Here is a 113,976-nt window from a genome sequence, read left to right as displayed (position 1 = left end):
CACTGCCCCGAACTGGAAGCCAGACACGTCCGTTCGTTCGCTCAGGTCCTCACCGAGCGACACGGCCAACGGCTGCCCGAGTGGCTCGATGGCGTCCGCCAGGACGACCTTCCAGCCTCCACACTCTCGCGGACCCTGTCGGCCAGGGCGATACCGCAGTCGGCTCCGACTCCTCGCGCTGCGGTTTGTCCGGTGGTGCCGGGGCGGCACGCAGACAGTCGCGGTGCTGGTGGACGCACTTCTCCGCGGCATCGCCCAGGTTGTGCCATAGGTGCCACCGGGTGCGCGACCTGGAGGGCCTCCGGCGTCGTATCCCCGTGAAGCGAAGGAGACGGTGGCGTCCGCCTTCACCGACCGCGAGTCCATGACCGCCGCACTCGCCTCCTCCTCACGCCCTTCAGCGTCACGGACGGCTCCGCGCAGCCGGTCGTGCAGTTCGGCCACCAGGCCCGTATCCCGCCAGCGGGAGAAGAAGGCATACACACGAGGCCAGGGCGGGAAGAGGGAAGGGTGGGTCTACTGCGCGGCGGTCCTGGATGCGTTCAGCCGCAGGATCGTGGGCTGGTCCATCGACTCACGGCAGGACTCCACCCTCGTGGTCAACGCGCTGGACATGGCCATCCGCAACCGCCGCCCCGAGCCGGGCGGGATCGTTCACGCCGATCACGGACCCAGTTCACCTCCTGGGTCTTCGGGGAGCGGATCCGCTCCGTCGGCCTCCTGCCGTCGTTCGGCACCGTCGGGGACGGCCTGGACAACGCGATGATGCAGTCGTTCTGGTCCTCGAAGCAGATCGAGCTGCTCAACCGCAAGCGCTGGAAGACCCGGGTCGAACTGGCCAACGCGATCTTCGAGTTCATCGAGATCTTCTACAACCGCCAGAGACGACATTCAGCACTGGGCTACCGCACCCCCATCGAGTACGAACTGCTCTCCGCACAAGACACCACCCACGCTGTCAGTTAGCCAACCCAGCTGGAACCCAAAGCGTGGGGCAGGTCAAGATGTCACCCGATCGTGCGGCAGACCCTTCTTGGCCGCTGTGCGAGACGGTGTCAAGGCCCGTGCAGTGAGCTTCTTTGAGTTGGCCACCGATCATGTGCCGGACCCGAAGCGCAACGAGCGAGGCCCCCGAGGGCTGATCGAGATGTCTGCCGCATCAATCACATTGCTCGGGGCCTGAGTAGAGGGGGAGTGCCAGGTAGGCCAGTACTGCGATGCCCAGTGCGCTGGTCGGCAGCAGGCGCTCAGGTCGGCTCAAAAAGGCCCGGGCGATCCAGGTTCGGGACATCATCGGGCTCCTTGGCGAGACCGGAGGTGGACCATGACCACGATGGCGAGCACGATCAGTCCCTTGACCATGACCTGTGCCCCGGTGCTGTAGCCGCGCAGAAGCAGGACGTCGGAGAGGGCGGCGATCAGCACGGCTCCGCACAGTGTGCGAACTGCCGAGCCGCTTCCTCCGGCGATCGGGGTCCCGCCGGCGAGTACGGCGGCGATCGCGTCGAACGTCAGGGTGCCTCCGAGGTTGACGTTCGCGGTGGTGTTGAAAGCGCCGCTGAAGGAGGCCGCGACCGCGAACAGGGCGCCGGCCAGAAGCCAGGCGACGGTGATGGTGCGTCCGACGGCAAGGCCTGCCGCAGTGGCCGCGCGCCGGTTCTCACCCGTGAGATAGAGCGTCCTGCCGAAGCCTGACCGGCGGAGCAGGAGCTCGAACAGGACGGTGAAGGCCACGAGTACGTAGACACTCAACGCAATGCCGCCCGGCGTCGCATTGAGGTGGATGTAACCCGCACCCCGAGGAGCGACCGAGGTGCCTCCGGTGACCCAGGTCGCCACACCGACCAGAGCGAAGCCGGCCACGATGCTCAGCACGATGGGGTTGGCCTCTCCGTACCCGACTGCCAAGCCTTGGAGCGCGGTGATGGCGGCGCCGGCGGCGAGCGTGGCCAGCAGTGAGGGAACCAGCCCCCACGACTGGGTCGCGAGGAACACCATGGCGCATACCGAGGCGGTCTCGGAGATCGCGAGGGAGACCGACGTCCCGGCGATCACGATGAGGGTCAGCCCGAGAGCGGCGATGCCGACGAGGCTGGCAGAGGTGAGAACCGCACGTAGGTTGTCGAAGGTGTAGAAGCGGTGCGTCGCCGCGCCAAGAATGAGAAGGGCGACGAGAGCAAGGGCGGCGACAGCATCGCTCCAGGCGACCGTGCGCCGGGTGCCTTTCGTGGCTGTGTCCGCGGTGTCCAGGGGTGTCTGTACTGTGCTCACCAGGCGCCTCCCACCTCGTGCACGGCGGTGCCGTGGGTCATCTCGAAGAGCAGCGCGTCCCCGGAGGTCACGCTGTCGTGCCGGGCGACGACCTCGCCCTTGTAGAACGTGACGACGACGTCGGCGAGTTCGACGAGCTCGTCGAGCTCGGTGGACGCGAACAGGACCGTCATCCCGTCAGCCGCGGCCTGGCGGACGAGCCGGTGGATGGCCGCCCGCCCGCCGACGTCCACGCCACGCGTGGGTTCGTCCAGGAGCAGCACTTTCACGTCCGGGCGTTCGAGCGCCCGTGCGACGAAGACCTTCTGCTTGGTTGCCACCGCTGAGGTCACCGACCGCGACCTCCAGGCGCTCCTGCAGTCCGCAGGACGCCGCAAGCCGGCGCTCGCATGCTCGCCACGCCCGGCTACGGATCGCCCCGACTCGGGTGAAGGACGGGATCCTCGTGGCCATGAGGTTCGTGCCGACGGGGCGTCGCAGGAACAGGCCCTCGGACTTGCGGTCGTTGGAGGCGAACGCGATGCCGCCCTTCGAGGCGGCAACGGGGTCGCCGGCAGTCAGATGCCGTCCGCCGACGCTGACGCGCCCGCGCATCGCCGGCTCGAGACCGGCTATGCCACGCAGCATCTCGGAAGCACCCGAACCTACTTGGCCGGCCAGGGCGTAGACAGTGCCGGCATGAGCGTCGAGGGACAGGCTCTCGAACCGTCCGGGCACAGCGATCGCGTGGAGTTGCAGAGCCACCTCGCCGACGTCCGCCGGCCGCTTGGGACTGTTCTCCGGCTTCCCGCCGAGGATGTGCCTGATCAGGCTCTGGACGGTGAGTTTCGCCGTGTCGGCCACGGTCACGACGCGGCCGTCGCGCATGACCGTCACCCGGTCGCACAGCTGGAGCACCTCGCCGAGCCTGTGGGAGACGAAGAGCACGGAGCAACCTGCGGCGGCCACGCGGCGTACGGCGGCATAGACCCGCTCGCTCTCGACATCGCTGAGCGTCGCGGTCGGTTCGTCGAGGATGACCACGCGGGCACGCTGACCCATGGCCCTGGCGATTTCGACCAGTTGTCGCTCGCCGAGTCCCAGCGAGCGGAGCGGCTGGTCGGGGTGTACGTGCGCGAGCCCCATCTCGTCGAGCATGGCGCGGGCACGAGCCCGTTCCTGCCGACGCCGGTGAACCCACCCGGCGCTGCGATCGCCGAGAAGGAGATTCTCGGCCACCGTCAGGGCCGGCACGACGCTGAGTTCCTGGTCGACCAGCGCAATGCCCGCCAGCTGGGCGCTGCCCCTGTTGCGCAGCTCGACGACCTCGCCTTCGACGCTGATGGTGCCGGCCTCGGGGCTCTCCTGTCCCGAGAGCATCTTGACGACCGTGCTCTTGCCTGCGCCGTTGTGCCCGCACAGGGCGTGCACCTCACCTGCCCGAAGCGTGAGGTCGGCGCCGTGCACGGCCACCGTGTCGCCGTAGGTCTTGCGCAGGCCCCCGACGCTCACCAGCGGAGGGCCGGCCGGAGAGTCGTATGGCTGGGCGCTCATGCGTGGCTGCACTGTGCGGCGTACTGGTCGACGTTGGCGGCGGTGATCCGCTCTTCCTTGACGGTCTGCTTCCGCGGGGGGTTCTGGCCGCTGAGGTACTTCAGGACGTAGGCCGCCGTCTGGTTCGCGATCGTGCCTGGATCCTCGGTCGCCGTACCGTAGAGGGCGCCCTGCTTGATCGCGTCGATGCCGGCCTTGAAACAGTTGCTGCTGGTGACGATCAGGCCGTTCTTCCCACCGACCCCGCAGCCCGCCTGCTTGGCCGAGGCGATGATCGGGAGTGCCATGTAGTCCGCCATACCGTAGGCAGCCTGGATCCCGTTGCAGCTGTGCTTCGCCAGCAGCTGGGTCGCGATCTGGCCCGACAGCGTGGGGTCCCAGTTGCCGTCCTGGGTTTCGATCACCTTGTAGCCGGGAGCGGTCGCCATCTCGGCGCTGAAGCCCTGCATACGATCCTGGGTCACCAGCGAGGAAGCGGTGCCGGTGACGACGACCACGTTGCCGGAGCTGCGCCCTTGAGCCTTGAGGCCCTCGATGATGTTGTCGGCAGCGGCCTTGCCGAGGGCGACGTTGTCGCTCACGACCTGAAGCACGTCACCGTCGACCTTCGGGTCCGGGCGGCCGTCGAAGACCAGGACCGGTACGCCGGCCTGCTTCGCCTTGGCGATCGGGACCGCCATCGACTTCGTGTCGAGCAGCGCGGTCACGATGAGGTCGGGCTTGTCCGCGATCGCCTGATTGAAGTTCTGTACCGCGGTACCCGCATCCATGGTGGTCAGGTCCTTGAGCGTGACGTCGGCGGCCTTGAGTTTCTTCTCGAAGACGCCGTTGAAGTACGCAGCCCACTGGTTCGTGTTGCCGTAGCCGATGAAGTCGACGGTCTTGCCCGCGGGGCTCCCGCTGTTGCCCGTGCCCGACGATCCGGCAGCCGTCGACGATGAGCCGGCGCAACCGGCGGCCAGTGCCGCCATCGCGACCAGAGATCCAGCCAGAGCGATCTTGTTGACCCGCTGGCGGCCGGTCTTTCTCAGGGTGGTCTTCCCGCCTGTGACCGGGCGTGTTTCAGGCTTCATGGGTTCCTCGCAGGCACCTCGATGTGTCTTCCGTCATGCGTCACAGTAGGTACAGTTCCTTCAGTGGAAGAGGTATGAAAAATCCACTCCTATGCGCCACGTGGTGCATGTTTCCAACACCACTCCATGACGGTGGTGTGACGGGAGGATGTGAAGGAGATGACGTCGACAGCGTCGCCATTTCCCGCCGACGAGAGCTCGCAGGCCTATCACCTCCGGCGCAAGCGCGAGCTCTCATCGCTCTATGCGACCGCCAGGTCACTGACCGCGCTGGGAGAACTCGATGACGTGCTGCGGTCGATCGTGCGCCACGCTCACGAACTCATCGGCACGGACTTCACGTACCTGTCCCTGCTCGGCCCGGACAATGCACTGTCAGTCCGTGCCTCGGAAGGCACCATCTCCGCCGACTTCCTTGCCTCCGGCATTCCTCCGGGCACCGGACTCGGAGGGCAGGTGATCGAGCGGCGCAAGCCGATCTGGGTCAGCAACTACCTCATCGCCGACGAGCTCAACCACGACCACGACTTCGACGGACTCGTCGCACGAGAAGGGCTGACCGCGCTGCTCGGGGTGCCCTTGCTGGTCCGCGGCCAGGCGGTCGGCGCCCTGTTCGCCGCCGACCGCTCGGAGAGGTCATTCAGCTCGGAAGAGATTGCGCTCTTCAGCGCATTCGCAGATCACGCCGCGATCGCGCTCGACAACGCTCGTCTGTACGACCAAAGCCGCACCGCCCTCGAGAAGCTGCAGTCGGCCTATCGCGTCATCGAAGAGCACGTTGCCACGATCGAACGCGCACAAGCCGTCCACGAGGCGCTCACCGAAGCCGAGAATCAACACGTTGGTCACCCCTGACCGGTCCCCGACCCGACCCGGAAATGCCCCTGATATGGCGCCGCGTGCGGCGCCGGCACGCCTAACGTGAAGATGCCCCGGCCGGGTCCGTACGCCTGAGACAAAAGATCTCGTCACGAGGAGGACCCATGCAGCCAAGGGGCAGATCCGCACTGCGGCGGATCGTCACCCGGGGTACAGCCATCGCCGGGGGAATCGCCATGGCTGTCTTACCGAGCCTCGCCGCCGCTCCGGCGGTCCATGCGTCGCCGTCCACCACGGGAGCTCTGCGCTGGACACCGTGTGACGCGTTCGGAGAACCCGGGAGCCGAGTGCGCCGCTCTGTCGGTGCCGGTCGACTGGGCCCGCCAGGGCGGCCCGAGACTCGCCCTGGCGGTGGCCCGCCGCAAGGCCACCGACGCTGGGGCGCGCGTCGGGTCGATGGTGTTCGGGCCCGGCGGTCCGGGCGACTCGGGCGTGCAGATGGTGGTGGGCAATATCAGCCGTTAAATTGACACACCCCCACCGGGTTCCCCAACGCGTTTCTGCTTCTCGGTCCTGGCCTGGGTACCGGGCACAGCTCCGCGTTCACCATCCTCGAAGCCCAGCTCGATCTCGCCTTCGGCGCGATCCGCTCAGCACGCGCCGAGGGGTGGGCGTCGCTCGAGGTGCGCCGCGACGTGCAGAGCGCCTGCAACACCGAACTGCAGGCCGCCCTCGCGGGCACCGTCTACAACACCGGCGGATGCGGGAGCTACTACCTCGACGCCAACGGCCGCAACAGCTTCAGCTGGCCTTGGTCCACCGGCCGGCTCCGCACACAGGTGGCACGCTTCGACACCCGGGACTTCACCGTCATCCACCCCACCGACCAGTCATCACCCCCCCCGGCGGCGTGGACCGGCACAGGCCCGTGCAACCGGTGCGGCTCCCTCGACGGTCCACACGGCGGGCGGTGCGACGGTGGAACGGCACACCGTGACCGCACGACCCCGGAACGCGGCCGCTTGAGGGGGGTGTGCGAAGGCGGGATGCTGGAGGCAGCGCCCGTGAGGGGCGACGCAGTGCTGTGCTGTGTGGCTGCAAGAACGAGGTCGTGGTACCGCCATGGACAACGAGCCCGACACGACCGCAGCAAAGAGGGGTGCGGGACCAGCTGAGGACTTCGCCGTCGTCATCGACACCCGCGGAGCCGTCATGGCGTGGAGCGCCGGGGCGGGGCGCCTGCTCGGGTACCAGGCCGACGAGGTGATCGGCCGGCCGGCCGCCTACCTTCTGGCCGCGAAGCTGCCCATCGCGTTGCGGCGCCATCTGGCCGCCCGGGAACCGTGGACGAGCGACGTGGCGCTGCGGAAACGGGACGGAGACCACATCAAGCTGCAGCTCCGGGGCACCCCGCTGGCGGGCGGGGGCGGTGGGACCGACTGGGTCGTCAGCCCGGCGGCAAAGACATATCCCTCCGCGCCGGCCGATGCCGGGACGGCGGAGCTGTGGGATCTCACGCTCGCGCAGCTCCCCTTGCCCGTGGCGGTATACGACCATGAGGCACGGTTCGTGGCCTGCAACCAGATGATGAGCCATGCCATGGGGCTCACACAGGAGGAGATGAGAGGCCTGACGTTGTGGGAGATCTACCCCGTCCCCCCGCTGGACGAGATCGACCGCCTCCAGCGGCAGGTGGTGCGCACCGGCGAGATGATCTTCCGCGAGGAGCAGCCTTTCCGGGCGTCCGGGGAGGTCCGCGATCACGCGTGGTCGGTCTATCTGTCACCGCTGAAGGACCAGGCGGGCACAGTGCTGGGGCTGTCGGCCATGGTGAACGACATCACCGAGCAGTACTGGGCCCGCCGCCGCCTCGCGGTGCTCAACGAGGCCAGCACGCGCATTGGCAGCTCCCTGGACGTGACCCGGACAACCGAGGAACTGGCCGAGGTGGCGGTGGACGGCTTCGCCGACTTCGTCACCGTCGACCTGCTGGAGTCGGTCGTCCAAGGACATGAGCCGCAACCGATCCCGCCCGACACGCAAGTGCAATGCCGTCGGATCGCGCAACGGTCGGTGCTCTCAGGGTGCCCGGAATCCGTGCTGCGGGCGGGCGACATCGACGCCTACCCTCCCGGCTCCCCACCTGCCCAGGCGCTGAGCACCGGCCAGGGTGCCCACTATCGTGCCGGCGATCCGGAGCTGCGCCGGTGGGCCACGGCCTCCCCGGCCCGCGCCGAGAGCATGCGACGGTTCAGGATCCATTCGGTGATGATGGTGCCGCTGCGAGCCCGGGGCGTCACCCTGGGCGTGATGCACCTGCTGCGGCACCGTACGGCGGACCCCTTCGGCGAGGACGATCTGGTGCTCGCCGAGGAGATCGCCGCCAGGGCCGCGGTGAGTATCGACAACGCCCGCCGCTACACCCGCGAGCGCCGGACCGCGCTCACTCTCCAGCGCAGTCTGCTGCCCGAGCGGCTGCCACGAGCGCAGGCGGTGGACCTCGCCTACCGGTACCTTCCCGCCAGTTTGGGGGACGAGATCGGCGGAGACTGGTTCGACGTCATCGCACTGTCCGGAGGACGGCTCGCGCTGGTGGTGGGCGACGTGGTCGGCCACGGCGTGCACGCCTCGGCCACGATGGGCCGCCTCCGCACCGCAGTACGGACCCTCGCCGACGCAGACTTCACGCCCGACGAGCTGCTCACCCGGCTGGACGACCTGGTCATCCGGCTCGACCGGGAGGAAGGCCCGGACACCCGGGGCCAGCCGGAGGAAGCCTCCGGAGAGATCGGGGCGACCTGCCTCTACGCCGTCTACGACCCTGTCGCCGGCCGCTGCGACATGGCCCGGGCCGGGCACCCTCCACCCGTACTGGTCACCCCCGACGGCACCGTACAAGTTCTGGACCTGCCCGCCGGGCCGCCGCTCGGCCTGGGCGGACTGCCCTTCGAGGCAGCTCGATTCGAGGTGGGCGAGGACAGCCTGCTCGCCCTTTACACCGACGGACTGATCGAGGCGCCCGGCCGGGACATCGACGTCGGACTGGAGCTGCTGACCGAAGCGCTGCGCTGCTCCACCGCAGACCTGGAGGAAACCTGCGACGAGGTCATGCGCAAGATACGGCCCGACCCGCCGGCCGACGACATCGTCCTGCTGCTGGCGCGCACCTCCGGTCTCGGTGCGCACCAGGTCCGCACCTGGCGACTGCCCGCGGACCCCGCGACCGTTGCCGGGGCCCGCCGGATGGCGAGCGAACAGCTGGCCGCCTGGGGGCTGGCCGAGCTGGAGTTCTCCACCGAGCTGATCGTCAGCGAGCTGGTCACCAACGCCATCCGCTACGGCAACGCCCCCATCGACCTGCGGCTCATCCGCGCCGACGTGCTCATCTGTGAAGTCTCCGACGGCAGCAGCACCGCCCCGCACCTGCGGCGGGCCCGAGTCTTCGACGAGGGCGGACGTGGGCTGCTGCTCGTCGCGCAGGTGGCCGAGCGCTGGGGCAGCCGTCACACCGCCGTCGGCAAGACGATCTGGGCCGAACAGTCTCTGCCTCAGTGACACGAAGCACCTGGCGCGCGGTACGGAACCGATTGACCTCACCGCCGAGGAGTACGCGATCCGACGCCGGTCGCGCCCCGACGCCGTCGATCTCCTCGTCGACGAGACCGCACCGAGGACGGGGGAGCTGCGGGCGAAGGCCGTTGCCCTGCGGTCCCGGATCAGGATTCTGACCGACGCGTTCGCGGATGACGACGATGCGGACGCCGCCGAATTCAAGGCCGTTACCCGCAGGATCACGGCCCGGCTGGCTGACGTCGAGACGCAGATGGCGTGCCTGCAACGGTCGCGCATCCTGGTGGACCTCGTGACTGCCGAAGACTTTGCCAAGGCATGGAAGGCTCTGACGCTGGACCGGCAGCGCGCGGTTGTCGCGACGCTGGCCACGGTAACGCTCCTGCCAGGCCGTCCGGGCAGGACGCAGCAATGACGCCGCTCTCGAAGCCGCCGGTGTCCTCGGTTCCATCTGGTCGGCGACGGCCATGTGCATGGGGAAGGGCCAGGGCGTGCAGAGTGGGCAGCGTCAGCGTGCGCCAGTGGGGTGAGGGGCAGCCGCCCAGGGCGATGAACCCGGCCACGCGCGGCTTGAGGACCCTCGGGTCGGGGGCCGTGTCGAGGCTCAGAAGGCCGCGGGTCTCCTCCTGCTCGGCCCGTCCGTGTTCGCGGCGGGCGAGCGCCTCACGGACGAAGACCACGTCCGTGCGCGGACCGAAGACGCGGTCGATGAGGAGCTTCAACGCGCCCGGTGCGCTGCGGGTCTAGGTGGGGGAGCTGACGATCACGCCGTCCGCGTCGAGCAGTTGGTCGCAGAACCAGGCCGCGTCGTCCCCGGCGTTCGCGGTGGCGGCGGTCACCAGGGACAGGTCGGTCAGCCGTACCATCTCGACGGCTGTTCCCTCGCGCGCGGCCGCGATGAGCGCAGCCTTCAGCAGTACCTCGGCACTGCCGTCCTCCTGCCCGCAGGCAAGTCCGAGCAGACGCATCGACGACACCTCTCTGTGTTCGGGGATGGGGGGTCGGTCCGCCGGGCCGCGCGGGCTCCGGCGGACCGAACGGGCGCGGATGGTGGGGCGGTCAGCCGCGCAGGGTGGCGGCCAGCCAGTCGGCGCTGCGGGTGACGATCTCGGGGAAGTGGTGCGAGAGGATCTCGTAGTGCTGGCCCGGGTACTCGATGACCTGCTTCGGGTCGGGGATCCGCTCGTACATCTCGCGGGCCTCCTCGACGGGGGCGACGGTGTCCTTGGAGGCGAGGATCATCAGGACCGGGGCGGTGATGCGTTCGGCGTAGGCGCGCACCTCCATCTCGAAGATGCGGTCGAGGGTGGAGATGGTGATCTCGTTCCGGAAGCTGGGCAGGTGGTGGATCATGTTCTCGACGAATTCCAGACCCTCCTGGTCGCTGAACATGACCGGGTCCCCGGGTTCCGGGACGCCGTGCAGACGGATGCTCGCGGCCCGCTCGCCGCGCAGCTGGGCCTGGCGGTCGGCGGGGATGAGGGCTTCCAGCTCCGCGAGCGTGTCGGCCGGTTGGAGGGTGCGCGCGCTCCAGCCGCTTACCGGGGGGATGATGCTGACGACGGCTTTGACCCGGCGGTCGGTGGCGGCCGTGAAGAGGGAGTTGGCGCCCCCGATGCTGATGCCCCACAGGGCGATGCGGTCGGGGTCGATGTCCTGGCGCAGGGTCAGGTGGGTGATGACGTCGCGCAGGTCGCGGCACTGCTGCCAGGGGTCGAACTGCTGCCGGGGTTCGCCGTGGCTGTAGCCGGTGTTGCGGTGGTCGTAGATCAGGCAGGCCAGACCGGCGTCGGTGAAGCCCCGGGCGATGGCGAACATGGATTCCGCGGGACCGCCCAGGCCGCCCTGGAGGATGGCGACGGGCGGGCGTTCGGTGCCGTCGGTCGGGCGGAACAGTTTGCCCCGCAGGGTCAGTTCCTGCACTCGGAACTCGATGTCTTCGGTGTGTTCGGTGACGGGCATGCTTCTCCTCGTGGTGCGGCTCGTGTGGGGGAGGCGGCGATCAGGTGTGGCTGACGGGGAGGTCGTCGGGTAGGAATTCGGTGTCGATGGCCCGCGGGTCGGCCGAGGCACGCAGGATGGGGAAGACCTCGGCGCGCATTTCGTTCTCGTACTCGGCCACGGCCTCCGCCACGGGTGTGTCGCCGTGGGCGGCGCGCTCCAGGGCCCGGGCGAGAGCCGCGGCGTCGCGCAGTGCCGTGTTGCCGCCGGAGCCGAACGAGGGAGGCATGGCGTGGATCGCGTCGCCGAGCAGGGTGACACGGCCGGCCGGCCAAGGCTCTGCCGGCTGTAGGTGACGCGTGGACACCGGGAAGATCGTCGACGCGTCGACGTGCTCGACGAGTTCGGCCAGAGCGGGATCCCAGCCTTGTACCGCGGCGCGCATCAGCGCGTGCAGGGTTTCGGGGGAGCTGTTCCACAGGTCGGGAGCCCCTGCGGCGACAGGGCTGCCCGGCGGAAGGCCGAGGTTGACCATGATGTAGGGGTCGACGGGATCGACGGGGGCGCCGGGCGCCAGTTCGGCCACCGCCTCGGAGACCGGCCTGCGTGGCCGGTAGGTGCCGTACGCGAACATCGCGCCGTTCGGCCCCGTGGCGACGGCGAAACCGTCGAACAGTGCCTCGGGCAGGCTCGCCGCCAGATCGTCGGTCAGCGGTGCGATGGAGTACAGGCCGCGACTTCCGGTGTCCACGACCGGAACGTCGGGCAGCAACTGCCCGCGCACGACGGAGTTGATGCCGTCGGCGCCCACCAGTACGTCCCCGGTCGCGCTCGTGCCGTCGTCGAGCAGTACCCGTACTTTGTCGCCGTCCGTCTCGAAGCCGGTGACGGTGCTGTCATAGCGGACGATGTCCTCCAGGCCCAGGCCCATGATCTGGCGCAGCGTGCGCCGGTTGACCGCTGTGTGCGGCCGCTGCGGGTCATTGGGCGGGCCGATGTGGGGACGGGCGCCGAGTTCGCGGGCCTGGTGGTCGAGCAGGACCATGACCTCACGGCGCGGTGTCTCGCGCGAGGTCTGCATGTACAGCTCGAAGAGGTTGTCGGGCAGGCACTGCTGGAGAGCGCGGCCACCCGCGCCGTTCATGTGCAGGCGGTAGCCGGCGCGCCCGATGCCCGGTGCGCTCTCGTAGACGGTGCAGCTGATGCCCGCGCGGCGAAGACCCTGCGCGAGACAGATTCCTCCGATGCCTCCGCCGGCGATCAGGACATGGAACGACGGCATTGTCGCCTCCTTGATGGGCTCGGAACACCTGCATCGATCGGTGCAGGCCCGAGAACGTGAACGTCCGGGGTGGCGGCGGTTCGTCTGACACGAGATCCCGCCGAGCCGTGTCACCACTCTTGCGGCCCGCACTGGGATCAGGGAAGCCGAAATCACCTATGCTCGACATAGACAGAGCTGATGATCATTCGGGGTGGGTACCGTGACGCTGGACCTCAACCTGCTGGTGCCGCTGGATGCGCTCCTCCAGGAGCGCAGCGTGACGCGGGCAGCCCAAAGGCTCGGCCTGAGCCAGCCCTCGCTGAGCGCGGCCCTGGCCCGGCTGCGCCGGCACTACGGCGACGAACTCCTCGTCAGGGTGGGCAACAGCTACGAGCTGACCCCCCTGGCGGAACGCCTGGTGGAACACACCGAGCAGGCCCTGAGCTGGGCGGACCGGGTCCTTCAGACGCGCCCCGACTTCGACCCCACGCAGGCCCGGCACGAGTTCACCGTGATCATGGCCGACTGCCAACTGCCCACGTTCGGGCGAGCCCTGGCCGACTTGGTCCGCGCTGCCGCGCCGAATGTGCGGCTGCGGTTCCAGCACAGCACCGAACGCGTTGTGCAGCAGGCGCTGGACAACCTGCGCACGGTGGACGCCCTCGTCCTGCCCCAGGGCATCCTGTCGAACATCCCCACCTTCGACCTGTACAAGGACCGCTGGGTGTGCGTGGTGTCCGCCGACCGCGGCCCGGCCGTCCTAGGGCGGGAGGAACTGGAGGAACGCCCTTGGGTCTTGCCCTACCGTCACCCGTCGCCGGTCTTCTCCCCTCTGAACCGCCTGCACGCCGAGGGCATCGCACCGCACGCGGAGATCGTCACGGAGAACTTCCTGGCCATTCCCCACCTGGTCGCAGGGACCGACCGGATCGGCCTGATGCCCGAACGGGTCGCGATCCCCACCCTCTCCGGACAACCGATCACCGTCGCCCAACCCGCCTTCGAGATCGGCCACTTGGTGGAGTCCCTGTGGTGGCATCCCCTCCATGAGCGGGAACCGGCCCACATATGGCTGCGCCGCATGGCCGCTCAGGCCGGGCAGACAGTCGCGAGCGGCCCCATGGTCTAAAACAGGCCAGCCAGAACCCGACCGACCAACTGCGCTACTCGGCTCTGCAGCGCACCGACCCTCAGGGACAGGTGGTCCGCGGTCTGGTCTTGGCCCACAACGCTGACACTCACCTGTCGGCCGCCCTCAGCCTGCAGGTCGACGGCATCGTCGGCGAGGGCAACGTATGGCGGGTGATACCGGCCTGGCTGCCTTACGACCGGCTGCCGGCCGTGGTGCGTTCGAGCACCGGCTCCGCCTCCGCTGTCCACACCGCCTACCGCCCGGCAGTTGGCGGGCACTTCGTCATCGAGTCCCTGCTCGATGCCTTCGCGTTCTTCGCGCGGTGCGAACCCCGCCTTGTGCCCCGCGATCCCGGCACCGGCGACATCGTGATGCCCGGCTTCCTGCTGCCTGCCTACATCACCCACCACTACGAACGCCGTCATCCCGACCATCCCAACGGCAGCGCGCTCAAGGCGCAAGTCCGGGCCACACCTAGTGCTCTGACCGCATAGGTTGGCCGGTTTGGTGATCGCGGCGGTTGGATGGGTGGTGACGTCCGTTCCGACCGATGAAGGCGCGGTGGCCGAGCCTGTCCGTGTGCGCAGACTGACCGACCAGGAAGGGCGGAAACTGCAGCAGATCGTGCGCCGGGGCACCACCAACTCGGTGCGCTCCTGCGCGCGATGATGCTGCTGGCCCCCGTTGGCGGAAACCGGGTGCCAGTGATCGCCCAGCTGGTGCAGGCCGACGAGGACACCGTCCGGGACGTGATCCACCGCTTCAACGAGATCGGCCTGGCCTGCCTGGACTCTCAGTGGGCGGGAGGCCGCCCCCGCCAACTCAGCACTGACGACGAAGACTTCGTCATCCAGACGCCACCACCCGCCCGACCAGGCTCGGCCAGCCCTCACCCACTGGTCCCTGCGCAAGCTCGTCGCCTACCTGCGTAAAGTCCACGGCCACATGATCCGGATCGGCCGCGAGGCGTTACGCTGCCTGCTCGCCCGCCGCGGAGTGACCTTCCAGCACACCAAGACGTGGAAGGAATCCCCGGACCCTGACCGCGAGGCGAAACTGGACCGGATTGAGGAGGTCCTCGACCGTTTCGAGGACCGGGTCTTCGCCTTCGACGAGTTCGGCCCGCTCGGAATCCGTCCCGCCGCGGGCTCGGGCTGGGCCGAGCAGAAGCGCCCCGACCTGCTGCCCGCCACCTACCACCGCATCCACGGTGTGCGGTACTTGCACGGCCGCTACTCGGTCGGCGACGACACCCTGTGGGGCGTCAACCGCCGCAGAAAGGGCGCCGCCAACACGCTGGCCGCGCTGAAGTCGATCCGTGCCGCCCGACCCGACGGCGCACCGATCTGCGTAATCCTGGACAGCCTCTCCGCCCAAAAGAGCCCCGACATCCATCGCTGGGCGAAGAAGAACAAGGTCAAGCTGTGCTTCACCGAAGCGGCTGGCGCCACGGTCTCGCCGAGTGAACAGCGGTACGGGTCGAAGGTGAGCACGGTCCGGAAGGCGGGGTGAAAGGCAACGAGGACCAGTCGGCCGCTGGGCCACAGGGCTCTGGCTGCGCCGCCCATCCAGGCGCCGAGGTCCTCGGTCCAGGAGAGGACTCGGTAGGTGGCGACGACCAGGTCGAATCTGCCGTCAGCTCATCGGGCAGTCTTTGGGTGTCCGCTTCCACGAACTGCGAGAGAACTCGCGGGGGGTTCCCCCGTCGCGCGGTCCCGGATCACCGGTGAGGGGTCGACGTGACACCCCGATCAGAATGTCTGAAACATGGTGGTCATCCGCTCCAACCATCTCTCTGTCCTCTTTGTCTGACAGGGCATCGATGTGCGAGACGCAGGAACGGAAAGGGGCTGCTCACCGATGAGACGTTTGGCAACGGTGCTGGCGACGCTGGTACTGACTCTGACAGGGACAGGCGCCGTGCCGGCTGTCGCTGCCGCCCCGCAGGCTGCCGCATGCGAGACGGCGTGGGGAAGCATGGCGAAGGCAGGACCCGGATCGCTCGCGATGGTCGGGGCTCTGGCGGACGTTCGCACCGGCCGTCACGCCTGCTACGACCGGGTGGTTTTCGACATTCCAGGCATGACCATTGCCGACCCAGCCGGATACTGGGCGCGGTATGTGCCCAGCTTCGCCCACATGCCGTCGGGGACCGGGATCCCCGTCGCGGGCGGGGCAGTCATCGAGATCAGGTTCACCGCGCCGGTCAACCAGTCGCAGTATCCGGTCGGGCTCGCCGATCCGCTGCCGGGGCTTGACTTCAGCGGCTACCAGACCTTGAGGGACGCGAAGTTCGGCGGCTACTACGACTCGGCCACTCACATCGGACTCGGTGTCCGGGCCAAGCTGCCGTTCCGGATGCTGGTACTGCCCGGACGGCTGGTGGTGGACGTGGCGCACAGCTGGTAGCCGAGCCCAGGCCGCTCGCCGCCGGCGCCTACCGCAACCAGCGGCCGCAGCAGGGCCGCGTGGCCGCCTCCGCACGACACGGTCACCGGTGGGCGGCGGGGGCCGTCGGCTGCCCGGCACTGCGCACCGAATGGCACGCGAGGGCCAACCTCATCATCTCGAAGGGCATCGCGACCGAGGCTCAACGCGCCGGGCGCGGATACCGGCATGGATGACCTTGCCGGTATCCGTACCCGGGTACGGCTCGCAAGTCCCGACGGGTCGCGCTGCGCTCCTGGCGTTCGCCCACCTGGGGCAGTTCGTGGAGTACAAGACGCGTCGCGCCGGTGCCCCCGTGCTGTTCGTCCATCCCGCCTACACTCCGGCATGCGCGCACAGTGCGGTCACACGGACAAGCTGAACCCTGTCTCTCAGGGACGGTTCGCCTGCCGGTCGTGAGGATTCGTTGATCCCGCCGATCGCAATGCCTCCCGCAACATCCGTGCCCGTGGGGGGAGTTGCGGCGAAGCGGGGTGGCGCCACACGCCCCTGCACCCGCCCAGGGCGCTGGACTGAAGAGCCCACCCAGCAGCCAGTGGGGCTCTCTCCACGCCTGGCCCAGAGCTTGGGGAGCGTACTGTGCTGGCGCCCTCTGCAGATCTGGTAGAACCCTGACCACGTACTTCAAGTCCACCACCGCTACGCCGGCACCCGCAAGGGCACCCTGTCGGCCGCCGACGACCTCCACGGCGTCGACGGCGCCGAGGCGAAGGCGATCGCCGCAACCTGGAGCGCCTGCAACACCGCTCGCCTTAAGGGCGGCCCCCGTTCGGAAAGCCTCCAGGCCGAAAGCGCGGGACCCCTGCCTCGGCCGGGATCCCGCATCACTTCTCCGGGCGCTCCGGCAGAACACGCTCCACGGGCACCCGATCAGTCAGTCTGGTGGCGATGCAGCCGCCCGTGGTTGCGCCACCAGAGGACCTTCCCGTCGGGTCCACGCACGAAGTTGGAGCGGGTGCCGATCGGTCGGCCGTCAGGATCGAGGTCCAGTGCGAAGTCGGTGCGGTAGAAGGCGGCCCCGACCTCGCTGCTCTGGCCCTGGCCGGTGTTCTCTTCCTCGGCGGCGGCCTCGCTGCTCGGGTCCTGGACCGTCTGGGTGCCGCGCAGCCGCCCGTTGTGCCGGGTCAGCGTGATGACGGTGTCCTCCATGGCGCCCTTCTCGTTGATCCGCTGGGCGATGTAGGAGCCCTCGTACGGTGCCAGTTGCGCGCCGCTGAAGAACCGGGCCGTAGCCGGGAGGTTGGTCACGCCGGCGAACAGGTTCAGGGCCCAGTCGTCGGTGAACAGCTCGTCCCGGAGCGCCGTCCCTCCTTGCGAGTTGGTCAGGAGGGTCAGTGCGAAGCCGCGGCTCGGAACCATCACAAAGCCCGAGATCTGACCCGGCCAGGTCCCGCCGTGCTGCACGATCCGCGGCCCTTGGGCGGTCGGGCGCACCATCCAGGTGATTCCCATGCCGTCCAGTTCCACGACGAGGGTGCCGCCGGGACCGGGCCTGGAGCGCATCTGTTCCAGCGACTGCTCGCTCAGCAGTCGCGTGCCGTCAGGGGCCGTACCGTCTCCCAGGTGGAAACGGGCCCAGTCCAACTGGTCGCGCACGCTGGAGATCAGGCCTCCGGTCGGCGCGAGGCTTCGTGGCTGGGTCCAGAAGGACGGATCCAGCACTGCCTTGCCGTCGACGACGTCATGCGAGGCCGCGACGTTGAAGCCGACGATCTCATCGCTGGAGAAGCGGCTGTGGCCGAGTCCGAGCGGATCGATGACCAGTGTGCGAACCGCAGCCTCGTACGTCGTGCCCGTCACCACCTCGATGATCCGCCCGGCCACGCACAGTGCCGCGTTGTTGTAGGCGAACACCTCGCCGGGAGGGGTGAGTTGGGGAAGACGTGCCATCGATGCCACGAAGCGGGCCAGGGCGTCGTCGCCGGGACCGAAGTCCTGGTAGTCGTCACCGAGCCACCCGGCGCTGTGGTTCAGCAGCTGCCGTACGGTGACCTGGGCCGAGGCGTACGGGTCGGCCACCGCGAAATCGGCAAGGTAGCGGCGCACCGGGGCGTCCAGGTCGACGTCGCCCCGCTCGACCAGCCGCATGATGGTCGTTCCGGTGAAGGTCTTGGTGGTCGAACCGACACGGAAGACGGTGTCGCCGTCGACGGGAACCGGATGGTCGACGTTGGTGACCCCGTACCCCTTGACGTACTCCTGGCCCTCCCAGAGCACACCCACCGCGGCTCCGGGAATCGCATACGTGCGCATGCCGGCCTGGATTTTGGCGTCGAGGGCCTGGAACGGTGAGGTGTCGGTGGTGCCGGTGCCGCCGCCCTGGACGGCGGATTGCGGTGCCGCGGCCGCGGCGGCCGCCTGCCGCGGCGAGATCGTCGCGGAGCCCACCGCTGCCGCAGCGCCGAGAAAGCCGCGGCGAGACCATCGCGTGGCACCGCCGTGTTCGGGCTCGGCCGACAGCACATCCTCGTTCACGAACCTGCTCCCTCACTGCCGATGACGAACGTCGGCGGCTTCACGGAACTCACGCACCGCGTGTCGGGGTGGTCGGGGTTGTCGAAGAAGGACGTGATCACCTTTGCCCCACACGGATTGTCGAAGGTCCCGTGGGCGACTCCGGCCAGTGTCACCACCGTGGAGCGGGGAAGCGCGCGGGCCACGTAGCGCCCCCACTGGGCCCCGGTCTGGGCGTCGAAGCTCCCGGACATGGCAAGCGTGGGGATGGTGCTTCGAGTGACCGCACGAATGGGGTCGGGCGCCTTCGGGACGCTCCACTCCTGGCATGCCTGCCGCAGGAACGGCAGCTGGGGCGCCTGGGCCAGGACCGAACGGGGAAGCTCGGGAAAGGCTCGCCGGCCCTTGGCGAGCTGCTCGTCGGGGGTCTCGAACGGCACCCATTCGCTGCACCACACGCTCAGCGAGAACCCGTGTGCGAACCTCCCCTGTGAGCCGGGAATCCAGGCCGACGCCCACTGCTCTGCGATGCGCTCCGGATGGCCGTGTGCGAGTTCGTCCACGGCCAGCGGGAAGTCGTCGGGGGCGTGGCTGGCACGCACCAGCCAGTTGAGGAGCGCGCCGCCGTCCAGGACCACCTTCACCTTGCCGACCTGCGGCACTGTCGCGTAAGTGGTGACCGGACGAGCCTCGAGCTGACGCACCATGCGCAGGAAGGTGCCACCGATGTCCGGGTAGTGCTGCCGGCACGAGGGCTGGGCCGCACAGGCGCTGACGATGTTGTCGAACGCCTCCTTCATGCTGCTCCACGTCCACCCGGGTGTCGCCTCCGACGGAGGCACGACGCCGTCGACGGTCACCGAGCGGATCCCCTCAGGGAACATGCGCATGTAGGTCAGCGCCAGCTGGGTCCCGTAGGAATGCGACAGCACGTTCCACTCCCGGATGCCAAGCACCTTGCGCAGATCCGCCAGATCGGCGGCGTTCTCAGTGGTGTTGTAGGCGGCCGGGTCGATTCCCTGGGCTGTCAGGCGCTCGTGGCATCGTGCCGCCGCCTGGGCGTACCGGTCTCCGGTGGAGGGATCGTCGTAGCGCAGGTGCACGCGGTCCGCGTAGAACTGGTCGATCTCCGGACACGTCAACGGCCGCTGGGAGGAGTACGTTCCGCGCTGGGACAGGACGACCATGTCGCGGTCACGGTTCAGGCCGGCCGCGGTGAGCTCGGATATGTTCCCGAGGGCGTCCGCACCGGGGCCGCCGGTGAGGAACACGATCGGATCCTGGCGCGGTGTCGGCGATTGCGAGGACACGAGTGCAACCGCCAGGCGAAGGGTCCGCGTGGAGGGGTGGGCCCGGTTTTCCGGTACGACGAGGAAACCGCAGCGGGTGTCCTTCAGCGGCCCGTACGTAGTGGGGCACGGAGCGGGCTCGAACCGGGACGACGGCTGCGTGAGCGCGTGATCGGACTGAGGCAGCGCAAGCTCGGTTCCCGGGAAGATCCAGTGGCCTCGGTCGCTGGAAGCGTACCCGTGCCGACGAGCCGCATCCTCGATGGTGTGCTCGTTGAGGGCAAAGACGCGGTCCCACCGCATTCCGCTGCCGAGAGCGCGCTGAGCGATGTCCCACAGCGTGTCTCCGGTGGCGACGGTGTGCGTGCCGGTCTGCGCGCGTGCAGGCATGTAGGTGCCGGGCAGTCGTGCCGAAGACGGACCGAGCCGAAAGCGGTTCAGAAGCGGGGCGCCGTCCTGGCCCGCCGAAGGCGTGTGACCGGGTGCGGCCACGCCGGGCATGCTGTGGGCCGGAGCCGCGCACAGCATCGTCAACCCGGCCAGAAACATGGCGGCGGCGGCAGCTGTGCCGCGGTTGCGTATGGGCATGTCGTCCTTCCGAGGAGATACCTGAGGCAACCTGGAAGCACCGGTCGTACGCATCAGCAAACGGTGTGGTCGCCAGACCTCATGCTGTGAGGCCCGCTCGCACCGCGCACTCCAGCGAGCCCGAAAGGAGCACACAACTGACGGCGAAAGGACGCAGCTGCCCGCAGGTGGCCTGAGCGTCTCCGCTTTCCCGTACGAGATCTCGTGGAGACGAACACGGCCGCAACCTGCCGGCGACCCGCCTCGGTCACGTCTTCGCCGCCACCGCGATCAACATCATCCGCATCGACCGAGGGCTGACCGGCACCCCACTCGGCGGCACCCGCACCTCCCACCTCGAAGCCCTCATACTCGCGGCCTGACAGCCCGATTCGCGGAATTCTCAGCAGAGTCCTTCAGGTGGGGAGGAATCGAAGCTCCTGGGGTGCGCGGCAGGAGGAGTCGGTTCGCCGCCAGGGCGGACCACCGTCCACCGTCCACCGCCCACTGGCCGACACTGTCACTCAGTTCCCCGGCCTCGCCGGTGCCCTCGTCACGGCGTGCTGCGTACAAGGCTGGGCAGGAGGCTCGTGGCGGGGGCGCGATCAAGGCACACGGAGGGAACGGGGTGGACTGGGCTGAGTACGGGGAGCGGATGGCGTCGATGGCGCGGCCGTCGCCTTCTCCAGCGCCCGCACCTACGCGCAGATGGAACAGGCTGTCGCCACCCGCCACATCATCGGTGAGGCCATGGGCATCCTCATGGGCAGCCGCCACCTCACCGAGGAACAGGCCTTCGGCGTCCCGCGCCGCTACTCGCAGGAGAAGAACATCAAACTCCGTGAGGTCGCCCGCCTGATCTGCGAACACGGCACCCTCTGACCCGCGGCGAAAGAGACTTTATCCAGGCTCCCTCTGCTCCTGCGGGCGCGTGCTGACGAAGCGCACGCTCGGTCCCCACCCTGACTTGACCGTCTCCATGCACCACTGACACAGCGGGCTGCCGCCGCTGCCGTACCGGTGGGCCTTTCGCTGGCAGCCGGTGCAGGGGCCGACCTTGTCGCCGGGGCAGATCAGCGCTGACGGGTCCGGTTCGGTGATCGGCGGGGCAGGGGGCATGCCGGGGTCCTGTTCCCGCGGCGCGTACGAGCCGCCCACGTGTCAGAGTAACGAGGCCTTTGGTACGGCTGTTCGAGTCGCGCCCGGCTAAGTCGATGATGTGGAGCTCGGTGTCGGGCTGGCAGTGGGTGCAGGCGCCCAGTCCGTCGGCCAGAAGGCGGCGGGCCTCATCACGGCTGACGGGGCGGCGGCGTGAGCCGATCATGTGGCAGTGGCCGGCGTGGACCTGGACGGGTGGCTTGCCGGCGCCGATGCCGACTTCGACGACCCACTCCGGCGGCCGTGGCCGCGTGCGGCGCCCGTGTTCTTCTTCTGCCTTGCGGCGTTCCAGGCGGGCGATCTTCGCGTCAATGCGGCGCAGCCACAGGGCGTGCCACACCCGCAGGGTGCGCAGTCGGTCCAGGTCGGGTGGCAGATCATCGAACACATATTTGATTCTATGTGTGACTGAGCGCGATAGTTGGCCCGTCTGGCCAAGTAGTTGCTCAGATCCGCGCCCGCGAGTCAGCCGCCGTGGAGCACAGCCGCCGCAATCTCCCGCACGCGGTCCAGGGTGATCCCGGTGCGCTGTTCGACGGCGAGGGGATGGTCGGTGGGCTCGAGCTCGACGAAGGGGCGCTCACCGACCGGACGGGTGTGCACGTGCGTCTTCAGATTGAGGGTGGCCGGGTAGACCGGTAGGTCGGTGGTGAGCCAGCCGAAGTACGGCTTCTCAGCCTCGCGGCCGGGGGTGTCCAACAGGTCCGCAGTCTTGGAGAAGCTTTCGCGGCTAAGCGAGACCCAGACGCCCCAGGAGAACACCTCGTCACTGCCGATGACCGGTATCTCGATCATGTCCTTGACGAAGTAGTGCTGTTCGCGGACCACGCACTGGTCCGCGCACAGCAGGCAGTCACAAGCGTCGGCGAAGGCCGGATTCCACACGGCCGGAGCCTCGGCCGTGTTGTTCTCAGTCGTGGGTGACGTTCTCGGTGAGTAGGCGGAGCAAGTGCTTCGCGGTGGCGTCCTGCTCGGGGGTCAGACCCATGGCCTCGCCGATGGCCAGCGGGACGGCGCGGGCTTTCTCCTGAAGGTCCGCGCCGGCCGGGGTGAGGCGTACGGCGACGGAGCGTTCGTCCTCGGCGCGTCGTTCGCGGCGAATCAGGCCGCCGGCCTCAAGGCGCTTGAGGAGCGGCGAAAGGGTGCTGGATTCCAGCTGGAGCGCCGTGCCCAGCTCCCGTACGGAGACCGAGCCCTGCTCCCACAACACCAGCATGACGAGGTACTGCGGGTAGGTCAGCCCCAGCTCGTCCAGCAGTGGACGGTAGCGGGTCGTGACCGCCCGCGAGGCCGCGTACAGGGCGAAGCAGAGCTGGTCCTGAAGCAGCAGCGAACCCACCGCGGCGTCGTCGCGCGTGTTCTGGCCCATGAGCGCCGTCCTTACCTCTGATGATCGGCCAGGTACATCCTACCCATTCCAAGCGTCCTCGACTATGTCTTGCTCGATTCAGTTGTGCACGACTGAATCGAGCGCTACGGTGTTCTCGTGACCGCCGAACGGCCGGGCACATCCCTCGCCGAGGCTGCCGCCCCGGCATCAGCCCAAGGAGTCCCCATGTCCGAGAACATCACCGCTCCCGTACTGGAGCCGGCTGCCGCCGCGTTCGCTGAGGCGACCGCCAACCCGCCGTATCTGTTCGACCTCGGTCCGGTCGAGGGCCGCAAGGTGGTCGATGAGGTCCAGTCCGGAGAGATCGCCAAGCCCGAGATCGCCGAGGAGTGGGTGACCGTGCAGGGCGGGCCCACCGGCACTGTCCGGGCGCGCATCGTCCGTCCCGTCGGTGCCGCCGGTCCGCTGCCTGTTGTCCTCTACATCCATGGCGCGGGCTGGGTGTTCGGCAACGCCCACACTCACGACCGTCTGGTGCGCGAACTCGCCGTCGGCGCGAACGCCGCGGTCGTCTTCCCTGAGTACGACCTCTCGCCCGAGGCCCGTTACCCCGTCGCGATCGAGCAGAACTACGCGGTCGCCCGCTGGGTCGTGGAACAGGGCGCGGGCAAGGGCCTGGACGCCAGCCGGATCGCGGTGGCCGGGGACTCGGTGGGCGGCAACATGGCCGCCGCGCTGACCCTGATGGCCAAGCAGCGCGGGGACGTGCCCCTGGTGCAGCAGGTGCTGTTCTACCCGGTCACCGACGCGAGCTTCGACACCGCCTCCTACCACCAGTTCGCGACCGGCTACTTCCTGCGCCGGGACGCCATGCAGTGGTTCTGGGACCAGTACACGACCGACGAGGCCGAACGCGCCCAGATCACCGCCTCCCCGCTGCGCGCCACCACCGACCAGCTCACCGGCCTGCCCCCGGCCCTGGTGATCACCGGTGAGGCCGATGTCCTGCGCGACGAGGGCGAGGCCTACGCCAACAAGCTCCGCACCGCTGGCGTCCCCGTCACCGCCGTCCGCTACCAGGGCGTCATCCACGACTTCGTCATGCTCAACGCCCTGCGCGAGACCCACGCCGCCGAAGCCGCCATCAACCAGGCCGTCGCCACCCTGCGCACCGCACTCGGCACTGCCTGAGCACGCTCAGCCACATCCGGCGCCCGTAACACCCCCGCACTACACCCGGCCGGACCGCGAGGTCCCGCCTCCGTCCCCGCGTGGCGTGCGCCCTGCGCCACGCACCAGGAGTTCCCCATGCGCACCGCACCTGTTCGAATCAACCGCAAGATCGCCGTCGCCGCAGCAGCCGCCCTCATCGCCGGGGTGACCATCACCGCCCACGCGTCGGCCTCACCCACGGCACCGTCCGCCACCACAACCGTCCCGGTGCTGGAAAAGGACGCCCAGGCGTTCGCCGACGCGGCCGCGAAGAACCCGCCCATCTACACCCTGTCCTACGGCGACGCCCGCAAGGCACTCGACAGCGCACAGGCCGGCCCCGTGGACAAGCTCCCGGCGGACATCAGCCACCGCACCCTCAAGGTGGGACCCACCGACGAGGTGACCATCCGGATCGTCCGCCCTGCCGGAGTGAGCGGCAAGCTCCCGGCCGTCATGTACTTCCACGGCGGCGGCTGGGTCCTCGGCAACGAGAACACCCACGACCGGCTGGTGCGGCAGATCGCCAACGGCGCCCGCGCTGCGGTCATTTTCGTCGACTACACGCCCTCGCCCGAGGCGCGCTACCCCATCGCCATCGAGCAGGCGTACGCGGCCACCAAGTGGGTCGCCGAGCACGGTGACGAGATCAACGTCGACGGCTCCCGGATCGCCGTCGCCGGCGACAGCGTCGGCGGCAACATGACCGCCGCCGTCACCCTCATGGCCAAGCAGCGCCGCGGCCCTGCCCTGCGCGAGCAGGTGCTCTTCTACCCGGTCACCGATGCCAACTTCAGCACGGCCTCCTACCGGGAGTTCGCCGACGGACCCTGGCTGACCCGCAAGGCCATGAAGTGGTTCTGGGACGCCTACGCCCCCAACGCCAAGGACCGCAAGCAGATCCTCGCCTCGCCACTGCGCGCGAGCCTCAACCAGCTCGAAGGCCTGCCCAAGGCCCTGGTCATCACCGACGAGGCCGACGTCCTGCGCGACGAGGGCGAGGCGTACGCCGCCAAGCTCCGCGCCGCCGGCAACGACATCACCACCCTCCGCTACCAGGGCACCATCCACGACTTCGCCATGCTCAACGCCCTCGCCCACACCAACGCCGCCAAGACAGCCGTCGACCAGGCCAACCACTTCCTCTACACCGGCCTTCACAGCGGCTCCTGACCCCCGCCCAGAGCGGACCGGCTCCGGCAGCGCCGCCGTGCCCGGGCCCGCGGCGGGGAGCGTGAGGACCAGCCCGGCCCCCGCCGGCGCACGGGAGGGCGCCGCCGCGGACGCGGCCTTCGCCCAGCCGCAGCCGGACTGCAGAGCCAGTGGAACGTGGTCCGCAGCCCGCCCGTGGGCCCAAAGACCCAGAGAAGCATGAGAGATGCCGCCGTGCCCTTGCCGGACCCGCTACTTAGCGGGTCCGGCAAGGGCACGGCGGCATTCGCCTGTCAGATGTCCTGGTGGCCACACGTATCCACGGCCCGCCCTCAAGCCGCAACAAATCGCTCCGGAGCCGGTTCTCCCGAACTCCAGGCCTGTGCCCTGCCGGCTGCTGCCCGCGACGGTGACAGCGGCGTCCGTGACCGTCCGCGAGATCTGAGCGGGCCGTGCGGGCCGTACCAGTCGATCAGAGGGCGTGCCGTACGAAGGGAGAGTTCCACAGGTCGACCTGTCCGCTCGACTGACGGCGTCCCTGCGCCATGGGCCACCGCCCGCTGCCTCACGGGGAGGAGGAGTATCCGCTGGAGGCGACCCATTGTCGGGTGAGGTGGGTGAAAGCCCGGGCGGCAGCGCTTTGGTAGGCGCCCGAGCGGCTGAGCAGAGTGACAATGCGCTCGGGCAGGGGCGGGTCGAGGGGGACGGCACGCAGATGCGGGTGATCCCGGGCGATGGCCTCGGGCAGCACAGATGCCAGAGGGGTGCGCTGGATCAATTCGGCGACGGCATTGACCGAGTTGGCTTCCATCACGATGCGCGGTGTGGTGCGGTACTGATCGAAGTAGGTGTCGATGTGCCTGCGGGTGGCAAAGTCGCTGCTGAGCAGGGCCAGGGGGCGGCCTTCCAGTTCTCGCACAGGTAGCGGGTCTGTCCGGTCGGCGTAGGGGTGGTGGGTGCCGGCGACGAGGCTGAGGGCTTCGGTGAACAAGTCGTCCGTGGTGATGCCGGGCAGGTGGGCACCGCGAAAGGCGATCCCGAGGTCGAGGTCGTCGGCAAGGAGGGCGGACTCGATGCGGTCCTGCGTCATCTCCCTGATGCTCAGGGTGATGTCGGGATGACGCACGTGGAACTGTCCGGTGAGGGGGCCGATGAGGTAGGCGGTGAAGGTGGGGGTGACCGCCAGGCGCAGGCTGCCGCGGGAGAGGTCAGCCACGTCGTGGACGGCGCGTTCAGCAGCGGCGAGTTCCTGCAGGGCGCGACGGGCGTAGTGGACGTAGGTCTCGCCGGCGTCGGTGAGGCGCACGGCACGACCCGTACGGTCCAGCAACTGCGTGCCCATCAGGCGTTCCATCTGTCTGATCTGCTGGGACAGGGTCGGCTGGGAGATGTGCAGGACTTCGGCGGCGCGGGTGAAGCTGCCTTGTTCGGCGACGGCGAGCAGATAGCGCAGATGACGTAGTTCGAAGCCCATGACCTTACTATAGATGAGACCAATAGATCTTATATTCAGGGCGTCTTGGACTCTATAAGCACAGTTCATGCATGGTGGATTTCGTCAACCCGAACCAGTCGGGCACTGGCCGAAAGGAGTGATCATGCAGGACCTCGCCGAGGGAGTCGCACATTTCCAGCGGGGCGTTTTCCCTGCCCAGGCGGCGCACTTTCAACACCTGGCCACCACGCACCGGCCCAGCACCCTGTTCATCAGCTGCTCCGACGCCCGCGTCGTACCGGAGCTGATCACACAGAGCGAGCCGGGCGAGCTGTTCGTCATCCGGACGGCCGGAAACCTGGTGCCCGCCTACACCCCGAACGCTGATGGGATCGCGGCGAGCATCGAGTACGCCGTTGCCGTCCTGGGCGTGTCCGACATCGTCGTCTGCGGGCATTCCGCCTGTGGCGCGATGACCGCGCTGGCGGACGAGCACGACCTCGCCGCCCTGCCGGCCGTCGCCCAGTGGCTGCGGCACGCGGAGGCCTCCCGGGTCCGTACGGCCTGTGCTGAGCCCGGCGAGGACAAGGTGAGCGTCCTGATACGGAACAACGTGATCGCTCAGCTGGCGAACCTGGCGACGCACCCCAGCGTCGTGCGGGCACTGGCGGCGAAGACCCTCACGCTGCGCGGCTGGGTCTACGACATCCCCACCGGCGCGGTCGACCAGGTCGACCCGGTCACGGGTTGCTCCGCCGCCCTCGCGGCCTGAGCTGCTCTGGCCCTTTCGTCCCAGCCGCCGTCCGGCGGCCTGATCCCCTGACCGTATGACTCCGCTGAGCTCGCTGTAGGGCGGGCCGGCATGTTGGAAAGGAACATCCTCATGGTGCACGCTCAGTTCGACCCTGCCGCCCGGCAGGCCCTGGCCGCTGTGGTTGTCGAGGCCAAGACGCGCAAGGACCTGACCTGGCAGGAGATCGCCGACGCCAGCGGCCTGTCGGTCGCCTTCACCACCGCCGCGCTTCTGGGTCAGCATCCCCTGCCGGAGGCCGCCGCCAGGGCGGTCGCCGAACTGCTGGAACTGGATGAGGACGCGGCCGTACTGCTGCAGGCCATCCCGACCCGGGGATCCATTCCCGGCGGCGTCCCGACCGACCCGACGATCTACCGCTTCTACGAGATCGTCCAGATCTACGGCACCACGCTCAAGGCCCTGGTCCACGAGCAGTTCGGCGACGGCATCATCAGCGCGATCAACTTCAAGCTCGACGTCAAGAAGGTCGCCGACCCCGAGGGCGGCGAGCGCGCGGTGATCACCCTGGACGGCAAGTACCTGCCCACCAAGCCCTTCTGACCCAGCCGTCCGCCGTGCCGACGGCCGCTGCCGATAAGGCGCCTGGCCGGCACGCCGATTCGCTTCGGGCGACCAGGGCCATGACAGGGCTCCTCCGCCGCCTCACCGCGCCCCCAGCACGACATGGGGTCGCGGTGAGGCGGCGGAGCCGTGCGCTCACTTGGGCCCCGGGATCAGCCAGAACGACGTCAGAGTGCGGCGTCCAGTTGGCCGAGGCGGGCGGTGAGCCTGAGATTTTCGCTGTAGTCGACGGGGCAGGCGATGATGGAGACTCCGGGGTCGTCCAGGGCTCTTCGCAGCGTGGGCAGCAGTTCCTCCGCGTCGGCAATCCGGTATCCCGTGGCTCCGAAGCTCTCCGCGTAGCGGACGATGTCGGGATTGCCGAAGGCGGTGGCGTCGTGTTCGCCGAGCGTCAGGTCCATCTTCCACTCGATGAGCCCGTAGCCGTTGTCCTCCCAGATCAGCACGGTAAGCGGGATGGCTTCGCGGACGGCAGTTTCGATCTCCTGGGAGTGCATGAGGAACGAACCGTCACCGACCGCGGCCAGCACCTTGACGTCCGGTTCGGCCAGGGCCACGGCGAGCGCTCCGGGCAGTGCGAAGCCCATTGCGGACAGGCCGTTGGAGATCAGGCAGGTGTTGGGCGCGTACGTGGGGTACAGCCGCGCCATCCACATCTTCAGGGCGCCGGTGTCGACGAGTACGACATCGTCGCGGCCCAGAGCGGCGCGGGTGTCGGCAACGATGCGCTGCGGTGCGAGCGGGTACCGGCCGTCGGCACGTCCGCGATCCAGCTCGGCTTGCACCATTTCGCGGCACCTGGCCGGGGCCGGCCCGCGCGAGCGGTCCAAGACGGCGGCCGACAGCGCGTCCAGGGACTGCGAGATGTCGCCGATGATGCCAAGGTCGATCGAGTAGTGCGCGTCGACCTCCGCGGGGAAGCGGTGCACGTGGATGATCTTCTTGTCGCGTTGGGGGTTGATCCGGGCGGGGTCGAACTCCTGTAGTTCATAGCCGACGGCGATGATCAGGTCGGCCGCGTCGAAACCGAAGTTGGTGTAGTCGCGGCGCATAAAGCCGATCGAGCCCATGGAGTTGATGTGGTCGTCGGCAATGACTCCCTTGCCATGGAAGGTGGTTGCCACCGGCAGTCCGAGGGCGTCGGCAAAAGCGGTGAGCGATGCGGCCGCGGCGTTGCGGGCGGCGCCGTGGCCGGCCAGCACGATGGGATGGCGAGCGTTGCGCAGGAGTGCTGCGGCGCGGGCGATCTGGCCCGGCGACGGCGCCTCGGCGCGCACCACGTAGCGAGGCAGCGGTTGCAGCTCGGCGGCGGCCGGCGCGGCGTCGACGTCCTCGGGTACCGCCAGGTACACCGCGCCGGGCCGCTCGGTTTCGGCGGTCTTGAACGCGCGGCGCAGCATTTCGGGGATCGCCCCGGCGCTGGGGACGCTGGCCGACCACTTGGTGATGGGAGCAAACATGTTGACCAGGTCAACGAACTGGTGGGTTTCCTTGTAGTTGCGGTTGTGGCCGACCTGCGCTGACAGGGCAACCAAGGGGGTGCTGTTGGTCTGGGCGTCGGCGACACCGAGCTGAAGGTTGATGGCTCCCGGGCCGAGCGTGGCCGAGACGACCCCGGCCGTACCGGTGACCCGGCCGTACATCTCGGCCATGAACGAGGCGGCCTGTTCGTGGCGGGTCAGGATGTATCGGATGTCGGAGCGTGCCAGGGCTAAGGTCAGGTGAAGGTTCTCCTCGCCGGGAAGGCCGAAGACGACGCGGACACCTTCGTTCTCCAGGCAGCGGACCAGCAGTTTCGCTGCGCTGTGCCGATCTCGGTCTGAGAATTCGCTGGGCCCGGTCATGGCACGCCTCCCTTGCCGGGATCCACATCCAAGCTACGCCTCCCTCCAGGTCCGGACCCATCGCAGTCGCGTGGGCCACCGCGTCGGCTGGCCGGGGGGGGGCACTCCGAGCCCGTCATACCGTGATCACCGGCGCCTAGAGCATGGCGCGCGAGGTGGCCGATGCAAGGCCGGCGCTGCCCTGCGTTCCGGTGGCTGTGGACCACCATGCTCGTCAAACCGACTCGGCGGCTTCGTATGTCCTCCTGTCGCACTAGCTGACGCCGGAACGGGGCTGTTCGGCATCTTTCGCCGGTTTCGTCACAGCGGTCTACGGCGCCGCCGACGCCGTGGCGCGGTCGTGGGTGGCGTGCTCGCGGACCGCCTGGGCAGGCGGGGTGTCTCTGTTGGCCTGGCCGGTGGGATCGCCGAACTCGTCGCTGAGGTGGGTATGTTGTGGCACAAGTGGCACCACGCCAGGCTTCCCGTCGCCGCCGTACGGATCTGGAATGGCAGTGCATCGAGCGCTGCCTGCCGATCGGCAGTTTTGCACCCGTACCTCGAGCGCTCACCGCGGCGGTTCGAGGGGTTGGTCTGGCGGTGAAGACGGGCGGCAGTGGCGGGAGATGCCGGGCGAGTTCGGTCCCTGGCCGACCGTCCACAACCGACTCCGGCAATGGACAGACGCCGACGTCCTCGAAGCCGGCTGGAGGGGCTGATCGCTGAAGCGAAGCGGGGTGAGGTGGGCTTGTCCGTGGTCACTGGTGCGACGAGGGCGGGAGACCGCCCAGGAGGGCCAGCTTCGGTGCGCCAAGCTCACCGGTTTCCCGGTAGGAGACCCGGTATCCAGTTACATCGGTGGTGCGAAAGCTGAGGGTCATGGCCATTCACTCATTGCTGTGGCCCTGCTCAGGCGCCGTCATGGGCATCTTGGGACGTGCGGTGGTTTCAGGCGAGGGGGAGGTCGTGCCCGGGGCCGCGCTCGCTGTCGGAGCGGGGGCCGAAGTAGCGGCGGTCTTCCTCGTTGATGGGCAGGTCGTTGATGCTGGCCTCGCGGCGGCGCATCAGACCGTTGTCGGCGAACTCCCACAGTTCGTTGCCGTAGGAGCGGAACCACTGGCCTTCGGCGTTGTGCCATTCGTACTGGAAGCGGACGGCCATCCGGTTGCCACGGAAGCCCCACAGGCTCTTGCGCACGACGTAGTCGAGTTCGTGTTCCCACTTGTTGGTGAGGAACTCGGTGATTGCTTCGCGGCCGGTGACGAGGGCATCGCGGCAACGCCAGGCGGAGTCCTCGGTGCAGGCGAGGGCGACCTGACGCGGGTCGCGGGTGTTCCAGGCGTCTTCGGCGGCTTGGACCTGGGCGAGGGCGCTGTCGATGTCGAACGGCGGGACGAGCGGGCGGCTGTCGGTCATGGCGGGGCGGTCCTTCATCGTGCGGTGGGCTGGTCCGTCAGCGGCGGGTTGTCGGGGGCTGCGGTAACTGTGTCGGCCTGGAGCGGCAGCAGGCGGCCGGCCACGAGATGGCGGGGGGTGAAGTGGACGCGGCGGCCGGTGCGGTCGTCGTCGCCGGGGATGCCCGTGCGGGTCCATTCCAGGGCGGCTTGACCGGACAGGTGCAGGGTGCGGCCGGTGGTGAAGTCGCAGAAGAGCAGGGCGGCGGCGGGGTCGGTCTCGAGATTGCCGAGGGTGTTGAACATGTTGTTGCCCCGATAGTCGGGCCACCACAGTCGTCCGTCCTCGACGCGGACGAAGCCGGGAGGACCGCCGCGGTGTGAGGCGTCGTTGCCGCGGGCGGGGTGGGTGGTGCCGATCAGGAAGGTGTCGGACCGGCGGATCAGGCCGATGTCGCTGGTGGCGAGGGTGTCGGCGCTGCGGACCGGCTCCCCGCGAGGGATACCCGCGGGCGTGGCGTGGAGTTGCCGGCTCTGGATGTACTGGGGGCAGTTGCCGTATGCCTGCTCCACGTCGATGCGCAGGCCGTCGCTCCCGGTGGCTGAGAGGGTGCCGTTGATCCGCAGGCGTCTGCGGGTGGCGTACTCGACCACGATCAGCCCGACCTGCTGGGCCGCCGGTAGGTGATGCAGTGGGTCGCCTTCGGCGGGCAGTGCCCGCACGGCGAGGGCTGCCGACGAGGCGACGTGGAGGAAGCCGGGCGGGCCGGTGAGCGGGGAGACCCACAGCGTGCCGTCCATGGCGCGGGCGGTGATCGCGGCGAAGGTCCGCTCGGCCAGGAACCGGGCCACGCCGCCGCGCAGCTGGGCGGGGGCCAGCATGCCGGAGAGCCGTGCCGCGTCCCTGGCTACGCCTGCCTGACGCTGGACGGCCAGCTCGCCCTCGTGGAAGCCCACCGGGCTGCTACGCGCCGGGTCTGTCATCGTTCTTCCTTCCACGGGCGGTCGGGAGTGCCGCCGACCGGCGGGCGAGGGGGCCGCCGGCCTGGCCCCGGTCGGGGGGGTGGGGCCGGGCCAGCGGGGCGGGTGCGGGTCAAGACCGCGGAGCGCGGCGTGACCACGGGCCAGTCGTTGTCGACCTTGGCGAGGGGTTGAAGTGGTTCGTCAGGACGGTCAGGGGCAGGGCGCCGTCGTCGACACGGCCGTGAGCGCGGGCGATGGCGTAGCTGCCGACGGCGGCGAGCACAGCCGCCACGGTCGCGTCCGCACGCGGTCAGCGCGCCCGTTCGGCGCGGAAGAGGGGGACGGCGAGGGCGGCGGCGAGCAATGCAGTGGCGCCGAAGGCAGTGAGCGCGACGGTGAACCCGGCCGTGAGCAGGGCCTGGAAGGCGAGGCTGCCCAGGCCAAAACCGGTGAAGAGGGCGAAGACGTTCAGGCCCATGGCCTGGCCGCGGGGGCCGGGCAGGTCGGTGACAATGCCGCCCAGAGGTGGCTGGGTCATGTCGTAGCCGAGCGACAGCGCGGTGATGATCACCACAACGGCGGGGAGGGGTGAGTCGGTGGCCAGCAGCAGCGCGCATGCGGCGGCCAGGGCCACGCCGGTGGGGATGATGCGGGCGCGGCCGTAGCGGTCGGCCAGGTGGCCGATGACTGGGCCGAGCAGAAAGCCGGGGATGCCGTAACCGAGCAGCGCGAGCCCGATGCCGACCGGGCCGAGCGCGAACCGCTGGACCAGATACAGCCCGAGCCAGGTGTAGATGCCGGAGTGCAGCATTGCGTTGAGCAGCACGTAGGCGTAGGTGCGCCGGCCGCGAGCGGTGTGCAGCAGGCGCCGGTAGCCGACGACGACCGCGGCCAGCGGCGGGAACGTGGCGGGTCGAGGCGTGCTGGGCAGGACGCGGGCGGCCAAGGCCACGGCCAGCAGAAGGGCGCCGCCGACGGCGGCGGCCAGGAACAGGCCGGGCCAGCCGATCGCGGGCTCGGCCAGGGCGCCGGCGCTGGAGCCGACCGCGGTGCCGCCGGCCATGCCGCCAAACAGCCAGCCCAGCGCCTTCCCGCGCCGGGCGTAGGGGAAGACGTCCCCGATCAGGGCCAGGGAGATGGGCACCACGCCGCTGGCGCCGAGCGCGGTGGCCAGCCGCAGGCCGAGGAAGGCTGCGGTGCTGTCGGCGAGGGCGGTGGCCGCGGTCAGGACGGCGAAGGCGGCCAATGAGGTGAGGATGACCGTGCGGCGGCCGATGCGGTCGGACAGCGGCCCCCATACCAGGGTCATCGCCCCGTAGGGCACCAGGTACGCGGGGACGGCCAGGCCGACGGTTCCGGGCGTGGTGTGGAAGGCCCGGCCGAGCTGCGGCAGGATCGGCGCGATCATGAACGCCTGCGCGAAAATCAGAAACGCGGCGGCGGTCAGAAGGGCCAGCAGGCCGCGGTGCTGGGCCGAACCGACCGACGCTTCGGGCTCGGACACGTGGGCGGGAGTCGTGCAGGACACGCGGGTTCCTTCGTATCGATCGGCCCTGCCCGGCCGGGGGCGGACGGGCACGGCCCGGAACTGGCGGCGCCGGAGGTTTCGGTGGCAGGCGAGGGCTGCACCACGCCGCGTCCGCTCTCCGATCGACGGCCACCTGGCAGGCTCTCAACCGGGTGGCCGGCCTGGATTCGCGGCGCGGGGGTGGCCGGTCAGAGGCCGAGGTCGCTCAGGCCGGGGTGGTCGTCGGGGCGGCGTCCGAGGGGCCAGTGGAACTTGCGCTCGGATTCCTTGATGGGAAGTTCGTTGATGCAGGCGTAGCGGTGGTGCATGAGGCCGTTGTCGTCGAACTCCCAGTTCTCGTTGCCGTAGGCGCGGAACCAGTTGCCCGAGTCGTCGCGGTACTCGTAGGCGAAGCGCACGCCGATGCGGTTGCCGTCGAAGGCCCACAGTTCCTTGATGAGCCGGTAGTCCAGCTCCCGGTTCCACTTGCGGGTGAGGAAGGCGACGATCTCGTCGTAACCGGTGGCGAACTCCGCGCGGTTGCGCCAGTAGGAGTCCGGGGTGTAGGCGAGGGCGACCTTTTCCGGGTTGCGGGAGTTCCAGCCGTCTTCCGCCAGGCGGACTTTCTGGATGGCGGTCTCCCGGGTGAACGGCGGGAACGGGGGGCGCGGTTCGTGACTCATGTCGCTTCCTTCGGTTGTACTCGGGCCCACGCAAGGAGGTGGGCGCCCCAGACGGCAGCCGCATCGTGGCAGTCGACCGACCGGGCAGAGAACGAGCGTTCTCCATGTCCTTCACAGTAGTAGAACGTTGGTTCTCGCGCAAGCTGCTGCATTCGATTGCGTGATTCCGATCCGTCCACGATGTCCAGCCCAGTTGTGGTCCTGGGCCGTCACTGAACAGGCCCGGGCCTTGGCCCTGGTTGCCTGGACGGGCCCGATCGGCGACTGCTGCGAGGGGTCCCATACCGGCTCTTCAGAGTTGAGCGGTGCGGAGGTGTCCGCGGGCCCGGCGAGCGGTGACGCAGGGTGCCCCAAGCCGATGTTTGCCGGCATTGCGAAAGCCGAACGCCGCGCGGGCGACAAGCTTGATCACACGGTTGATGCCTTCGCTCCTGGCGTTACTGTCCGGTGTCGATCAATGCAGCGGTCTCGGGCCATCAGCGGTCGACGGTGACGGCGAGCTGCCGCATCGCGGGGATGTCGGAATCCGCGCACCATGTGAGGAACTTCCAGCAGGGTTGGCCGACTTGGTTCCGGTCGGCGCCAGTTCTGGCCAGAGCGAGGAGGCTGCGCAGGTTCTCCTTGGCGATCCAGGTCCTCAGCAGGAACTGCCGACTGCCCCTTGCCGAGCGCGTTCCACATCGTCGCGAACTGCTCGTCGGTGAGGTCCTCACGGCTGCGCAGCAGGCGCCGGCGGGCCGACCACTCCCGATCGGTGGCTCGTCCGCGTCGGCCGCGGACCTCGGCAGTGGTGCGGGGCCGGGCCGCCGAGGGCATGCTGCACCACGTGGACGCGGTCGATCACGACCCTGGTGTGCGGCAGGCCGGTGCGGATCGCGGCGCGATAGGTGGCGGACACGTCGACGGCGACGTGTGTAATGCTCTTTCTCCAGGTCAGCGGGGTGGTGGCGAGCCAGCACGCTGGCGACGCTGCGGTCCTCGACCTGGCCCAGCAGCCCGCCCGCCCCGAGGGCGTCGATGAAGCCGGTGCGCCACCGATCGCGTGCCCCGCCCGTCTGCCGGTGTCGAGGTCTTGTTCCCAGCGCGGCTCGTCCCGGCGCGTCTCACCGATGCCCAGCACGTCGACCTCGGGCAAGATGCGTCGACGACCGCACAGGCTTGGTCGCGCAAGGCACGCGTCCGGTCGGCCAGGACAGGGGCAGACCCCGGCGGCCTGTGCGACCCCGGAACCCGGCGTCCGGCCGCGACCCGCAGCCGCAGGGTCATCCGCGCGCCAGGCCGGCAGCTGCGGGTCCTGCTCGGTGGACGACCGGCGCGGGCAGGGCCAGAAGCCCCCGCTGAGGGCCAGTCTCACGTGCGCCCCGCCCACTGGGCGGCACCCCGCAGGGAACGGAAGCGGGGCTGCGAGTGAAGGCGACGGCGTGCTCAGAAGCTGTTTCTGATCCCCGGTTCTGAGTAGATTTGGGTCCTACGCTGGCGTGGTGTCCAAGGGCACCGGACGGGCCAGGGAGAGGATCTGTCGGGCGTGTGGCGAACGGCTGTGGCCGGGAGTCCGGCCTGATGCCATGTTCTGTTCCGCGGCATGTCGTGCCAGGCAGTGGCGGACGCAACGCCAGTTGCGCAAGCGCCTGGCGGCTGTCCAGAGCGGTGCGGATGAGGTGGAGTGCCCGGAGTGCGGGGCCCGCTGGGTAGCCGGCGTCGACCGGCGCTCGAACGCCGTCTACTGCTCGCGGCGGTGTGTGGTGAGGGCCTGGCGGCGCCGGAAGGAAACGTTCGGCGAACGGGCACAGTGACCGCATCGTGAACACATCCTGATTCCGGCTCCGGTCAGAACCCGGTCAGTTGCGGTCGTTCGTTGTGATCATAGGATTTGCGGTCTGACGCTCGGTGATGAGCGGGCCGTGTCCACGTCACGGACGTCAGCTCCGTGCTGCGGCCCGCATGGGTGGTGAAACCCCATGGCGGAGGGGATCGAAAAGGTCGGAAGCGTCAGTCAGTCCCGTTACGAGCAGATCGTGGCCGAGCTGCGGGACGTGGTCGAACAGCAGACGAGGGGCTCGTTCACGATCGGGGACCGTGCTCTGGAGATCGAGCCGATGCGTGAGCGGGGCGGCCAGCACGCCGCGCCGGGGCAGGAGTTGTTCACGGTCCGCGAGACGCTGTTCCGTCTCGCTGAGGACATCGGCCTGTCCTACGCGACGGTGGAAAGCGCCAGGTGGACGGCCTCGCGCTGGCCCGCCGACAGCGGCAGAAAGGGGTGTCGTTCCGGGTCCAGCGGACCCTGGGGCAGATTGAGAACGAGGCCGAACGGTACGCGACCATCGCCAAACCTCCCGCGGGCAAGACGCGGTGGACGGTGGACGAAGCCAACCGCAGGGTGGGCCGACAAGTTGAGCGTCCCACGTCGCCGCAGGAGAAGATTACCGCGATCCACTCCCTGGCCCGGGACGAGGACGTCGCCGCGGCGGTGACCACCGATTTTCTCAAACGCCCGCAGGTGGCGGCCAAAGTGCCTGATCAGGACAAGGTCCGGGCGGTGGAGGAGTTCACCCGGGACGAAACCGTGGCCGCCACCGCGGTCACCGGTCTGCTGCGCCGCCCAGATGTCGCCTTCAAGGCGATGAGCGACGACACCGCCCGCCATCAGGTCAATCACGCCCAGGTCGAGCGGGGTCGGCAGGCCCGCGAACACTTCGAGGACACCAGCCCGGTCGCCCCGACGGTCCGCAACATCGACCGGACCGTGGAGCTTTTGGACCTGGTCACCGCCTGCCACTCGTTTGTGGCCGCGGCCGGCCGGGCCGTCCCGGGCCTGCGCGACCGCACGCTCGGCGAGGACGAACGCACGATCGTGCACGAGAACATCGCGAAGGTGCGGGCCACGCTGGACTGGATCGAGACCGCGGTCGACACGGGCAAGGTCGACGTGGACGGCGAGCTGGCCCGCCTGCTGAAAGGCGATTAGACATGCCCCGCGCCTCACGGCGCCGGGGCGAGGCCGCTCAGCGGCATGCCGACACCGTGCGGTTCGTGTTGTTCGAGGCCAGGCCCGCCGGGCTGCTGTTCCCTCAGCTCACCCGGGCCAGTGGACTGACACCGAGCCAGGTGCGGGCAGGGCTTGCCTGCCTGCGCGACATCATCGCGGAGAACGGCTGGCCGCCGCTGATCTGGACCAGAGCCGACGGCTACCAGCTCGGCGCCGAACCGGCCGCCCTGCAGGCATACGAACGGGCCGTGCTCACGGAGAAACTCACCGAGTTCCGCCGGTTCCTCACCGGCACGGTCGCCCCGCACGCCGCCGCCCAGCCCAACGACAGGTGGGTCAAGCACATCATCGCCCAGCTCAACTCCATCGAATCCACTCTCGACCTGGTCGTCTCCGCTTGACCACCCCTGACGGGCGGCCCCCGTCACCCCGCCACTGACCTGGAGGAAGGCGAAACCGCATGCGCCAGCGCCGCTACCCCTCCGACACCACGAACGCCGAATGGGCGCTGATCGAAGCGTTGTTGCCGACCCCGGCCTGCGACACCGCCGCCGGGGGTCGGCCGGAGAAACATCCCCGCCGGGAGATCGTCGACGCGATCCGCTACGTCGTCGACACGGGCTGCAAATGGCGGGCCCTGCCTGCGGATTACCCGCCCTGGAGGACCGTTTGGGGCTTCATGGCCCGCTGGGCCGCCGCCGGGGTCATCGGGCAGATCCGTGACGACCTGGCCGGGCGGATCCGCCGCGAGATGGGCAAAGGCCCAAGGGCAGTCGCGACCGTGATCGACTCCCAGAGCGTCAAGGCCGCGGAGACCGTCGGCAAGGACTCCCGCGGTTACGACGCGGGCAAGAAAATCAATGGCCGCAAGCGTCATATGGTCGTCGACACCCGCGGCCTGCCCCTGCTCGTCATGGTCACCCCGGCCTCGCTCACCGACCGTGACGCGGCGAGAGAGGTCCTCTTCCGCCTGCGTCTGATGCACCCCGAGATCACCATCGTCTGGGCCGACTCCGCTTATGCCGGAAAACTCGTGGACTGGGCAAAGAAGCACCTCAACCTCACGCTCAAAACGGTGAGCCGTCCCAAGGACGCGTCCGGCTTCATCGTGCTGCCCCGCCGCTGGGTGGTCGAGAGGTCACTGGCCTGGATGATGCACGCGCGTCGGCATGCCCGGGACTACGAACGGCTCGTCCAGCACTCCGAAACATTGATCACCTGGGCCGCGATCACGCTGATGACCAAACGACTGGCCCGCAAAGGCCCCACCACTTGGTCGAAGAAGCCCAAGTTCACCGCCGACGTTCTGCCTGAGCAGGCCTTCTAACGAGAGGGCAGCACCGCGGACACGGTCTTGGGGAACGTCCGAGCCGTCTTGCTCAACGCTGGTGAGCCACTCCGGTGACCAGATGCCGAAGGCCCGTCGGGCGAGGAAGGTTGGTCATGGCCCTACTTCGTACGGGTGGCTGAGGCTTGCCGGGTGTCCGCGCCGGAGCTGACGTGCCGCTGGGTCTCCTGGGGGCCGTGCCAGTCCAGGCACATCACGGTGGCGTCGTCGTCGAGCTGGCCTCCGGCAGCGTCCAGGACTGCGGATGTCAGCGTCAGCGCGGCCTCCCGAGGGTGCAGATCCCGGGTCTTCGTCAGCAGGGCAGGCAGGTCGATCTCCTCCCCGTGATGTTCGAGCATGCCGTCGGTCAGCATGAGCAGACGGTCATGGGGGCGCAGATCGATGTCCTGAACGCGGTAGGGGTGGGGCACGCGCACGGACAGCCCGAAGGGATGGTCTACCTCGCAGGTGATCGTCTCCGCGGTCCCGTCGCGCATGCGCAGTGGCCAGGGGTGGCCGGCGTTGACGAGCTGGGCTCGCCCGGTGTGGAGGTTGATGCGCAGCAGCTGTCCGGTGGCGTGGCCGTGGCCGTGCTCGGCCAGAGCTTGGTCGGCCAGGTGGGCCTGTTCGGCCAGGCCGGCTCCTGCCCGGCGGCCGCCGCGCAGAGCGCTCACCAAGACCGTGGCGGCCAGGGCGGCGTCGATGTCGTGGCCCATGGGATCGGTCACCGACAGGTGAAGGGCGTCGCGGTCCAGGGTGTAGTCGAAGGTGTCGCCGCTGAGGTCTTCGGAGGGCTCCAGGCTCCCGCACAGTGTGAACTGCGCGGCCTCGCACGTCAGTGACGAGGGCAGCAGCTGGTACTGGATCTCGGCTGCCAGGGTGGGGGGCCTGGAGCGTTTGCCCCAGGTGTAGAGGTCGGTGAAGCGCCCGTTGGCGATCACGATGTAGGCCAGGACGTGGGCGGCTTCCCCGATCTCATCAAGGACGTCTTCGCCGGGGGCAGCCGGCAGGAGGAGTTCCAGGAGCCCGATCGCATCCCCCCGATTGGTGACCGGCACGATCACCCGCTGTCCCTGGTCGGCGGCCTCCTGGTACAGCCGCTGGGTTCGGATCACCTTTTCGTAGACGCTGCCGAAGAGCGGTATCCGCTCCGCTTCTCGCCCCCCTTCCGCGGCACCGACGGTGGACAGCCGTGCCACCGCTTTCCCTGTCAGGTCCACGATGAGGAAAGAGACCCTTCGGGCCCTGAAACGCCGCCGCAGGTCCTCCCGCGACAACATCGACGGCCTCCACCGGCGCCGCCTGCTCCGCTGCCGTCAGCAGCCGGGGAAGCTCACTCCGCCCACCGCTCACGTCACGATCCCTTCATCGGCCCCTGCTACCAGCTTGGGCACCGCCACGGTGAACGTCAATCGCCGCCCGTCACGGTAAGTGAAGACTGGCGATATGAGCGCAAGCGAATGGCGCCGCTGCTGCAATCTGTCAGCCGTCCGTGCCGTGACCTGCGGGTTCGAGGTTCAGACACAGGTTCTCAGGCAGCGGTGACCACGTCTGCGTGAGCGGCCCGCAGCAGCGTGCGGGCGGCGTCCTTGGCGTGACGGGCGGGCTCTGGAGACCCGGAGATGGCCGCTGTGGTCATCGCGCCCTCGGCGAGCAGGACGAGCTGTTCGGTCAGCCACGCGGGCGCGTCCGCGGCGGCCACGAGATCGGCAAGATATCGCCGGAAGGCATCCTTGTGGGCCCTCGCGATGTCGGCCACGGTCTGGGACGTCGCCCCCAACTCCCCGAAGGAGTTGATGAAGCCGCAGCCGCGGAACCCCTGCTCGCTGAACCAGAGGAACAGCCAGTCGAAGACCGCCAGAATCCGATGCTCGGGTGAGTCGTAGGTATCCACGTGCTGGGCAAGATCGCGGAGCCACCTCGCGTCCCGCCGCCTCAGGTACGCCTCGACCAGGGTGTCCTTGGAAGGGAAGGTCTGGTACAGGCGCTTGAGGGGCACGCCGGAGGCGGTGCGGATCGCATCCATTCCCACCGACTGAATGCCTCGGCCGTAGAACAGTTCCTCGGCAGCGTCAAGGATCCGCTGCTCAGTCGTCTCGGGTTCCACTTCGCTCACCCATTCTCGAAAACGGTCGTTCTCCTACGGTACAGCCACCAGGTCGCACGGCATATTCCCGGGCGCGGGCCGGCCAGTCGCCGTATGCGCCTGCCCGGATCGGGGCCGGGCGTGTTGCCCGCTGCCCACTCAAGCGAGCGCAAGGACTGCCTGGGGCTGCTCAGCCGGTGCGGTGGCGACACGGAGGCCGGCGCGGTCCCGCCGGTGATCGCGTTCCTCGAGTGTTTCGGTCCAGTCCGCCAGGAGTTCGACGATGCCCACGCCGCGGCCGTGCTCATCAGGGGCACCGGTGCAGCGAGGGTGGGGCGAGGGCGCCGTGGCGCCGGAGTCGACAACCTCGATACGCACAGCGCGGCCTTCGAACGCGAGGCTCACGATCATGTCGGCCCGTCCGCGCTGGGCCGCGTTCCCTGCAAGCTCGCCGACGATCAGCAGGACGGAGTCCCGATCCTCCGGGACGACGTCCCATCGGGCGAGCAGGGATGCGGCGAAGTGGCGGGCGGTGCGTACCCAGCGCTCCTCGGCGGGAAGGGCGATCACGCCGTGCCGGTGCATGCCCGTACGGGCATGGGCCAACACCGGGGTCACGGGAGCCGGCCGGGGCTGCTCGCCGGACTGGGGCAGCGTCATCGGCAGAGGCCGCATTGCGGTGTGCGAGAGAGTCATGGGATCACCCACCTGAACTTTCCGAGCCCGCATCAACAGGCTCGTGTTCTGCAGCTTCTCTGCCCTCGGCCCTGGATTAGATCGGCGTCAGAGCCCAGGCGGCGGTCCTGCGGCACTCGCGACGGCCGAACCGGCTATCCGTCCGGTCAGCGATGACGATGTCGTGAGCCTTCAGCTGAGAACGATCGTTCTATTGATTGAGGTCAGCCTATAGAACGGTCGTTCTCAGCGCAAGCGGGATGCACCGAACTGCCGAAAATCCGGAGCAGCGCCCCATGCTTACCGCAGGTGAGAGGTGCCTTTAGGGCTTGCGAGGGAATCCTGAGCTCAAAGCCCTCAAGGTGCGCGGCGACCTCTGAGGTGCAGCCCCACGCACGAACGACCGCGCCGTGGATCCGGCGTCGGGCCTGGATTCACGGCGCGGGGGTGGCCGGTCAGAGGCCGAGGTCGCTCAGGCCGGGGTGGTCGTCGGGGCGGCGTCCGAGGGGCCAGTGGAACTTGCGCTCGGATTCCTTGATGGGAAGTTCGTTGATGCAGGCGTAGCGGTGGTGCATGAGGCCGTTGTCGTCGAACTCCCAGTTCTCGTTGCCGTAGGCGCGGAACCAGTTGCCCGAGTCGTCGCGGTACTCGTAGGCGAAGCGCACGCCGATGCGGTTGCCGTCGAAGGCCCACAGTTCCTTGATGAGCCGGTAGTCCAGCTCCCGGTTCCACTTGCGGGTGAGGAAGGCGACGATCTCGTCGTAACCGGTGGCGAACTCCGCGCGGTTGCGCCAGTAGGAGTCCGGGGTGTAGGCGAGGGCGACCTTTTCCGGGTTGCGGGAGTTCCAGCCGTCTTCCGCCAGGCGGACTTTCTGGATGGCGGTCTCCCGGGTGAACGGCGGGAACGGGGGGCGCGGTTCGTGACTCATGTCGCTTCCTCTGGGTCTGTCGGTATCGCCGCTGGTGGGGTGTGAGTTCCGTTGGCGTGGGTGCGCTGCCAGGAGAACGAACGTTCTCGCCGACGGGTAAAACCGTACGGGAACGATGGTTCTCGCGCAAGACCCCCGGACCCCGACCTGGCAGCCCTTCCCCTGACAGGCCATCGCGCGCAGATGCCTCGCCCGGTGGAGCGGCGCATCCGGGGCAAGCCACTGTGGACAGGCTTGAGGTGAGGGAGTCGAAGACGGGGCCCGTGAACTCGCAGTCGCCCTACACGCCACCCTGCACGGAAGCCTGGCGCCGCTCACCCTCGCGACGCCTGCCGCTTCCTGACCAGCCGCCTTCAGGACTCCAGGGTCATCTCGTGGCGGCTTTTGGGCCAGACCGGTGCTGCTTAGGACGCCGCGGCCGCGCAGTTGGCGTCAGCGGGCCTGGTTCAGTGGCCGGGTCAGTTCCTGTGACCGAGCACGACACCTGGTCTGGCAGGACAACTTCGATGCACAAGACCTGCTGGCTCGCCCGCGGCGCGCGAACCGGGTTACCACCGGGCGCGCAGTACACCGTCGCTGTCTGGCAGGGCAGCACAGAGCAGTGGGCGGTGTTCGGCGAGGGACAGAGGCAGGGCGCAGGCGGCTCGGGCATCGGCCACGTGGACGGTGAGCTTTTGGTAGTCGGTGTCGTCGACGATCGCGTGGCTGACCGTCCCGTCCTGCGCTTCCCAGACGAACTGGATGGCCTCCTCCTGGGGCAATGCGGCGAGGACGGCGCCGACGTTCGGGGTCAGGTCGGGCCAGACGGTCAGCAATGCGCGCGGGCCGAGACTGGCGCGCACTGTGTTGAGGTTCTTCGGTGTGATTCGGTGCCAGCGTGCGGCGCCGCGGACGTAGCTTTCCTCGAGGAGTAGCGCATGTTGTGAGGCCAGCGCGGTGTGCACGCGTATCCAGAAGTGCTCGTCGGCCGGCTCCGTCACTTCCGCTTCGTCGACCTCGGCCGCGTACGGCGAGGCCGTTAGCGGTTCCGGGAAGAGGCCGAGTTCCCGTGTACGGGCCACGGCGTCCGCGCAGGGCCGGTCGCTGCCCACGCACACGTACTGGTCCCACCCGACATGCACGGTAAACAAATCCCCCACCTCCAGTCGGCACCAAGCGCCTTGGTCGCGGAGCATGGCCCGGACCAATTCCAGGGCGACCGGAAGGGAGACCTCGGTCCCGTCGTGGTAGTCGGTGAGGTCGGGCGGGAAGAGCCTGCCGAGGCCGTGCCCATCAACCGGCGGCTCCACACCGAAGTGGACGAAGCCGGTGACCGTAGGTTCGCGGATCTCCAACCGGTCGATGCCCGATGCCTGCGCGAAGGGCGGCGATCGCCGCCAGGTATGCCGCTTCGACAGGTCCGTGGTCGTTCTGTGTCCTCGGCGCCGGTGTAGTGGCCGTGCTCGTCGCGGTCGGCGGGGTCGTATTTGGTGATCCGGTGAACGAAGGACGGCGGCACGCTACTCCTCGGACGGGGCGGACGAAGTGCCCAGCGTAGGTCTCGGTCCCGATTCCGCGGCCGGGGTGGCGGCCGCCCTCAGGAGCGGTGAGCCTCGTCGAGGAGGGCGCCTCGGCGATGGCGGCGATTTCGGCGATGCGGTGAAGTGCGTCCTGGTAGGCGTCCGCGTTGCCTGGCATCTTCTGCCAGGTGCGGATGGTGACCGTCGCGGAGTGGAGGGCGCCGGGGGTGATGCCGAGGTAGCGGGCAGCCGCAGCGCGGGATCCGCCACGGGTCATCTGGACGAGGCGGATCGCGGCATCTCGGCGCAGTTGTCTTGCGGGCCCGTTCAGTTCGTCCAATGGCCAGGCCCAGGCGTCCGGCAGGAGCTGCGGGATGTCCTTCGGGTCGAGCAGGCCCCGGTGGGTCGGAGGCTGGGGGAAGAGCGGGGGCGGACCGACAGTTCCGTGACGCAGGTGGGTGCTCTCGCCAATGGCGGCGTTCATGCCGGGTGGGCAGTGTGGGGCGAGGCGCTTCAGCCGTCGGTATCCGGCACGGCTGGAGGAGAGCCGGGACAGCACGCGGGCAAGGACTGTCTTGCCGCGCAGGTCGTCGAGGATCCGCACGACGACGGCCATCAGGGCGGCTGCCCGCAGTGGTTCGCCAGGTGGGTGGTCGACGGAGCGAGCCAGCCAGCCGTCTCCTTGAGGTCCGGCTCTTTCGGCGGGTGCTCGATTCAGAGTCTCAGCGTGAGCGGCGACCTCGTCCAGGTGTTCGGCGCTGATGAGGACTTCGGCCGTGGCCGGCCAGGTGCTGCAGATGGCGAGCGTAGTGGCACGGACGTCGTTGAGGAACCGCTGGGGTGAGGTAGGCCCGCCCAGGCTTTCGACCTCCTGCCCGGTCATGGAGCGGGCGGCTGCGGTCAGCCGTTGTTGAGCGTGCACCATCGCCTCGGTAAGCCCTTCGCCGGTGGCGGAAGGATGGTCGAGCTGGTGGGCGCATTCCGGGTCCCGACCGGTGCCGGACCGATGGCGGCATTGCGCCGGGTGGAGGCTGCTACGCGGTGACGGGATGAGCTGGGTGGGTCGCCATCTTCCGTCGGCCCGGTAGCCGTTGGAGAAGGCAGGTGCCTGGCAACTGGGGCACCTCCAGTCGAGAAGGCGATGGTGGCGTGTACAGAGGAATGTGTGCGGGAGGCGCCACGAGCCCCGCCAGACCGACCCGCCGGGAAGATCGGCGGTGTCTGCCAGGCAGTCGGGGCAGTACCGGCTGAATGCCGTGAAGACCCAGCCGTCGTTGGCCATGTCGATATAGCTTTGGTGTCGTCCCAGGTAAACGGGGTGCAGAGGGGGATAGCTCGGAGCCTGCGTCGCGAGGGTGAGCGCGTGAACCTCGGGCAGGCCGAGGCGGCAGACGGTGGCCATCTGCCGGGCTCGGTTGTCGTCGAGGCGGACGACGTGATGGGTGGGGAACGTCGTCCCGGCGGTGAGCCCGCACCGGTGCGCGAGGTCGAGCGGAGAGATGCCGATGCGGTGGGCGAGACGCAGAAGGTAGCCCGCGAGCAGTTCACCCCGGGCGGGATCCAAACTTCTGGGCAGCGGAGTGTTCGTCATGCCGTGTCCGAGGCTGCGGGGCCGTGATCGTCGAACGCAGAGTTGCGGCGCCGACCGCCGCGCGGTCGGCGGGCAGAGGCCGTGGGGATGACTGGGATCTCGCCTGCCTCGGCGTCGTGGTCGGCACCACCCAGGGTGAGGGGGAGGCTGTCGAGGAGGGTCTCGGTCAGACACTCGGCGCCGCTGGTGACCGCTTCAGTGCACCCGTCCTCGATGAGGCGTTCGAGGAGGCCGACGACGCCGTTGGTGCGGGTGAAGAGGTACTCGGGCATGCGCCCCGAAGTGAGCATGCCCGGCTGGGCGTTCAGCAGCCGGAGGGCTCTCTCCAGGCCGTCGAGGTGGGTAGTCCAGGCGGTGATCTGCTGGTCGGTGTCGTAGCGAAAGCGGTCGAGGTCGACGAGGTCGAAACGGCGCTCGGTCTGGGTGGCCTCAAGGCCGTGCGCGGTGGCGTGCCGGGACGGTGGCAGCACGCTCTGCCCGGATGCCGGATCGAGGCGGCCTTCGCGCAGGAGGCCGGAGGCAGGGATGTCGACGCCGATGAGGACGAGGGTGACGTGCATGCTCATGAACGCGCGGATCAGGTCGAGGGTGTCCTGGTCGTCGGCACGATGCATCCGCAGGCGGGTGATGTCATCGAGGACCAGGACCTTGGTGCCGTGGTCGGTCAGGGACGCGGCGACCTGCCCAATCAGGTCCGGGAGGTCCATGTTTTTCGTCGGTGCCCCGTAGAAGTTCAAGATCGCCTTGCAGGTGCTCTTCGGCTTCGCGGTCACCGGGGTTTGCACATAAGCGACCGGCACCCACAAGTCGCGGGTCCCGGGCGCCGTGTTGGGGTGGATCTGGTGGTGAAGGGCGCGCCAGGAATCCTCGAAGGCGGCCACGATCTCGCAGGTGGTCTCGGTCTTGCCCTGATAGCCACCGCCGCTGATCATCACTCCCGCGCGAGTGGACGGCTTGGCCTTGAAGGCGTTGGTGCGGAGTCGGGCGCTCAGCAGCCGGTCGACCCGCTGGCTCATCGGGGTGTCCAGGAGCGGGAGGTTGGCATGGGTGGCCATCCGGTGCAGGTCATAGGCGGATCGCTCGCGCGCGCTCATCACCCGCCACTGCCCGAGCGACCGCACCGGCGCCGGTGCGAAGCCGCGCCGTGCCCGCCGCCAGGTGTCCCACCCCGCGGCCTGGTCCCGCGCAGCAGGCGCCATCAGCCCGAGCCCTATGCCGACCCGCGTCATGACTTCTCCCCCGCCCAGTCAGTGTCCGCCGCCCCGGGGGTGTCCTGCTCTTCGTCGGGGAGGAGGAAGAGGTTCTTGGCCCTGACGGAGTCGGCCAGGAGTGGCGGGGCCGGCGGCGGGACGGGGACGGCGGCCATGCGGCGGCGCCGTCGGTCTGCCTCCACGGCGGCGGTGGCCTGCCGGTGTAAAGCCCGGGCCTCTTGCAAAGACGGCTCTGGTGGCGGGGCCGAGGCGGGCCGGTCGAGGGCTGCGGCCCGGGCCCGTGCGAGTTCTCGCGCCCGGTCGGTCTTCTGCTGCCGGGTCATCTGGGTCGGCCAGGCATCCACCGGCGTCTTGGCGGCCACCAAGCCGAGGAGTACCGGCAGGAGTTGGGCGTCGCTGCGGGGCTTGAGACCGGCCTTGCCGGCCTGTCGCAGGACGTCCCCAACGCGGGCGTCTGAGAACGCGGGCACCTCTTGACCGGGCGGGAGCCCGTTCCAGAAGAGTTCGTGCCAGGCTCCGTCCAGCTCAATGAAGACCTGGCGGCAGTCCCGGGGATCGCGGTGCACGGCCCACTTCCCCGCGTGCCGGCCGCCCCGGCCCGACAGGCGGCCCCGGTGGGGTTCGAGGACGGGGCTGCGGGCGCCGTACCAGAGGCCGCCGATCTTCACGCCGCGCCGGGCGTCGATGCGTACGAAGTGCACGGGCAGCAGCTGGTAGTACAGCTCCGGTGGGGGGATCTCCAGGCAGATTCCGTCCCGCGCGGCCGCGGCGGTGAAGAGGGTGTTCGGGCTGTGTCGGCCGCCCGGATCCCAGGCGGGCGCGTACTGGTCGAGCCGCCGGTTTTGCCAGACCTTCACGATCCACGTGGCCAGCAGGTGCTCCATCTCCGACAGCGTCCACGTCGCGTCGCTCTCCGGATCGCAGCCGCGGTCGGCGATGTCGATACCGCGGTAGCCCAGGAGGAGCTCCAGCAGCAGCGACTGGATCCCGGCGAAGGCCCGCTCGCAGGCGGCCTTATCCGGCGGTCGCATCGCCCGGGCCGGCAGCAGATCGATCCCGAGCGTCGCCGCGGCTTGAACGAAGTGGTGGCTCTTGTAGACGGCGCCATGGTCGCTGGTCACCGTCTCGGGAGCAAAGAACGGCAGCCCGGCGACAGGGTGCCCGGCCAGCTCGGCCACCAGCGCCGCCGGGGCGCCGGGGTAGGGCCATTCCGTCTCCGGCCCCCAGTCCGGCCGCATCGGCAGCGGCAGCAGCACATCCCGCAGCAGCATCGCCACCTCCACCGCCGACTCCGCCACCGGCGTGAGCCGGAACGCGACGATCGAGTGGGTGCAGGCGTCCAGCGCAATCGTCAGGTGCACCGTGATCGGCTCTGCGAAGACATCGTCCAGCACCTTCACCGGCAACGGCGTCGTATCGAGGACCACCACCTGCCCCGGCCTGCTGACATGCACCGTGGCCTCAGGCCGCCACGCCGCGGCGGCCGCGGCCGCCGAACGGACGTACCGCTGGCGGCCTCCGCCCGGCCCGAACCACTCCCGCCACACCTTCGACAGGGTCGTGCGGTGCGGAACTTGGACCTCGCGGTCGGGAAAGCGCTCGCGCACGTACTGGTGGATCAGCCGCTCCTTCGAGGTCACGCTCATCCTCGAGCGGTGCAGTGACTCCGCGTGCACCGCCACGATCGCCTCCTCCACTTCCGGCGTGATGGAACGGTGCCCAGACCGCGCGCGGTCCACCGGCCGTCGGCAAGCCCGGCGACCCCGTGCTCGGAGTGCTGCGCGGACATCCGCTTCAGCGTGCGGACGCTGATTCGCTCCAGGCCCAGCTGCATCGCCTCGCGGCCGTCGAGGTCATTCAGCTCGGCGACCTTGGCCAGCCGCCGCTCCGTCAACGTGGTCCATGCGGGATCGAACGCGGGCCGCGGTTCGTCCGGCCGGGCCCAGAACCGGCTCCCGCTCCGGTAGCCGGTCTCGACCTCAAGCAGGTGCTCCTCGCGGATCCGGGCTCGGCCGAGATTGTGCTCGGTGAGGTCCTCTGCCCGGCGTACTTGGCCGCCCTGCTTCATCAGCCCCTCCTCGGCAGGTAGATCCACGACTCGTCTCCCAGCGGCAGGGTCAAGTCCACGGTCAGCCGCCGCGACCAGAGCAGGTGAAGCACGTAGGTCCGCGCGAGTGCCGGCCACGACGTGCCTTCCACGAGCTCGCTCAGCGGTCGCGGCTCCCGAGCTACTAGTTCCAGGAGCTCGGGAGCCAGCCCCAGCGGGTCGGACATCGAGCGCCGCCGGGCAGACAGCGCTTCTACCGCGGCCCAGGGCTTCGGCTGCCATCCGGCGACCACGACGTATTGCCATCCGGCGGCTCCGGCCGCTCGTTGGGCAGCGGCGAACTTGACCATGTCGTCCGCCTTGATCAGATCCGCTGGCCGGACGTCGATCAGCAGACCGGTCCCGTGGGCCAGCACCAGATAGTCCGGGGTGTGCCGCACGGCGCCCTGGCGGGTAGCGAACTTCAGGGTGAAAGGCTGCGACAGCAGCTCGTTCACGCCGCCCACAAAATCGAGCGCCAAGAGTAGACGCCGCTCGGCCAAGCTCTCGAAACCATTGCAGCCGCCCCGTTGTCGACATGTACGCCAGACCGGGGCGGTGCCGTTGCCCAGCCCGCCAGGTGAATGCGCGCGCGGGGCGCGAAGCCGACCACCTGAAGGTATCGAGATCCCGAACAGGACAGGCGATCTCCCCCTGGGTCGACTTCCACACGGCGACCCACCGGCGGGCCCAGTCGGCACCGGGGTCAGGACCCTCGGGCACCGCCTGTCGGACTGCAAGGTCTGTGAGCGAGCAGCTGTGGGACCAGACCGGATCCCGGTCCGGGGTCGCCTGGTTGAGGGAGGACGCCACAGCACCAGCACACTCGACGGCCAGGCCTTCCGTCAGCAGTACCGCGGAAACTGCCACGAATCTGGCCGCACCCGCTACTTTGCGGGCCACCTACGCCGCTCAGCGGGGCCAACTAGAGCACTCAGGGGCCAAGTAAAACGCTCAGGCACATTTGATTCTATGCTCATGATCACGACTCCGTCCCCTCGCGTGTTCGATTTTATGTTCGATAACGTGATGGGGGAGGTGAGCGCGATGAGTGCGCAGGTGACGGTGGGCGAGCGGCGGGGTGTGGTGATGCATGTGCGCTGCCCGGACCGGCTGCCGGAAGAGACCTACCGGCAGGTGCTGGAGGAGCTGGCCGGCTTGTCGCCGGTGGTGCAGGCGCTGCCGCCGACCGCGGCCCTGGTGGACCTGCGCGGGACACTGGGCTACTACGGCGTCGGCGCCTGCCGGCTGGGGGAGGTGCTGCGGGTGCGGACGATCTCCCGCCTGGGCGTCGACGTCCGCGTCGGGATCGGCCCTACCATCGCGGTCGCTGCCACCGCCTCCGGTCTGGCCCCCCGGCCCGGTGGCGTCCTCGCGGTCGCCCCCGAGGAGGTTGCGGGCTGGCTCGAGCCGCTTTCTGTTGAGGCCCTGCACGGGATCGGTCCGCAGCAGGCAGCGGCGCTGCGGGATTACGGCGTGCACTGCGTGGGCCTGCTCGCCGCGGTGCCGCCCGCGACGGTCCAGCGCCTGCTGGGCGGGAAGGCAGGCCGTCTGGCCGCCGACCGCGCCCGCGGCATCGACCCCCGTCCCGTCGTTCCTCGCGCCCTGCCCGCAACGGCGAGCATGCGCTACCGCTTCGATGAGCACACCCTGGACGGCGCCGTCGTCCGCGCCGCCCTGCTCAAGCTGGTTGTCCGGCTCGGCACCCGGCTGCGCGGCCGCGGCCAGGTGGCCCGCGCCCTCACCCTGACCCTGAAGTTCGCCGGTGGCAGCAGCTGGGAGAAGACCCGCCGTCTTACGGCCCCCTCCGGCCACGAAGACGATCTGCGCCAGCTCGCCAACCAGTTGATGGACGCTGCCGGCCTGCAGCGCGGCCGCCTGACCGGACTGATCCTGAAGGGCGAGGACCTCCTCGACGCCGACCAGGCGCCCCGGCAGCTGTCCCTCGACGACGCCCGCGAAGCCCGCCTTGCCGCGGAAGGCGCCGTCGACCGGATCCGCGACAAGTTCGGCCCCCGCGTGATCGGCCCGGCCGCCGTCTTCCGCTGCGCCTCCTGACCCCGCCCCGACCTGCTCCCGCTGGAGGTAGACCCGTGCCACTGGACCCGCCCGGACCGCGCGGCGCACCTCAGGGGATGCCGCACTGGCCCTACGTCCAGGCCGTCGACGACGCGCTCACCGCCCGCGGCATCCCGCCGGGCACCGTCCGGACCGGCCACCACGGCCTCGAGCGCGGCCTGACCACCTACATGACGCTCGCCTGGGACGTCTCCCGCACCAGCGGCCGTGGCGGCATCCGGCTCGACCGGGAGGAACGTCAGGGCTGGCACTACGCCCTGACCGGGCTGAACGCCTTCGACGTGCTGCTCTACACCGTGGTCACGGCCCTGCGCACGCCGATTGCGGACCTGGAGCGGGTGGCCGACGTGGCAGAGGAACTGGTGTGCTTTCCGCGGGTGCCGGATGTGGAGTACCGGGAGGAGTGGGAGGGCGCGCGGGAGGTGCGGGTCGCCGCGGACGATTTTCGCCGCAGCCGTCTGGGACTTGGACCCCTGCGGCCTCACAAGCACCGAACGTCCGCGCGTGGGCCGCGGCGAACGACATCGAGCTGGTCTTCCTGCCGACCTGCGGATCGTGGCTGAACTGGATCGAGTCCGAGTTCGCCGCCCTGCGCCACTTCGCCCTCAACGGCACCGACCACCGCAGCCATGGCGAACAGAACGGCGCCATCGGCGCCTACCGTGCGCTGGCGAAATGCCCGCGCCGAACCGAAGACCAGCTTTGCCCCCGACTCACCCATCCGCACCTGGACCGAGTACCCGGCCAAGGCTGCCTGACGGTCCGCTACCCTTCCGTCGGCTGTTGCCGGGGCGGTCCGGCGGGTAACCCGGGCGCTGCGGCCCGTCGGGCGCCGGCGCGGTCTCCGGCTCGCTCATCCCGTCCGGGCTGACCCCCACCACCCCGTCCCTCGGTTCTCTGACAGGCAGCTCACCAGGGGACCGGGCCGTGCTCGTCGAAGAAGCCGCCGGTCGGCCCGTCATCGGGCAGCGTGGCGAGCCGGACGACCACGACCGCGCCGTCGGCCGCGGTGCGGGTGAGGCCGGGGAATGCGGTGGTGAGGTCGGTCGCACACGGCCCCGGATCGGCGGCGTTGACCAGGATGTTGCGGCTGCGCAGTTCCTTGGCGTACTGCACGGTCAGCGAGTTGAGTGCGGTCTTGGACGGGACGTACGCGGCCAACGGGGGCCGGGTTGTGAAGTAGTCCTCGGGATCGGTCATCCGAGCGATGGAGCCCAGTCCACTGCTGACATTGACGATCCGGGCGGCGGTGGAGCGGGCGAGCAGCGGCAGCATCGTGGTGGTCACGCTGATCACGCCGAACACGTTGGTATCGAACACCTCGCGTACAGCGGGCAGTTCGACACTGCCAGGGCTCTGGGCGGCGAGGTCGCCAGAGATGCCGGCGTTGTTGACCAGGATGTCCAGCCGGCCAAAGCGCTCCTCGATCCAGCGGGCGGCGGATAGGACGCTGGCACGGTCGGTGACGTCCAGGGTGACCGGGTACACCCGCGGGCCCAGGTCGGCTGCGGCTGCCGCACCGCGGTCCGGGTCGCGCGAGGCCAGCAGGACGTTCGTGCCGAGCGAGGCGAGCCGGGCTGCGACCTCGCGCCCGATGCCCTTGTTGGCACCGGTGACCAGGGCAGTTGTGGTTTCTGTCATGCGTTCAGCCCACCACGGGGGCGGCCGGGAGTTCCAACACCGATCGGGTACGCAGCGATACCGTGCGGGTATGGAAAGACCGGAGGTCCGCGAGCTCGTCTACTTCACCGCTGTCGCCGAGGAACTGCACTTCGGTCGGGCGGCCGCCCGGCTGGGGATGACCCAACCGCCGCTCTCCCGCGCCATTCAGCAGCTCGAACGACGGCTGGGCGTGGCCCTGTTGGAACGTGGCAGTCGCCGGGTCGCACTCACCGAGGCGGGGGCCGTCCTGCTCCGCGAGAGCCGTACGGTGCTCGACGCCGCGTCGGCCGCGGCGCGCCGCACCCGGCGGGCCGGCCGCGCCGAACCGCGTCTGGTCCTGGTCATCAAGCCGGGCGGCGACGGTGGCCTGCTGCCCGCGATCCTCGACGCCTATCAGACTGAGCCGGGTGCGCTGCCGGTCGAGCTGCTGTGCAGCTTCGGCGAGCGTGAGATCCTCCTGCGGGAGGGCCGTGCCGACGCCGCCCTGCTTCACCGCCCCCACCACGACCTCACCGGCCTGGCCACCCAGGACCTCCTGACCGAGACTCAACTTCTCGTGATGCCGAGTTCGCATCGCCTCGCGGGCCGTACCCGGGTCTGCCTGAACGACCTCGCCGGGGAGCCCCTGCCGCGCTGGCCGGGCGCATCCGAGGGTGGCTCACACGGACCCGAGGTCCACGACCTTGGGCAGCTTCTCCACCTCATCGCCTTGCGCCGCATGGTCGCCGTCCTCCCCTCCTCCATCCGCGACCAGCTCCGCGACGACCTGGTCGCTGTCCCAGTCGATGATGCCGAGCCCACCACGCTCCTCCTCGCCTGGCCCGAGCACGCCACCTCCCCAGCCCTGGCCGGCTTCGTCCGCACGGCCGCCGCAGTGGCGGGCAAGGCGACGGGCCACGGCGGGTAGAGCGGAGAGACACGCGGGGTGGGAGGCGCCCCCGCCCATGCTCGCAGGCTTGCGAACACTCCAGGGCGCCCTCACGGCCACCGCCGAGATCACACCTGGAGGCAGAATGACGGGCACCGGACGGCGAACCAATTACGCGGTCGACAATCCGAGCCAAGCCACTAGAAACGTCAACAATCAGGCCATCACGGACTGAACAACGGAACGAAACGCCCTCTGAAGGGGAGGGGCGGAGCTGGTGAAATCGCTGAGCAGGGCTGTGCTCAGCCGCGAAGGCTCACCAGGAGGCGAGTACGCGCTGGTGCAGCTCGGTGACGACCTTGCGGGCAGAGGAGATCGCGCCATGCTGCCAGGCATCCAGATAGCTGAGGTAGTCACCGGCGAAGTACACGTGCCCCTGGGCCGTGTTGAGCGGCGCGTACGCCGGTGCGTCGGGGCCACCGGGCATGGAGTGCCAAGCGCCTTCGAGGTGGGGGACGAGCTTCCACTGGTGGGAGTATGACGCGGCGAGTTCGCTGCGGTACTTGGCGCCGTGGATCTTGGCGCCCTGGTCGAGGGCGCGTTCCAGGCGCTGGGCCGGGGTGAGCGCCGAGTAGACCTCGGAGTGGGCGCCCGTGTTGTAGTAGCCGATGATCAGGCCGCGTTCGCCCAGGTGTCCGTAGGACGGGTACCAGATGTGATCGAGGTCCAGGTCGGTCTCGGTGATGCCGCCGAAGATCCTGAAATCCCTCTCCCACCAGCGGCTCTTGTACTCGAGGCCGATCTTGGAGGCGTAGGAAGGTTTCACCGCCCTCAGGGCGGTCTGCACCGCGGTGCCGAGGTTGTGCGAGGTCTTGGCCAGGATGTGCGGGGCAAGGGTGGCAATGCAGTAGTCGGCCGTGATGGTGCGGGTGCGGCCCTTCTGGGTGTAGGTGATCTGCACGCCGTCAGGGGTGTTCTTGATGTCGGTGACGGCTGCGCCGGTGCGGATCCTCTCCTCGCCTATGGCGCGGGCGAACGCCATCGGTATCCGGTCCATGCCGCCGACGGGCTGGAACATCAGCATCGCCTGGTCGTAGCCGAACTCGAAGGAGAAGGTGCGGCCTACGTTGGAGGCGAACACCTCGGAGAGGGAGGGTACGTCGCCGAGTTCCTTGCCCGGGGTACCGGCGGCACCAGGGTCGACGCTGAAGCCGCGGTGTTCGGTGCCCGTGTACGTGTAGTCGGAACCGAGCGAGCCGTAGCTCTTGAGGAAATTCAGCAGCCGCTCTTTGTCGTCCGCCGTCAATTCGGCGTCCAGCGCCCCGGAGTTCGTGGCCTTGGACAGCAACTCGGAGACGTAGCCGTAGACGTCGGCCTTGGCGGTGCGGTACTGAACCGGAGCCTTCATGCCGGTGGCCTCGTTGTAGATGAGCGCGCCGGCATTGGTGTTCGTGAAGACCTCGACGGGCACGCCGAGTTCGCGGCAGTAGTCGAGCGTGACCATCCATTGGGCGAGGCGTGCGGGGCCGGCGTTCATGTACTGGCCCTTGCCGAATCCCGCGGTCTGGCTGACACCGTTGATGTCGGTCAGCCGGTCACCGCCGCGGACGGTGAGGTTGCGGCCTCCTACGCGATCGCGCGCTTCGAGGACCGTACAGTCATAGTCGGCCTTGCCGAGTTCGTAGGCAGAGGTGAGGCCGGCGATGCCCGCGCCGATGACGACGACCTTGGCTGGCCTGCCCTTGCGGCCCTGGAGTGTGAAATCGCTCTGCCTAGGGGCGCGGAACGGTGCATCCTTCTCTGCTGCGTAGACGGCGGTGGGGGCGAGGCCGAGCGCCCCCATCGTGGCGAACATGGCGCCGGCGCCACCGGTCACACCCACCCTGCGAAGGAACGCGCGTCGGCTCGTTCCTGGTCCGGCCTGTAACGCTGTCACGAGGGGCTCCCCTTCCGATCTTGAACGACGAGGGAAGCGTGCCAAGGGGCGGTTACGGCGTACCGCGCATTCGTGTATCCCGCGCGTTTCTGCGGGAGGCGAACCAAAGAGACACCGGGCTGGACCAGACGCACCCGATGCGGAGGGTCCGCTCGACCGCGGCGAGGTTCTTCGTCCTTCGCACAGGAACTGCCCACCGCGCGCCGTGCGATCGGACAATGAGGTTGAAGTTCAGCGTTCAGGAAAGAACGATCAGGTCATGGCCGTTGGAGGGTTCTGTGACCGTGTTGCCAGAGTTGCAGAAGCAGGCACGACACTGCGGCCTGAACGATTGCCTGCATGCCGTCGCCGGAGGATCCGGGCTGGTCTTTCGCCAGTGAGGTGAACCCGTCCGAGGCAGTCCATTTCACCAGCGCTCCGTCTGATCACGACGTCACGGAAAGCCACGGCTGGCCTGTCTCCTGCATCCGCGTCGACCAGATGGAGCCCAGCCTGGGTTAAGGCACGCCGACCTGCGTAAGCAGGTCGGCCGGCGCAGAGAACACACGTCTCGCCTGCCCCGATCCGACGCGACCAGGCTAAGCCGACTTCATTGTGTTCGCCTCTGCTGTCAGCGCCCGGCCCGGAACGTAGGAGAGCCGCGTACGGGACCGGTCGGGTCCGTACACGGCTCTGCGGAGTTCGCCTCTGCGTTACTTGAATTCCAGCTCGGTGCCCTTGGGGACGATCTGGATGTCCAGGTCGACCTTGATGTTCGAGCCGACCACGGCGATGTTGCGCGCCAGCATGGTCTGCCAGTTGATGTCGTAGTCTTCGCGGTGCAGTTCGGTCGTGGCGTGGATGGCGGCGCGGGTCTCGCCCTCCATGCCCACCCGCACGCCGTTGTACTGCGCGTCGAGGGTCACCGTGCGGGTCACCCCGTGGAGGGTGAGACCGCCCGTGATCGCCCAGTTCTGGCCGCCGCGGTGCACGAAGCGGTCGCTGTAGAACTCCAGGGTCGGGAACTTCTCCACGTCGAGGAAGTCACCGGACCGCAGGTGGTTGTCACGCATCTTGACGTTGGTGTCGATCGATGCCGCGTCGATGACGACGTGCATTGCGGTGTGCTCCATGGCGCTGCCGACCCTGATGGCCCCGGCAAAGTTGCCGAAGCCGCCGTAGACGCGGCCGAGACCGATGTGGCGGGCGGTGAAGCCTATTCGGGTGTGCGCGGCCTCGATCTCCCACTCGCCCGGTTCGGGCAAAGGCAGCGTGGGGGCGACATGCAGGGTGAGGTCGCCGAGCGCAACGGGCGCACCCCCCTCTCGCACGGACGCGTGTCCCAGGTGCGCGGCGAAGCCGTCCGCCGAGACCGACATGCGGTACTCGCCGACGGGGACCACGACGACGCCCCAGCCGTACGGGTCCGTCTCTCCTGTGACGACCTTGCGCCCCTGGTTGTCGTTCAGCCTGTACTGCGCCTGCACCAGGGGCTCACCGACCGAGTCGATGACGCGGAAGCTGAGGAGGCCCGCACTCTGGGGCACCGAGAGGCCGGCGAGTGCGTCCTTCTTCTGGTTCGCGACTTTTCGTCTGCCCAACAAGTGCCTGATCAATTTTCGCGTGTCCCTGTACGAATGTTTCTACGAGCGGTGGCGCGCCCCGCTCCTGTCAAAACTGCTGGACGGAAAGGCAATCGGCTGACACCCTGCGCAGCCCGGCGCCAGCATAGACCGGTTCGAGCAGGTAACTTCGCACAGGTAATCGAGCCTCCGTCCGGTGCTTCAGCGGGGTCGGGGCTGCCCGACCCCCTGCGACCAGGACCGACGCCCGGCTGCATGGACACGCAGCGGTCTCGTCGGCGCGCGCCTTTGCTCACACAATCTGCGGGCGATGTTCACTCATGTCGCGTCAGCTGCACTGTACGGACACAGCGTCCACGGCGTGGTCGGCGTCCTTGGAACGGACATTAGGACCAGTCAGCTGTCTCAGCGGCTCATCTGTCTCATCAGCAGGAAGGCTCCTACGGTGAACGTCGGCCTGTCTCCAAGGCTTTGCGGGCGGACCACGCGTCGATGCCGCTGAACTCCTGCTCTACGGCGTCGGACGCCTCCGCCGTGACGGGCTCGTCGGCGATGTCACCGCCGACCGCGATGGCCCGACCGCCCGCGGCGGTGACCGTAGTGGTGCGGGCCTTGTTGCCGGCGTAGTGGACGCCGACGGCGATGCCGACGCGGGCGAGGCGCTCGACGACCGCGCGGCCGATGCCGCCGGAACCGCCGGCGGCCAATGGCGATGCGACTGGTGGTGTCCGTCGGGGTTAGGGGGTGTGCTGGTGGCCGAGGGTCGGCAGGGCCAGGAGGACGCCAAGGACGAGCACGGTGGTGATGACGAGCAGGATGCCGCCGGAACCGAGCCCGGTGAGAGCGCCGGTGAGCTGCGGGCCCAGGCTGGCCCCGACGAACATGCTGCATCCGTACTCCGAACCGCGCGGCTGGTGCTCGTAGTCGCGCACCAGCCTGCGGTGCAGCATCAGGATCCCGTAGGCGCGCTGCACGACCCTTTCGTGACAGCGACCGCCCCACGTCGCCGAGGCCCCGCTACCTGACGGGATCGGCTCCAGGCGGGTATGGCTGCTCTTGGTTGCTCTAGATAGATCTTTCCTCTCAGCCGCCGTATCTGCGTGCCGAAGTTGGGGGCGTCTTTGCCTTTGCCGGCCGGGGCGGGCGCGAGGTCGACCAGGAGCCTGCACGGACCGCGAGCTTCTGGAACATTGGTGATCCGCACCCGGCCCCGGCCGTCGGTGAGTGGATCACTCTGCCGTTGGACGCGGCGAGACCGTGCTGTCGGCCGGGGGAGTGAGGGCGACCTGTGGTTGGCCCGCGGCAGGGGGCGGCGGGGTGAGGTCATGGGCGGGGAGCGAGGGCGGCGAGGTCTCCTGGAGGACGGCCTGGTCGAAGTCGACGAGGCCGGTCTTCTCCACGACCGTGATGCGGTCCAGGACCGTGTCGTTGGCCTCGGCGGCCAGGGCGCGGATCAGTGAGTTCTTCGTGGTGCTGCGGACACTTGCGATCGTCATGAGCAACTGCCCGTCCACCGCGCGCACGGTGGTCGCCATATCGGTGCCGAACTGTTCGGGGCTGTCTGCGTTCAACCGGGCCACGAAGCCCTGTTGCTGCGGAGACGGCTGCTCGGGCAGCGTGATGCCCAACTGGCCGGCGGTCCTGCGGCACGCGGCGTCCAACGATGCGTCGTCGGCGGCCAGTTGCTGTCCGGCGGTCCTGATGGCCTTCGTCGTGCTCTTCTGTAGGGCCATCAGACCGACGGAATGCTCCCACAGTCCGGCCGCGCGTACCTTGACCACGAAATCCCGATCGGCTTCCGACACCTTTCCAGACTCTGGCGCGGCGATGATCCGATCGGGCGCGCTACTGGCCTTCTGGACTCCGAGCATGGCGGGGTAGAGGAGGGACCCCAGGGTGGCAGCGAGCGCACCACCCAGAAAGAGCGATCCCACCGCGGTCCGTGAAAAATGCACCGTGTCTCCTGATCCGGCATTCGGATCCCGCACCTACGGTCATACGAACTCGGATCCCACCGAAACCTTTTGGGATCGCAACGACTTCGCAAAATCGAGGCTCGAGTGTGCGCGTGATGCGTCTGGAGCGCCAAGGGCAAGCCGGAAGGGGCCGTTGGGCCCTATCGGTGAACCACGAAGGGGCCGTTGGGCCCTATCCGGGCAGGGTGCCTTATGGCCGATCATGGGGCGGCGGCCGGGAAGGGCCAGTCCAATCCCGCACTTACGGTCCTTCCCGGTCAGCCGACGCTTTCATGGAGAGCAGTGCCGGATCGAACCGGCCCTGCCGCGTCCCGAGCCTTTCCCGGGCCCAGTTCCCTGGTTCTCTCAAGCGGTGTCCACCGGCCAGTGCCGGCGCGCGACCGACGACCCGCTCAAGACCCGTCCCACGCCCTGTATGCACCACGGGTGAGCGCTCCATACGGTGATCGCATGGACAGTTCCGTCATCTTCAATGTGGTCACCACGGGTATCGCCGTTGTCGCAGTGGTGACCTCCGTCGTCTTCAACGCCCGACAGGTCCGCACCGCGCAGCACGCCAACCACATATCCGTCATGGTCGATCTGCTCCAGGAGTTCCGCTCGGCAGACTTCCATGAGCAGCACGACTACCTGTGCACGCGCCTGGGCGCAGAGCACGATCCGGAAGGCGGTGTACGGGGTTTGCCCTCGGAAGCCAAGGCGGCCTTCTACAATGTCGTGTACTACTACCAGTCCTTCGCGAACCTCGCCGTGTTCGACATGCTCGACGAAACCCTCATGGTCACGGTTTTGCGGACCCGGATCGTCTCGGTCTGGCAGGCCGTGCGGCCGTTCGTGGAGCGCGAGCGGCAGTTGCGTGGTGAGACCGGCCGAGGCTCATACATGTCGATCTTCGAGGAGCTGGCGCGACTGGCGGCGGCGCTCCCGCCAGATCACGTCCTCGAGGCAATGGCACGGACCCGACGACCAGCTCGCTCCCGGCTGTTTCGCTGAATAGCCGTTAGTCCGTGGCAAGCCGTTGGAGGGAATCGGGGCGGAGTTCGATGGCAAGCGGACCGTCCCTGCTCCGTGTGCTGCTTGTGCCGGCGAGGTCACCCTCAGGGCAGCCCATGCGGAAGTCGGCGCACAGCAGTGTGTCGACGGCGGCAGCGCCGCGCTCCGGCCCGTCGCTCAGGTCTGCGGGCCTCGGACGCCGAGACAGGCAGTTCGGGATCGAAGGGACCCCAGGGCGTGGGACGTTCGGGTCACTTGGCCTTGGTGCGCTGGTAGTGGCGGGCGACGCGTACCCGGTTGCCGCATCGGGTGGCGGAGCACCAGCGGCGGCGCGGATGGGCGGCCAGGAAGAGCATGACGCAGTCGTCCGCTTCGCACTGCCGGACTGTGGTGACCGCGAGATCTGCCAGCAGTTCGGCGGCGGCCTCCGCGAGGCAGGCGGCCAGCCGCAGGCCCGGTGAGCCGTCGCGTCGGCGTGTGGCGACCACCGCCGACCCGTTCCACGCCAGCTGGTTGATCGCCGGCGCGGCGCGCTGCGCCTGATTGAGTGCGTCCAGGTCGGCGGCCAGGGGCTCGTCGCCTCGGCGGGCGCGGTCGATGGCGCGGGCGGTGTGCTCCCGTACGGCGCGCACGGCAGCCAGGTCCGCGGCGGTGACGGCCTGCGGCACGTCGTCCGGCAGGCGGTCGGCCTGAAGGGCCCACCAGTGCCGCAGATCGTCCGGGGTCGCGAGCAGATCGCCTGCGCTCGGACGGGTGTTGACCAGGTCCAGCGCCAGCGGTTCTCCGGTCAGCGGCACAAGATCACTCATGAATCTAATGGTACAACACCGCATTGACACGTTAGCCGGATCGAAGTAAGTCTAATGTGTTAATTCCATCTGGAGGCATTAGTATGGATGTGACAGTCGCCCGCATCGTCCACCGCCACATCGATGTCGACGGCGTACGCGTCTTCTACCGGGAGTCCCTCCCGGAACGGGCCGACGCGCCGGCCCTGCTGCTCCTGCACGGCTTCCCGTCCGGTTCCCACCAGTTCCGCGGTCTCATCGACGCGCTCGGCTCGGGCTACCGGCTGATCGCCCCGGGCTACCCCGGCTTCGGCCACACCCAGGTCCAGGACGGCTTCAGCATGATCTAGCTGTACTGCCCAGCCAGGTTGGTCGAGTTTGTGCGACGACACGGTCTGAATCTGTGAGATGACGAAGGCCTCCGGTTGTGGAGTGGAGCTGTCGAGGAACTGCTCCGCCAACAGGAGGCCTTCGTGTCTCACGCTAACGCTGCTCTGACGCCCCGTGCCCGTCTTCGCCTGGCGCGTCTGATTGTGGATGAGGGATGGCCGGTCGCCCGTGCGGCCGAGCGATATGACGTGTCCTGGCCCACTGCCAAGCGGTGGGCCGACCGATACACCGAATCCGGTCCGACCGCGACGGCCGACCGGTCCTCACGGCCTCACCACAGCCCGGCCCGAACCAGTCAGCCGCAGGTCCGCAAGATCGTGCACCTGCGCTGGAAGCAGCGACTGGGACCGGTCCAGATCGCCGGACGGCTGGGCATGCCCGCCTCGACCGTCCACGCGGTCCTGACCCGCTGCCGGATCAACCGCCTGTCCCACATCGACCGCGCCACCGGCGAGCCCGTCCGTCGCTACGAACACGATCACCCAGGCGCCATGCTCCACATCGACGTCAAGAAGCTCGGCAACGTGCCCGACGGCGGCGGCTGGCGCTAGGTCGGACGCGTCCAGGGCCGCAGGAACCGCGCCGCGACACCGGACAAGCCCCGCAACAAATACCGCGGCCCGCTGCTCGGGACCGCGTTCGTCCACACGGTCGTCGACGACCACTCCCGGGTCGCCTATGCCGAGATCTGCGATGACGAGAAAGCCGCCACTGCAGTCGACGTCCTGCACCGCGCGGTGGACTGGTTCGCGGCCCGCGGTGTGACCGTCGAGCGGGTCCTGACCGACAACGGCTCGGCCTACCGCTCCCGGCACTGGACGCAGGCCTGCACCGGGATGCGGTGGGGCACTGGTGGGCATCCTTCGTCGTCCCGGCCCTGACCGAGGCCCTGCCCGCGACCGGGCGCGTGATCGGGATCGACTGGGGCGTCAAAGAGACGGCCACCACCACATCCGCCGCCTACGGCCTTCCCCACCCGCAGCATGGCAGGACAGCCGCGCACAAGCTTGCCCGCTACCAGCGGATGATGGCCCGGCGCCGTCCGGCCAAGGGGCAGGCCGCCTCGAAGGGCTACCGTGAAGCGAAGCGGCAGACGGCGAAACTGCACCGGAAAGTCGCCGCCCAGCGGCAGGACACGGCCCGTAAGTGGGCCAAGAAGGTCGTCCGCGAACACGACGCGCTCGCTGTGGAGGACTTTCGGCCCAAGTTCCTCGCGAAGACCACCATGGCCCGCAAGGCTGCCGACGCGGCGATCAGCGCCACGAAGAAGGCGCTGGTGGAGATGGCGAGGAAGCATGGCAGGGCCGTGCATCTGGTCCACCCGGCGCACACCACGATGGACTGCGCCAAGTGCGGAGCGAGAACCAAGCACGCACTGCCTCTTTCCGAACGAACGTATACCTGCACCGCGTGCGGCGCCGTCTCCCCGAGAGACAAGAACTCCGCCCGTGTCAACCAGGTGCAACCGGCGAATCCCGCATCCGCCGCACTCGCAAAGCGGCATTCGGGGCCTGCGCACCGCTGCCCGAGTGACGATCAACAGTCCCGGAATGGTGTGTCAGGGCTTGCCGGGCTTCAGGTCGCCAATCACCCCGATCCGGATGCCCAGCCACGGATAGGTGTGGTTGTAGAACACATTGTCCTGCGGCTGCAGTCCAACAGCGGAGGGCCACATCTGGTAGGCGGACGCGTTGGAGATTCCGCCGTGGAGTCGCCGCCAGACCCGGAGGGAACTCTGCCCGGAAGGGGGCGCTGTGATCGTGTCGGTCCACTCGACCGCGTTTCCGCCCTGGTCAAGGGTGCCCCACGGTGATGCGGTCCTCGCCTGGCCGACGGTGCTGAGACTTCCCTGGTAGGCCTTGGCATAGAGGGTCGGGTCGAGTCCGAACGGGTTGACGGTGGAACACGCGTCGGGGATCAGCTGGTTCGGGCACCAGCTCGGTGCTGGTTTGCCGTCCGCGTGATACGAGGCCAGAGGCTGGGTCGCAGCGTTGGTGACGTCGCCGGTGTCCGGGTTGAGGACGGTGGGGCTGGGTGCAGTCGCCTCTCCGTCACCGAAGACTCCCGGGTTGGTCGGGTACTTCCAATAGGAGTAGGTGCCACCGCCGCGAGGATCGTAGTAGGCGGCTTTGATCCACTCGTCCTGGCTCGGCAGGACGAACCCCGCACGATGCACTCGCGTCGTCTGCGGTCGAGCCAGGTCGTACATTCCGCGCTCGGTCTGCGACGACAACGCGACCTGGTACGTGACGTACTGGAAGCCGTCCTTGCTGCCGGCCTGCTTGGAGATCAGTCGGCCGTTGTAGAGCGAGTTGACGAAGCGTGCCGCCCTCAGAAAGTTCGCGAAGCCGTATGGCTTGCGGGCCCATTGTGGGAAGGCCACCGAGTAGTGACGGCCTCTGCCGGCATCTGGGGACAGGTTGATCTGGCCGTACTTCGGCCACGCCGCCGAACTCTCGGTCTCGTCGTAGAGACGGAGGCGGTTGCGTCCTTCGGGATCGACCGTGTTGAGGAACGCTACCCACTGTTCGACGGTGACTTCGAGCTGACCGATCTCGTAGCGATAGGGCACGCCGCCCACTCGAAGGCAGTCCTTCGGGGAAGGGGTGACGGTGCACGAGCGGTACAGGGCGTCCCTGAACGGGAGAATACCAACCGAATGATTTCCGGGTGCGCCGACCTTTACGGTGGTAAGGCTGATGGCTGTGCCTTCCAGGGAAGGGCTCCCTCCGGTAACCGCATACCGCTCGTCGGCAGCGGCGCCCGAGGTGGCCGTCACGGAGGTGGCGAGCAGGGCCGACAACCCGCACGCGGTCATGATGGTCCTGTTGAGGAGAGTACGGCGGAACGCGACGTGCATAAGCGAAACCCATTTCGGCAAGGGCAGCCTGCTCGGTGGCCAGGGCAGCGTCTATCGACTGTCGATCTCTTGACGGTCGACGCCACGCTAGTCGCATCCACTGCTTTCCGCCTTTATTGTGGCACGAAAATCGCCCAGTCGGACGCACATCAGGCAGAGTGTGCAGCCGGACCTTGCTCGGTCAGACAGAAAACCCCGGTGCAGTGACGGCTCAGTGCGCTTCAACGAGCGGCGCCTGGCGTCACTGGTGAGGGCGATCGGCGCTGCAAGCTCCGCCCGCCACAGCGTGTGGTGGTGATGCCGGTGTAGGTGCCCCAGGGCACCACCAGCGCGCTTGCGCGGAACTGACGCGGAGTTCGCATGAATGCAACCATGGCGGGCCCTGGGCCGCGGGGTGTCCGCGGCCCGGGCCGTGTGGTGCATCTTCCGCAAAGGCCGGAGCAGGCGAACCGCATGTCGTCTATTGCCCCGACCGTCCCCTTTTTGGAGCGGCATGTTGGGAAGGATCATTGGCCGTCCAATATCCTTGGACTTGCGGCGAACGGCTGAATTAATGCACAGATTCAGAGGGAGCTGTGCCGGCGCATCGGAGATTCCTGTCATCGGTGGCGGGGTCGCGGTGCAATGGGTGGGTATTGACTTCCAATACTTTGATCATGCAGTGACGCTGGCGCAATTCGATGACGTCAATACGCCACATTCGGCCGACCGAGCGGCACCCCAAAAGAGACCCTACTGTACAGAAAGCGGCGCATGCGAGAAACGTCCACATGACTGTATTCCACATCTTCCTTTTCTCCGTCGCTCCGGGTTTCACTGTCGTAGTATGAAAGTGGTGCTGCGAAAACGTAATTCGCGGTACACGGATAACCCTCGGATGTATACGGGGACACGGGCGAGGTGGAAAACAACCCACACAGAGCAACTGGATGACGTTCCGTGCATCCCATTTACGGACAGCGGTCGGGTAGGAGCTCGTGCGCACTCGGGATTGAGACCTGATCCCTCGGCGGTGCCAGTCGAGGGACGCGAACGCCTCCCCGCCCGCGCGGCGAGCGACTGCCTACATCCGAGGAGTTCTACGACTGCCTCTACACGCGGGCGGATGCGCTCTTCGAGCTCACCGACGCGGTGCTGTGCTCGGACGGCCCGGTCACCTCGCTGGTCGAGTTGACGCTCACGGCCGAGCACCGGCGAGGCCACGGGGCGATGTACGACGCCATCAACCACGGCTGGCTCAAGCAGACTGCGCCGCCTGCGCAGTCTGCTTGCCTCCACGCCACTGCCGCGTGCCGCCGACGGGCGCATCTTGCTCGCCGTGGTGCCAGCCGACGGGCTGCGGCCCGACGCACCCACCAACCCGGAGCTGCTGTTCTGCCAAGTCTACGGGCGGGGCCGCAGCGCGGATCAGTTCATCCCGGCTGGCCCTACTCCTTCGTCGCCGCGCTGGAGACGGGACGCACGTCTTGGACGGCCGTGCTGGACGCGATCCGGCTCGGGCCGGCCGACGACGCCACCGCGGTGACCGCCATCCAGCTGCGGGAGGTGGTCCCCCGACTCGTTGGTGCCGGGCAGTGGCAGCCGGGCGACGCGGACATCCTCGTCCTCATGGACACCGGCTACGACGTCACCCGCCTCGCCTACGTCCTGGCCGACCTGCCTGTCGAGCTGGTCGGTCGGCTGCGCTCGGACCGGATCATGGTCCGGGATGCCGGACCTCGTCGCTCCACCCCGCGTGGCGGGCAGCCCCGCAAGCACGGCGGCGTCCTCACCTTCTCCCAGCCGGCCTCCTGGCACCACGACGTGCGACACCACTCGCTACGGCACGGCCGAAACCCTCGCCTGGGACCGGATGCACCCACGCTTGCAGGCCCGCGGTCCCTGGCTCGTCCACTTACCGGTAGTTCGTGGAATCCGGTGGTAGAGGTCAACGCCGTGTCCGGTGGCGACCGCGTCGATCAGGGTCTGGAGCTGGGAGGGCGGGTCCTTGTCCGTCCAGGCTCGCCACCATCGGTTCAGGGCGGTGGCGGGGGTGAGCCGTGCGCGGAGTGAACGTAGTGCCCCGGGCCAGCAGGGCAGTTGGGGTGGGTGGGGTTCGCTTGGTCCCCCTCTCTGGCCGGTCGTCGGGACACGGGTCCGGTGCGATGGGATCCAGGGGTCCGGATGCGGTGAACCACTGGTCCCAGCAGAAGGAGAAGGCGCAGTTGACCAGGGTCTGGTGGCGGCGGATGGCACGGTCGGAGCGGACTTGGAAGTCAGCCCAGCCGAGCTCGTCCTTGACCTGCTTGTAGCTCTGCTCGATCCAGCGCCGCAGGCCGTAGAGGCGGACGATTTCGGCGAGGTCAGCCGATGGGTGGGGGCCGGTGGTGGCGTGGGGTGCGTCGGGGTGGGGCAGGTTGGTGGCCAGATACCAAGTGGCCTTCGGTGGCAGAGTGGCCGGGTCGGTGGTGGCCACGACCAGACGGCAGCGTGAGCCGGGACCGTAGCCACTCAAGTGGGCATCGGCGGCCCACCAGATCTCGGTGTGCCCGTCACGGAAGTGACGCTCCACGGGTGTCCACTCGCCGGGACGCCTGGCATCGTGCCAGGCCAGGGCATGGGCTGCTTCGCTGGGGGTGTGCGGCTGGTCGGCTCGGGCCCAGGTGCCGCGGTGCGGCCTGAGCGTGACGGCATAGGCCAGGCCGGCCTCGCGCAGAGCGAGGTACCAGTCGTCGCTGACAGAGTAGGCGCAGTCGGCAACCACCGCCCGGCAGCCGAAACCCGCCTCCTTCCCACGGGCCGCGAGAGCAGCGGCCAGCTGCGGTTTCGTACGAAACGCCGGGTCGGAGCGGCCGCGGGCGAAGTGGTGGGCAGGGGTGCAACGACTCGTGTGCAGCGGGTAGTACACGCGGCCGTCGGTCCATACCGTGGTCACCGTGACGACGCCGTTGTCCGTCTTTCCCAACCGGCCCAGCCACTGCCGGCCCACGTGCGCGGTCGCCGTGCCGTCCTTGCGGTCCCCGGAATCGTCGATCACGATCACCCCGCCGTCGTGCGGCGCCGTCGCCGGCTCCTCGCGCAGCAGCTCAAGCCGCCGGTCGTTGACCCGCTCGCCCTCCCACGGCGACTCGGACAGGAAGAACTGCAGCCGCTGCACCCCCGGCATCCCCGCCCCGGTCGCCGGCTCCGCCCCCGGCCAGGCAGGTGATCGTCTTGTTCCGCTCCCGAGGCGCCAGCAGCCCGGTCAGGTACTCGCGAAACTCCTCCAATGGTCCCGGCGCGGGCGGACACGGACGGCGAGCGGTCATCTTCAGCCCCCAGCCAGGCAGTTGACTTCTGCCACCGGCCTACGACCAACCTGGCCTACCATCAACCCGCACCCCCACCGGATTCAACGAACTACCGGTAGCTGCCCGGGCTCGACAGGGTTCCGGCAGCGATCGCCCTTCCTCGTGCGTGCGACGCACTGCAGTGTGTGGGCGTCGCCGCTGGGGTTGATCCACAGGCGACCGCGCAGCACGACCACCTGGCACCTCGGACTCATGATTCCGCTCCATCCTGTTCCGGGCGCGTGCACAGGTGCGCGGACGGGCAAGCCGGGCAGCCCCGTACCTGCGCGAGTTCGGCGACGGCCACGGACGAACCATCCGGCCAAAGGGTGGCCAGGGGTCAAAACGGACAGTACGGGCTAGCGCTCGCGGAAGTGCTCCGATCCCGCGCCTTCACCCGACCGAGTGGTCCTGGGCATGGAACCACGGAGGCGGTACCGGCCGCACTGAACGAGCGGCACGGCGATCTCGAAACGGCCACCTGGCAGCCGGATGAGTACGAGCGGATGCTGGCGAACACAATGCAGGCCGAAGACGGGGCCCGCGCCCAGGCCGTATGGGAGAGGCTGCGCGCGGCCGGTCCTAAGGTCCCCCACGAGCGGCTTGCTGTGGTCGCGGCGAGGTGCGCCGCCGTGCTGGACTCCCTCAGCCGCGCGGCATCCGAGGACGGTCGGGCGCTGCTCCTTGCCCTGGACGACGTCCTGGATCTGGCCGTGGCGCCGGGCGGGCCGCCGGCTGGGGCCACCGACAGCGCGGCGGCTGGATGACGAAGAGGTGATCGTAAGCGGGTGCTTGCCCAGCCCCGCCCCGGACAGAGGGGCGTGTGATGCGATCCTTCGACGCCGGTGACAGTCGTACGATGCGACGTGCACCGCAGGGGCCGCCTGTGGGGCGAACAAGATTCCGGTCGGGCGCAGTCCGTTTCCGGGGCCACGCGAGGCTAGTGCTGTGACCGGGTTGGTTCGCCGGGTTGGTCAGGCCGCGGTGGTGACGGGGCGTCCGCCCCAGCGGATGCCCTTCTCGCTGCGGATGCGGGCGCGTTCCTTGCGTTCGGCGGCCAGGACGCCCGGGTGGCGGGCGTTGGCGTTGCGCCAGCGCAGGTAGGCGTGCAGGGTCCGGGTCTGCACGGTGTGGTTGGGGTGGTTCGAGTTGGCGATGGTGAACTGCCGCAGCGGCCCGAAGTGCGCCTCGATCGGGTTCGCCCACGAGGCGTAGGTCGGGGTGAAGCACAGCTCGACCTTGTTCTTCCGCGCCCAGCGGCGGATGTCGGCGCCCTTGTGGGCCGACAGATTGTCCATGATCACGTAAATCGGGGCGCCGTCCGGGCGGGCGGCACGGATCGACTTCAGTGCGGCCAGCGTGTTCCCGGCGCCTTTCTTGCGGCGGTTCACGCCCCACAAGCTGTCGTCACCGACCGAGTAGCAGCCGTGGAAATACCGGACTCCATGGGTGCGGTGGTAGGTGGCCGGCAGCCGGTCGGGATGTCCTTGTTCGGCCCAGCCTGAGCCCGCGGTGGGCCGGATCCCGAGCGGGCCAAACTCGTCGAAGGCGAACACCCGGTCCGGGAAGCGGTGCAGAACCTCCTCGATGCGGTCGAGCTTGGTGTCGCGCTCGGGGTCCGGGGACTCCTTCCAGGTTTTGGTGCGCTGGAAGGTGATGCCGCGGCGGGCGAGCAGGCACCGTAACGCCTCGCGGCCGATCCGGATGATTCGGCCGTGGACTTTGCGCAGGTAGGCGACGAGTTTGCGCAGTGACCAGCGGGTGAAGGGCTGGCCGAGCTTGGCGGGGCGGGTGATGGCCGTCTGGATGACGAAGTCTTCGTCGTCAGGCTTGAGTTGGCGGGGACGGCCTCCCGCCCATTGAGGGTCCAGGCAGGCCAGGCCGATCTCGTTGAACCGATGGATCACGTCCCGGATGGTGTCCTCGTCGGCCTGCACCAGCTGGGCGATCACCGGCACCCGGTTCCCGCCGGCCGAGGCCAGCAGCATCATCGCCCGCCGGTAGCGCACCGTGCTGGTGCTGCCCCGGCGCACGATCTGCTGCAGCTTCTGCCCCTCCTGGTCGGTCAGTCTGCGCACACGGACAGGCTCGGCCACCGGACCTCCAGCGGTCGGATCGGACGACACCCCACATCCAACCGCCACGACCGCCAACCCGGCGAACCAACCCGGTCACAGCACTAGAGCGCGTCGTGGCGTTCGCTGTGTGGAAGAAGCCCCTGTCTTCACGCGATGGGCGTGCTGCGGTCGCCTTGATGGGCTGGCGGCGGGTTTCGCGCGGCCGGTTCGGCTGACGCCTGGAGAGGAATGGCCGAGTGGTGGGCCTCGGGTGATGGACTGTGGCGGTTTTGGTGGGGTTGGTGGGTGTGCATGCGGATGCGTGCTTTGCCTGCTCTTTTGGCCTCGTACATGGCCTTGTCGGCTTGGTGGAGGAGTTCGTCCGGTGTGACGCCGGGGAGGGCTACTGTCATGCCGATGGAGGCCGAGATGAGTGCATCGTTGCCTGCGATCTGGTAGGGCTGTGTCAGGGCGGACAGGATTCGCTCGGCGACGTCTCTGGCACGGGAGGGGTGTGTCCCGGCCTCTCCCTCCAGAAGGGCGGCGAACTCGTCACCGCCGAGGCGGGCTACGGTGTCTTCGGCCCGTACGGATGCCTGGAGCCGACGGGCGGCGTGGACCAGGAGAGCGTCGCCGACCGCGTGTCCGGCCGAGTCGTTGACGGCCTTGAAGCCGTCCAGGTCCACGAAGAGCACTGTGGGTGGGGCTGTGTGATTGGTCCGTTTCCGCAGGGCGTGCGCGACTCGGTCGGCGAAGAGGGCCCGGTTGGGCAGGCCGGTGAGCGCGTCGTGGAAGGCCAGGTGCTCGAGTTGTTCCTGCAGGGCGAGCCGTTCGGTCACATCGCGACTGCTGAAGATCATTCCTTCCGTGTGGTGGCTGACCGTCGATTCGACGTGGCGCCAGCGTCCGTCGGCGTGGCGGACCCGGCAGGACACGCGGCGGGCCGGGCTGCGGATCCCCGATGCGGCTTCCTGCCGCAGCGCCTCGACACCTTGAATCAGCGGCGTCACGTCGTCGGGGTGGCAGTACAGGGGCAGGCGGGCACCCAGCAGGTCCTCAGGCCGGTAGCCGAAGACGTGGTGGGCGGCAGGGCTGACGTAGCGGACGCGACCCTCCGGGCCGACGATGGTGATCACGTCGCGAGTGCCGTCGACCAGGGTGCGGTAAAGAGCCTCCCGGTGGGTGGCTTCGCGGGTGATATGAAGGTGATCGGCGTGGATGATGCCTTGCCGGATGCCAAGCGCGACAAGCAGCGAGCCTGCCAGGACCATGAGGGTCATGTCAGTGTGGCCGCCGACCATGGTGTGGGCTGCCAGGGCCAGGGCGCAGACGGCCACGGGCACGAAAGCGGCCACGACTGCGACGACGGGCATGAGGTGTTGGCCGACGTCCACGACGCTGGTGCCTCCGGCCAGCCATGGAGTCACGGCGATGAGGAGCAGGCCGGTGATCGAGCAGGCCGCCGCGCAAGGAATGCCGTACCAGGTGCCGGGGGCCGGCATGAGGATGCGCAGCATGTCGCCTGCGGACAAAGCGACGAGGGCCAGTGCACCCACCGTTGTCGATGTGCGCTCGGGACGCTTCAGTGCGAAGCGCAGTGCCACCAGAAGTCCGAAGACCAGGATGTCCGTCACCACGCGTGCCAGATCCTGAAAAGAACCGAACGCATCGCCGCTTCGGTCGGCGCGATGCAGCAGCAGCACCCAGCCCAGGGTGAGCAGCGAGCCGGCGATCATCCATCCGTCCAGGACTCGCCGCAGCCAGATCAGCGTCGTGCCGCGGTCTGCAACCGCGATCACCAGTCCGGCGATCGCCACCATCAGAGACAAGACGATTCCGGCGACTGCCAGCAGTTGGAGGACGAAGTGGACGCCACCAGCGGACTTTCCCCGAGAGGAAGAAAGGTGACCGACCACGAGATGGTGAAGGCCACCCGCGGCCGCAGAACCCGCAAAGAGTACGAGGCGAAGACGCCCCCGTCCGGCGGCCGCTCTGGCACGCCCAAGCAGGGACAGAACGGCCAGACCATACGCAGCCGGCACTCCTGCTACGGCCGGGATGAACAGCGCCGCTGCCGCGCCCGCGCTCACTGCGGCGGCAAGCACCCATCCCAGCCACAAAGTCCTGCCCCGCCCACAGGCTGCCGATGGCCAGCCGATACGAACGGCGTGCAACCAGCCCCACCAACCGGCCATGCCCAGCCTCACGCAAACCCCCGACAGTCATCAAGCCCAAGGAGGGCGGGCACGCCGTGTCCGGTCCGCTCCAGTCGAGAAGAGGATAAGAGGATGTCTAACGGATATCCCCGTGAAAGGTGATAAGTTCACCTGAAGAACCGATTTGCCCCTATGGGCTGACGCCCTGCCAGTTGCTATTCGAACCGCAGTCCATGACGCCTCACGGCAGCCAGGCAACGGCTGAACGAACGAATCTGAAACTGCGGCAACCCCTTTTGACCCGCTGATCCGCGCCTCCGGCGCGCCGGGAAAACCTCAGTCGTGCACCGTGCCCACGCCGATTCGAGCGACAGTGCGGCGGTGGCGACGCGGTGCATCCTCGCAGTCCGGTGCGTGCAGGACCGGTCGGGCCGGGGCCGCGGCCGTCGCGCAGCTTGGCAAAATACCCACCCGAAGGCCGACGCTCCCCGAAGACCTCACGGACCACCGACTGCGGCGACCGCTCCAGCTTCTCGGTGACGACCTGGTCATAGTCGACGCCGTCGACCGGCCGTACGTGGTCGGGAGTGCGTACCCATACTCGGTACTCCGCCGCCTCCTCGCCGCGGTCCAACTGGTGGAGGGGCAGTATCCCGATGACCATCCCGTACCCGTCGGCCGGCGCCTACGAGGTCGGGGGGGACAGGCGCACTGTCACGGTCGGCGATTCGGGCGTTCGTTCCAGCGGTGAGTCGTCCATGCCTGCCGGATCAGGCTACGCATGATGATGATCGTGTCGGTGAGGTCGAAGAAGGCGCCGATGACGGTGGTGCGCCGCTCGTAGCAGCGGGCGAGCCGGTAGAAGGCGTTCTGCCAGGCGTGGGTGCGCTCCGCGTACCAACGCTGACCGGCCTGGACCGGTGCCTTCTCACCGTTGTGCGCGAGCGGGCGTGGAAGCCGCGTTCGTCGAGCAGAGCGCGGGTCTTGCCCGAGTCGCAGCCGGCATCCAGGTGCACGGTGATGCCATCGGGTAGCGGGCCGAGGTTGTCCAGGCGGTTCAGCGTGGGGGCGAGCAGGGGTGAGTCGTGGCGGTTGGCGCCGGCCAGGACACGCCCCCAGTGGAATGCCGTTTCCGTCCGTCATGCCCGAGCGTTTCAGGCCCTGTTTGCCGCGGTCGACCGGTGACCGGCCTGCGGCCTCGCCGCCTCCGGGCGCCTTGGTGATGGAGCCGTCCACGGCGATGTGATCGAGAACGAGGCCGGCGATCCGGTCGTAGGACTCCAACGCGATCTGCTTGAGTCCGGCGAACACGCCGAGTCGGATCCACTCGTCGCGGCGGCTGCGGATCGTGGTGGCCGAGCAGGTCGTGTCGGCGATCGCCTCGTAAGAACAGCCGAAGCGCAGAAGTTGCAGGAGCTTGTCGAAGATGACCCGGTCGCTGATACGTCGGCGGTGGCAGCCGAGCGGATGGTCCGGGCGGAACTCCGGCCGCTCCGGAAGCAGGACGGCGAATTGGTCCCAGAGCGGTTCTGTCAGCCATGACGGCAGCGCGGGCACAGGTCACCCCAGTGATCACGAAACGTCGTGACCCCATGATCGCCAGGTCCTGTGCCCGCCCCGCTGCCGGGGCTTCCAACCGCGCCTATCCGCGCGACCTGTAAGAAGATATGAGCCACATCGGCCCGCAATTCGCAACGCTCGGTCGAGTCAGGAGACGGTTCTTCTGGCCTGCCGAGTTGTCCGGCAGGAGGAGTCGTTGGTACAGGGCGCCTCTGGCCGCGGTCTCACTGCTGGACCCCTCCGGCGTCCTGCCACCAGGCATGCAGGTCACGTCAGCGCAGGCCCTCGATGTAGCCGCGTCGCCACCACGGTGAACACGGAGTAGCCGCCACCATGAATGGAAGCCTGCCTGTGGTGAGGGGAAGCGCACCCATAAATGCCCCCGCGCGGAGGGCGCGAGGGCGGGCCGAAGAGGCTGGTCAGAGCGCGTCCACGGCGGTCACCTTCCAGCCGTCGGAGGTACGGCTCATCGTCATCCGCACGCGGTTCAGGTCCAGGCGGGAGCCTGAGACCTGGGTGCTCTGCGTGACCTGGTTGACGAAGAGCAGGACGGTGACCTTGTCCGGTGCCGCCGAGACGACGGAGGCCGCGGTGACCGATGCCTTGACCACCCCGTGGTACTTCTTCGCCGTCGGCCCGACGACACTCGCCGTCGTCTTCGCGTACTCGTCCCGGAAGTGCCCGGTCAGCCGATCGCGCGCCCGGGTGAAGTCGCGGTCCAGATGCCGGTAGTCGTACGACAGGACGACCGGCGCAGCCTTGCGTGCCGCCGTCAGGGCCTGCGCCCGGGCGCTCTCGGCGCGCCGCTCCTGCCCGTACTGCCAGCCGAGCACCGAGACCGCGACCAGGCCCATGGCCAGGAGGGCGCCGAGCATCGCGGTGAGCAGCCACTGCCGGGACGGGTGGGTCTGCGCCTCGTCCGTCAGGTCCTCGGGTGACGGTTCCGGCGGGTCCTCCCAGCCGTCCGGGGCCGGCGGGTCGATCGTCAGGGTGCGCCCGGTGAGGGGTTCCTCGGGCTGCTTCGGGTCCTCGACCCGCCGGGTGCGCTTGGCCGCCGCACGGGCGGCCGCGTTCATCGCGCGGCTGCGGGCTGTCGGGTTCGCCATCGTCGTACTCCTCACTGGTGGTGCGTGACCGGTGGTGCGGGTCAGCCCACGAATTCGACGTCGGAGGTCAGCCAGCGCTCGTTCCGGTAGAGCAGGTCGAGCTGCAGTCGGTAGGTGCGTGCCTCTCCCTTGGGCACGGCAGTGTTGGTGACCTTGCTGTCGGCGACCACCAGGACGCGGGCCGAGTGCGCGTCGGAGCGGACGATGCCGGCGTCGAGGACCTGCCCCTGGGAGACCGACCGGTTCTCGGCGACGAGCTTGGTCAAGTCCTGTGTCTGCGCGCTGAACTGCTTCTTGAAGTCACCGGTGGCGCTGTTGAGGACGTTGGCGCTGTCCCGGTCGTAGTGCCGGTAGTCGAGCGAGGTGAAGTTCAGCGCGGACTGGCGGGCGGCAGACAGGATGCCCTGGCGCCGCATGTCCTTCTCGTGCTGGTCGTAGAGGCGCAGGCTCAGCCAGAGAGCGGCTGCCGTGGTCAGGAGGGTCGCCACGACGAGTCCGACCGTGAGTGCCTTCTTGTTCCCGCCGAGTTCCTTCACGGTCAGGCCATAGGACCGACGAGCAGCCATTGCCACGACTCCTTTCCGAACACCGTCTGCTGGCCGCCCGTCGAGCCGATCTCGACGGGCTTTCCGTCCGGGCCGGTCGTGGTGCCGGTCTCCGGGTCGTACGGCGTGACGTACGCCGCCTGGTTCGCGCCGCCCGAAGCCGAGCGTGCGCCGGGGGCGTTCTGCGCGCCCCGTACCGAGGTCTTGCTGCCGCGCGGGGCGGTGCAGTGCGCGTCGGTGTTCGCCGCGCGCGTGCTGGTGTCCGAGGGGTCGCGCCGGGTCGTGCCGTATCCCTGGGTGCACGGCGCCGGGTCGTCGGCGTTCACCACGAGGCCGAAGTGGAAGGTTCCGTCGCCCGGGACGACGGTGTAGCTGCCCGAGACCAGCGCCGGGAAGGTGACGAGCGACTGCTCGACGCCGGGCAGGTGGGCCAGTGTGACCTGGCCGCCGCTGATCAGGTTGGCCAGCAGAACCGAAAGCTGCGGACCGGTCGACTTCAGCAGGGAGTTGACCTCCTGCGCGGCCGGCGCGGCATTGCCGATCAGCTTGCGCAGGTCTTTGTCGCTCGACTTCAACTGCGCGCTGAGCAGCGCCAGGTCGTGCGCGAACGACTTGATCGAGGAACCCTGGTCGGCCTGCGTCTTGAGGACCTTCCGGGAGTCCTCGATCAGCGAGATCGTCTGGGGCAGAGAGCCGGACGCCGACTCGACGAGCGCGTTGCCGGAGTCCACCAGCCGGCTCAGGTCGGGGCCGCTGCCGTTGAAGGCCTTACCCAACTCGTCGACGGTGATCCGGAGATCGTTCTTGCCGACGGAGTTCACCAGCCGGTCCAGGCTGAGGACGAGGTCGGTGGTGGGCAGCGGCACCCGGGTGCTGCCCCTCGGGATCGCGCTGCCGTCGAGGAGGTACGGGCCGTGCGAAGTGCGCGGCTGCAGGTCGACGTACTGCTCACCCACCGCCGAGCGGTTGGCGACCACGGCGAGGGTGTCCGCCGGGATGCGCGGCGTGCCGCCTTTGATGTCGAGGGCGACCGACACACCGTTGTCGCCGGTCAGTCCCAGCGAGCCGACGCGGCCCACCGGCACCCCGCGGTAGGTGACCTCGGCGCCCGGGAAGATACCTCCGGAGTCGGCGAAGTCGGCCCGGACGGTGTAGCCGCGGTCCAGGAGGCTGTCGACCAGGCCGGTGTACTCGGCACCGACGTACGACACCCCGACAGCGGTGACGGCGGCGAAGGCGAGCAACTGTGCCTTGACGGTACGGGTGATCACGGCTGGACCCCCTTCAGCATCAGCTCGGCGAGCGCGAGGTCGATCCCTTCGGGTGCGCGGGCGCCGGGGGAGTAGGCGCTTGTGCACACGGGCGGGCACAGCACGTCGCCGCCGCCCGAGGAGGCCGAGGGAGTCGGCAGGCCCGGCGTGCTCGGCAGCGCGGTCGGTGTGGGGACGCTCGGCAGGTCCGGGACGTTCGGGACGTCCGGGAGATCCGGCACGTCGAGCGTGCCCGGCGGCTGCGAACCGCCCTTGTCACCACCGGAGTTCTGGCCCGTCACGTTCCCGTACAGGTCCGCGAGGTCGAGGTCCGCGCTGAGGTGGAGGTTGACGTAGTCGCCCTTGACCGCCTCCGTGGCGTTGCGCGGGAACGGGTAAGTGGTCAGCAGCTCCAGGGAGTTGGGCAGGTCACTGCCCGCCTTGTTCAGCTGCTGCAGGATCGGCCGGAGGTGCTTGAGGTTCGCGACCGTGTCGTCGTGCGAGGCCTCGACCACCTTGGTGCCGGTCTTGCCGAGCTTCGACAGGGCGGTCAGCATCTTCGTCAGGTTGCGCCGCTCGCCGGCCAGGACCTGCAACGCGGGCGGCATCGTGTCGACGGCCTCGGCAATGGTCGCCTTCTCCTTGCCGAGCCGCCCCGCGAGCCGGTCGACAGCCTTGATCGCGCGGACGATGTCCGCCTTCTGCTCGTCCAGTCCGCCGACGAACGTGTTCAGCTCCTTCAGCAGCGACCGGACCCGGTTCTCCCGGCCGTCCAGGGCCTGGTTCAACTCCACGGTGATCGTCTTGAGCTGGGCCACCCCGCCGCCGTTGAGCAGCGCGGACAACGCGGACAGCACTTCCTCGACCTCCGGGTTGCGGCCGCTGCGGGACAGCGGGATACGGTCGCCGTCGCGCAGCCGGCCCACGGGGGCCGTGCCGGTCGGGGCGGCGAGCGCCACGTACTTCTCGCCCAGCAGGCTGGTCTGCCGCAGTTCCGCGACCGCGTTGGCTGGCAGCCTCACCGAGTCGGCGACCCGTAGCCGTACACGCGCGTGCCAGCCGTCCAGCTGCACTTTCTCGACCGCACCCACCGTCACGTCGTCGGCCTTCACCGCCGACTGCGGCACCAGGTCCAGGACGTCGCGGAACTCGACGGTGACGTGGTACGCGTGCCCGTCGTCGGCGGCACCGCCGGGCAGCGGGACGTCGTACCAGCCGTTGAACTCGCAGCCGGACAGCAGCAGCGAGCCGACCGCCGCCCAGGCGAAGGTCCCCGCCGTGCGTCGTATGCTCATGCGCTCGCCCCCAGGATCCCGCCGAGCGTCCTGTCGGTCGTGCCCGTCACCGCGGTGCCCTGCGTGGGAAGTTCCGGCAGGGAGTCGAAGAGTTTCGTCAGCTCCTTGCAGTCGGGGTTCTTGCCGCCTTCGTCGCCCGTCGTCCTGAGCAGGGAGCACAGGAGCGAGGCCGGATCCTGGGCCTGTTGGGCGTTGTTGCGGGTGTCGAGGGTGCCGGAGGACGGGTTGTAGGTGTTGTTCAGGTTGGACAGACCGACGGGCGCGACCGTCAACAGCTCGTTCAGCGCGGCCCGTTGGGTGACGAGCACCTTGGTCACCTTGCTGAGGCCCTTCACGTCCGAGGTCAGCGACTTCTTGTTCTTCTTCACGAAGGCGGACACATCACCCAGCGCCGTGGCGAGGTTCGCGAGCGCCGCGGCGAGGTCCTTGCGCTCGCCCGAGAGCTGCTCGGCGACCTTGGCGAGGCTGGTGTCGAACGACCGCACGCTCTTGTCGTCGGCCGCCAGCGCCGCCGTGAACACCTGCAGGTTCCGTACCGTGCCGAACAGGTCCGTGCGGCCGTCGGACAGTGTGGTGACCGCCTGCGAGAGGTCCTGGACCGTCTGGTTGAGGTTCTCGCCCTGTCCGTCGAGGTTGTCGGCGCTGACCCCGAGCAACCGCGACAGGGAGCCGTCCTTGTTGGCGCCCTTGGGACCGAGGGCGTCCGCCGTGGTGTGCAGGCTGTCGAAGACGCGGTCCAGTTCCACGGGTACGGCGGTGCGCTTCTCGGGGATGACGGCGCCGTTTCGCAGGACCGGGCCCCTCCGGTACACCGGCAGCAGTTGCAGATAACGGTCGCTGACCACCGAGGAGTTGATGATCGCGGCCTTCGCGGTGGCGGGGACCTTGCGCCCTTCGTCGTACTCGAACTCGACGCGCACCCGGCCGCCCTCGGGAGTGATCTTGTGGACCTCGCCGATGCGGACGCCGAGGACACGGACGTCCGAGCCGGGGTAGATGCCGACAGTGCGCGGGAAGTACGCGGTGACGTGGATCTTCCCGGGGCGCGGCCACAGCGCGTAGGTGAGCGCGGCGATCAGCGCCAGGACGGTGACCAGAACCAGGTTCCTCCTCACTGCCCGCCTCCCGTCTTGGGGACCACCGGAGAGGCGACGAGGTTCTGGACGTACGAGTCGAACCAGCGGCCGTTTCCGAGGGTGTTGGTGAAGACCCGGACGTACGGCGCGAGCAGCTTCACGCTGCGGTCCAGGCTGGACTGGTTGCGTTCGAGCATCTGCACCACACGGTTCAGGCCGCTGAGGGCGGGCCCGATCTCCTTGTCGTTGTCGTCGACCAGGCCGGAGAGCTCGATGCCGAGCGTGGCCGAGGTCTTGAGCAGCTTGTGGATCGCCGTACGGCGCTTGCTGATCTCCTTGAACAGGCTGTTGCCGTCCTTGACGAGGGCGGTGAAGTCCTTGGTGCGGTCGGCGAGGACACCGGTGGTGCCGTTGGCGTGGTCGAGGAGCTCACCGAGGGCCTTGTCGCGCGAGGCCACCGTGCGGGAGATCCGCGACAGGCCCTTGATGGAGGCGCGTACCTCGGCGGGCGAGTCCTGGAAGGTGGTGGAGATGGTGTCCAGGGCCTTCGCCATCTGCTCGGTGTCGACCTTCTCCGAGGTGGTGGTCAGGTCGCTGAAGGCCTGCACGACGTCGTACGCCGCCACCGTGCGCCGCAGCGGGATCTCGCTGCCGGGTCTCAACCGGCCCGGCCCCTTCGGCTGCAGGGCCAGGTACTTCGCGCCGAGGATCGTCTTGACCCGGATCGACGCACCGGTCTGCGTGCCGAAAGCCGGGGCGCCCTTGACCTTGAAGGTCACCTTGACGTGGTCGCCGTCCAGGTCGACGTCCGCGACCTTGCCGACCTTCACCCCGGCGATCCGCACCTCGTCGCCGGGCTTGAGACCGCCGGCCTCCGAGAAGGCCGCGCTGTACGTTTTTCCGTCACCGATGAAGGGGAGGCTGTCGGCGTTGAACGCGGCCACCGTCAGCAGCGCGAGGACGGTGAGGCCCACGGCACCGATGACGACCGGGTTGCGCTCGCGGAAGGGGATCAGGCGGGGGCGCCGGAGCCGTATGCGCGGGAGCCTGGGCGGGTCGATGCGCACCTTCATCGGGGACTCCGGGCGCTGCTTGCGCGTCACGATCCGCACCTCGCCCTCGCCACGTGCATGTCGGGGCTCACCACCCGCTTTGTCTTCGGCAGCACGATCCGGCCGTCGAAGTCGCAGAGATAGAAGTTGAACCACGAGCCGTACGACGCGGTCCCCGTCAGTGCGTTGAGCTTGTTCGGCAGCCGCTTCAGCACGCCCTCCACGGTCTTCTCGTTGTCGTTCAGCGTTCCGGTGAGATCGGTGAGTTGGGCGATGTCGTCCTTCAGCGGCGGCCGCGCGTCCGTCAGCAGCCCCGAGGTGGCGTCCGTCAGATCGCCGATGTTCACCAGCGACTCGCCGATCGGCTTGCGGTCGGCGGACAGTCCGGAGATCACCCGCCGCAGCTGCTTGAGCAGTCCGGAGAAGCGGGTGCCGCGCTTGTCCAGCGTCCCCAGCACGGTGTTGAGGTTGTCGATCACCGAGCCGATCAGCTTGTCGCGGTCGGCGAGCGTCGTGGTGAGCGAAGCCGTGTGCACCAGAAGGCTGTTGACGGTGCCGCCCTCGCCCTGCAGCGTCTTGACGATCTCGGTGGCGAGCTGGTTGACGTCCTGCGGGCTGAGCGCGGCGAACAGCGGTTTGAAGCCGTTCAGCAGGGCGTTGAGGTCCAGCGCGGGCTGCGTGCGCTTCAGCGGGATGGTGGCCCCGGGCCTCAGCCGGGTGCCGTCGCCCGCGCCCTCGGTCAGGGCGACGTACCGCTGTCCGACCAGGTTGCGGTAGCGGATGACCGCATGGGTGCTGGTGAGCAGCGGCCGGTCCGTGCCGACGGTGAAGGTGATCTCCGCAAGCGTCCGGTCCTTGATCCGGATGCCCTCGACCTCGCCGACCCGCACTCCGGCGACCCGGATGTCGTCGCCCTTCTCCAGGCCGGTGACATCGCTGAAGACGGCACGGTACGTGTGTTCGGGGGTGAAGGAGACGTTGACGATGGTGGCGGCCAGCACGGCCGTCGCCGCGATCGTGGCCAGCGCGAAGACGCTGAACTTGACGAGGGGAGCCGCGGTCTGCCGGGCCGGGGTTGTCCTCATGCCACACTCACCGCCGTCCCGCGCGCCATCGGCCCGAACAGCAGCGTCGCGACCGGCGGCACCTCGTCGGCCGGCACGCCCATCACCCGCGACACCAGCGAGCCTACGGCCCGCTGTTCGGCCCGGGTGGCGGAGACGCTGGGCAGGGACGAACTGCCTTGCTTCGAGCCGTCGTTGAGGTGCGTTCCGGGGGACGGTACCTGCGGGGTGGGCAGATCACGGCAGTTCGGTCCCGAGTGCTCGCCGTATTGCGGCTCCTCCCCGGGCTGGTACGCGCCCCGCTGCTGCACGACTTCGAGCGTGATGTGCATCCTGCCGCCCTGGAAGGCCTGATCGGAGGCCTGTTCCTCGTGGACCAGGCCGGCCAGGAGGCACGGGTACTCGGGGGAGTAGTGGGCGAAGAGCTCCAGGGTGGGGCGGGAGACCCGGCCGAGGGTGATCAGCCGGTCGCCGTTCGCGTCGAGGAAGTCGTCCGCGGTGCCCGCGATCGTCGCCGTCGTGGTGAGCGCGCTCGCGAGCCGGTCCCGCTCCTCGACCAGCGTGCGGCTGGTGGTGACGGTGTTGCGCAGGATCTCCATCAAGTCGGGGGCCGCATCGCCGTACACCTTCGCGACGTCGGCCAGGCGGGCGAAGTCCTCGGTGAGGGAGGGAAGATGGGGATTGAGGCGGTGCAGATAGGCCTCCAGGCGGGTGAGGTTGTCGCCGATCCGGTCGCCGCGGCCCTCGAGGGCGGTGGCGAAGGCGGAGAGCGTGGCGTTGAGCTTGCCGGGCTGCACGGTTCGCAGCAGCGGCAGCAGGTCGTTCATCAGTTGCTGCACCTCGATGCCGAGGCGGGTGCGGTCCTGGGTGATGACGTCGCCGGCGCGGATGGACCGGGCCGTGGTGTGCGCGGGCGCGACCAGGTCGACGTACTTCTCGCCGAACAGTGTCTTCGGCAGTAGGCGTGCCCGCACGTCGGAGGGGATGTCGGCGACGTACTGGGGCTTGAGCGCGATGTCGAGCGTCGCCTTCGTCCCGTCGGCGTGCACCGAGCGCACCTCGCCGACCAGCAGGCCGCGCAGCTTGACGTCGGCGCGCGGGTCGAGCTGGTTGCCGAGGCTGTCGGCCTCCAGCTTGATGGGCACGACGGGGGTGAACGCCTGCCGGTAGACGGCGACGGACAGCGACAGCAACAGTGCGAGAACGGCAAGGAACACCACGCCGTACAACCGCAGTCTCAGTACCCTCATACGGTTCACCCCGCAATCCGCACGGTCGTGTTGGCGCCCCAGATCGCGAGCGACAGGAAGAAGTCGAGGACGTTGATCGCCACGATCGAGGTCCGCACCGCGCGGCCCACGGCGACGCCGACGCCCGCCGGGCCGCCGCTCGCGTAGTAGCCGTAGAAGCAGTGCACGAGGATGATCAGGACGGCGAAGACGAGCACCTTGCCGAAGGACCACAGGACGTCGACCGGCGGCAGGTACTGGGAGAAGTAGTGGTCGTAGGTGCCCGCCGACTGGCCGTAGTAGCCGGTGGTGATGGTGCGGGCGGCGAGGTAGGAGGACAGCAGGCCGATCACGTACAGCGGGATCACGGCGACGAAGCCGGCGATCATCCGCGTGGTCACCAGGAACGGCAGCGAGGGCACTCCCATGACTTCCAGGGCATCGGTCTCCTCGCTGATCCGCATCGCGCCGAGCTGGGCGGTGAAGCCCGCGCCGACGGTCGCGGAGAGCGCGAGTCCGGCCACCAGGGGTGCGATCTCCCGAGTGTTGAAGTACGCCGACAGGAACGCCACGAAGTTGGAGGTGCCCAGCTGGTTCAGCGCGGCGTATCCCTGCAGGCCCACCTCTGTTCCGGTGAAGAACGACAGGAACGCGATGACGCCGACGGTGCCGCCCACGACCGCGAGGGCGCCGCGGCCGAAGCTCACCTCGGCGAGCAGCCGCAGGACCTCCTTCTTGTAGCGCCGCACGGTGCGGCCCGTCCAGGCCAAGGAGCGGCCGTAGAAGGAGAGTTGGCGCCCCAGCGCCTCGAGAGTGTCGAACAGCGCCATGCCTCAGCCCCTCTGCGGGACGACTTGGAAGTACGCCGCGGTCATCACGAAGTTCGTCACGAACAGCAACATGAAGGTGATCACCACGGACTGGTTCACGGCGTCGCCCACACCCTTCGGACCGCCCTTCGCGGTGAGTCCCTTGTACGAGGCGACGATCGCCGCGATCGCCCCGAAGACGAGTGCCTTGATCTCGGCCGCCCACAGGTCGGAGATCTGGGCCAGGGTGGTGAAGGAGGCGAGGTAGGCGCCCGGCGTGCCGTTCTGCAGAACGACGTTGAAGAAGTAGCCGCCGGCGACGCCGACCACGGACACCAGACCGTTGAGCAGGACGGCGACGACCATGGACGCGAGCACCCGCGGCACGACCAGCCGGTGGACGGGGTCGATGCCGAGGACCTGCATCGCGTCGATCTCCTCGCGGATCTTCCGTGCCCCGAGGTCCGCGCAGATCGCCGTGCCGCCCGCGCCCGCGATCAGCAGCGCGGTGACGATCGGCGAGGCCTCGCGCAGTACGGCGAGGACCGAGGCGGCGCCCGAGAAGGACTGGGCGCCGAGCTGTCGCGTCAGACTGCCGATCTGCAGCGCGATGACGGCGCCGAAGGGGATGGAGACGAGGGCGGTCGGCAGGATGGTGACGCTCGCGATGAACCAGGCCTGCTGGATGAACTCCCGTGCCTGGAACGGCCGTCGGGGCATCGTACGGACGACGTCCAGCGCCATCGCGAACAGGTTCCCCGACTGCCGCAGCGCACCGGTCGGTGACAGTCTCATTTGTCCGCCACCGCCTTGCGCCGCCGCAGCTCCGCTTCTCGCTCGGCGATCGCGTCCCATCGGGGCGGTCGGAGGATGCCTGGGCCCGGCAGCAGGCGGGGAGTCAGAGCCTGGCTGCCGGGAGTCTGTGTGCCGTTGTCCAGTTGGGCCAGCTCCTGCTCGACCTGGGCGGCGTCCTTCTCCTCTGCCATGCCGATCGGGCCCTGCATCCGCCCGTTCAAAAACTGCCGCACGACCGGCTCGTCACTGGTCAGCAGCTCTTCCCGTGGGCCGAACATGACCAGCTCGCGCCGGAACAACAGGCCGATGTTGTCGGGGACCTGGCGGGCCGAGGCGATGTCGTGGGTGACGATCAGGAAGGTGGCGTCGATCTGCGCGTTGAGGTCGACGATGAGCTGGTTGAGATAGGCGACTCGGACGGGATCGAGGCCGGAGTCGGGCTCGTCGAAGAGGATGATCTCGGGGTCGAGGACGAGGGCGCGTGCGAGCCCGGCCCGTTTCCGCATCCCGCCGGATATCTCGCCGGGGAGTTTCGGCTCCGATCCGATCAACCCGACCATGTCCATCTTCTCCAGCACGATGCGGCGGATCTCGTTCTCGGACTTGCGGGTGTGCTCGCGCAGCGGGAACGCGATGTTGTCGTAGAGATTCATCGAGCCGAACAGTGCGCCGTCCTGGAACAGCACGCCGAACAGCTTCCGCACCTCGTACAACTCGTGCTCGCGAAGCTTGGTGATGTCCCGCCCCGCGATGCGTACGCTGCCGCGGTCCGGCTTCAGCAGCCCGACGAGCGTCTTGAGGAACACCGACTTGCCCGTGCCGGAGGGGCCGAGCATGACGGACACCTCCCCGGCGGGCAGCGTCAGCGACACGTCCTGCCAGATGACCTGGTGACCGAAGGACTTGGTCAGCCCTTCCACACAGATCTCGACACCCATCCGGTCCACCTCTCGGCCCGTGGAGCTGCTCCGACATCTGCTCTACGGGGAGGGGCGGGCGGTCCGTCGCTCGGGAGGGAGATTTTTTTCGGGTGGGTCTGCGGGGCGGGGTCTGGGTGGGGTCTGAGGGGGCTCTGCGGGTCGGTTCGGGCGCGGCCCGCGGGACCGCTCGAGGGGCTCGCAGGGGGCGGTTCGGGTGGACGTGTGGTGTTGATGCAGGCGGGATCGCGGAGGTGGGTCGCGGGGCGGATTCAGCCGGGCCTGCGCCCTGTTTTGGGTGGGGTCAGGGGGCCGACGGGAGCGCGCTCAGGGCGGAGGTCGGCAGTGAGGCGGTCGGCAGCGCGGGAGTGGGGACAGCGGACCCGACTGGCGTGGTGGCCAGGTCGGGCAGATCCGTCACCGTCGGCAGTCCGGACACCTTGGGCACGCTGGGTACCCCCAGCACCTTCGGCACCGTCGGCGCCGAAACCTGCGGCAGAGACGGGAGCGACAGCGGTACCACCTGCGTTCCGTCGCCGGGGGACTCGGCCGCCGGGAGAGTGGTCGCCGTGGCCGAGGGGGCCGGTGACTGCCGGGCGCGGCTCGTGCCGGTGCTGTCGGTCCGCAGGGCCCCCGCGCCGGGAGTCACCGACGGATGCGGAGTCGTCGTGGTGGCGCCGCCCCCGTCCAGTGCGTACGGCAGCACGAACCCCGCCACCACCAGCGTCGCCGCCGTCGACGCGACCGCCACGGCCTGTGCCTTGCCGCCGGCCTTGAGGCGCCCGCGGCCGAGCAGGAACAGCACGAAGCCGAGCGTCGCGGCCAGGGAGGTGCGCAGGGTTCGGCGGGCCCGGGCGAGCAGAGACTCAACGGTGCGGTAGCTCAGTCCCATCTTCACGGCGACCTGGCCCACGTCCAGGTCCTCCGACTTCAGCCACAGCGCCTCCGCCTGCCGGGCGGGCAGCTCACCGCTGCGCCCCGCAAGCCACTTCGCCTCCGCCCGGTCGCACACCGCCTCCTCCACCGGCACCGGACCCGGCGCGATCAACCTCGGGCTGACGCCAACCTCGGCCTCGCGGTTGACCTGCCGGTACCGGTCGACGCACAGCCGCATCGTCACCGTCGTCAGCCACGCACCGAGCCGCTCCTCGTCGAGATCCGGCCGCTCCGCCGCGCGCAGCATCGCGTCGTGCACGGCGTCCTCGGCGTCCTCCTGGCTCATCGACCTGCGCCGAGCCACCTTGAGCAACTGCTCGCGGTGGCTCCACATGCGCCGCCAACGCTCGTCGGCGGCTTCCGTCTCCGCAGGCATCTCCGTCGCCATGAGGGCCCCTTCGCGCTCACTCGCCGGTGTCCCGGTCCGGCGGGTTGCGACATTACCGCCGGGTAGCCGCGGTTGTGGAGGGGGAGGAGGCCATCGATTCCGCGCCGTTACTGGTCAGAGGCCGGGGCCGGGGAGCACGTCACCGACGGGGAGGCCGATGCTCGGGGTGGGTACGGGGACGACCGGTTCCGCCGTACTCCCGCTCGCCGGGCGGGAGTTGGAGGGGGTCGGCGAGGCGGGGACGGACGGCGTCGGGGCCGGGGAAGGGGTGGTGCTCGGGCGAGGGGACGGTTTCGGCGTAGAGGTCGGCTTCGGCCGCGAGTGCTCGGGGCGCGTCGAGGACCGTACCCCAGGATCCGCCGTACGCGTCGAACCGTCCGGCACCACCCGATGCCCCTCCAGGAAGTACGCGTACCAGGCCCGCACCGTCCGCAGATACGCCGCCGAGTGGTTGTAGCCGAGGATCGCCCGGTCCAGCCCGGCAGCCTCGGACAGGTCCCACCCCGCCGCGCACAGATACCGCCCCGCAGCGAGCGCCGCGTCGAAGACGTTGTCGGGGTCGGATCGCCCGTCGCCGTTCCCGTCCGCACCCCACCGCGCCCACGTCGACGGGATGAACTGCATCGGCCCCACCGCCCGGTCGTACACCGCGTCCCCGTCGTACGCACCACCGTCCGTGTCCTGTACGACGGCGAAGGCACCGCCGTCCAGCCGCGGACCCAGGATCGGCGTCACCGTCGTACCGCCGGAGGTCACCCGCCCACCGCCCGCCTGCCCCGACTCCACCTGACCGATCGCGGCCAGCAACTGCCAGCGCAGCCCGCAGCTGGGAGCGGTGCGGCCGAGCTCGGCCTCGGCGTGGCGGTAGGCGGCGAAGACGGTGGCGGGCACCGCGCCGCCCGTCGCCACCGATGCCGCACCCGTGTCCGTGCCGGTGCCCTTGTGCCTGCGTGTGAGCGGTGGAAGATCCGTGCGGTACGGAGTGTCACCGGACACGCTCGGCCCGTGCTCCGCGGTCTCCCCAGCGGGCACGGCGGCCCGCGCCCCGGTCGCCCCCGGCGCCTGCGACGCCGTCAGCGCCGCCATCGCCGCCGCCGCGACCGCCGTAACCCTGACACGTCTGACCCTCTGCCCTGCCACGTCCCGATCCCCTTCCTATGAGCGGTGAGCTGCTCTCGACTGCTCTACGGGGACGGGCGGCACGTCCGTCGGTGTGCTCAGGGCCTGCCTGGCGGATCACCTCCTCGGCATTGCAGCTGCACGCTTCCTGAGATCGAGGAGACGGTGACTGGGAAAAACCGCGCGGATCTGTTCATGCAGACGCTCCAGCGGCCCCCGCCAGCCCGGCCCCACTGCATGGGTCCGCGCGGGGATCTGTACCGGGCGCGCAACAAGGTCAGCAGGGTCATCAGCCAGTGCTCCATCCTTGCGCACCGCGCGGTGCTGCGACTCAGCCCACGCGGGGTGCCGGCTGCGCGCCGCGCATGAGCACATGAGCACGCGCCCGGCGGCTGAACCCATGTCCGCTCAGCACCGCAGATGCGTGCATAGCCCCGGGATGTCAGTGGGGTACTGGACACTGGTCGTGCGTGAGTTGGCAACGAGACCAGGGGGAACTACGTGAGTGACGATGCCGTCCAGCTCGAGAAGCGCATCCGCTTCGCCTTGAGCATCCTCGGCGAGAGCAACAGCCACCACGAGTTCGAGGCCCTGTGTCTGGGCCTGGCCCGCCGCAGGATCACCAGCAATCTGCTGCCGGCGACCGGCCCCGTCAGCAGCGGCGGGGACCAGGGCAGGGACGCCGAAAGCCACTGGAGCAACATTCCCCGGGAGCCGCCCGGCACGTCCCTGTTCGCGTCGCCCGCCTCCACTCAGCGGGTGGTGGTGGCCTGCACCATCCAGGCCACCGACATCCCCGGAAAGATCCGAAAGGACCTGGCATCGATCTGCGGGCAGGGCACCCCCGTTGACCGTGTTATCTACTTCACGGTGACCGCCGTGCCCGCAAGGAAGCGGCACGACCTGATCGACGAAGCCGCCCGGACGCACCAGGTCGAACTGGAGATCTGGGACGCGGCCGCCCTCGCCTCCCGCAAGCGCTCCAGGAGGTCCACGAAGCCAAGGCCAACTGGCTGCGCGGCGACACCCTCGAGGGCGGCCTGATCATGCTGCTGCTGTGCGCGCGCCTCACGGGGCGCCGGCGTGAGCCGATCATGTGGCAGTGGCCGGCGTGGACCTGGACGGGCGGCTTACCGGTGCCTCGCCATCCACCGCGAACCGGTGGGCAAGCGGCAGCAACGTCGGCCACCTCCTCCGGCGACGCCATCGGGGTGCGCAGCACGGGGTCCGTCACCGGCGCCTGCCCGACCAGGAGTTGCGTGAACAGAAGGCGGGGGCCGGCGACAGTCGCGGTGGACATGAATGCTGATCTTGGTGGGCAGTCTGATCCCGCTTCGTGCACGACGACACGATGTGCATCCACCGGTGCACCAAGGGGCGGAAGGGGCCCGGTGCGTCATCAGCCGCGCGTCGGGCCCGGACCAGGTGCGCGTGTGCACTGCGGTCGGACGGAGTGGGACGGCGCGCGGGAGGTGCGGGCTGCAGCTGGTACAAGACCCGCTGCCTGACCGCACCCTCCGCCCACGAGGACGACCTGCGCCAACTCGCCTACCAGCTGATGGACGCCGCCGGCCTGCAACGCGGTCGCGAGTCGTCCAACACCCGGCACGGCGACCGTGCAGGAGGCTCGTGTTGCTTCCTGGGCGGGCCTTTCGCTGTCAGAGGGGCAGGCTGCCGTGTTCGTGCAGGGCCTGCGCGAGGTGACTGGCGAGCGGCTCGGTGGTGTGCAGCACTGCTTGCTTGACTCTCGGGCGACCCGAGACTCGCAGAATGGTCCCGTGCTGAGCATCGGGAGCTTTTCGCTGGTCACCGGTCTGTCGATCACTGCGTTGCGGCATTATGACGACGTCGGGCTACTGAAACCCGCCTACGTCGACCCCGAGACCGGATACCGACGGTACCGGTCTGACCAGGTTGACGAGGCGCGTCTGTACGCGACGTTGCGCCGTCTCCAGGTTCCCTTCGAGGTCATGCGCGCGCTGGGCGAACGCGGCATCGACGCTGTGCTTGCCGAGCACCGTGAACGCCTGCAAGCCAGAGCCGACTCGCTGACGAAGCTCATAGAGACCGTAGATCGCTACCTGGAGAAGGGGCTGCCCGTGAAGACTCGCCGTATCAGCCAAGTCACGATCGTGGCCGATGATCTGTCTGCGTCGGTCGCGTTCTACCGCGATGCTTTCGACGCCGCCTACGACGAGGAGATCAGCTCGTTCCAGTTCGGCTCATACCCGGACGACGACTTCTTCCTCTTGACGGTGGCCAGCCCCGGGTCACACCCGTGGCCTGGCGGCCCGGCCTAGTTCGGCCTGAGTGTCGAGGACATCGACGCCGCGCATGCGCGTGCGCTCGCCGCCGGCGCCGTGGAGATCGAAGCACCGGTCGACAGGCCGTGGAAGCCACGGTCGTCGACGGAGCAGGACCCCGGCGGCAACCACATCGACCTGTACCAGGGGTGAGCCCAAGCCAGCCCGGTGTGTCAGGCGAGAGGTCATCAGGGCCGACACCGCTCAAGCAATGATCGGCCGGACAGTTCTCTCCGCTTCACGACGTGTGGCTCAGCCAGCGCTGCAGCGCGGTGTCGATGCTGGGGGACAGGGTGCTGAGCTGGTCGATGGCGTCTCGGTCTTCGGGCCGGGGCGGGATGCCGGCGACGGTCAGTGCGGCGTGCAGGGCCAGGCGGCGCTGGTCGCGGGGGCTGATGGGGATGCTGAGGCGCTCGGCGGGGTTGGGCGGCGGCAGCAGGCAGTTGGTGTCCTGCCCGGCGGCCGGGGGCCAGGCGCTTTCCGCCGGGTCGCCGGCGTAGGGGTCGACGAAGGTCTGCGGCGTGTGGTGGTCAAGGGCGATGCTCACGTCGGTCTCCTCCAGCAGCGGGTGGATGTGCAGGGGGAGATCCTCAGACGGCCTGGTGTGGTTGCGGCTGTCGGGGGATGTCACGCCGACGGCGTCATCGGCGGCTCATCGTCTATTCCGACCAACACAGCAACAAGCCGGCTGTGTGGCCCGGCCGCTGGCAGGACCGGCGTCGACACCGGCACAGAGGCCGAAGGCTGTTACTCACTTTCGGGTGACGGTCCGTTGGTGGGTGGGGTGGCGCCCGCTGGCGAGGGGAGGCAACCAGTCAAGGCGCACACCGGTCGGGCATCTGGCGTGTCATCAACGTGGTGCGTTCGCCGCAGAAATGGACGACACATCCAAAAGTCACAGCAATATGGGTGAAACGTAATGGAATGCACATTTGGCGTTCGCGATCTGCACACGATGGTCATGGTGTGGGTGCGCGGCCAGGCCGGCCGCCACCCGCACACCGCACCAGCCCATCCCGTCCGGCCGCGCGGTCTGCAGCAGATCCTGGGCCTCGAGTGGGTCGCCGACCAGGCGCCGGGCGCTGCGCAGCAGAGCGTCCTGCCGCGTGCGGACGTACTCCTCGAAGTCGAGTACCTCACCCGTGTTCTTGTACGTGTTCATACTGGTTGGCTCCTTGAGTGGAAGGGAGAGCCGGGTCTCGGAAGAGCGCGGCTGTGTCAGCTGTCGACGTGATGGTGAGGACTTGCCTGGCTCGGGTCAGGTACTGGTTGCGGGCGGCGGCGATGGCGCGGAACTGGCGGGCGTGCCGGGCAATGGCTTCGTTCTGCAGCGCGGTCTCGGTCCGCCACCAGGTCCGTACCAAGCCGGTGAGCTGTTTGCACGCGACGTCGGCCTGGGCGGTGGCGATTTCGGCATGGCTCGCAAACCTGGTGTTCCATCGGGGATCGTCGGCTGCGGTTGCCGGGTCGGCATAGTGGAGACCACGCCGGCGCATGCAGGTGCTCCAGCGACTGCCGGCGGTGGTGACTGCGGGCGACTGGCGTGCGAGGTCGTAGCTGGTGGTGGTGATCTGGTTGAGCAGGCCCCAGGGGGCGTCCGGCACCTGTGCCAGCAGACGTGTGTGGGCCTGGGAACGGCAACCCGGCCGGTGCGGGGTGCCGTAAGCGGCGGCTCGTTGGCGGGGGCTGAGCCCGGCGTCGCGTTCGGCGCTCTGTTGCTCGCGCCGGGACAGGTCGGGGTCGGGAAGCTCGTGATATCCGTATCGCTCGGCGACTTGGGGCTCGATGGGGCCGTACCGCAGTCTGTTCGGGGTGAACGGCGATGGGTGGCGCGTCAGTTGGGGCCACGTCAGGTGCAGGCGTGCCATGCACGCGGCGGTGAGCTGGTCCTCCGCGGAAAGGATCAATGTCGTCTGCGGTGTGTCGAGGGTGTAGTCGTCGACGGGGAGGAGTAGGGATTTCGCCTCCTGGTCGGCTGCGGGCACGGTCGGGGAAAGCGGGCGGCGGCTGCCCGACGCGGTGGGGAGCTGATGCAAGCAGGCCAGCGCGAGAACGGCGGCAGCAAGTACGGCGGCGAGAGCGGCGATGCGGCGGTGACGCATGGCTGGCCTCCTGGGGCGTTGAAGAGAGCGGTGCCCCGCCGCACGTGACGGCGGGGCACCCGCGGGTCGCACTGTTGCGGTGGCTCAGCACTCCTGCCTGAGCGAGCGGGCCGCGTCGTTTCCGACTGCGTCGTTGCTCAGGTTCGGGTCCTTGGTGTGCGGGTAGGAGCGCGTGCTCACGCCGTGGAAGTTCTTCTTGCGGAAGAGGCTCCAGTAGCATCCGCCGGTGTTCTTCACCGAGGTGATCTGCTCGTCCACCTTCGCCCCATTGTCGAACTTGTTGTTGGACAGGTCCTTGTCGGAGGAGCAGAACCTCTTCCAGCCGCCCCGGTAGCCGGCGTCACGGTAGGTGTGCAGCGGCCCATTGCAGGAGGACGCGGAGAGGCTGCTGACCGGGCCCTGGACGGCGGGCGCGGGAGCTGCGGCGATGACGCCCCAACTGAGCATGACTGTGGTGACCGCGATGGCGGCGTACCTGGCAAGGCGCATGAGATCTCCTTGGGTTGATGGATGTGGTGCCGTCTGGGCTCGGTCAGAAGGTGCTGGCGTTGAGGGCCTTCTGGAGCTGGGCGGTGGTGCCGGTGTCCCAGGTGTCCTGAGGCGTAAGGCCGAGGTGCTTGTTGAGGGCGGTGACGGTGTCGGGTCCGGTGACGCCGTCGGCGGTGACCTGCAGGTAGCTCTGCAGGGCCTTGACGGTCAGCGGCCCGAAGGCGCCGTCGATGTCCAGCCCGGCCCCCGTCTTGCTGTTGAGGGCGCGCTGCAGGGCGGCGCAGGTGGCGGGCCCGAACTGGCCGTCCACGGCGAGCGGTGCGGGAGCGGCGACGAGAGCCTTGGGCTTGATGACGCCGGTGCGGCCGGCGAGGGCGGCCTTCATCACGGCGGCGGTGCGCGGGCCGTACTCGCCGTCCACGGTCAGCTTGTGCTTCGACTGGAAAGTGCGCAGTGCCTGGTCGGTGGCGGACCCGAACTGGCCGTCGACGGTGAGGCCGGCCTTCTGCACGGTGTTCAGGTTCTGCTGCAGGGTCTTGATGGCCTTGCCGGTGGAGCCTTTGCGCAGGATGCCGTCGTGGCTCGGCATCGGGGCCGCGCCGTCGTAGGCGGGGCGGCCGTAGCCGACCACGCAGGCGCGGCCGCGGACCCGGCGGCGGAAGGCGTCGGAGGTGTTGCCCTCCAGGGTGGTGATGGTGCCGTTGGAGTGGATGGCCTCCACCAGGCCGACGTGGTCGATGCCGCTGATGGAGCGGCCGCCGGAGAAGTCGAAGAAGACGACGTCGCCGGGGCGGATGCCGCCGAGGCCGTAGTGCCAGCGGCCGTGGTTCTGGAAGGCGCGGGCGTGGGCGGTGGTGAGGGCGTACTTGCCCATCACGGCCTTGAGGTTGTCGGAGTGGGCGGCCTCGTAGCTGATGGACATGTCGCACCACGGGCCGGAGAAGCCGTACCACGAGGTGATGAGGTTGTGGTTCGAGCCCGGCGGGTGCTCGGTGGTGCCCAGCAGCTTACGGGCGGCGGCGATCATTGCGTTCGCGGTTCCCATTGCAGATCTCAGAGCTCCATGTCGTCGGGGAGTGCGTCGAGGTCGGAGGTGACCTCGTGGGCGGGGTCCTGGCTGACGCCGGTCTGGTCGGGGTCGATGTCGAAGACCCCCGCGCCGCCCTGCGGGTACGGCGGCGTCTGTTCGCTCTCGGTCATGAACACTTGCTCCTTCAATGCTTCATTCGAGTGGTGGGCCGCCTGGACACGACGCTGTGCCGGATTCCGTTGAGCCGTCCGACAACTGACGCTGGGCCGGGGCGACCGCTTTGCATCACCGAGTTCAGCGGGCCGGAAATTGAATGGGCAGCCGGTTTCGCCGCCCTGAACAATGGACTCGCTGCAGGTCACGGGCACGGCGTTTCGGCGATGGCCAAAGGAGACACCTTCGGATTGCGCTTCTTCCGTGAGGTTGCGTACCTTGTCCGGCCTCAACGCCGCGTCCACGGGGGAAGCGGGCGGCTGGAGGGGTGAGCTGTCGATGGCGGGACGTCCGGAGAGTCCACTCGATCCCAGCGCCGGGCCGGTGGCGCGGTTCGCGACCGAGTTACGCAAACTCCGGGCGGAGGCCGGGAGCCCGACCTACCGGGTGATGGCGCCGCGCGCGGGTCAGGGGACGAGCACCCTGTCGCAGGCTGCTGGTGGTGAGCGGCTGCCGACCCTGCCCGTCGTGCTGGCCTACGTGAGGGCGTGCGGCGGTGATCCGGAGGAGTGGGAGGAGCGTTGGCGGCAGGCGGCCGCTGAAGTAGCGGCGGAACCCCGAACCGAGGACGAGGATGCCGAGCCTCCGTACCGGGGTCTGGCCCGCTTCGAGCCGGGCGACGCCGATCTGTTCTTCGGCCGCGACGAACTCACCGACCGCCTGGTAGAGCTGACCCGTGTCCGTCGGTTCACCGCCGTGTTCGGCGCCTCGGGCAGCGGCAAGTCCTCCCTCCTGCGCGCTGGCCTCATCCCCCGCCTCCGCAACGCGGACCAGACCACCCCACAGCCGGCCGCGCTGCGCGTCCTCACTCCAGGCGAACACCCCCTGCGCACCCACGAACAGCGGCTGACCCCGAAGGACGGCGACGGGGACACGTGGCTGATCGTGGATCAGTTCGAAGAGCTCTACACCCTCTGCCGAGACCTGGCTGAGCGTGACCAGTTCGTCGACCGTCTACTGAGCGCCACTGATCCCGGGAACCGATTGCGTGTGGTCATCTCCGTACGCGCGGACTTCCTAGGGCGCTGCGCCGAACACTCCGCTCTGACGGCCGTGTTGCAGGACGGCACCGTGCTTGCCGGGCCGATGAGCCGCGACGAATTACGCCAGGCCATCGTCAAACCCGCACAGGTCGCCGGACTGATCGTGGAGCGCTCTCTGACGGAGCGGATTCTCGACGAGGTCGAGGGCGAACCCGGCGCCCTGCCGCTGATGTCGCACGCCCTGCTGGAGACGTGGCGGCGGCGCAAAGGCCGCGCCCTTGTGCTCGAAGCCTATGAAGCGGCAGGCGGACTGCACGGAGCGATTGCTCGCACGGCTGAAGACGTCCATGCCCGCTTCACCCCGGACCAGGCCGATCTCGCCCGCCGGATTCTCCTGCGCCTGATCACCCCGGGCGAGGGAACCCCCGATACCCGACGGCCGGCCCCTCGCGCGGAGTTCGACTTCGCCGACCCGACCGATACGGCCATTGTCCTTGACCGTCTCGCGCGCGCTCGTCTGCTCACCCTGGACCACGACACCGTCGACCTCGCCCACGAAGCCCTGATCACGGGCTGGCCCCAGCTGGGTGCCTGGATCAATACCGACCGCGATCGGCTGCGCACCCACCGCCGGCTCACCGAAGCAACTGAAGCCTGGACGATGTTGGACCGCGACCCGGGAGCGTTGTACCGCGGAGCCCGACTGGGCATCGCGGAGGAGGCATTCGCCACGCCCGGACAGCGCCGCGAACTGACCGCCGTGGAGGAGGAGTTCCTCACGGCCAGCCTCGACACGCGCGAGCGTGAACGCAAGGCCGCCGTGCGCACCACCCGTCGTCTGCGCTCCCTGGTGGCAGCCCTGACCGCTCTGCTCCTGGTTGCCTGCGCCGCCGTGGCCATCTCTCTCCAGGAGCGTGCGGCGGCCCGCAGCGAGCGGACGACTGCGATATCCCGGCAGGTCGCTGCCGAGGCGGACCGGCTGCGCGCCGCTGACGTTCCCTCTTCCCATCAGGACGAAGCGCTGGCGGCGCAGCTCGACATCGCTGCCTACCGCATGCGGCCCTCGCCACAGACGTACACGAGCCTGGTGGGCGACGCCACAGCTCCCCTTTTCACGGAGATCCGGGAACAGAAGAAGGACACGCCGTCCCGCGACTACTTACCGAACAACGGCAGAGCGGCATACGACAAGGCTCACCGCATCCTGGCTCTGGTCGGAAACCATGCCATTCGCCTTTGGGACACGACCCACTTCGCGCACCCCAAGCCTGTCGGCCGTGCGCTGCCAGGCTGGCAAGCGGCGATGAGCCCCGATGGACGGGTCCTGGCCGTGGCGAACTACGACCTGACTGTTAGCCTGTGGGACACCGCCGACCTGTCACATCTTCGTAGGCTCGCCACGCTCCCTCCACCAGGAGATTCCCCAGGGAACTACATGGCCTTCAGCCACGACGGCAACCTGCTCGTCATAGGCGCCGACCACGTCTCATCCCTGTGGGACGTGCACGACCACCAGCACCCCGAGATGCTCGGTCGCTCTCTGCCCGCTGATCTCGCGGCTTTCAGCCCGCGCCGGCCGCTGCTCGCCACGCGCGATCCTGACGATGGCACGGTGCGACTCTGGGACACCTCTCACCACCGCCGCACCACCGTGCTCTCAGTGATCCGCGGCCGGATGACCGATGGAGACATACTCGCCTTCAGCCCGGACGGACAGACACTGGCCACCGGCGGATCCGACTACGGACAAGTATGGCTGTCGGACATCAGCAAGCCTCGGCATCCGCGTTTGCTGAACCAGAACCAGGCTGCCAACCTCAACGGTCAGCTGAGCGTTCCCGGGGGGAGATCCACCGATGCGGTGGCCTACAGCCCGGACAGCCGGCTCCTCGCCGTCATCGCAGACACCGGAATCCAGCTGTGGGACATCACCGTTCCTGACACGCCCGAGCGCCTCGGCCAGCCGCTGAGCCGCCGCTCACAGGGAGCAATCGCCGTGGCGTTCGGACCCGATGGCCGGAGTCTGATCGTGGACGACAACGTGACTCTGCGTGTATGGCGTCTGTCGCCGCTTGCTCTTCTCGGTTGCCCCGCCTTGACCCCGGCTGGATTCAGTAGCGATGGCCGGACCATGGCGACGGTCTGCAGCGATGGGCCGGTACAGCTCTGGGACACCGCCACGCCAGACGCACCTAGGCCCGTCGGCGGGGGCCTGCCGGGCTCGGCCGCAGTGTTCGCGCCCCGGGGCCGTCTCCTCGCGGTCGAGACCCCCGACAGCGGTCTACGGCTGTATGACACCACCGACCCGTCGCACCCCCGGCGACTTGGCCGAATCCCCGTGGCCAAAGGCCAAGATGTCGCCGCCATGGCCTTCGGCTCCAAAGGACACACACTGATCACGTACGAGGAGCGAGCGGGAGGAAAGGACGGATCCGCCGGGGCAGTCCAAGACGACGGCATCCGGGCCCGGATCTGGGACATCGCCGATCCGTCCTGGCCACGGTCCGCAGGAACCGGCATTCTCCGTGAGAAAGAGCTTGACGGCGCACCCCTGACACCCAGCGCTGACGGACGCATGCTCGCAACGAGCGACGGCGGAGACGGCATCCACCTCTGGGACATGAGCAATCCCACCCACCCCGTCAGGCGTGGCGGCACCCTTCACGGAAGTTCTGTGGCTTTCGCGCCAAACGGAGACTATCTAGCGATGGGCTCGCAAGAGCGAACCATCCGGCTGTGGGACATCACCCGTCCATCTCAACCCAAGCCCCTCGGAACGCCGTTCCGGGCCGACGGAGCTGTCGATGAAGCAGTTGTCAGCCCTGACAGCCGAAGCCTGGCCATCAGAACCTCCGAGGGCGAGATCCAGTTATGGGACACCAGTAATCCACTTCGCCCCTCAGGCAGCGGGCACTCCTTCACCGGGCAGGCATCCTTCCTGGGCAGCCTCCTGTTCAGCCCCGATAGCCAGACCCTCGCCACGGGCGCTGAACAAGGCGTAGTCCGCATGTGGATTCTCGACGCCACTCGCGCAATCCGTCGCATATGCGCCGCAACCGGTCATGTTCTGACGAGGGCCGTGTGGAAGCAGTACGTTGCAGGACTGCCTTACCACCCGCCGTGTCCCTGATGAGACGGCGGCGAAACGAGACCAGTTTTTTCGACGGCGGCCGACAGAACACTGGCTCTCTGGCGGTGTCGATCTGGGGGTGGGTAGTTGGTGTGTCGGGTGGGGTGTGAGCTGCGGGGTTGGGTGTTGGTTGGGAATGGGCTTTGGTGGCGGTGGTGTGGTGCTGACCTGGGGTTGTGTGGGTTGTAGTGGGAATGGCCGGGGTGTTGTGGGTGGCTTCTGCGTCTCAGCTTGACTCTGTCGGGGATCTTGGAGTCACCGGTCAACTGCCCAGGGTTCGCCAGGACTTCAGCCGGGGGATCTCACGCTGGTCGAGGTAGTCCTGGAAGGCAGTCGGTGGGCGGCGTGTCGGGGGTTCCTCAGTTGGTGGCAGTCCGCTGAGGCGCTCGATGTTCACGGCGATGGCCGTCAGGACGTGCTGAATGTGGGCCTTTCCCCGGCCTCTGTAGCGGCAGCGGCGCATGCCGTGTCCGTGGGCGACTCGTTGACCGTGCTCTCCACTCCGGAGCGGACCGCGTAGCGGGCCTTCCACTCGGGTGTCTGCTGTTCAGTACGGACGCGGAGTTGCAGGGCGCGGAGCTCTCGCGGGGGAAATCCCACTGTGCGGACGTTGTCGGCGGTGCTGGTGCACTGGGTGCGGGCCGGGCAGGGGCGGCACTGGCTCTTGGTGAACCGGGCCACGATCAGCGGGGCCGCGGTGGGCGAGGAGGTCGGGTAGGGGCCGTGCCAGCCCGCGCTGACCTGGCCCTGGGGGCAGGTGACCTGCTGCTTGTCGTAGTCGATGTGGAAGTCGTCCCGGGCGAAGCCCTCGTTTTGGCGGTGCTGGCGGGTGGGGTTGCTCTTCAGCGGCCCGGAGACGGTGACCTGGTGTTCGCGGGCGGCTTGTTCCAGGTGGGGCAGGGAGGTGTAGCCGGCGTCGACCAGGTGCTCGGCGGGGAGCAGTCCGCGGCGGGCGAGGCGGGTGTGGATGTCGGGCAGGACCTGGCTGTCGTGGGTGGTGGCCGCGGTGGTGGCCACATCCGTGATCACGTTGGGGCGGTCGGGAGCACAGGTCTCGGTCAGATGGGCGGTGAACCCGTTCCAGCTGATGATGTGTCCGTGGCGTGCGTAGCGGGCCGACGTGTCGTAGGGAGAGACGATCGCACGGGAGGAGGGCGGCAGCCCGGGCCCGCCTTCCTTCTCAGCGGTGCGCCAGCGCAGGCGGCCCGCGGCGTCGCGGTGGTAGTTCTGCACCATGATCTGGCGCAGGGCCTGGACGCGAGGGCCCGACGCACGGTCCGCTCCGTGCCGGTGGAGGTGCTCCAGTAGCCTGACGGCATCGTCGCCGGTGGCGAGGATTCTGGTCTTGGGCTTGGTGGGGTTCTTGCCCAGGCGAACCGGACGGCCGTAGCGGCGGCCCCAGTCCTCATCGACCAGCCCGTCCAGCAGGTGAGGAGAGATGCCGGCGACTTCTTCGAGTGCCGCGCGGACCACCTCGGTGACCAGCTCCAGGCGCGTCAGATCCCGCACCGCGGCCAGGACGTGGGTGGAATCGGTGCGCTGCGTGGTGCGCTCGCGCACCAGCCCGGCTTCCTTCAGGCGGACCAGCGCCAGGTCGAGAAGGCGGTCGGCCCGGCCGTCCTCGGTGAGACGGTCCCGGAAGTCAGCCAGCACGCTGTGATGGAAGCCAGGGTCGTCCAGCTCCATGGCCAGCGCGTACTTGACATCGATGCGGCAGCGCACCGCCTCGGCGGCCTGCCGGTCCGACAGACCAAGTACGAACTGCAGCACACAGACCGTGGCCAGCTGAGCAGGCGAGAGACCCGGACGCCCGTCGCGCGGGTACCAGTCGGCGAAGTCCTCGTCGCACCACAGGCCATCCAGCCGATCACGCACCCATATCGCCGTCGTACCACCCGGATTGCTCGCCCGCGCGACCTGCGCAGTCAGAGGCGGGACTTGCTCACCGGAACGGGGGCGGAGGGACAACGGACACCTCGACAGCTGCATCGGTCATTGGAACTTCCCGAGGATGCCCGTTGACCATACTGCCGCACCGGGAAACTCCAAGATCCCCGACAGAGTCAAGCTGAGTCAGGGCATGTCTGCGTAGATTCTGACGCCTGATCCGTGCAAAGGCTGGTTCCGTAGTGATCTCGCCGCTGAAGATCGACGATGATGTAGCCCCTCGCACCAGACGACAACAAGGGGTGGGTGACGTGGCCAGCCTGATCAGGCGCCAGGAGCATGCAGTGAACGTCGATTACCACGGATGGGCCTTGCAGGACTTCGATGACGCACAGGTTCCTGTGCTGTTTCCCGAGGGGTTCGAGAGCGGCACCTTCCTCGCTGCTCACCCTGGGCGCCTTGATTTCTACAGCGCCGGGCACACCCACACCGCGTCCCTGACGGTGGAGATCTGGGACGGGGAGCCTGTAGTGCCGGCCGGTGAGTGGGACGAGTCAGCTCTGGCTAGCATCGCTTGTTCTTCGGGCAAGTTGCGCGCCAGGGGGATGGCGGCAGGACCGATGCCAGAGGCGATCGAGTTGTCGGACGGGCCCGGCGTGTGGACGGTACGAGTGGTGTGCACCGGCCGTGAGGCAGCCGCTGCGCAGACCCAGCACGGTGTGGTGCACGGGGTCGAGCGCTACGTCGCGCAGTTCTGGCCGAACGCCTAATTGCTGCGGGGCGGCTCGGTTCCCGAGCCGCCCCGTACCTGAGCCGATGGCTCCTACGAAGTGATCTCGATCCAGAAGGAGTCGTCCGGTCCGTCGATGAGTCTGTTCTTGTCATAGAACTGCGCGAGCAGGATTCCGGCAGCTCCGTTGTCCTCCTTCTTCACAGGAAGGACGCTGAAGTTGTCCGGCTCTGCGAGGGGATCGTAGTCGGAGTGGCCTGCTCCCTCGTAGGTAGATGCCATCGGATACTCATCGCATTCGCGTGCATATCCGGCTGACGTTGCGTAGTCCTCGCCGAAGTACTTCCCGCAGTTGTAGACGGAGCGGTTGCGGTTCAGTTCTCGGCGTTTGGTGTCCCAGTACAGGCGCGTCAGCGCGGGATCGGGCCCCTTGCCCGGAAGGTCCTTCTTCGCCATGGGGGGCTGTGTCATGCCTGGCGTGGTGCCGAAGCCTCTCTCGTACTGGGTCGGCGTGAGGAAGTGCCGGTAGTGGGGGCTGGTGGGTGTGGTTACGGCAGTGAGGAAGGTGCCGAGACCGTCCGGGTCGCGGGTGCCTAGTGCTGTGACCGGGTTGGTTCGCCGGGTTGGTCAGGCCGCGGTGGTGACGGGGCGTCCGCCCCAGCGGATGCCCTTCTCGCTGCGGATGCGGGCGCGTTCCTTGCGTTCGGCGGCCAGGACGCCCGGGTGGCGGGCGTTGGCGTTGCGCCAGCGCAGGTAGGCGTGCAGGGTCCGGGTCTGCACGGTGTGGTTGGGGTGGTTCGAGTTGGCGATGGTGAACTGCCGCAGCGGCCCGAAGTGCGCCTCGATCGGGTTCGCCCACGAGGCGTAGGTCGGGGTGAAGCACAGCTCGACCTTGTTCTTCCGCGCCCAGCGGCGGATGTCGGCGCCCTTGTGGGCCGACAGATTGTCCATGATCACGTAAATCGGGGCGCCGTCCGGGCGGGCGGCACGGATCGACTTCAGTGCGGCCAGCGTGTTCCCGGCGCCTTTCTTGCGGCGGTTCACGCCCCACAAGCTGTCGTCACCGACCGAGTAGCAGCCGTGGAAATACCGGACTCCATGGGTGCGGTGGTAGGTGGCCGGCAGCCGGTCGGGATGTCCTTGTTCGGCCCAGCCTGAGCCCGCGGTGGGCCGGATCCCGAGCGGGCCAAACTCGTCGAAGGCGAACACCCGGTCCGGGAAGCGGTGCAGAACCTCCTCGATGCGGTCGAGCTTGGTGTCGCGCTCGGGGTCCGGGGACTCCTTCCAGGTTTTGGTGCGCTGGAAGGTGATGCCGCGGCGGGCGAGCAGGCACCGTAACGCCTCGCGGCCGATCCGGATGATTCGGCCGTGGACTTTGCGCAGGTAGGCGACGAGTTTGCGCAGTGACCAGCGGGTGAAGGGCTGGCCGAGCTTGGCGGGGCGGGTGATGGCCGTCTGGATGACGAAGTCTTCGTCGTCAGGCTTGAGTTGGCGGGGACGGCCTCCCGCCCATTGAGGGTCCAGGCAGGCCAGGCCGATCTCGTTGAACCGATGGATCACGTCCCGGATGGTGTCCTCGTCGGCCTGCACCAGCTGGGCGATCACCGGCACCCGGTTCCCGCCGGCCGAGGCCAGCAGCATCATCGCCCGCCGGTAGCGCACCGTGCTGGTGCTGCCCCGGCGCACGATCTGCTGCAGCTTCTGCCCCTCCTGGTCGGTCAGTCTGCGCACACGGACAGGCTCGGCCACCGGACCTCCAGCGGTCGGATCGGACGACACCCCACATCCAACCGCCACGACCGCCAACCCGGCGAACCAACCCGGTCACAGCACTAGAGGGTCGTGGTTGCGGGGATCCGGCCCGCGTCAGTCCCGGCGGGGGCGTGGTGGGGGTGGTTGGTCGAGAGGGCTACGGGGCTGGGCGGCTCGGCGGCGCGGGCTGTGGGAGCGAGGGCGGCGGCCATTGCGGCCACGGCTGCCGCGGTGGCGAAAGCGCGGCGTATGTGAATTGGGCGCATGGGAGCGCAGGCTTCCTTCGAGAGGGTCAGGTGGGCGTCTTTGGGGGAGGGTGTGGCGCATCGCGGGGGTGTTGGAGGGGGCGTGTTGCTTCAGGCGCGGATCATTCGCCCGCGGTGCAGTCGCCCTGGCACTCCGGTGAACTCCAGGTCCAGCCCGATGCCGTCGGTTTCGGCGTGGATGTGCAGGTGCGGCTCGGTGGTGTTGCCGGTGTTGCCGACCTCGCCGAGGAGTTGGCCCGCGCGGACGATGTCGCCCTTGGCCACCGTCACCGAGCCGGGGCGTAGATGCGCCAGCTTAACGATCTCCCGGCCGGTGTCGAGGAACACGTGGTTGCCGTAAGGCGGTTGGTAGCGGATTTCACCCGGCTGCTGGTCCTGGACCGTGTCGGCGGCAGAGATCACGCGGCCGTCGCAGGGAGAGCGGACAGGGCGCCCGTAGGCGGCGTATGCGGTCAGATCACGGCCCGGCCGAGTACGGGTGCCTCGCGGGCCGAGCGCTACCAGGTCGAGGGCGCCGCGCTGCTCTGGCACCTGAGCATGGTGGTTCAGCATGCGGCCGCCACCCTGCACGACGTACCACGTGCCCTCCAGCGGGAACAGCAGCGGCTGGGACAGCGGTGCCTTCCAGCGGTGCCGCCGGGCGGCGGCGACCAGCCACAGGGCTCCCGCCAGGAGGGCGAGGCCGCCGACGAGGCGCAGGAAGCCATGTCCTGTCGGCAGACCGGGCAGCCTCCATGCGGAGGCGAGGGCCGCGATGGCGCCTGCTTCGACCGCGCGGCGCAGCAGCCGGGGTTGCTGCGCAGGCGCGCCGCATCCCTCGACGATCACGTAGAAGGCGGCCAGGCTCGCCATGTCGCCGAGCCAGGCGGTGCGGTCTGTGGCCGTCCAGACGGTCAGGACGTTCCAGAGGGTGACCAGGGTCAGATACCCCGCCCAGGCCAGGGGCGCGGGCAGACGCCAGCGACGCCGGGGTGGCGTGTAGCGGGCGCCTTCGATGCGCAGTGCCGTGAGTTCGCCGTCGGGTGCCGCTTGGGCCCAGGCCCGTACCTGGCCGTTGCTACCGGAAAGGATCAGCCCGTCGGGACTGTCTGTCACGGTGAGGAGCTCTCCGATGCGGGCGCTGGTGGCGCGGACGATCCGCTCCAGAGTGTCCGTTCCGACCTCTTCCGTCAGGCGCGGTGCGAGGCGGGGCCACTCGTCCGGGCCCGCGGTGAGGAACCGCGACAGGGCTCGCGCTTCCGGCAGTTGGGCCGAAAGCTGCGGCTCGGGTGTCAGATCGCGCACTTGTGCTCCCACGGCCCGGGGATGTGGTGCCGATTGCGGGCGATCAGTCCGTAGATCGCGTCAGCTGAATGCCTTACCCCGGGCAGGGTGAGTGTCCGGCCCATCAGCAGGGCGGGAGGTCCGCCCGTCGCGAACCACGCGGCGAACGCCTGTGCTCCGCCGTGGCGCCGGCCGTCGTACACCAGCCACATGCGCTCGCGCGCATCTTGCTCGGTCAACCCGTATAAGGCCAGATCCGCGGCCTGATACGGCAAGAGGCGTCCAGCGAGGCGCAGACTGCGGGTACGCGCGAGGCGCGTCACCGTGGCGCGGCAGAAGCCACAAGCACCGTCGAAGACGACCAGAGGCTCAGACATGATCGTGGACTCCCTTCCGAAGAGGTGTACCCGGCATTCGGGGTGTGGAGCGGCCTATTAAGAATGCGCGCCGAAGTCCCGCCTCCCCCGGCCAGTTGGCTGCCATCCGGGCACGGCCTGCCTGCAGGCTTCGCCACAGCGACCGGTAGTCCTCGTCACGCAGGCAGACGCAATCCGCGCCGATCATCAGCAGCCCGAAGCAGACGAGGCCCATGAAGGCTGCGATGCCCAGATGCATCGCCTCCAGCGCGAGGGTGTTGGCCTTGCGCAGCCAGGCCCGCGCGACAGCAGGGCAAACGGGAAGGCCAACTCGATGGCGATCGTCGCGTATGAGACTGCCGTACCCAGATATGCGTTGTCCATGACGTGGGCAAACCTGGCCGACATGTGGAACTCGGTCTCGCGGCTGATGTAGTACATCGCAACACCGTCCTGCCAGACCTTGCCGAAGATCTTCCAGTAGCCGGCCGCGAAGTACAGGACGGCGGTCTGGAAGACGATGAGTACGTGGCGAGGTTGTGCAGCACGGTGGAAACGGCCGGTGTCCGGTCGGGGGCGAGGAGCTTTTCACGCCGTTTCTTGGCGCCGGGGGCGAAGTAGGCGTTGGAAACGGTGAAGGTCAGGAAGATCACGAGGATCTGGGCGAGGTTGTCGCCGCCTTCCAGAAGGTCCTGGTTGCGGTAGTGCAGTGACCACATCAGCACCGCCTGTACGACCGTGAGCATGCGGCCGCCGAAAACCATGAACGCGGCGGAGACGAGGATCGTCGCGTGGAAGAGGAGCTCAAACCACGCCTGCGAGTCACTGAGCAGGTACAGCGAGAAGCCGCCGCCCGGGATCTGGCCGGACGCAGTGGAAGGGCTGTTGTAGGCGTGCGGCCCCCACAGGAACTGCCGGTTGGAGTAATCGGCGAGGCAGTACGGGATGGTCGCGAAGCCGATGACCAGCCGCATCAGGGCGAGACCGATGAGACGCCGCTCCCGGCCGGCGAGCCGCAGCGCGAACCCGTCCAGGCGGGCGATCAAGAAAGCGCCTGCCACTTTGCAGGTGCGCATTTGTGATTGAGAGTGCGGTAGTTGGTGTGGGTGGGTGGGTGTGAGCTGGGGTGTTGGGGGTTTTATGAGAAGGGGGCGGGCGCTCTTTTTGGGGTTGTGGTGGTGGTGTCGGGGTGTCTGACCTGGGGTTTTTGGGGTTTTGATAACGGTGTGGTGCTGTCAGGGATAGCGTCTGGTATTTAAAGGGCTGGCGTGTGTTTGTGCTGGTCAGCGTGTTGTTGTGTGGTCACGGCTGGTGCGGGTGGGCCTGTACCGGTCCAGTACAGGGCGGTGTCGAGGTCGCGTGCGGTCCAGTCGCCGGCGTGTGGGGGGCGGTGGTGGAGGAGGGTCTCGAGGAGTTGGAGGTAGCGGCCGTAGCGGCCGGGTGTGGGTGTGAGGGTGAGGCCGAGGGTGTCGAGGGCGTGTTGGACGCGGCGGTCGTAGACGGCCATCCGCTTTGGTGCTGCGGCGGTCAGGACGGCTGAGGCGAGGGCGTCGCCGGTGCGGAAGCCGGGCAGTTCCCAGATGATGCCGCGTCCGGTGCGGGCGGCTTCGCTGCGGGTGAGGGTGGTGTCGCGGACGGCGGTGACGGTCCGTTCGGTGACGGCTCGTACCTGGGTGTCGGGCAGGGACATCAGTGCTGTGACCCAGCGGGTTTGTGCGGAGAGCCGTTTCCAGACGACGAGGGCGGCGATGTCCGTCTTGCCGAGGCTGCCTGCGTGTTCGGTTCGCTGGGCGATGTCGTGGAAGATCTCGTCGTAGTGCGGTGAGACGCCGGCCAGGTAGTCGGCGCGGGCGGGGACCAGGACGTCCCAGGCCTTCTTGTGGAGGGCGGCGGATTCTTCGGCTGCGGGCCCGTCGGGGGTGTGTGTCACGTGCGGGGTTTTCCTGTTCTGGCGCCTGGGCGGGTGCGGGGGCGGTTTGCTTCTTCGGCGAGGTGGTCGAGGGGGATGGCGTCGAGTGTCTTTTTGGTGATGCGTTCGGTGCCGTCGCAGATGGCGGTGATGGCGGCTTGGCGGATGAGGCGGGCGAGGCTTCCGATGCGGCCGGCGGTGCGTTGGTGGAGGTAGGTGGCGTGGCGGGTCAGGGTGTGGGGGGTGTGGTGGGTGAGGTCGAGGGCGTTTTCCAGGTCGGTGATGAGGTCGGTGAAGGGGCGGGTGTGGCCGTGGCGGGCGGGCAGGGGGCCGCAGGTGATGAGGCTGGCGCGGCCGGCGAGTTGGGCGCCGCGGACTCCGGTGAACAGCGGGGTTGAGGCGACGTCGATGCCGGTGTAGACGAAGGTCGCTTTGATGCGCTCGGTGAGGTCCTTGAGCAGGTCGGTGGCTTCGGCGCCGGTGGTGGTGCGGGGGTTGAGGCGGTGGATCTCGTCGATGAGGACCAGGCGGACACCGGCGGCGGTGTAGGTGTGGCAGACGGCTTCGGTGATCTGGGTCTGGGTCATGCGGGTGGTGACGGGGATGCCGAGGTAGCGGGCGAATTCGGTGGCGAGGGTCTTGGCGGTGGCGCCGGGCGGCACCAGCAGGTACGCGACCGGTGCCTGCTGGTGGGCGCGCCCGGGCGGGGCCGGGTGTTTGCGGATGTGGGCGAGGTGGCAGGTGCGCCCGACCTCGAGGAGTGCGGTCGTTTTCCCGGCGGCGGCGGGGCCGGTGACGATCAGTGAGGGCCGGGCGGTGGTCTTCTGGTGGTGGCCGAGCAGCATCAGGGTGCGGACCTGGGTGGCGAGGGTGTGGATGGCGGGGGTGCGGACGGTGACGAACTGGGAGTGGTAGGCGAGGCGTTCCTCAAGGCTGCGGGGTGGGTCGCCGGGCTGGGGCGGGGTCAGGGGCGGGGTGGTGGCGAAGTGCTGCCAGCCCTGCCAGGTGGTGATCGGCCACTGCGGTTCGGTCTCGTGGCCGTGCGGCCAAGGGGATGTGGCGGAGGTGCGGGCAGGCTGGCCTGCCGTGCTGGGGGAGTGGTGGGCGGTGGTGTGCGGGTGGTTGGTCACCAGTTGAGTGCTTCCTGGGCGGGGTCGTAGAGGCCGAGTCCGGTGTAGGGGACGGAGGCGTCGACCTCGTCGCCTGGTTCGTCCTCGCCGTGGGCCTGCTGGGTGACATCGGGCGGGTCGTGGCGGCCGTCGTCGTGCCGGCCGTCGGTGGGGGGTGTTTTCAGGGGTGCGGTTCGGGTGATCAGGCGTTGTTCGCCGGGGGTGGCGGTGTGGGTGTGGGCGCGGCGCATGAGCTGGTCGAGGGCGTCGGCGAGGTCGGCTTCGTGGGTGTCGTGGTCGCCGCTCACGCGGGTGGTGGTGGTTTTGATGTGCTGCCAGGTGGCGTTGTTGAAGGGGGCGTGGATGTGGTCGCGGTGGATCCAGGGGATTTCCGTGAGGTGGCCGTCGGGCAGGCGGAGGTAGATCTGGCGGGCGTCGTGGGGGTTGGTGTGGATCTCCCATTTGCCGCCGCGGGAGGCACGGGGTGAGGGCTGGCCGCGGTAGGGGGTCAGGCAGTCGTGGTCGTAGGTGCGGTGGTCGATGCGGATGCCGCGCTGGGTGATGGCCTGCCAGCGCACCGGGAGCAGTTCGAGGTAGTCGTTGCCGGTCAGGGGGAGGGGGACGTGGCCGGTGACGGCGATGAGGGCGGCCCACATCTGGTTGGGGGTGAGGGCTTTTTTCGGCAGGGTGGGGTGGCGCAGCCCTTCGTGGGGGCGGTGGTGGTAGTGGATGAGCCATTCGTCGAGGAGGTCCTGCAGCTGGGTGACGCTGTAGCGGGCCTCGGTCTCGGCGTCTGCTCCGCGGCGGGTGACGTCGGATCCGGTGTAGCCGGGCAGGTGCTGGCACAGCAGCTGGTTGATCGTTGCGAAGGTGCGCTCGACGATGCCTTTGGCCGCGGGGGCATGGGGCGGGGTGGGCTGGACGCTGATGCCGAGGGTTTCGCAGGCGGCGGTGAACGCCGCGGACAGGTAGATCTTGCCCCGGTCGACGACGATCGTCTCGGGCACCACGACCGGCCGGGCCGCCGCGCCGTGAAGGCGTTCGTCCAGGCTGAGCAGCCGCTTCAGCTGGGGGATCGGGCTGTGGGCCAGGCGCAGGGCGTCGGGCCAGGTGGGGCGGGCGGGGTGCGGGACGGCCATCTCGGCGAGCAGCAGGGCGGCGTCGACGGCCTGGGTGGGCCCCGGGCGCAGGACGGCGGCGAGGATGGCGCGGGTGGCGACGTCGACGGCGATGTTGTGGCGGTGGTTGTGGACTGACCGTTGACCGTTTCATGGCGGGCTGGTGAGGGAGAGGTCAGGGCCGTCGGCGTCGGTCTGGTTGGTTGATGTGAGTGATGTTGCGGCTGGCCTCCATGGCCTGGCGGAGACGGGCGTTGTCCAGGGCAAGGCGTTGGATGTGGGCGGCTGCGTAGTGGAGGTTTTCGGTCAGGGCACGGTTGGTACGGCGCAGTTTGGCGTTCCTGGCGATGAGGACGTCGTAGGGACTTGGCTGTGCTTCGTGGGCCGCTGGTGAGGACGGATGGCTGCGAAGGGCTGCGATTTCTTTGGCCTGTTGGGGGAAGTGGCGGCGGAAGGTGGTGTTGCTCAGGCCGAGGCGGGTTGCGAGGGCGAGGACGCTGGGGCGTTTGCCGTTGGTGCGGCAGTCGTTGAGGTACTGGTCTGTGATTTGACGGGCGCGGGTTTCGGTGGGGATGGCGGCGGGGCGGGTCACGCGCTCTCCGGTGGGATGGGGTTGTTCCGCTGAAGGAATGCGGTGATCTCTTCGTGGCGTGCCTGGAGTTGGTGCTGCAGCAGCGGGGGCAGGGGTGGGCGGGAGGCGAGCCGGTGGTTGATGCGGTTGATTCCGCGTTGCCAGGCGGCGGTGTTTTCGTTGGTGAGGGCGACGTTGTGGCAGGCCAGGGGCTTGCAGCCGCCGTGGTCGGGAAGGTTTTCGCTGCGCCGGTTGCGGGCTTTTTCGCACAGAGCTTTGGTGTGGTCGTGGACGCAGGTGACGTAGTGGCCGGGATAGACGGCCGGGTCGTGCCGGGTCATCAGCCGTCGTAGTCGTGCCTCGTCGAGATGACGGTGCCGTGGAAGCGGGCGCGGGTTCCGAACTCCTTGAGGCGGCGGGCGGCTTCGTCGGCGGCGGGGCCGGTCAGTGTGGTGTGTTCATGGGCGTCGATGGCGGCGATGAGGTGTTCGCCGCGGGCGAGGGCTTGTTCGCTTTCGACTTCGGCGCGGAATCCGGAGTCGCTGGTGCCGGCGTAGCCTTCGAAGACCTGGATGCAGTGGTGCCGGAAGGCGAGGGCTCCGGCAATGACGCCGCCGGGGCGGCGGGCAATGTACCAGGCCAGGGTGCGCCGGAACTGCCTGTTGGTCAGGTGCCATTGCTGTTGGTCGATGGCGGGAATGCAGTCGTTACGTTCGTGGCGTTGGCAGTAGTCGTTGATCCAGGCGGTGTACCGGTTCAGGCGGGCGTTGGTGGCGCCGCTGCTCAGGACCTGGTTGACGGCGTCCGGGAGGGCGCCGGGGGTGTGGGGCAGAGGCGCGAAGAGGTAGTCGCTGTCGGGCGGCTGCAGCTGCTCAAGGACGCTGATGGCCCGTGCGGCAGGTTCGCCGATGCTCCAGGTGGCGGGAGCGCCGGCCGGGTTGCTTTCGCCTTTGAAGGCGAGGCTGTGCATCTTCCACCTGTAGGGGCGGCCGTCGGCATCGCGTTCGACGGCCAGGCAGCCGCGTTGGAGGTGTTTGAGTTCGCTGTCGCGGGCGCCGGAGAGGAAGGCCAGGACGATATAGCAGGCGTCCTGCAGGAGGCGGGCGAGGTTGGCGAGGCTGTCGGGTTCGTTGTAGTCGGCCAGGATCCCCTCGATCCAGGGCTGGCCGTCGAGCCGGCCGCGGATGGGCTGTTCACTGACCGGCTGGGGGCGGATACCGACGAGGGCAGCGGTCTCGTCGATCATGCGGCGGTGACGGCTCACAGAGATACTGCTGCATCCGACGACGTGGGCGATTGCTGTCAGACTGGGCTTGCCGCGCCAGCCGGGCAACGGCTGCCCTGTGGTGAGGTGTCCGTCCAGCCAGGCCCGCACCAGCCCGGAAACCTGGCCGTAGGCGGGCGGCTCAACCGGCGGGGCAGGGGTGCGCCAGGCGCGGTCGGCGGCGAGGATGTCGGCGCGGAAGTCGTCGATGAACCGCATGGACCAGACGAACAGCGGTCCCAGGACTTCCTCGGGGATGCGGGCGGTGGTGTTCTCCCGCCGGTGCGCGGCGTTCTCGCCCCATCCGTCGATGTGGGCGGGGTCGAACCGCAGGGCGTCGGAGGACAGGCAGCTTCGCCAGAGCCAGAACTTGCGTGCGCCTGCGCGGGCGCTTTGGCGGGCACTGGCGCGTGGGAGTGACTGGATCAGGAATCGCTGGTAGTCCTCCAGATCCGCGCCGCTGAGCGTCTCCAGTCGCCCACTGCGGGCGGCGGCCCAGCGCAGGAAGCGGACGAGTTCGGTGAAGACGGTGCGGACGGTCGCGGCTGCGGGCTGTGTCTCTCCGCAAGGCGCGGGTCCGGACAGCATGGCGTAGCAGAGTTCTTTGCCCCCGTGGCGGTGGGCGGCGGGGATGAGGCGGAAGTCGAGGATGAACCGGCGGTCGTGTTTCTTGACCATGGCCGGGCCCAGGTTCCACACGTCGTCACTGAAGCGGGAGGTCTCCTGAAGCTTGCTGCCCAGCTTCAGGGTGCAGCCGTGGAGGACGAACGGGTTGCTCTCCTGTGCCAGGGGCGGCGGTGGGACGGACGCGGGCCAGCTGCGCGGGGCGGTGGTCATGGGTTCTCCCACGGGTTTTCGGCCAGGTCGAGCAGCGCGTCTTGTGGTTTGTGAGTCTGGGCCTGCTCGAGTTCGGCCGGGGTGAAGCGGGTGAGGATGTCCTGGTGGACGGCGACCCAGGCCGGGCCGTAGCGCTGCCACCACTGCTTTTCGGGCAGTTCGCGGCGGCGCTGGGCCAGGGCGTCGCTCAGGGCGAGCAGCCGGGGCAGATGGTCCCGGGTGATCAGGCAGTTCCCGCAGTGGAAGCAGTCGAGGAAGGAGACCTGGCACGGCTGCTGGGTAAGGGGATGGCGGTCGTGGTCGGCGCAGGCACTCCAGCCCGTGTCCAGGGCGCCGTCCGCCACCTGACGGGCCGCGGACGGCGCGAGCCCGGCCTTTGTCAGTGCTGCGGCATCGGCCGGTCCGGTAAGGATGCGGGGTCCGCCCGCCGCCCGTACGGCTCGCTCATGGGCCAGGAGAGCTGCCTGCTCGGCGTCGACGAGCGCCTCCCCAAGGACCTCCTCGGCCCAGGAGGCGATGACCGGATCGCCGCTGAGGTAGTTGCGGAACAGCACAGGCATGGTGTTGGACTTGGCGGCCGAGGGCAGGTGGCCGCCCATCCGTTTCGTGCGCCGCACCTCCATGCTGGTCTTGATCCGGTTGAAGCTCACCTGCAACGGCAGGACTTGCCCCGGGCCCGGTGCGCCGTTACGACCGGGCTGTGGATCGGCCAGCAGCGGACGGCGCCGATCGGCGGCCCAGGCGCTGGGCAGGATCGGGGTTCCCCGCAGGGAGTGCTCGAAGGGCGCGCAGTGGTCATCGGCGACCCCCAGCCCGGCTCCGTGCCCGTTGCGCCACACGCACCACAGCAGCGGTGACGGCGAGCCGCGCAGCCGACGGCTGCGGGCGGTCAGCTCCAGCAGCAGCAGGTAGAACCCTCCAGGGGTGTGCAGTTCCCGGCCCGGGGCGCCGATCTCCCAGGTGACGGTCTCCCGCCAGCGGTTCGCTCCCCGCCGACGCTTGACGATGACCACCTCGACCGCCCGGTCTTCCAGCGTCCGGTGTGCCACGGGCAGTTCCTTGACCGTCTCACTGTTGCGTTCGGACAGCGCGGCGGCGAGCAGTAACAGCGGAGGAAGGTCCCGCAGCGTCAGGAACAGATGGCCGGCCAGGACGAGGCGTTCGGGAGCGAACGGGTTGGGGCGGGCACCGGGCGGTGTGGGGACCCGGCCCGTGGCGGCCATCTGCTCCAGCATCCGTCCCAGGGCGTGGTCGTTCTCGTCCAGGGTCTGCGGGTCCCTCTGGTAGCGGCGCAGTATGTCCTCACCGGCCCGGATGCGGTCGCGGATTTGGGCGGCGTCCGCCCGTAGGGCAGCCATCAGTCGGGCCAGTTCGCCGTCGGAATATCCGCTCGTCAACCGCTTGGTGCCGCCTGTCGCCGGTGAGGCGGTGCCAGTGACCGCCATCGGCGTCCGGGGCGCAGGCAGGGGTCGCCGAAGGTGGTCGATCACCTGCGGTGCGACCTGCTCGCGCAGGCCGGTCCGGGTGAATAGCAGCCGGGCCCGGGTGAGGTCTTGGCGCGCGGTGGCCGGAGAGGTCGCCATCCGGTGGGCGTGGAAGGTCGTCACATGCTCGGGCGTGAGCTCGCCCGGCACCGTTGGCGGTTGGGGCAGTGAGCCGAGGAACCGCATCAGGCGGACCAGGGACCCCCAGCCTGTCCGCGCCGCGGCGTGGGTGCGCAGCCCTCCGGCCGGGCCGGTCCGCTCGGCGAACGCAGCGGCCAGGGCCCGGTGCCATCCCGGCAGCGGCAGCCGGGAGACGTCGAAGGTGGCGCGGCGGCCGTCGTCCCCGTGGAAGGCCACCACCAGCGTGCCGTCGGCCCCTTGCTGTACGGGCGCGGCGGGTGTGTAGGCGCCATGGGGCAGCGCTGCCGTACGGCCCGGTCCGGTGCTGCCCCGCCCCCGCCGGCTCACCCGCTCACTCCACCCGTGCCAGCCGGTGCGCGCAGGTCGTCGCCGAGCCGCTGCAGCGGGGTGTCGCGCGGGTCCTCCCAGGTATCGGGCACCAGCGCCATGACTCCATCTCCAGCTCCTGCAGGGCGTGCAGATACACGGTTGTCGTCACCACGGAGCGGTGGCCCAGCCGGCGGCGCACCCAGTCCAGCGGGTCGCCGAAGATCCGCGTGTAGTGGCCGCGCTGGCCTTCGTTGAGCTTGCCGAGCGCTGCGATGTGGCCGCGCTGCAGCTGTTCCAGGGTCACCACGGCGAAGCTGTGCCGCAGCAGATGGGCATGACAGGACAGCGCGACCCCGCGCGCCTGGCAGCGCTTGTTGGCGTCGGCGAAGACGCTCTTCCACGTCGACACCGCCAGCGGCTGCCCGTTCTCACCGAGCCAGAACAACGCCGGCTCCAAGCCCTCTGCACCCTCCACCAGCAGTCGGCGCCGTTCCCCCGCCGTGAGCTCGGTCAGATTCACCACGCGGCGGGTGCTGCTCCCGGTGATCCGGGCCAGCTGCGGTCGCGACGGGTCGTCGATGACCAGCGGACGACGCCATCGCCGGTAGGCGCCGGCGGCTCTGGCGTCCTTGACCACTTCCGCCCGATCCAGCTGCGCGTAGGCCGCCAGCTCGCCCACCACACTGTGCGGGACATAGATCCAGCGGGCGGAGAAGTACTTCGCGATCGCCCCCGGCAGCCAGAACCGCTGATAGCCGCCTGCCTCAGGCCCGGTGGGCACTTCCAGCCTCGTCAGGTGGGCCTGCTCGGACAGCCGCATGCCGGTGCGCACCATCAGGTCGGCGAACGCCGCGTTCCGCGCCGACCAGCGCCCCCGAAACCGCCGCGACGGCAGCCCGTCGGGCCCGTATCCCCGCAGTCCCACGTCCCGCCACAGCCGGTATGACGCCGGTGGCAGCCACTCGATGCGCTCACCGGCCCGGTCATGCGCGTAGGTCGCCGGAACTGTCTCCTGAACGCGGGCGGCAGACGGCACGCCCCAGGGCGCGGCCCTGGACAACCGGTGCGGGATGGGCACCGCGCCCATCTGCCCCTGCCGGGCGGCCCAGACATAGAACTGGTTGACGTGGGACACGTCCTGGCTCCACGTGCCACCCGACACCCGCGGCCCGGCCGCATCCCGCCGCCGCCACTGGTGATACGCCAGATGATCAGCCTCGGTGACCTCTCGCCACCCCCGCCCGCCCCGCGCCCGGTACACGAATGTCAAAAACCCTGCCAAGGCCCGGGCCCGGTTGGCATTGCTGTTCCATGGCGCGACCACCAACTGCGGCCGCCGGAAATAGGAGTTCAGCACCACGTCGTACTCCCACCGCGGCGACAGGAGGAATGGCAGCCCGTCCGGCAGGCCCGCCTCGTCCAGCCACACGCCCAGGTCGCCTGGCAACCCCCGTAGCTCTGGCGCGGCAGTCTCTGGCTCCACGACATCCCTCGAAGTGAAGTGCACAGTCCACGTCGCCTCACGCATCCTGGCGCTCCTCTCAGTGCGGACACGGCCTACCTGGCGGAACTGACCATCGCTTGTGCACGGCCGGTCAGTGACCGTTGTACAAGCCAAGCCGGGCGCGGCTCCTTGACCGGCAAAAGCGGCGAACGCGTCATCAGCAAGGAGTGGATGCCTCAGGATGGACGGTTGCGCCCGGCAAGCCGGATAGTCCGGAGGCTGCCCCCACCGACTGACTGCCGCCTGTACGGGACGCCTCGCCCAGCAGACCAGCCAGCTGGGCCATGGCCGGGTCCAGCAGTGCGTCGGCGACGGCCACCACCTCGGGGAGGACGACCGCGTCCCGGCCCACGATCCGCCACCGCTCCAGGTCATCCCGGAGTTACCGCCTGCGGCTGGTGCAGGCACTGCGCCCAGATCGTCTCCCGATCTGTGACTGAGCGCTTCACTTGGCCAGTTGAGCGAGAGCGGGCAGGTTAAACGGTCAGCCGCTCACCGCTCGCCGCACGCTCATCACACGGGGCGAGTGTTTCGATCTGGCATCCTTCCGGCATGGGCGTCGCTTGCAGGCGCCGGGGATCTCTGCGAGGAGTGAGTCTGATGGCGAAGCGGGGCACCGATCACTGGAGTGAAACCTACTGTGACCGGCGCTTTCACCCGCCCCACC

General features: G+C 68.8%; 100 protein-coding genes and 10 pseudogenes. 33 read left to right on the top strand and 77 right to left on the bottom strand.

Annotation, left to right across the window (positions count from 1 at the left end):
* Nucleotides 1–502 precede the first annotated feature (502 nt).
* A pseudogene (locus RKD20_RS00550) lies at nt 503–966 on the top strand (IS3 family transposase); the annotation flags it as partial.
* A 324-nt stretch (nt 967–1,290) separates the two neighbouring features.
* Here RKD20_RS00550 and RKD20_RS00545 read toward each other — a convergent pair.
* The 4 genes from RKD20_RS00545 to RKD20_RS00530 are packed head-to-tail and all read right to left on the bottom strand — an operon-like array spanning nt 1,291 to nt 4,877.
* The gene (locus tag RKD20_RS00545) at nt 1,291–2,271 is read right to left on the bottom strand and encodes an ABC transporter permease (protein WP_424875840.1); all 981 of its coding nucleotides are present in this window, start codon (nt 2,269–2,271) and stop codon (nt 1,291–1,293) included.
* Nucleotides 2,268–2,444, bottom strand: a complete 177-nt coding sequence (locus RKD20_RS00540) for a hypothetical protein (RefSeq protein ID WP_424875839.1) — start codon at nt 2,442–2,444, stop codon at nt 2,268–2,270. The genes RKD20_RS00545 and RKD20_RS00540 overlap by 4 nt, the downstream gene beginning before the upstream one ends.
* A gap of 4 nt (nt 2,445–2,448) precedes the next feature.
* The gene (locus tag RKD20_RS00535) at nt 2,449–3,804 is read right to left on the bottom strand and encodes an ATP-binding cassette domain-containing protein (RefSeq protein WP_424875838.1); all 1,356 of its coding nucleotides are present in this window, start codon (nt 3,802–3,804) and stop codon (nt 2,449–2,451) included.
* Entirely contained in the window at nt 3,801–4,877 is a 1,077-nt protein-coding gene (locus RKD20_RS00530; RefSeq protein WP_424875837.1) for a sugar ABC transporter substrate-binding protein, read from the bottom strand. Before RKD20_RS00530 ends, RKD20_RS00535 begins: the two co-directional genes overlap by 4 nt.
* Nucleotides 4,878–5,036: 159 nt before the next feature.
* Between RKD20_RS00530 and RKD20_RS00525 the strand changes: the two genes are divergently transcribed.
* The 4 genes from RKD20_RS00525 (at nt 5,037) to RKD20_RS00510 (ending at nt 9,681) form a co-directional block, all read left to right on the top strand.
* Nucleotides 5,037–5,732: a GAF domain-containing protein gene (locus RKD20_RS00525; RefSeq protein WP_424875836.1), complete on the top strand. Its 696-nt coding sequence runs from the start codon at nt 5,037–5,039 to the stop codon at nt 5,730–5,732.
* A gap of 282 nt (nt 5,733–6,014) precedes the next feature.
* Nucleotides 6,015–6,221 (top strand): hypothetical protein, encoded by a 207-nt coding sequence (locus RKD20_RS00520; protein ID WP_424875835.1) that lies wholly within the window; start codon nt 6,015–6,017, stop codon nt 6,219–6,221.
* 597 nt (nt 6,222–6,818) lie between these two features.
* A complete protein-coding gene (locus RKD20_RS00515; RefSeq protein ID WP_424875834.1) occupies nt 6,819–9,251 on the top strand; it encodes a SpoIIE family protein phosphatase in 2,433 nt (810 codons plus the stop codon).
* Complete coding sequence (locus RKD20_RS00510; RefSeq protein ID WP_424875833.1) at nt 9,154–9,681, top strand: hypothetical protein; 528 nt, start codon at nt 9,154–9,156, stop codon at nt 9,679–9,681. Before RKD20_RS00515 ends, RKD20_RS00510 begins: the two co-directional genes overlap by 98 nt.
* A 328-nt stretch (nt 9,682–10,009) precedes the next feature.
* Here RKD20_RS00510 and RKD20_RS00505 read toward each other — a convergent pair whose 3' ends face one another.
* The 3 genes from RKD20_RS00505 to RKD20_RS00495 all read right to left on the bottom strand — a co-directional run bounded on the left by RKD20_RS00505 (nt 10,010) and on the right by RKD20_RS00495 (nt 12,489).
* Entirely contained in the window at nt 10,010–10,234 is a 225-nt protein-coding gene (locus RKD20_RS00505; RefSeq protein WP_424875832.1) for an NAD(P)H-dependent oxidoreductase, read from the bottom strand.
* A gap of 91 nt (nt 10,235–10,325) precedes the next feature.
* On the bottom strand, nt 10,326–11,228 hold the full coding sequence (locus tag RKD20_RS00500) for an alpha/beta hydrolase (RefSeq protein WP_424875831.1): 903 nt from the start codon (nt 11,226–11,228) through the stop codon (nt 10,326–10,328).
* Between the two features lie 40 nt (nt 11,229–11,268).
* On the bottom strand, nt 11,269–12,489 hold the full coding sequence (locus RKD20_RS00495) for an FAD-dependent oxidoreductase (protein ID WP_424875830.1): 1,221 nt from the start codon (nt 12,487–12,489) through the stop codon (nt 11,269–11,271).
* A 193-nt stretch (nt 12,490–12,682) separates the two neighbouring features.
* Between RKD20_RS00495 and RKD20_RS00490 the strand changes: the two genes are divergently transcribed.
* The 4 genes and pseudogenes from RKD20_RS00490 to RKD20_RS00475 all read left to right on the top strand — a co-directional run bounded on the left by RKD20_RS00490 (nt 12,683) and on the right by RKD20_RS00475 (nt 16,012).
* A complete protein-coding gene (locus tag RKD20_RS00490; protein ID WP_424875829.1) occupies nt 12,683–13,600 on the top strand; it encodes a LysR family transcriptional regulator in 918 nt (305 codons plus the stop codon).
* Nucleotides 13,601–13,689: 89 nt separating this feature from the next.
* Nucleotides 13,690–14,097 (top strand): hypothetical protein, encoded by a 408-nt coding sequence (locus RKD20_RS00485; RefSeq protein WP_424875828.1) that lies wholly within the window; start codon nt 13,690–13,692, stop codon nt 14,095–14,097.
* A 67-nt stretch (nt 14,098–14,164) separates the two neighbouring features.
* A pseudogene (locus RKD20_RS00480) lies at nt 14,165–15,082 on the top strand (IS630 family transposase); the annotation flags it as partial.
* Nucleotides 15,083–15,463: 381 nt separating this feature from the next.
* Nucleotides 15,464–16,012 carry an AMIN-like domain-containing (lipo)protein gene (locus tag RKD20_RS00475; RefSeq protein WP_424875827.1) on the top strand — a complete coding sequence of 183 codons (549 nt, stop codon included), beginning with the start codon at nt 15,464–15,466 and terminating at the stop codon, nt 16,010–16,012.
* A gap of 909 nt (nt 16,013–16,921) precedes the next feature.
* Here the strand turns inward: RKD20_RS00475 and RKD20_RS00470 are convergent.
* Nucleotides 16,922–18,526 carry a serine hydrolase domain-containing protein gene (locus RKD20_RS00470; RefSeq protein ID WP_424875826.1) on the bottom strand — a complete coding sequence of 535 codons (1,605 nt, stop codon included), beginning with the start codon at nt 18,524–18,526 and terminating at the stop codon, nt 16,922–16,924.
* The gene (locus tag RKD20_RS00465) at nt 18,523–20,382 is read right to left on the bottom strand and encodes an alpha/beta fold hydrolase (RefSeq protein ID WP_424875825.1); all 1,860 of its coding nucleotides are present in this window, start codon (nt 20,380–20,382) and stop codon (nt 18,523–18,525) included. Before RKD20_RS00465 ends, RKD20_RS00470 begins: the two co-directional genes overlap by 4 nt.
* 648 nt (nt 20,383–21,030) lie before the next feature.
* On the opposite strand from RKD20_RS00465, the pseudogene RKD20_RS00460 reads away from it, so the two are divergent.
* Nucleotides 21,031–21,243, top strand: a pseudogene (locus RKD20_RS00460) (ANTAR domain-containing protein); the annotation flags it as partial.
* Here RKD20_RS00460 and RKD20_RS00455 read toward each other — a convergent pair.
* A complete protein-coding gene (locus tag RKD20_RS00455; RefSeq protein ID WP_424883107.1) occupies nt 21,194–21,733 on the bottom strand; it encodes a DUF6233 domain-containing protein in 540 nt (179 codons plus the stop codon). The pseudogene RKD20_RS00460 and the gene RKD20_RS00455 sit on opposite strands and share 50 nt — an antisense overlap.
* Here RKD20_RS00455 and RKD20_RS00450 point away from each other — a divergent pair.
* Nucleotides 21,692–21,931, top strand: a complete 240-nt coding sequence (locus RKD20_RS00450; RefSeq protein WP_424883497.1) for a hypothetical protein — start codon at nt 21,692–21,694, stop codon at nt 21,929–21,931. The genes RKD20_RS00455 and RKD20_RS00450 overlap by 42 nt on opposite strands.
* 53 nt (nt 21,932–21,984) lie before the next feature.
* On the opposite strand, the gene RKD20_RS00445 is transcribed toward RKD20_RS00450, so the two are convergent.
* Together RKD20_RS00445 and RKD20_RS00440 are read right to left on the bottom strand one after the other, a co-directional pair.
* A complete protein-coding gene (locus tag RKD20_RS00445; RefSeq protein WP_424875824.1) occupies nt 21,985–22,404 on the bottom strand; it encodes a DUF2199 domain-containing protein in 420 nt (139 codons plus the stop codon).
* A gap of 25 nt (nt 22,405–22,429) precedes the next feature.
* The gene (locus RKD20_RS00440; protein WP_362117292.1) at nt 22,430–22,888 is read right to left on the bottom strand and encodes a MarR family winged helix-turn-helix transcriptional regulator; all 459 of its coding nucleotides are present in this window, start codon (nt 22,886–22,888) and stop codon (nt 22,430–22,432) included.
* Between the two features lie 186 nt (nt 22,889–23,074).
* Here RKD20_RS00440 and RKD20_RS00435 point away from each other — a divergent pair, with 186 nt between their 5' ends.
* Both RKD20_RS00435 and RKD20_RS00430 read left to right on the top strand, forming a co-directional pair.
* Nucleotides 23,075–24,040, top strand: a complete 966-nt coding sequence (locus RKD20_RS00435; protein ID WP_424875823.1) for an alpha/beta hydrolase — start codon at nt 23,075–23,077, stop codon at nt 24,038–24,040.
* 117 nt (nt 24,041–24,157) lie between these two features.
* Nucleotides 24,158–25,234, top strand: coding sequence for an alpha/beta hydrolase (locus tag RKD20_RS00430; RefSeq protein WP_424875822.1), 1,077 nt, complete (start codon nt 24,158–24,160; stop codon nt 25,232–25,234).
* 544 nt (nt 25,235–25,778) lie between these two features.
* Here the strand turns inward: RKD20_RS00430 and cynR are convergent.
* Nucleotides 25,779–26,687, bottom strand: coding sequence for a transcriptional regulator CynR (cynR, locus tag RKD20_RS00425; protein WP_424875821.1), 909 nt, complete (start codon nt 26,685–26,687; stop codon nt 25,779–25,781).
* A 124-nt stretch (nt 26,688–26,811) separates the two neighbouring features.
* On the opposite strand from cynR, the gene RKD20_RS00420 reads away from it, so the two are divergent.
* Nucleotides 26,812–27,420, top strand: a complete 609-nt coding sequence (locus RKD20_RS00420) for a carbonic anhydrase (protein ID WP_424875820.1) — start codon at nt 26,812–26,814, stop codon at nt 27,418–27,420.
* A 111-nt stretch (nt 27,421–27,531) separates the two neighbouring features.
* Nucleotides 27,532–28,002: a cyanase gene (cynS, locus tag RKD20_RS00415; protein WP_362131920.1), complete on the top strand. Its 471-nt coding sequence runs from the start codon at nt 27,532–27,534 to the stop codon at nt 28,000–28,002.
* Nucleotides 28,003–28,190: 188 nt separating this feature from the next.
* Here the strand turns inward: cynS and RKD20_RS00410 are convergent, their stop codons facing one another.
* Complete coding sequence (locus RKD20_RS00410; RefSeq protein WP_424875819.1) at nt 28,191–29,867, bottom strand: acetolactate synthase large subunit; 1,677 nt, start codon at nt 29,865–29,867, stop codon at nt 28,191–28,193.
* A 310-nt stretch (nt 29,868–30,177) separates the two neighbouring features.
* Complete coding sequence (locus RKD20_RS00405; RefSeq protein WP_424875818.1) at nt 30,178–30,309, bottom strand: hypothetical protein; 132 nt, start codon at nt 30,307–30,309, stop codon at nt 30,178–30,180.
* A 46-nt stretch (nt 30,310–30,355) separates the two neighbouring features.
* On the opposite strand from RKD20_RS00405, the gene RKD20_RS00400 reads away from it, so the two are divergent.
* Nucleotides 30,356–30,565 (top strand): transposase, encoded by a 210-nt coding sequence (locus tag RKD20_RS00400; RefSeq protein WP_424875817.1) that lies wholly within the window; start codon nt 30,356–30,358, stop codon nt 30,563–30,565.
* Nucleotides 30,566–30,794: 229 nt separating this feature from the next.
* Here the strand turns inward: RKD20_RS00400 and RKD20_RS00395 are convergent, their stop codons facing one another.
* The 6 genes and pseudogenes from RKD20_RS00395 to RKD20_RS00370 all read right to left on the bottom strand — a co-directional run bounded on the left by RKD20_RS00395 (nt 30,795) and on the right by RKD20_RS00370 (nt 35,513).
* Nucleotides 30,795–31,262 carry a nuclear transport factor 2 family protein gene (locus RKD20_RS00395; RefSeq protein ID WP_424875816.1) on the bottom strand — a complete coding sequence of 156 codons (468 nt, stop codon included), beginning with the start codon at nt 31,260–31,262 and terminating at the stop codon, nt 30,795–30,797.
* A gap of 14 nt (nt 31,263–31,276) precedes the next feature.
* Entirely contained in the window at nt 31,277–32,224 is a 948-nt protein-coding gene (locus RKD20_RS00390; protein WP_424875815.1) for a pyridoxamine 5'-phosphate oxidase family protein, read from the bottom strand.
* A 289-nt stretch (nt 32,225–32,513) separates the two neighbouring features.
* Complete coding sequence (locus RKD20_RS00385) at nt 32,514–33,731, bottom strand: MFS transporter (RefSeq protein ID WP_424875814.1); 1,218 nt, start codon at nt 33,729–33,731, stop codon at nt 32,514–32,516.
* 188 nt (nt 33,732–33,919) lie between these two features.
* Nucleotides 33,920–34,393 carry a DUF1348 family protein gene (locus RKD20_RS00380; protein ID WP_424875810.1) on the bottom strand — a complete coding sequence of 158 codons (474 nt, stop codon included), beginning with the start codon at nt 34,391–34,393 and terminating at the stop codon, nt 33,920–33,922.
* A gap of 292 nt (nt 34,394–34,685) precedes the next feature.
* Nucleotides 34,686–34,823: pseudogene (locus RKD20_RS00375) on the bottom strand (hypothetical protein); the annotation flags it as partial.
* A gap of 279 nt (nt 34,824–35,102) precedes the next feature.
* Nucleotides 35,103–35,513 carry a transposase gene (locus RKD20_RS00370; protein ID WP_424883106.1) on the bottom strand — a complete coding sequence of 137 codons (411 nt, stop codon included), beginning with the start codon at nt 35,511–35,513 and terminating at the stop codon, nt 35,103–35,105.
* Between the two features lie 838 nt (nt 35,514–36,351).
* Here RKD20_RS00370 and RKD20_RS00365 point away from each other — a divergent pair.
* The 3 genes and pseudogenes from RKD20_RS00365 (at nt 36,352) to RKD20_RS00355 (ending at nt 38,706) form a co-directional block, all read left to right on the top strand.
* A pseudogene (locus tag RKD20_RS00365) lies at nt 36,352–37,358 on the top strand (DUF6192 family protein).
* A 2-nt stretch (nt 37,359–37,360) separates the two neighbouring features.
* Entirely contained in the window at nt 37,361–37,780 is a 420-nt protein-coding gene (locus RKD20_RS00360; protein WP_424875813.1) for a RacP protein, read from the top strand.
* A 59-nt stretch (nt 37,781–37,839) separates the two neighbouring features.
* Nucleotides 37,840–38,706 carry an IS5 family transposase gene (locus RKD20_RS00355; protein WP_424875812.1) on the top strand — a complete coding sequence of 289 codons (867 nt, stop codon included), beginning with the start codon at nt 37,840–37,842 and terminating at the stop codon, nt 38,704–38,706.
* 122 nt (nt 38,707–38,828) lie between these two features.
* Here RKD20_RS00355 and RKD20_RS00350 read toward each other — a convergent pair.
* From RKD20_RS00350 to RKD20_RS00305, 10 genes and pseudogenes are all read right to left on the bottom strand, one after another.
* Nucleotides 38,829–39,999, bottom strand: a pseudogene (locus RKD20_RS00350) (PP2C family protein-serine/threonine phosphatase).
* 238 nt (nt 40,000–40,237) lie between these two features.
* On the bottom strand, nt 40,238–40,813 hold the full coding sequence (locus RKD20_RS00345; protein WP_424883105.1) for a TetR/AcrR family transcriptional regulator: 576 nt from the start codon (nt 40,811–40,813) through the stop codon (nt 40,238–40,240).
* Nucleotides 40,814–40,951: 138 nt separating this feature from the next.
* Nucleotides 40,952–41,488 carry an ATP-binding protein gene (locus RKD20_RS00340; protein WP_424875811.1) on the bottom strand — a complete coding sequence of 179 codons (537 nt, stop codon included), beginning with the start codon at nt 41,486–41,488 and terminating at the stop codon, nt 40,952–40,954.
* 434 nt (nt 41,489–41,922) lie between these two features.
* Nucleotides 41,923–42,396 (bottom strand): DUF1348 family protein, encoded by a 474-nt coding sequence (locus RKD20_RS00335; protein WP_424875810.1) that lies wholly within the window; start codon nt 42,394–42,396, stop codon nt 41,923–41,925.
* A 548-nt stretch (nt 42,397–42,944) separates the two neighbouring features.
* Nucleotides 42,945–43,730 (bottom strand): RNA-binding protein, encoded by a 786-nt coding sequence (locus tag RKD20_RS00330; protein ID WP_424875809.1) that lies wholly within the window; start codon nt 43,728–43,730, stop codon nt 42,945–42,947.
* Nucleotides 43,669–45,486, bottom strand: coding sequence for a TniQ family protein (locus RKD20_RS00325; protein ID WP_424875808.1), 1,818 nt, complete (start codon nt 45,484–45,486; stop codon nt 43,669–43,671). Before RKD20_RS00325 ends, RKD20_RS00330 begins: the two co-directional genes overlap by 62 nt.
* Nucleotides 45,483–46,715 (bottom strand): TniB family NTP-binding protein, encoded by a 1,233-nt coding sequence (locus RKD20_RS00320; RefSeq protein ID WP_424875807.1) that lies wholly within the window; start codon nt 46,713–46,715, stop codon nt 45,483–45,485. Before RKD20_RS00320 ends, RKD20_RS00325 begins: the two co-directional genes overlap by 4 nt.
* Nucleotides 46,712–48,343, bottom strand: coding sequence for a transposase (locus tag RKD20_RS00315; protein ID WP_424875806.1), 1,632 nt, complete (start codon nt 48,341–48,343; stop codon nt 46,712–46,714). The genes RKD20_RS00320 and RKD20_RS00315 overlap by 4 nt, the downstream gene beginning before the upstream one ends.
* Entirely contained in the window at nt 48,340–48,792 is a 453-nt protein-coding gene (locus tag RKD20_RS00310; RefSeq protein ID WP_424875805.1) for a hypothetical protein, read from the bottom strand. Before RKD20_RS00310 ends, RKD20_RS00315 begins: the two co-directional genes overlap by 4 nt.
* Entirely contained in the window at nt 48,765–49,241 is a 477-nt protein-coding gene (locus RKD20_RS00305; protein ID WP_424875804.1) for a hypothetical protein, read from the bottom strand. Before RKD20_RS00305 ends, RKD20_RS00310 begins: the two co-directional genes overlap by 28 nt.
* Before the next feature lie 589 nt (nt 49,242–49,830).
* Between RKD20_RS00305 and RKD20_RS00300 the strand changes: the two genes are divergently transcribed.
* Complete coding sequence (locus tag RKD20_RS00300; RefSeq protein WP_424875803.1) at nt 49,831–50,841, top strand: DNA polymerase Y family protein; 1,011 nt, start codon at nt 49,831–49,833, stop codon at nt 50,839–50,841.
* A 77-nt stretch (nt 50,842–50,918) separates the two neighbouring features.
* Nucleotides 50,919–51,425, top strand: coding sequence for a hypothetical protein (locus RKD20_RS00295; protein ID WP_424875802.1), 507 nt, complete (start codon nt 50,919–50,921; stop codon nt 51,423–51,425).
* A gap of 346 nt (nt 51,426–51,771) precedes the next feature.
* Here the strand turns inward: RKD20_RS00295 and RKD20_RS00290 are convergent, their stop codons facing one another.
* A complete protein-coding gene (locus tag RKD20_RS00290) occupies nt 51,772–52,503 on the bottom strand; it encodes an SDR family oxidoreductase (protein WP_424875801.1) in 732 nt (243 codons plus the stop codon).
* Nucleotides 52,504–52,573: 70 nt separating this feature from the next.
* On the opposite strand from RKD20_RS00290, the gene RKD20_RS00285 reads away from it, so the two are divergent.
* Nucleotides 52,574–53,431: a LysR family transcriptional regulator gene (locus RKD20_RS00285; protein WP_424875800.1), complete on the top strand. Its 858-nt coding sequence runs from the start codon at nt 52,574–52,576 to the stop codon at nt 53,429–53,431.
* Nucleotides 53,432–53,708: 277 nt separating this feature from the next.
* Here the strand turns inward: RKD20_RS00285 and RKD20_RS00280 are convergent, their stop codons facing one another.
* From RKD20_RS00280 to RKD20_RS00260, 5 genes are all read right to left on the bottom strand, one after another.
* Nucleotides 53,709–55,247 carry a flavin monoamine oxidase family protein gene (locus RKD20_RS00280; protein ID WP_424883104.1) on the bottom strand — a complete coding sequence of 513 codons (1,539 nt, stop codon included), beginning with the start codon at nt 55,245–55,247 and terminating at the stop codon, nt 53,709–53,711.
* A 773-nt stretch (nt 55,248–56,020) separates the two neighbouring features.
* The gene (locus RKD20_RS00275) at nt 56,021–56,908 is read right to left on the bottom strand and encodes a YceI family protein (RefSeq protein WP_424875799.1); all 888 of its coding nucleotides are present in this window, start codon (nt 56,906–56,908) and stop codon (nt 56,021–56,023) included.
* 422 nt (nt 56,909–57,330) lie between these two features.
* Nucleotides 57,331–57,597, bottom strand: a complete 267-nt coding sequence (locus tag RKD20_RS00270; RefSeq protein ID WP_424875798.1) for an SDR family NAD(P)-dependent oxidoreductase — start codon at nt 57,595–57,597, stop codon at nt 57,331–57,333.
* Between the two features lie 30 nt (nt 57,598–57,627).
* Entirely contained in the window at nt 57,628–57,864 is a 237-nt protein-coding gene (locus RKD20_RS00265) for a hypothetical protein (RefSeq protein WP_424875797.1), read from the bottom strand.
* Nucleotides 57,865–58,119: 255 nt separating this feature from the next.
* Complete coding sequence (locus RKD20_RS00260) at nt 58,120–58,695, bottom strand: DUF4142 domain-containing protein (RefSeq protein WP_424875796.1); 576 nt, start codon at nt 58,693–58,695, stop codon at nt 58,120–58,122.
* Nucleotides 58,696–59,316: 621 nt separating this feature from the next.
* Between RKD20_RS00260 and RKD20_RS00255 the strand changes: the two genes are divergently transcribed.
* Nucleotides 59,317–59,859 carry a DUF4760 domain-containing protein gene (locus tag RKD20_RS00255; RefSeq protein ID WP_424875795.1) on the top strand — a complete coding sequence of 181 codons (543 nt, stop codon included), beginning with the start codon at nt 59,317–59,319 and terminating at the stop codon, nt 59,857–59,859.
* 251 nt (nt 59,860–60,110) lie between these two features.
* On the opposite strand, the gene RKD20_RS00250 is transcribed toward RKD20_RS00255, so the two are convergent.
* Nucleotides 60,111–60,668 carry a CGNR zinc finger domain-containing protein gene (locus RKD20_RS00250; protein WP_424875794.1) on the bottom strand — a complete coding sequence of 186 codons (558 nt, stop codon included), beginning with the start codon at nt 60,666–60,668 and terminating at the stop codon, nt 60,111–60,113.
* A gap of 83 nt (nt 60,669–60,751) precedes the next feature.
* On the opposite strand from RKD20_RS00250, the gene RKD20_RS00245 reads away from it, so the two are divergent.
* From RKD20_RS00245 to RKD20_RS00235, 3 genes and pseudogenes are all read left to right on the top strand, one after another.
* A complete protein-coding gene (locus RKD20_RS00245; protein ID WP_424875793.1) occupies nt 60,752–60,997 on the top strand; it encodes an alpha/beta fold hydrolase in 246 nt (81 codons plus the stop codon).
* Nucleotides 60,998–61,120: 123 nt separating this feature from the next.
* Nucleotides 61,121–61,867 (top strand): annotated as a pseudogene (locus RKD20_RS00240) (IS481 family transposase); the annotation flags it as partial.
* A 2-nt stretch (nt 61,868–61,869) separates the two neighbouring features.
* A pseudogene (locus tag RKD20_RS00235) lies at nt 61,870–62,523 on the top strand (RNA-guided endonuclease InsQ/TnpB family protein); the annotation flags it as partial.
* 72 nt (nt 62,524–62,595) lie between these two features.
* On the opposite strand, the gene RKD20_RS00230 reads toward RKD20_RS00235, so the two are convergent.
* Nucleotides 62,596–63,897 carry a hypothetical protein gene (locus RKD20_RS00230; protein WP_424875792.1) on the bottom strand — a complete coding sequence of 434 codons (1,302 nt, stop codon included), beginning with the start codon at nt 63,895–63,897 and terminating at the stop codon, nt 62,596–62,598.
* A 1,131-nt stretch (nt 63,898–65,028) separates the two neighbouring features.
* Between RKD20_RS00230 and RKD20_RS00225 the strand changes: the two genes are divergently transcribed.
* On the top strand, nt 65,029–65,949 hold the full coding sequence (locus tag RKD20_RS00225; RefSeq protein WP_424875791.1) for a transposase: 921 nt from the start codon (nt 65,029–65,031) through the stop codon (nt 65,947–65,949).
* Here RKD20_RS00225 and RKD20_RS00220 read toward each other — a convergent pair.
* Nucleotides 65,831–67,184: pseudogene (locus tag RKD20_RS00220) on the bottom strand (IS701 family transposase); the annotation flags it as partial. The gene RKD20_RS00225 and the pseudogene RKD20_RS00220 sit on opposite strands and share 119 nt — an antisense overlap.
* Before the next feature lie 527 nt (nt 67,185–67,711).
* Here RKD20_RS00220 and RKD20_RS00215 point away from each other — a divergent pair.
* Nucleotides 67,712–67,972, top strand: a complete 261-nt coding sequence (locus RKD20_RS00215) for a hypothetical protein (RefSeq protein ID WP_424875790.1) — start codon at nt 67,712–67,714, stop codon at nt 67,970–67,972.
* A 207-nt stretch (nt 67,973–68,179) separates the two neighbouring features.
* Here the strand turns inward: RKD20_RS00215 and RKD20_RS00210 are convergent, their stop codons facing one another.
* The 16 genes and pseudogenes from RKD20_RS00210 to RKD20_RS00135 form a co-directional block, all read right to left on the bottom strand.
* Entirely contained in the window at nt 68,180–69,301 is a 1,122-nt protein-coding gene (locus RKD20_RS00210) for an IS630 family transposase (RefSeq protein ID WP_424875765.1), read from the bottom strand.
* A 128-nt stretch (nt 69,302–69,429) separates the two neighbouring features.
* Nucleotides 69,430–71,082, bottom strand: coding sequence for a diguanylate cyclase domain-containing protein (locus tag RKD20_RS00205; RefSeq protein WP_424875789.1), 1,653 nt, complete (start codon nt 71,080–71,082; stop codon nt 69,430–69,432).
* A gap of 1,050 nt (nt 71,083–72,132) precedes the next feature.
* Nucleotides 72,133–72,975 (bottom strand): annotated as a pseudogene (locus RKD20_RS00200) (IS5 family transposase).
* A gap of 422 nt (nt 72,976–73,397) precedes the next feature.
* The gene (locus RKD20_RS00195) at nt 73,398–74,084 is read right to left on the bottom strand and encodes a hypothetical protein (protein ID WP_424875788.1); all 687 of its coding nucleotides are present in this window, start codon (nt 74,082–74,084) and stop codon (nt 73,398–73,400) included.
* A gap of 41 nt (nt 74,085–74,125) precedes the next feature.
* Nucleotides 74,126–74,650, bottom strand: a complete 525-nt coding sequence (locus tag RKD20_RS00190; RefSeq protein WP_424875787.1) for a hypothetical protein — start codon at nt 74,648–74,650, stop codon at nt 74,126–74,128.
* Nucleotides 74,623–75,900, bottom strand: a complete 1,278-nt coding sequence (locus tag RKD20_RS00185) for an MCE family protein (RefSeq protein WP_424875786.1) — start codon at nt 75,898–75,900, stop codon at nt 74,623–74,625. Before RKD20_RS00185 ends, RKD20_RS00190 begins: the two co-directional genes overlap by 28 nt.
* A complete protein-coding gene (locus RKD20_RS00180) occupies nt 75,897–77,174 on the bottom strand; it encodes an MCE family protein (RefSeq protein ID WP_424875785.1) in 1,278 nt (425 codons plus the stop codon). Before RKD20_RS00180 ends, RKD20_RS00185 begins: the two co-directional genes overlap by 4 nt.
* Nucleotides 77,171–78,277, bottom strand: a complete 1,107-nt coding sequence (locus RKD20_RS00175) for an MCE family protein (protein WP_424883103.1) — start codon at nt 78,275–78,277, stop codon at nt 77,171–77,173. Before RKD20_RS00175 ends, RKD20_RS00180 begins: the two co-directional genes overlap by 4 nt.
* An 8-nt stretch (nt 78,278–78,285) precedes the next feature.
* Entirely contained in the window at nt 78,286–79,266 is a 981-nt protein-coding gene (locus RKD20_RS00170; RefSeq protein ID WP_424883102.1) for an MCE family protein, read from the bottom strand.
* 83 nt (nt 79,267–79,349) lie between these two features.
* Nucleotides 79,350–80,387, bottom strand: coding sequence for an MCE family protein (locus tag RKD20_RS00165; protein WP_424875784.1), 1,038 nt, complete (start codon nt 80,385–80,387; stop codon nt 79,350–79,352).
* A complete protein-coding gene (locus tag RKD20_RS00160; RefSeq protein WP_424875783.1) occupies nt 80,384–81,616 on the bottom strand; it encodes an MCE family protein in 1,233 nt (410 codons plus the stop codon). The genes RKD20_RS00165 and RKD20_RS00160 overlap by 4 nt, the downstream gene beginning before the upstream one ends.
* 5 nt (nt 81,617–81,621) lie before the next feature.
* A complete protein-coding gene (locus RKD20_RS00155) occupies nt 81,622–82,425 on the bottom strand; it encodes an MlaE family ABC transporter permease (protein ID WP_424875782.1) in 804 nt (267 codons plus the stop codon).
* Between the two features lie 3 nt (nt 82,426–82,428).
* A complete protein-coding gene (locus tag RKD20_RS00150; protein WP_424875781.1) occupies nt 82,429–83,199 on the bottom strand; it encodes an MlaE family ABC transporter permease in 771 nt (256 codons plus the stop codon).
* Entirely contained in the window at nt 83,196–84,137 is a 942-nt protein-coding gene (locus tag RKD20_RS00145) for an ABC transporter ATP-binding protein (protein WP_424875780.1), read from the bottom strand. The genes RKD20_RS00150 and RKD20_RS00145 overlap by 4 nt, the downstream gene beginning before the upstream one ends.
* A gap of 283 nt (nt 84,138–84,420) precedes the next feature.
* On the bottom strand, nt 84,421–85,440 hold the full coding sequence (locus tag RKD20_RS00140) for a sigma-70 family RNA polymerase sigma factor (RefSeq protein WP_424875779.1): 1,020 nt from the start codon (nt 85,438–85,440) through the stop codon (nt 84,421–84,423).
* A 114-nt stretch (nt 85,441–85,554) separates the two neighbouring features.
* A complete protein-coding gene (locus tag RKD20_RS00135; RefSeq protein WP_424875778.1) occupies nt 85,555–86,580 on the bottom strand; it encodes a lytic murein transglycosylase in 1,026 nt (341 codons plus the stop codon).
* 480 nt (nt 86,581–87,060) lie between these two features.
* Between RKD20_RS00135 and RKD20_RS00130 the strand changes: the two genes are divergently transcribed.
* From RKD20_RS00130 to RKD20_RS00120, 3 genes are all read left to right on the top strand, one after another.
* Nucleotides 87,061–87,603 carry a hypothetical protein gene (locus RKD20_RS00130; protein ID WP_424875777.1) on the top strand — a complete coding sequence of 181 codons (543 nt, stop codon included), beginning with the start codon at nt 87,061–87,063 and terminating at the stop codon, nt 87,601–87,603.
* Between the two features lie 734 nt (nt 87,604–88,337).
* Complete coding sequence (locus RKD20_RS00125) at nt 88,338–88,859, top strand: MerR family transcriptional regulator (RefSeq protein ID WP_424875776.1); 522 nt, start codon at nt 88,338–88,340, stop codon at nt 88,857–88,859.
* 6 nt (nt 88,860–88,865) lie between these two features.
* Entirely contained in the window at nt 88,866–89,015 is a 150-nt protein-coding gene (locus tag RKD20_RS00120; protein ID WP_424883101.1) for a VOC family protein, read from the top strand.
* Between the two features lie 85 nt (nt 89,016–89,100).
* Here the strand turns inward: RKD20_RS00120 and RKD20_RS00115 are convergent, their stop codons facing one another.
* The 6 genes from RKD20_RS00115 to RKD20_RS00090 form a co-directional block, all read right to left on the bottom strand.
* Nucleotides 89,101–89,409 carry a hypothetical protein gene (locus RKD20_RS00115; protein WP_424875775.1) on the bottom strand — a complete coding sequence of 103 codons (309 nt, stop codon included), beginning with the start codon at nt 89,407–89,409 and terminating at the stop codon, nt 89,101–89,103.
* 348 nt (nt 89,410–89,757) lie between these two features.
* Nucleotides 89,758–90,024 carry a hypothetical protein gene (locus RKD20_RS00110; protein ID WP_424883496.1) on the bottom strand — a complete coding sequence of 89 codons (267 nt, stop codon included), beginning with the start codon at nt 90,022–90,024 and terminating at the stop codon, nt 89,758–89,760.
* Nucleotides 89,999–90,964 carry a hypothetical protein gene (locus tag RKD20_RS00105; RefSeq protein ID WP_424875774.1) on the bottom strand — a complete coding sequence of 322 codons (966 nt, stop codon included), beginning with the start codon at nt 90,962–90,964 and terminating at the stop codon, nt 89,999–90,001. The genes RKD20_RS00110 and RKD20_RS00105 overlap by 26 nt, the downstream gene beginning before the upstream one ends.
* Nucleotides 90,965–91,048: 84 nt before the next feature.
* A complete protein-coding gene (locus tag RKD20_RS00100; protein WP_424875773.1) occupies nt 91,049–91,453 on the bottom strand; it encodes a hypothetical protein in 405 nt (134 codons plus the stop codon).
* A 43-nt stretch (nt 91,454–91,496) separates the two neighbouring features.
* Entirely contained in the window at nt 91,497–92,498 is a 1,002-nt protein-coding gene (locus tag RKD20_RS00095) for a peptidoglycan-binding protein (protein ID WP_424875772.1), read from the bottom strand.
* Nucleotides 92,499–92,506: 8 nt separating this feature from the next.
* Nucleotides 92,507–92,653 carry a hypothetical protein gene (locus RKD20_RS00090; protein ID WP_424875771.1) on the bottom strand — a complete coding sequence of 49 codons (147 nt, stop codon included), beginning with the start codon at nt 92,651–92,653 and terminating at the stop codon, nt 92,507–92,509.
* Between the two features lie 247 nt (nt 92,654–92,900).
* Here RKD20_RS00090 and RKD20_RS00085 point away from each other — a divergent pair, with 247 nt between their 5' ends.
* Nucleotides 92,901–96,809: a helix-turn-helix domain-containing protein gene (locus RKD20_RS00085; protein WP_424875770.1), complete on the top strand. Its 3,909-nt coding sequence runs from the start codon at nt 92,901–92,903 to the stop codon at nt 96,807–96,809.
* A gap of 262 nt (nt 96,810–97,071) precedes the next feature.
* Here RKD20_RS00085 and RKD20_RS00080 read toward each other — a convergent pair whose 3' ends face one another.
* Complete coding sequence (locus RKD20_RS00080) at nt 97,072–97,272, bottom strand: hypothetical protein (protein WP_424875769.1); 201 nt, start codon at nt 97,270–97,272, stop codon at nt 97,072–97,074.
* Nucleotides 97,218–98,684, bottom strand: coding sequence for an IS1182 family transposase (locus RKD20_RS00075; protein ID WP_424875768.1), 1,467 nt, complete (start codon nt 98,682–98,684; stop codon nt 97,218–97,220). The genes RKD20_RS00080 and RKD20_RS00075 overlap by 55 nt, the downstream gene beginning before the upstream one ends.
* Before the next feature lie 323 nt (nt 98,685–99,007).
* Here RKD20_RS00075 and RKD20_RS00070 point away from each other — a divergent pair, with 323 nt between their 5' ends.
* Nucleotides 99,008–99,466: a hypothetical protein gene (locus RKD20_RS00070; protein WP_424875767.1), complete on the top strand. Its 459-nt coding sequence runs from the start codon at nt 99,008–99,010 to the stop codon at nt 99,464–99,466.
* 53 nt (nt 99,467–99,519) lie between these two features.
* Here RKD20_RS00070 and RKD20_RS00065 read toward each other — a convergent pair whose 3' ends face one another.
* The 13 genes from RKD20_RS00065 to RKD20_RS00005 all read right to left on the bottom strand — a co-directional run bounded on the left by RKD20_RS00065 (nt 99,520) and on the right by RKD20_RS00005 (nt 113,333).
* Nucleotides 99,520–99,882, bottom strand: a complete 363-nt coding sequence (locus tag RKD20_RS00065) for a NucA/NucB deoxyribonuclease domain-containing protein (protein ID WP_424875766.1) — start codon at nt 99,880–99,882, stop codon at nt 99,520–99,522.
* A 171-nt stretch (nt 99,883–100,053) separates the two neighbouring features.
* Nucleotides 100,054–101,175 (bottom strand): IS630 family transposase, encoded by a 1,122-nt coding sequence (locus tag RKD20_RS00060; protein WP_424875765.1) that lies wholly within the window; start codon nt 101,173–101,175, stop codon nt 100,054–100,056.
* A gap of 359 nt (nt 101,176–101,534) precedes the next feature.
* On the bottom strand, nt 101,535–102,728 hold the full coding sequence (locus tag RKD20_RS00055; protein WP_424875764.1) for a M23 family metallopeptidase: 1,194 nt from the start codon (nt 102,726–102,728) through the stop codon (nt 101,535–101,537).
* Nucleotides 102,716–103,084 carry a thiol-disulfide oxidoreductase DCC family protein gene (locus tag RKD20_RS00050; protein WP_424875763.1) on the bottom strand — a complete coding sequence of 123 codons (369 nt, stop codon included), beginning with the start codon at nt 103,082–103,084 and terminating at the stop codon, nt 102,716–102,718. Before RKD20_RS00050 ends, RKD20_RS00055 begins: the two co-directional genes overlap by 13 nt.
* A 155-nt stretch (nt 103,085–103,239) precedes the next feature.
* Entirely contained in the window at nt 103,240–104,109 is an 870-nt protein-coding gene (locus tag RKD20_RS00045) for a hypothetical protein (RefSeq protein WP_424875762.1), read from the bottom strand.
* Between the two features lie 209 nt (nt 104,110–104,318).
* Nucleotides 104,319–104,993 (bottom strand): hypothetical protein, encoded by a 675-nt coding sequence (locus RKD20_RS00040; protein ID WP_424875761.1) that lies wholly within the window; start codon nt 104,991–104,993, stop codon nt 104,319–104,321.
* Complete coding sequence (locus RKD20_RS00035; RefSeq protein ID WP_424883100.1) at nt 104,990–105,985, bottom strand: TniB family NTP-binding protein; 996 nt, start codon at nt 105,983–105,985, stop codon at nt 104,990–104,992. Before RKD20_RS00035 ends, RKD20_RS00040 begins: the two co-directional genes overlap by 4 nt.
* A gap of 113 nt (nt 105,986–106,098) precedes the next feature.
* Entirely contained in the window at nt 106,099–107,220 is a 1,122-nt protein-coding gene (locus RKD20_RS00030; protein WP_424875760.1) for a hypothetical protein, read from the bottom strand.
* Nucleotides 107,221–107,374: 154 nt separating this feature from the next.
* Nucleotides 107,375–107,791, bottom strand: a complete 417-nt coding sequence (locus RKD20_RS00025; RefSeq protein ID WP_424875759.1) for a hypothetical protein — start codon at nt 107,789–107,791, stop codon at nt 107,375–107,377.
* A complete protein-coding gene (locus tag RKD20_RS00020) occupies nt 107,788–108,111 on the bottom strand; it encodes a hypothetical protein (protein ID WP_424875758.1) in 324 nt (107 codons plus the stop codon). Before RKD20_RS00020 ends, RKD20_RS00025 begins: the two co-directional genes overlap by 4 nt.
* Complete coding sequence (locus RKD20_RS00015) at nt 108,111–109,871, bottom strand: hypothetical protein (RefSeq protein WP_424875757.1); 1,761 nt, start codon at nt 109,869–109,871, stop codon at nt 108,111–108,113. The genes RKD20_RS00020 and RKD20_RS00015 overlap by 1 nt, the downstream gene beginning before the upstream one ends.
* Complete coding sequence (locus RKD20_RS00010; RefSeq protein ID WP_424875756.1) at nt 109,868–111,823, bottom strand: hypothetical protein; 1,956 nt, start codon at nt 111,821–111,823, stop codon at nt 109,868–109,870. The genes RKD20_RS00015 and RKD20_RS00010 overlap by 4 nt, the downstream gene beginning before the upstream one ends.
* A 4-nt stretch (nt 111,824–111,827) precedes the next feature.
* Nucleotides 111,828–113,333, bottom strand: coding sequence for an integrase (locus RKD20_RS00005; protein ID WP_424875755.1), 1,506 nt, complete (start codon nt 113,331–113,333; stop codon nt 111,828–111,830).
* Nucleotides 113,334–113,976 lie beyond the last annotated feature (643 nt).

This window comes from Streptomyces sp. SLBN-8D4 (genome assembly GCF_049739545.1).
Lineage (GTDB): Bacteria > Actinomycetota > Actinomycetes > Streptomycetales > Streptomycetaceae > Streptomyces > Streptomyces canus_C.
This window is presented reverse-complemented; position numbering and strand designations above follow the sequence as displayed.

Coding starts and splice junctions, on each gene's coding strand:
- RKD20_RS00420 (WP_424875820.1), top strand. CDS start 26,812: ATGCAGGACCTCGCCGAGGGAGTCGCACATTTCCAGCGGGGCGTTTTC.
- RKD20_RS00435 (WP_424875823.1), top strand. CDS start 23,075: ATGTCCGAGAACATCACCGCTCCCGTACTGGAGCCGGCTGCCGCCGCG.
- RKD20_RS00395 (WP_424875816.1), bottom strand. CDS start 31,262: ATGACCGACAGCCGCCCGCTCGTCCCGCCGTTCGACATCGACAGCGCC.
- RKD20_RS00540 (WP_424875839.1), bottom strand. CDS start 2,444: ATGACGGTCCTGTTCGCGTCCACCGAGCTCGACGAGCTCGTCGAACTC.
- RKD20_RS00295 (WP_424875802.1), top strand. CDS start 50,919: ATGCCGCACTGGCCCTACGTCCAGGCCGTCGACGACGCGCTCACCGCC.
- RKD20_RS00355 (WP_424875812.1), top strand. CDS start 37,840: ATGCGCCAGCGCCGCTACCCCTCCGACACCACGAACGCCGAATGGGCG.
- RKD20_RS00515 (WP_424875834.1), top strand. CDS start 6,819: ATGGACAACGAGCCCGACACGACCGCAGCAAAGAGGGGTGCGGGACCA.
- RKD20_RS00340 (WP_424875811.1), bottom strand. CDS start 41,488: ATGACTCTCTCGCACACCGCAATGCGGCCTCTGCCGATGACGCTGCCC.
- RKD20_RS00230 (WP_424875792.1), bottom strand. CDS start 63,897: ATGCACGTCGCGTTCCGCCGTACTCTCCTCAACAGGACCATCATGACC.
- RKD20_RS00475 (WP_424875827.1), top strand. CDS start 15,464: ATGAGACGTTTGGCAACGGTGCTGGCGACGCTGGTACTGACTCTGACA.
- RKD20_RS00500 (WP_424875831.1), bottom strand. CDS start 11,228: ATGCCCGTCACCGAACACACCGAAGACATCGAGTTCCGAGTGCAGGAA.
- RKD20_RS00285 (WP_424875800.1), top strand. CDS start 52,574: ATGGAAAGACCGGAGGTCCGCGAGCTCGTCTACTTCACCGCTGTCGCC.
- RKD20_RS00140 (WP_424875779.1), bottom strand. CDS start 85,440: ATGGCGACGGAGATGCCTGCGGAGACGGAAGCCGCCGACGAGCGTTGG.
- RKD20_RS00150 (WP_424875781.1), bottom strand. CDS start 83,199: ATGAGACTGTCACCGACCGGTGCGCTGCGGCAGTCGGGGAACCTGTTC.
- RKD20_RS00145 (WP_424875780.1), bottom strand. CDS start 84,137: ATGGGTGTCGAGATCTGTGTGGAAGGGCTGACCAAGTCCTTCGGTCAC.
- cynS (WP_362131920.1), top strand. CDS start 27,532: ATGGTGCACGCTCAGTTCGACCCTGCCGCCCGGCAGGCCCTGGCCGCT.
- RKD20_RS00325 (WP_424875808.1), bottom strand. CDS start 45,486: ATGACGAACACTCCGCTGCCCAGAAGTTTGGATCCCGCCCGGGGTGAA.
- RKD20_RS00465 (WP_424875825.1), bottom strand. CDS start 20,382: ATGCCCATACGCAACCGCGGCACAGCTGCCGCCGCCGCCATGTTTCTG.
- RKD20_RS00535 (WP_424875838.1), bottom strand. CDS start 3,804: ATGAGCGCCCAGCCATACGACTCTCCGGCCGGCCCTCCGCTGGTGAGC.
- RKD20_RS00195 (WP_424875788.1), bottom strand. CDS start 74,084: ATGGCGAACCCGACAGCCCGCAGCCGCGCGATGAACGCGGCCGCCCGT.
- RKD20_RS00290 (WP_424875801.1), bottom strand. CDS start 52,503: ATGACAGAAACCACAACTGCCCTGGTCACCGGTGCCAACAAGGGCATC.
- RKD20_RS00020 (WP_424875758.1), bottom strand. CDS start 108,111: ATGACCCGGCACGACCCGGCCGTCTATCCCGGCCACTACGTCACCTGC.
- RKD20_RS00205 (WP_424875789.1), bottom strand. CDS start 71,082: ATGGTGGCGATCGCCGGACTGGTGATCGCGGTTGCAGACCGCGGCACG.
- RKD20_RS00440 (WP_362117292.1), bottom strand. CDS start 22,888: ATGGGCCAGAACACGCGCGACGACGCCGCGGTGGGTTCGCTGCTGCTT.
- RKD20_RS00390 (WP_424875815.1), bottom strand. CDS start 32,224: ATGACAGACCCGGCGCGTAGCAGCCCGGTGGGCTTCCACGAGGGCGAG.
- RKD20_RS00495 (WP_424875830.1), bottom strand. CDS start 12,489: ATGCCGTCGTTCCATGTCCTGATCGCCGGCGGAGGCATCGGAGGAATC.
- RKD20_RS00320 (WP_424875807.1), bottom strand. CDS start 46,715: ATGACGCGGGTCGGCATAGGGCTCGGGCTGATGGCGCCTGCTGCGCGG.
- RKD20_RS00250 (WP_424875794.1), bottom strand. CDS start 60,668: ATGAGTGATCTTGTGCCGCTGACCGGAGAACCGCTGGCGCTGGACCTG.
- RKD20_RS00095 (WP_424875772.1), bottom strand. CDS start 92,498: ATGGGAACCGCGAACGCAATGATCGCCGCCGCCCGTAAGCTGCTGGGC.
- RKD20_RS00430 (WP_424875822.1), top strand. CDS start 24,158: ATGCGCACCGCACCTGTTCGAATCAACCGCAAGATCGCCGTCGCCGCA.
- RKD20_RS00360 (WP_424875813.1), top strand. CDS start 37,361: ATGCCCCGCGCCTCACGGCGCCGGGGCGAGGCCGCTCAGCGGCATGCC.
- cynR (WP_424875821.1), bottom strand. CDS start 26,687: ATGGGCTTCGAACTACGTCATCTGCGCTATCTGCTCGCCGTCGCCGAA.
- RKD20_RS00090 (WP_424875771.1), bottom strand. CDS start 92,653: ATGACCGAGAGCGAACAGACGCCGCCGTACCCGCAGGGCGGCGCGGGG.
- RKD20_RS00335 (WP_424875810.1), bottom strand. CDS start 42,396: ATGAGTCACGAACCGCGCCCCCCGTTCCCGCCGTTCACCCGGGAGACC.
- RKD20_RS00255 (WP_424875795.1), top strand. CDS start 59,317: ATGGACAGTTCCGTCATCTTCAATGTGGTCACCACGGGTATCGCCGTT.
- RKD20_RS00080 (WP_424875769.1), bottom strand. CDS start 97,272: ATGCGCCGCTGCCGCTACAGAGGCCGGGGAAAGGCCCACATTCAGCAC.
- RKD20_RS00155 (WP_424875782.1), bottom strand. CDS start 82,425: ATGGCGCTGTTCGACACTCTCGAGGCGCTGGGGCGCCAACTCTCCTTC.
- RKD20_RS00005 (WP_424875755.1), bottom strand. CDS start 113,333: ATGCGTGAGGCGACGTGGACTGTGCACTTCACTTCGAGGGATGTCGTG.
- RKD20_RS00280 (WP_424883104.1), bottom strand. CDS start 55,247: ATGTTCGCCACGATGGGGGCGCTCGGCCTCGCCCCCACCGCCGTCTAC.
- RKD20_RS00160 (WP_424875783.1), bottom strand. CDS start 81,616: ATGAGGGTACTGAGACTGCGGTTGTACGGCGTGGTGTTCCTTGCCGTT.
- RKD20_RS00525 (WP_424875836.1), top strand. CDS start 5,037: ATGACGTCGACAGCGTCGCCATTTCCCGCCGACGAGAGCTCGCAGGCC.
- RKD20_RS00165 (WP_424875784.1), bottom strand. CDS start 80,387: ATGAGGACAACCCCGGCCCGGCAGACCGCGGCTCCCCTCGTCAAGTTC.
- RKD20_RS00110 (WP_424883496.1), bottom strand. CDS start 90,024: ATGAACACGTACAAGAACACGGGTGAGGTACTCGACTTCGAGGAGTAC.
- RKD20_RS00215 (WP_424875790.1), top strand. CDS start 67,712: ATGCTGGCGAACACAATGCAGGCCGAAGACGGGGCCCGCGCCCAGGCC.
- RKD20_RS00030 (WP_424875760.1), bottom strand. CDS start 107,220: ATGGCCGTCCCGCACCCCGCCCGCCCCACCTGGCCCGACGCCCTGCGC.
- RKD20_RS00100 (WP_424875773.1), bottom strand. CDS start 91,453: ATGCGCCTTGCCAGGTACGCCGCCATCGCGGTCACCACAGTCATGCTC.
- RKD20_RS00050 (WP_424875763.1), bottom strand. CDS start 103,084: ATGTCTGAGCCTCTGGTCGTCTTCGACGGTGCTTGTGGCTTCTGCCGC.
- RKD20_RS00300 (WP_424875803.1), top strand. CDS start 49,831: ATGAGTGCGCAGGTGACGGTGGGCGAGCGGCGGGGTGTGGTGATGCAT.
- RKD20_RS00530 (WP_424875837.1), bottom strand. CDS start 4,877: ATGAAGCCTGAAACACGCCCGGTCACAGGCGGGAAGACCACCCTGAGA.
- RKD20_RS00180 (WP_424875785.1), bottom strand. CDS start 77,174: ATGAGCATACGACGCACGGCGGGGACCTTCGCCTGGGCGGCGGTCGGC.
- RKD20_RS00380 (WP_424875810.1), bottom strand. CDS start 34,393: ATGAGTCACGAACCGCGCCCCCCGTTCCCGCCGTTCACCCGGGAGACC.
- RKD20_RS00245 (WP_424875793.1), top strand. CDS start 60,752: ATGGATGTGACAGTCGCCCGCATCGTCCACCGCCACATCGATGTCGAC.
- RKD20_RS00105 (WP_424875774.1), bottom strand. CDS start 90,964: ATGCGTCACCGCCGCATCGCCGCTCTCGCCGCCGTACTTGCTGCCGCC.
- RKD20_RS00015 (WP_424875757.1), bottom strand. CDS start 109,871: ATGACCACCGCCCCGCGCAGCTGGCCCGCGTCCGTCCCACCGCCGCCC.
- RKD20_RS00400 (WP_424875817.1), top strand. CDS start 30,356: ATGGCAGTGCATCGAGCGCTGCCTGCCGATCGGCAGTTTTGCACCCGT.
- RKD20_RS00065 (WP_424875766.1), bottom strand. CDS start 99,882: ATGGCGAAGAAGGACCTTCCGGGCAAGGGGCCCGATCCCGCGCTGACG.
- RKD20_RS00505 (WP_424875832.1), bottom strand. CDS start 10,234: ATGCGTCTGCTCGGACTTGCCTGCGGGCAGGAGGACGGCAGTGCCGAG.
- RKD20_RS00410 (WP_424875819.1), bottom strand. CDS start 29,867: ATGACCGGGCCCAGCGAATTCTCAGACCGAGATCGGCACAGCGCAGCG.
- RKD20_RS00190 (WP_424875787.1), bottom strand. CDS start 74,650: ATGGCTGCTCGTCGGTCCTATGGCCTGACCGTGAAGGAACTCGGCGGG.
- RKD20_RS00315 (WP_424875806.1), bottom strand. CDS start 48,343: ATGAGCGTGACCTCGAAGGAGCGGCTGATCCACCAGTACGTGCGCGAG.